Genomic DNA, 115,343 nt, shown 5'->3' on the forward strand with positions numbered 1-115,343 from the left:
CTGGGAAGATCTCGTCGGCACCGCCCTCCTCGGCACCCGCCGCCGCGCGCTCGACCTCGCGAACCAGCCGGCCGCCGTCCGGCCGCTCGCCGAGGGCCGGGACGACCCGGCCGAGCAACTGCTCGCCGCCGCGGCTGTGCTCACCAGCTACCGGCGGGCCGGGCGGGAGCCGCTGCGGGAGGTGCGGCCGCTGCCCGTCGCCGCGGCCGACGAGCGGGCCTTCGTTCCGCCGCTCGCCCGGGAACGGCTGGCCCGGCTGCTCGCCGCCAGTCATCCCGACCTGCTCCTCGAATGGCTCGGCATCGTCGCCGGCACCCGCTACCGCGTCCCGCCCGAAACCCTTCCGCTGCTCGCCGAAGCCGCGCGCACCAAAGCCGCCCTTCGCGGGCCGCTCGTGGCGGTCGCCGGGCCCGTCGGGGCCTGGCTCGGGCAGCGGAACCCGGACTGGTCCTTCCTCGCCGCCCCGGCGGAAACCGTTGGGACACAAGACGTCTGGCAGTACGGCAGCCTCGCCCAGCGCCGCCGCTGGCTGGCCGCCAAGCTGGCCGAAGCGCCCGGGGAAGCCCGCGAAGCCCTCGCCGGTTCCTGGAAGAGCGAACCCGCCGACGTCCGCTCGGACTTCCTCGGCGTGCTCGCCGCGCACGTGCGGCCCGAGGACGAAGCCTTCCTCGAAGCCGCGCTGAGCGATCGGGCGGCCGCCGTCCGGGAGCGGGCCGCCGAGCTGCTCGGGCGGCTGCCCGGCACCCGGTACGGCGAAAGCATGGCCGAACGGCTGCGCCCGCTGGTCCGCCGCCGGAACCGGGTGCTCGAAATCGCGCTGCCACAAGGCGAACGCGGTGAGGGCACCGTCCGGCTGCGCACCCTCGTCGCGGCCGCTCCCCTGGCCTTCTGGACCGAGTTCGGGCCGCCCGCCGAGGTGGTGCGGATGAGCGTCGAGGGGTGCCCGGCCGCCGTGCTGCGCGATTCCTGGGCCACCGCCGCCGTCCGCCAAGGCGACGAGACCTGGGCGAAGGCGCTGATCGGCGCCGACCCCGGCGGGCGCACCACGCCACCGCTGCTGGGCGTGCTGAGCCCGGCGGCCCAGGCCGCCACGGTCGGGCACCTGGTCAGCCGGCTGCCCGTCGAGTCGTTCGCGCGGCTGGTGCACGAGCTGCCCCGGCCGTGGACCAAGGAGCTCGGCACCGCCCTGCTCGACTGGATCGCCCGCCAGGACGACCACCGCCTGGTCTCGCACGCCGCCGTCGTGATCGCGCGGGCGGTCCCGGCGCAGTGCCTGCGCCACCCGCTGGCCACCACCCGCCTGACCATGGACGCCGGGCCGTGGCGCCGGGCGCTCACCGAAACGCTGAACTTCCGCCGCGAAATGTACGAGGAGCTCGCATGACCGCCCCCGCCACCGTCCTCCGGCCGCACGCCGAGCAGGACCACGCCGCCGAGCTGGCCGCGCTGGCCGCCGCCGACGACCGGGCGAAGCCGCCGAACTGGCACCTTTCGCCGTGGGCCGTCGTCGAATACCTGCTCGGCGGCACCCTGCCGGACGGCACCGTGCTCACGCCGAAGTACGTCGGCCCCCGCCGGCTGATCGAGGTGGCGGTCGCCACGCTGGCCACCGACCGCGCGCTGCTGCTGCTCGGCGTGCCGGGCACGGCGAAGACGTGGGTGTCCGAACACCTGTCGGCCGCGATCAGCGGCGACTCGACGCTGCTGGTGCAGGGCACGGCGGGCACGTCCGAGGAGTCCATCCGCTACGGCTGGAACTACGCCCGGCTGATCGCCGAGGGCCCGAGCCCCGCCGCGCTCGTCGAAAGCCCGCTGCTGCACGCGATGCGGGACGGCAAGCTGGCCCGGCTCGAGGAGCTCACGCGCATCCCGGCCGACGTCCAGGACTCGCTGATCACGATCCTGTCCGAGAAGACGCTGCCGATCCCGGAGCTGGGCACCGAGGTGCAGGCCCGGCCGGGCTTCAACCTGATCGCGACGGCCAACAACCGCGACAAGGGCGTCAACGAGCTGTCGAGCGCGCTGCGGCGCCGGTTCAACACCGTCGTGCTGCCGCTGCCGGACAGCGCCGACGCGGAGGTCGAGATCGTCAGCAGGCGGGTCGCGGAGCTGGGCAAGTCGCTGCAGCTGCCCGTCGAAGCCGCCGAACTGGCCGAGATCCGCCGGGTGGTCACGGTGTTCCGCGAGCTGCGCTCGGGCCGCACCGAAGACGGCCGCACGGCGGTGAAGTCGCCGTCCGGCACGCTGTCGACCGCGGAGGCGATCAGCGTGCTCACCGGCGGGCTCGCGCTGGCGGCGCACTTCGGCGACGGCGTGCTGCGCCCGCACGACGTCGCGGCCGGCATCCACGGCGCGGTGGTCAAGGACCCGGTGGCCGACCGCGCGATCTGGATCGAGTACCTGGAGACGGTGGTCCGCGAGCGCGACGGCTGGGCCGACTTCTACCGGGCGGGCCAGGAGATTTCGTGACGGCGACCCACCTGCTCGGCATCCGCCACCACGGCCCGGGATCCGCCCGGGCCGTGGCGGCGCGGCTCGCCGAACTCGAGCCCGACATCGTGCTCATCGAGGGCCCGCCCGAAGCCGACGTCCTGGTCGAGCTGACCGAAGACCCGGCGATGGCGCCGCCGATCGCGCTGCTGGCGTACGCGACCGACGACGTCTCGCGGGCCGCGTTCTGGCCGTTCGCCGTCTTCAGCCCGGAATGGCAAGCGCTTGCCTACGCCCGCGAGGCCGGGATCCCGGTGCGGTTCTGCGACCTCCCGGCCGCGCACACGTTCGCCGCGGGGCCGGACGAGCACGCCGGCCCGCCGGTCGACCCCCTGGCGCTGCTGGCTTCGGCCGGGGGTTACGACGACCCGGAACGCTGGTGGGACGACGTCGTCGAGTCCCGGCGCGACACCGAAAGCCCGTTCGAGGTGATCGCCGAGGCGATGACCGCGGTGCGGGAGGACGAAGAACCGCCGCGGGGCGCAGAAGCGCGACGCGAGGCGTACATGCGCTCGGTGCTGCGCCGCACCCGCAAGGACGGCTTCGAAAACATCGCCGTCGTCTGCGGCGCGTGGCACGTGCCGGCGCTGGCCGACCCGCTGCCGCCGGCGTCGCACGACCAGGCCGTCCTCAAAGGACTGCCGAAGCGGAAGGTCGCGTGCACCTGGGTGCCGTGGACGCACGGCCGCCTGGCCACCGCCAGCGGGTACGGCGCCGGCGTGCGGTCGCCGGGCTGGTACCACCACCTGTTCACCACGGCCGAGGACGTCACCACCCGCTGGCTGACCGGCGTCGCCGGGGTGCTGCGGGAAGAAGACCTGCCGGTCTCGACCGCGCACGTCATCGAAGCCGTCCGGCTGGCCGAGACGCTCGCGACGCTGCGCGGGCGGTCGTCGGCCGGGCTCGCCGAGGTCACCGAAGCCACCCGGTCCGTGCTGTGCGGCGGCGACGAGGTGCAGGTCGAACTGGTCACCCGGCGGCTGGTGGTCGGCGAACGGCTCGGCGAGGTCCCCGACCGGGTGCCGCAGCCGCCCCTGGCCGCGGACCTGACCGCGACGGCGAAACGCCTGCGGCTCAAGAAGGACCCGGTCGTCAAGGAGCTCGACCTCGACCTGCGCACGCCCGGCGGGCTCGACCGCTCGAAGCTGCTGCACCGGCTGCGGATCCTCGGCATCGAGTGGGGCAGCCGGGAGGCGTCGGCCCGGCGGAACAAGGGCACGTTCCGGGAAACCTGGGCGCTGGCCTGGGAACCGTCGTTCGAGGTCGACCTCGTCGCGGCGGCGGTGCACGGCACCACCGTGCCTTCGGCGGCCACGGCCGCGGTCCGCGGCACCGTCGAGGGCACGCCACCCCTGGACGAGGTCACCACGGCGGTCGAGAACTGCCTGCTCGCCGACCTGCCGGAGGCGCTGCCCGAAGCGCTCGCGGCGCTCGACGCCCGGGCGGCGGCCGACGCGGACGTCGCGCGGCTGATGTCCGCGCTGCCCGCGCTGGCGAGGGCGACCCGCTACGGCAACGTGCGCGGCACCGACACCGGCGCGCTGCGCGCGGTCGCCGACCGCATGCTCGACCGGATCTGCGCCGGGCTGCCACCGGCTGCGCACGGCATCGACGACGACGCGGCGGCCCGGCTGGCCGCGCTGGTCGACGGCGTGCACGATGCGACGTCGTTGCTGGGCGACGACGCCAAGGAACGCTGGCTCGCGGCGCTGGCCCGGCTCGCGGAGCGGCCGTCGCTGCCGCCGCTGCTGGCCGGGCGGCTCACCCGGATCCTGCACGACAGCGGCCTTCTCGACACGCTCGACATCGAGCTGCGGCTGGGCCGGGCGCTGACGCCGGGCATCACGCCGTCGGCGGGGGCGGCGTACGTCGAAGGCTTCTTCGACGGCGGCGCGCTGCTGCTGGTGCACGACAAAGGCCTGCTGCGGGTGATCGACGCCTGGCTCGCGGCGATCCCGCCGGAGGTCTTCACCGAGGTGCTTCCGTTGCTGCGCCGGACGTTCGGCGCGTTCAGCGGACCCGAAAAACGGGCGATCGGGCACCGGGCGGCCGGCCTGAGCGGGCCCGCCCGGCTCGCGCCGGTGGCCGACGAACTGGCCGAGGACCGGGCGGAGCGCGTGCTGCCCGTCCTGGCGGCACTGCTGGGGGTGGGTGCGTGAGCGCGGAAATCGACGACCGGCTGCGGCGCTGGCGGCTGGTGCTGGGCGGCGAGGGTGCCGGGCCCGGCTCGGGGCTGGCCGACACCGAGCTGTCCGATGAGGACAGTGGGGTCGACCAGGTGCTGGCCGCCCTCTACGACAAGCCGGACGAGGAGGCCGCGGGCGGGCCGCGCGGGGCGAACCTGGGCGCGTCGGCGCCCCGGGTCGCGCGCTGGCTGGGCGACATCCGCCGCTACTTCCCGAGCACGGTGGTGCAGGTGATGCAGCGCGACGCCGTGGATCGGCTCGGGCTGACCCGGATGCTGCTGGAGAAGGAGCTGCTGTCGGCGGTCGAGCCCGACGTGCACCTGGTCGGGACGCTGCTCTCGCTGAACGGCGTGCTGCCCGAGGAGACGAAGGAGACCGCGCGGGAAGTCGTCCGCAAGGTGGTCCAGGAGCTGGAGGAGCGCCTCGCCGAGCGCACCCGCGCGGCGATCAGGGGCGCGCTGGACAAGGCCTCGCGCACGCACCGGCCCCGCCCGGGCGACGTCGACTGGGCGCGCACGATCCACGCGAACCTCAAGCACTACTCCCCCGAGCTGCGCACGATCGTGCCGGAGCGCCTGATCGGCTTCGGGCGGCGGCAGCAGGCGGTGCAGCGGGACGTGATCCTGGCCGTCGACCAGTCGGGCTCGATGGCGGAGTCGGTGGTGTACTCCGGGCTGTTCGGCGCGGTGCTGGCCTCGATGCGGGCGCTGCGGACGTCGTTCGTCGCGTTCGACACCGAGGTGGCGGACCTGACCGAGCACCTGGCCGATCCGGTCGACGTTCTGTTCGGCACCCAGCTGGGCGGCGGCACCGACATCAACCGGGCGATCGCGTACTGCGAGGGCCTGGTCGAGCGCCCGGAGCGCACGCTGCTGGTGCTGATCAGCGACCTGTACGAGGGCGGCGACGAGGACGAGCTGCTGCACCGCGTCGGCGAGCTGGTGAACGCCGGGGTCCAGGTGGTGACGCTGCTGGCCCTGTCCGACTCGGGCGCCCCGTCATACGACCACGAGAACGCGGCGGCACTGGCCGAGCTGGGCGTCCCGGCGTTCGCGTGCACACCGGACCAGTTCCCGGAGCTGATGGCCGCCGCCATCCGCGGCGACGACCTGCAGGGGTGGGTGGCGCGCGAGACCAGCTGAGTCGTGGAATCAAACCGACCCGGAAGGTGTTGGGGAGGGTGTGGGAGGGGTCCCACGGGAAGGACGGTCACCATGAAGGTCCGCAGCTCGATCCGCTCGCTGGCCCGCCGGCAGGGCTCCCAGGTCATCCGCCGCGGCAACCGCGTGTTCGTGATCAACAAGGACGACCCGCGTTCGAAGGCGCGTCAGGGCTGAACCGAGCTCGCCGGCGTGCGGGACTCGAACCGCATGACGCCGTCGTCGAGCCGGTTGAAGCGCATGTCCGCCAGGTCCAGCAGGTAGTTCTGGCGCATCATCCAGGGCCGCTTTCCGCCCTGCTTCGGCAGGTCGGAGGCGGCCCTCTTGATGTACCCGGACTGCAGGTCCACGATCGGGCGAGTCGAGCCCGCCGAGGAAGCCGAAGCCGCGTCCGGCAGGCAGTACGCGAACCCGTGGCGGTCCAGGTGCGCGAGCAGCCGGCACACGTACTGGGACGTCAGGTCCGCCCGCAGCGTCCACGAGTTGTTCGTGTACCCCACGCACCACGCCAGGTTCGGGACGCCGCCGAACATCATCCCCTTGTACGCCCGCTGGTCGCCGGGAGAAATCGCGCGCCCGTCGACCTCCAGCGAAATCCCGCCGAAAGCCACCAGGCGCAGACCCGTCGCCGTCACGATGATGTCCGCCGGCAAGGAGCGTCCCGACGTCAGCTCCACGCCGGACGCGGTGAAGCGCGCGATCCCGTCCGTCACGATGTCCGCCTTGCCCGACCGCAGCGCCTTGAACAGGTCCGCTTCCGGGACCAGGCACAGGCGCTGGTCCCACGGGTCGTACGACGGCACGAAATGCGGGTCCACCGGGATCGACGCCGGCAGTTGCGCCGCCACCCGCTTGCGCAGCGCCAGCGCCGCCCGGTCCGGGAGCCGGCGCATCAGCTGGAAGAACAGCGTCCCCATGACCACGTTCTTGCCGCGGACCACCCGGTGCGCGAGCTTTTCCGGCAGCAGCGCGCGGATCCGGTCGGCGAGCGCGTCCCGGCCCGGGCGCGCCACGATGTACGACGGCGACCGCTGCAGCATCGTCACCCGCGAAGCGCGGGAAGCCAGCGCCGGGACGAGCGTCACCGCCGTCGCGCCGCTGCCGATCACCACGACCCGCTTGCCCGAGTAGTCCAACGCCGAAGGCCAGTGCTGCGGGTGGACGACCTCGCCCGCGAACTCCGAGCGGCCGGGGAAGTCGACGACGTGCCCGGATTCGTAGGAGTAGTAACCACTGCACAGGTACAGGAACCGGCACGTGAACGTCGCGCCGTGCGCCGTCGAAACCGTCCACAACGCCGCCGAAGACGACCACGACGCCCGCACCACCCGGTGCCCGAACCGGATCCGGCCGGCGATCCCGTGCGCGGCCGCCGTTTCGCGGATGTAGGCCAGGATCGACGGCCCGTCCGCGATCGCCTTCGGGTCCTTCCACGGGCGGAACGGGTAGCCGAGGGTGAACATGTCCGAATCGGACCGGATGCCCGGGTAGCGGAAGAGGTCCCAGGTGCCGCCGATGGTGTCACGCGCCTCGAGCACGGCGTACGTTTTGCCCGGCAGCCGCTCCTGGAGCCGGCACGCCGCACCGATGCCGGACAAGCCGGCCCCCACGATCAGGACGTCGACGTGTTCGGCACCGGTCATGGATTCCAGCCTAATCCCGCAACGGCAGTCGGGCGACTGGGCAGCCAGGTCGTTTATCGGCTGGCGCAGGCTCGGTGTTGTCAGTTTCGGCGGTTCGGGCCGCCTTTGGCGGAATTCTTCGATGTGCGCCGCGTCTTCGTCTTTGCCTTGGTCGTCGGAGAGCTCGTCGTCTGCGGTTCGATGGCATCTGATTTGCCGTGTCGCCAACTGGCCCGAAAACGCCGGAGCTCATCGCCGAGATCGCCGCCCCACTTGACCACGCCGACAACCGCAGCGCCAACAGCTACCAGCACGGCAGACACGATCCCCCAATTCTCGGCTACGGCCTCGAAGAAGGTCTGTGCAGGTTCGTGCACGTCAAGCTGGGATACGTAGGTCAGCGTCCGCTGCGGACTTCCGCCGGCAACCACGTAAGGCCGATTTCCACTTTCCGCTACGGCCGGTTGCAGTTGCAGTCGTAGCTGCCGATTACCCGAGGCGGTGCCGGTGACCGTCCAGGACCAGTTCAGGACCCCGGCGGGGTTGAACAAACTAGGCACCCACTCCGGCGGGTACACGTGCGTTGTGTCGTCCCCGACGAGGCGGGCACTGAGCAGGCACTGGACTCCGATCTGCGCTGACGTCGGGTCCGTGCCCGGGATCACCTTGTCCGGCGGCAACGGTTGATCCCCTACGTCGACCGCCGCGACGTAGACCCCCGCAACCCTTTTCTCGAGTGCGACAGTCGCGGGGTAGTCGACCTGTGCTGACTTCCAGTTGCTCACGCCTTGCTCGCACTCGGCCACGAACTTGCTCAGAGGAGTGGAGCCGGTAGGGACCGGCGCAGTGGGGTTCGTCATGGGCACGGTCGTGTCCGTGTGTGGCGCAGGCGGGGACCCCGGTGCGCCCATAGTGTCTTCAGGTGAACAGCTGGCCGGCGCGACGGCGATGACGAGAACGATTCCAGCGAGCAGCATCAACGCAGCGACGCTGCCGCCCCAGCTCGGTTCCTTCGTCGCCTTGGCTGATCGTGACCGTGGCTTCTCGGTGTCGCTCATCCGGGTCGCTCCGAGGTTTGCCTGTCCAGGGACTCGCAGACGGGCAGGCTCTCGTTACCGCGGGCAGCGGATATCAGCCGAACGGACTTCAGTGCGGGCTGCGGCCCAGCTATCGAGGTGGGGACCCCGCCGGACCGGGTCGGGGCACCGGTCCGGCGGGGAAGACCACTACAACCGCACCACGGCCGTCGCGCCGAACGTGCCCTTGAGCGGCACCGTCACGGCCTTCCCGTGCACGGTCACCGTGACGCTGTCCTGTGTCTGCGTCGGGTCCGACACCGCCAGCTGCCCGCGCCCCACCGCCACCGACGCCGGCCCGGACACGCGGACGCCGTCGACCGCACCGGCCGCGAAGAAGTTCGCCAGCAGCGTGTCCCCCGTCCGGACGGCCTGGACCGTCGCGGTGTTGGCCCGCACGCGCCACGCCCAGGACGCCGCCGGCGTGCCGATCGGCGACGCGCCCGGCAGCACCGCGTACGCGTACGTCGCGTCCGCCGGCTTTACGCCGTGCTCGAGGACCAGCTTCTGGTACCGGCGCGTGTTCGGCGTCGTGGTGCCCTTGGTGTTGGCGCCGGTGTCGATGTCGCGCCACGCGCCGGTCCGGTCCTCGCGCAGGGCCGTCACCGAAGCGCCGTCCAGGACCACGTACCCGCCGACGTCTTCCAGGTGCAGCCAGCGCGGACGGCGCAACGCCGACGCCTTGCCGAGGTCGGCCGGAACCCGCCGGCCGTCCGCCAGCAGCACTCCGCGCCCGCCCTCGCCGAGGTTGCGGTTCTCGATCGTCGTGCGCACCGCGTGCTCGGACGTGCCGGTGATCCCGGCGCCGAGGCACAGGATCCCCGCCGGGGTGAAGAACCACGACTTCTTCGCCACCAGCGAGCCGTCCCAGGACTTGAAGTCGAACGCGTAGGCGCCCGTGCGCGCGTCCCAGCGGACGCCGCCGGTGTGCTGGTTCGGCCCGACCGGCACGCCGCCGAACGCCGGGTCCACCGGGCCGTCGTGCTCCGTCGTGCCCGGCAGCAGCAGCGGATCGACCGTCGGCCAGTAGGCGTCGGTGTAGTGGCCCTTGGCGTTCGGGAGGAACGTGTAGAGCACGCCGTCGCCGACGTGGTAGCCCTTGAGGTTCTGGCCGTTGATGGCTTCGTAGCGGGAAATCCGGGTCGAGCTGACGCCGAGGGACGCCGACCAGTCGTCGGTGACGTGGACCAGGCGGTCCTGCTGGCCAAAGATCCGGTGCGTGGCGGTGACCCGCGCCGGGCGCGCGCCCGAGGCCAGCATGTCCTGCGCGAACTCGATGCCCGGCGTCGCCACCAGGTCCGGGCCGGGCGCGAACCGCTCGGGGTCCGGGATCTTCAGGAACGGGGCGTACGCGCCTTCCTTGATCCACTTCGCGGCCAGTGCGTTGAGGTCGGTCTTCGTCTTCCCGGCCGCCGTCCGCGCCAGCACGAGGGTCGCGACGGTGAGCTGGTGGCCGATGTCGTGGCCGGTCTCCCCCTGCCGCGACAGCATCCGCCCGCGCACCGGCTCCATCAGCGCGCCCGCGTAGACGAACGGCGCGAAGCTGTCCGCGACCAGCGCGTAGACCTTGTCCTTCAGCGGCTGCGGGAGCGCGTACTCGGTGCCCTGCGTGACGTGGATGGCGCCGGCGAGCGCGGTCAGCAGCACGATGCCGTAGTGCCCGGGGTACGGGATGGTGTCGTGCTGGATGAACGAGCCGTCGACGTGGAAGCCGTCGCCGGCCGCGCGGTCCAGCTTCGCCACGACGCTCGCCGCGCCCCCGCCGGCGACGTCGGTGAGCGCGTCGATGCCCGTCTTGATCCAGGCCGGGTCGCCGAGCATCGCGCCGGACACGATCGAGATGAGCGCCTTGTCCGCGCGGTTGGCCCCGGTTTCGATGACGGACGCGTTGTTGGCGCGCCGGTTCGGGTCGCCGACGAACCGCTTCACCGGCGCCAGGTAGCGGGCGAGCTGGTCCGCGGTCAGCTCGCCGGCGACCACCGAAAGCGTGTGCAGCAGGTAGTACGGGATGCCGATCTCGTAGGTGTACCAGTTGCCGATCTCGCCGACGTTTTCGTTGTACTGGCTGGCGTAGATCAGCTCCAGCGCCGCCTTGATCCGGTCGAGCACCGCCGGGTCGCCGGCCAGCGCACCGCCCGGGGTGCCCCAGTCGACGGCGATCGCGCGCAGCCGGGCGTACATCGACGTCGTGTAGTCGCTGCCCGGGCCGAGCGGCAGGTCCGTCCACAGTGGAGCGCCGCCGCCGGCCACGGACAGGCTCGCGTGGTACGCCTTCGCGACGCGGCCCAGGTTCGCCAGCGCTTCGGTGCGTTCCGGCGACGGCCGGTTGATGCCGGTCTGCAGCTGCCGGTATGCGGCGACGATCGGCGCGGTCGCCGCGGGCACACCACCCGCGGCGGCGGCCGCCACCGGAGCGGCGAAGGCGGGACGGGTCAGGAAAACGGTCGAAGCGGCGGCGGCCAGCGCGCCGCCGCGCAGCGCGTTTCTCCGGTTCACGGGCATGACAATGCCTCCCAGGAAGACATCCTCGGCTTACGGGGAAAGGAATTCAGTTGTGCGGCGGCGTGGTGGAGCATCACCCCGCACTTTCACGTGAAAGTGCGGGGCCCAGGTCGGCACTTTCACGTGAAAGTGCGGGTCAGCGGGAGCCGTCGGTGCGGCGGGGCAGCTGCCAGGGGTTGGCCTCCTGCAGGGGTTCGGGGAGCAGCGCGTCCGGGAAGCCCTGCCAGGCGATCGGGCGCAGGAACCGCTCGATCGCCGCCGTGCCGACGGACGTCGTCGTCGGGGCGGTCGTGGCCGGGTAGGGGCCGCCGTGCTGCTGGGCCCAGCTCACCGTGACGCCGGTGGGCCAGTCGTTCCACAGCAGCCGGCCAGCGATGCGGGCCAGCGGGGGCAGCACCGGCCGGAGCCAGTCCGCGTCGGACTCCTCGCCGTGGATCGTGGCGGTGAGCCCCGGTTCGACGACGTCGAGCAGGCTCAGCAGCTCGGCCTGGTCGGCGTAGGTGACGATCAGCGACGCCGGGCCGAAGCACTCTTCGTGCACGGCGGGGCCACCCTCGAGGAACTGCTTGCCGGTCGTGGCCAGCAGCGTCGGCGTGAACGACGGCGACTCCGAAGCCGACGAAGACACGACGTCGACGCCCGGCACCTCGCGCAGCGCGGCGAGTTTCGCCTCGTACCCGGCGGCGATGCGGTCGTTGAGCATCGGCTGGGCCGCGGCACCGTCCAGCGCGGCCTGCAAAGTCGACGTCAGGCCGTGGTCCTCGGGCAGGAACAGCAGCCCGGGCTTGGTGCAGAACTGCCCGGCGCCGAGCGTGAACGACCCGGCGTAGCCCTTCGCGACGGCCTCCCCGCGCGCGGCGATGGCGGCCTCGGTGACGACGACCGGGTTGACGCTGCCGAGCTCGCCGTAGAACGGGATCGGCCGGGGCCGCGCGTTCGCGATGTCGAACAGCGCCCGCCCGCCCGGGATCGACCCGGTGAACGACGCCGCGGAGATGCGCGGGTCCTTCAGCGCCGTGACGCCTTCCTCCTGGCCGAAGATGACGTCGAAGATGCCGTCGGGTGCGCCGGCGCCGGTCAGGGCTTCGCGCACGATCCGGCCGGTCAGCGCGGACAGCTCCGGGTGCCCGGGGTGCGCCTTGAGGACCACCGGGCAGCCCGCGGCGAGCGCGGACGCCGTGTCGCCGCCGGCGACGCTGAACGCGAACGGGAAGTTGCTCGCGGCGAACACCAGCACCGGGCCGATGGCGGTCTTCACCCGGCGGATGTCCGGGCGCGGGCCCATCGGCCAGTCCGGGTCGGCGTGGTCGACGGTCGCGCCGAGGTACTCGCCGTCGGCCAGGGTCTCGCCGAAGAGGCGCAGCTGGAACGTCGTGCGCTTCAGCTCGCCCGCCAGCCGCGGGGTGGCCGGCAGGTGCGTCTCGGTGTGGGCGAGCGGGACGAGCTCGTCCGCGGCGGCGTCGAGCGCGTCGGCGGCCGCGACCAGCCAGCGGGACCGCTCGGCCGGCGTGGCCTCGGCGGCGGGGCGGGCGGCCGCGGCGGCCCCCGCCAGGATCTTCTCGAGCGTGGCGGCGTCGGTGGCCTGGCTCATCGGGGTGCAGCTCCTAGCTCTTGTCGGCGTGCGCTGAAGGGGACTTTCCTGGCATCTGATGCGAGGAAGGTCCCCTTCAGCTCATCAGATGCGACCAACGTCCCCTTCACCTCAGTGCGTTTCGTGGGCGGCGGCGGTGGCCGAGCCCAGGTCGCCCCAGCGACCCGGGCCGGCCAGTCCGAGGTGGTACAGGTGCAGCTCCGCGGCGCCCGCCTTGGCCAGCTCGCCGGCGTACGCGGCGATGTCCGGGACCGGCGCGGCGGCGACCGCGGTGATGTAGCTGCCGATCGCGACCCGCTCGGGCAACGCCTCGCGAGCCGCGGCGACGGCTTCGGCACCCGTGGCGGGCGCCCAGCCGAACAATACGACCGCGTCGACGTCGTCCGCAGCGGACGGCGTCAGGCCCGGCAGCGCGCCGGTGACCCACGGGTCGAGCGCGCCGTGCAGCACGATCCGGACGCCCGCGGGCAGCTGCGCGAGCACCGCGGCCCGCAGCTCGTCGGTCGCCTGCTGCCGGACGCGCAGCAGCATCGAGGTCAACGAGGGCGGCAAGCCATCGGCCGTCACCCCGAGGTCGCCGGTCGCGACCAGCCGCCGGACCTCCTCGACGAGCTGAGCCCGGACGGTGTCCGCGTCGACGTCCCACGACGACGCACAGGCGTCGCAGCAGCAGATCGACAGCAGCCGGGCCACCGCGGGCGCCCAGACTCCGTCGGTCTTCTCGTGCTGGTGCTGGTGCACCGCACCGAGCGGGCCGCAGGCCTCGAGGATCACCGACGACAGCTCCAGCCCGGCGACGGCCTCCGCGGTCAGCTTCGCCGCGTACTCGCGCACCGCGGGCTGCGCCGGGCACAGCGCCCACGGGTAGGGCTCACCGAAGCAGTTGCGCACCACGACGTCCGGGTGCTCGTAGCCGAGCCGGGAGTTGTGGGTCAGCACGATCCACGCGGCGGCCGGGATCCCGGCCTCGTTCAGCAGCCGGACGGCGTCGCCCCCGGAGTCCTCCGACATAACCCAGTCCGGAGTGGACGGACGCAGCACGCCCCACCCGTCCGAAACCGGGCGGTAGAAAGCCGCGTGCCGGGCGACAACCGAAGTCCGCGATGCCGACCACGGCGTCGCCGCGCGGGCGCTGTGGTACGACAGCGCCACGGCCACCTCGTCGACCCCCAGGTCCCGGACGCGCGAAGCGAACCCGGGTTCCAGGACGTCCCAGGGGTAGGCGTATCCCGTCACCTTCACCGGGTCACCACCTCGCCGTGTTGGGCTCGAACCCGGAAACGTACTTCCGCATGTAGGTCACGTCGTCCCGTTTGGTCAGTCCACATCGGACGTAGTTCTCGTGCAACCGGGCCAGCGCGTCCTCGTCCAGCCGCACACCGAGTCCCGGGGTCGTCGGCACCGCCACGGCACCCTCGCGGAACTCCAGCACGCCCGGCTCGATGACGTCCTCGACCTTCCACGGCCAGTGCGTGTCGCACGCGTAGGTCAGGTGCGGCGTCGCCGCGGCGACCTGCACCATCGCGGCCAGGCTGATCCCGAGGTGGCTGTTGGAGTGCATCGACAGGCCGACGCCGAAGCTCTCGCACGTCGTCGACAGCGACTGCGTCGCCCGCAGGCCGCCCCAGAAGTGGTGGTCCGACAGCAGGACGCCGATCGCGCGCGCCCGGAACCCCGGCTCGATGTCGCCGAAGTCGACCACGCACATGTTGGTGGCCAACGGCATCGTCGCTTCGGCGGCCACCTGGGCCATCCCCTCGATCCCCGGCGTCGGGTCCTCGAGGTACTCCAGGACGCCGTCGAGCTCACCAGCCACCCGGATGCCGGTCCGAGGAGTCCACGCGCCGTTCGGGTCGATCCGCAGCGGGTGCCCGGGGAACGCCTCGGCCAGCGCGCGGATCCCGTCGACCTCCTGCGCGGGCTCGTAGACCCCGCCCTTGAGCTTGATCGAGCGGAAGCCGTACTCGTCGATCATCCGCTTCGCCGACCCCACCAGGGTTTCCGGCGTGGTGATCTCGCCCCAGGAGTCCTCGCGGCCGTCGACGTGCTTGCCGTACTTGTAGAACAGGTACGCCGAGAACTCGACGGCGTCACGCGCCTTGCCGCCGAGCAGGTCGGTGATCGGCCGGCCGAGGTACTGCCCCTGCGCGTCCAGGCACGCGACCTCGAACAGTGAGTAGACGCTCGCCACGGTCTTGCGGATGGAGAACCCGCCGATCAGCCCGTGCGCGTCGGTCAAGACCGTGTCCGACAACGCCTGCGCGACCAGCCGCTGCAGGCCGGGCAGGTCGAAGACGTCGTGGCCGCGCAGCCGCGGCAGCACCTTGCGCACCTCGCCGAGGAACGCGGAGTCGCCGTAGGACTCGCCGAGCCCGACGATCCCGTCTTCGCACTTCACCTGCACGACGCTGCGCAGCGCGAACGGCTCGTGCACGCCCATGACGTTGAGCAGCGGCGGGTCCGCGAACGCGACCGGCGTCAGCACCACATCGAGGATCTTCATCAGCCCAGCGCCTTCAGCGTGACGAAGCCGTCCTCCACGACCTTCTCGAGCCGGTGGACCTGCTCCGGCGTCGGCTCGACCAGCGGCGGCCGGACCGGGCCGACCTTGTCGCCGCGCAGCCGGGCGGCGGCCTTCACCAGCGAGACGGCGAAGCCCGGCGTCTCGTCCCGCAGCGCCACCAGCGGCAGGTAGAACCCGGTCAGCAGCGCGTCCATCACGCGGGTTTCGCCCTCGCCGAGCGCGCGGTGGAAGCGGTGCGCGATCTCCGGCGCAAAGCAGTGCACCGCCGAGGAGTACCGGGCGACGCCGATCGAGGCGTACGCCTTGGCCGAGACCTCCGCGGTCGGCAACCCGTTGAAGAACAGGAACTTCCGCGCCCGCTCGGTGTCCAGCGCGCGGATGGTGGTGACGATCCGGGTCATCACCTCGACGTCGCCGTAGCCGTCCTTGAGCCCCACGATCGAGGGAATGTCGAGCAGCGCCGCCGCTGTCTGCGCGGTGTACACGCCGGTGCCGCGGTGGTAGACGATCACCGGCACCGACGAGTCGCCGACGGCGTACCGGACGAAGTCGACCAGGCCCGCCGGCGGCCCGGTGACGAGGTACGGCGGCAGCAGCAGGACGCCGTCCGCACCGCCGGCCTCGGCGAGGGCGACGCCCGCCCGCGCCGAGGCGGCACCCCCGCCCGCACCCACCCAGACCGGGACCCGGCCCGCGGCGACCTCACGGGTCTTCGCGAGCACCGCGGCGTGCTCGGCCGGCGACAGGGAGCTGAATTCCCCCGTGCCGCACGCGACGAACAGGGCGCCGGCGCCCGCCGCGATGTGGCTCTCCACGTTCTCCGCGAGCGCGTCGAGGTTGACCTCGAGGTCCTCGGTGAACGGGGTGAGGGGGAAGGCCAGCAGGCCGTCCAGCGCGATCTCGGTCTGTGCCATCTGTTTTCTGCTCTCCGTTTGTCGGGTGCGGCCGGGGGTGGACCGGCGCCGGTCAAGCGGGCACGGTCGTGCCTTCCTTGGTGCGGTCGACGTCGTCGTCGGCGTTCACGGTGTCGACGATCTCATCGGCGACCGCGCTGCGCTCGGGCGCGAGCAGGCCGAGACCGACGTACAGGGCGAGCGAGACCAGGATCGGCGTGGCGATCAGCACCGTCTGGTTCGCGGTGAAGACGTAGTAGCAGAGCGCGTAGTCGACCAGGCCGCCCGCCCAGGAGACCAGCGCCGCGCGCGGGCCGCACTTGCGGAACCACGGCAGCATGCCCAGCAGCAGCGGGATCGAGATCGGGCCCATCAGCGCGGCGACCCAGTTGACGACGATCTGCAGCACGCCGCCGAGGTTCTGCGCCTGGGTGGCCACCAGCATGGTCAGCGCGACGAAGATCACCGTGGTGACCCGGGCCGCCTTCAGGCCCTGGACGTCCGTCCACTGCCGGGCGCGGCGGAACATCGCCGGGATCATGTCCCGGGTGATCACCGCGGAGATCGCGTTGGCGTCGGAGGAGACCATCGCCATGGTGTGCGAGAAGATCCCGGCCAGCACCAGGCCGATCAGGCCCGGCGGCAGGAACGTCGTCGTCATGATCGCGTAGGACTGGGTGGGGTCCTTGACACCCGGGATCAGCAGCGGCGCGGCGAACATCGGGAACATCAGCACCAGCGGCCACAGAAGGTACAACGCCGACGAAAGCCGCGCGCCGCGCCTGGCTTCCTGGGTGCTCGGCGCGGCCATGTACCGCTGCGCCAGGTTCCACATGCCTCCGTTGTACTCCAGCGTCTTCACCAGCACGTAGACGAGCAGGAAGATGGTGGTGTACTTGGACGTCACGGGGTTCACGTGCCCCTCGGGCAGCTTGTCCCACATCGTCCACAGCGCGGAGACGCCGCCGAGCTTGCCGAGGACGACGGCGATCATCACGATCGCCGCGATGGCCTGGATGACGAACTGGCCGAAGTCGGTGAGCGCGTCGGCCCAGAGCCCGCCGATGGTGCAGTAGACGAGGGTGACCGCGCCGGTGATCAGGATGCCGAGGTTGTAGTCGAGCCCGGCGAAGACGTGCAGCAGCGTCGCGACGGCGAACCACTTGGCCGCGATGTCGAAGATCTTCAGCAGGCTGCCGCTCCACGCGAGCGCCTGCTGCGTCGGGACGTTGTACCGCTTGGCCAGGTACTCCAGCGGCGAGGCGACGCCGAGCTTCGAGCGCAGCCGGTTCCAGCGGGCGGCGAACAGCCAGCTGCCGATGCCCACGCCGATGCCGATGCTGGCGAAGCCCCAGAAGTACACGGTGACGCCGCTGGTGTACGCGACGCCCGCGTACGCGACGAAGAGCACGGCGCTGTAGCCGGACATGTGGTGCGAGATGCCGGCCAGCCACCACGGCATCTTGCCGCCCGCCGTGAAGAAGTCCTTCACGTCGCTGACCCGTTTGTGCGACCACCAGCCGATGACGATCATCAGCGCGAAGTACGCGCAGACCATCGTCCAGTCGAGTGCGTGCACCGCAGGCTCCCTTCCGCGTCCACGTCGATGCGGTCTCGAAGGAGATGTTCACATCCATGAACGGAGTCTGTTATAGTGATTATGTTCATCCATAAGAACGTTGTTCGGGACGCTAATATGGCCGGAGTCACAAGTCAACGGCCGGACGGAGGAGCACAAATGCCGCAGAAGGTGGACAACCCGGTAGCGGTCGACGGCCCTCCCGCCGAATCGTCGGGGGTCAAGTCCGCGCGCCGGGCCGTCGACCTCATCGAGACGTTCGCGGCGAACGACGTCTGGCTGTCGCTGTCCGACCTACACGCGCGCACGGGCTTTCCGCGCTCGTCGCTGCACGGCCTGCTGCGGACGCTGCTGGAGGCCGGCTGGCTGGAGGCGGACGCCAACACCGCGCGCTACCGCCTCGGCGTCCGCGCGCTGATCTGCGGCACGGCGTACCTGGACCGCGACGCCGTCGTCCCGTTCGCGACGGAAGCACTGGAGCGCATCCGGGAGAAGACCGGCTTCACCGCGCACTTCGCCCGCCGCAACGGCACCGAGGTCGTCTACCTGGAGACGCGCGAGTCGCAGCGCTCCACGCACCTCGTCTCCCGCGTCGGGCGCACGCTGCCCACGCACGCGACCGCGCTGGGCAAGGCGCTGCTGGCCGAGCTGACGCACGACGAGATCGAGGCGCTGATGCCGGCGTCGCTGACCGCGCTGACCCCGAACACCATCACCACGCTCGAAGCCCTGCACGCCGAGTGCGCCGCGACCCGCGAGCGCGGGTACGCCGCCGAGGTCGAGGAGGGCACGCTGGGCGTCCGGTGCGTCGCCGCGGTGATCCCCTACCGGATCCCGGGCACCGACGCGATCAGCTGCTCGATGCCGATCTCCCAGGTGACCGACGCCGACGCCCGCCGCGTCGGCGAGCTGCTCGCCGAAACCACCGCCGAGCTCGGGCAGCAGCTGCGCCGGGCCGGCATTCGCTGACCGCCGCCCTTACCGAGAGGAAATCCATGACGGACCAGCGTGTGCTCATCACCGGGTCGGCGGGTGTCGTCGGCACCCTGATGCGCCCCCGCTTGAAGCGCGACGGCCGGGTGCTGCGCCTGCTCGACCTGGCGCCGCAGACGGCGTCGGACGCCTCCGAAGAGGTCGTGACGGCGTCGGTGACCGACCCCGAGGCGATGGCCGCGGCGTGCGAGGGCGTCGACGCGCTGATCCACCTCGGCGGGCACAGCCGCGAGAACTCGTGGGAAGCGACCCTGGACGTCAACATCAACGGGACGCAGACGGTCCTGGAGGCGGCCCGTTCCGCCGGGATCAGCCGCGTCGTCCTGGCGTCGAGCAACCACGCGGTCGGCTTCCGCCGCAACGACGAGGACCTCCCGGCGGACTCGTCCCCGCGCCCGGACACGTACTACGGCGTATCCAAGGCGGCGATCGAGGCGCTGGGGAGCCTGTACCACTCGCGGTTCGGCATGGACGTCATCGTGATCCGGATCGGCTCGTGCTTCGAGACGCCGTTGCCGCTGGGCCCGCGCGGCCTGACGACGTGGCTGTCCCCGGACGACGGCGCCCGGCTGTTCGAAGCCTGCCTCTCGGCACCGTCGCCCGGGTACCGGCTGATCTGGGGCGTCTCGGACAACACGCGCCGGATCTACTCGCTGGCGGAAGCCGAGGCGCTGGGCTACAAGTCCTTGGACGACGCCGAGGTGTACGCGGAGCAGCTGGCCTCTCGCCCCGCCCCCACGGGGGCGGCGGCCGAGTACGTCGGCGGCCCGTTCTGCACGGCACCCCTGGGTGTCTTCAACCCGCTCTGACGGTCTTACGGAAGCCGCGAGGGTACTAGTACCTTCGCGGCTTCCTCGTCTCTCCGGGTGCGGCCAGGGTGGCGCCATGATCTTGAAATCCCGCCGCGCGCGGAAGTGGGCCATCGTCGTGGCGAGCGTGCTGGTCGTCGTGCTCGCCGGCGCGGTCACGCTGTTCGAAGTCTCGAAGTCGCGGACCTTCCAGTTCTTCGGCACGCTCGTGAACCGCGTCGAGACCACCGAGAAGGTCGTCGCCCTCACCTTCGACGACGGGCCGGACCCCGCGGGCGCGCACGCCGTGCTGGAGACGCTCGGAGCCCGCCAGGTCACGGCGACCTTCTTCCTCATCGGCCGGGACATCGCCGCGCACCCCGGGCTCGCGCACGACATCGCCGCGGCGGGCCACGAAATCGGCAACCACAGCTTCAGCCACGAGCGCATGATCGGCGTGACGCCCGCCTGGGTCGCCGACGAGGTCGAGGCCACCGACGCGCTCATCCGCACCACCGGCTATTCCGGCGAAATCCTCTTCCGGCCGCCGAACGGCAAGAAGCTCTTCGCCCTCCCGCACTACCTCGCCGAGCACGACCGCACCACGATCACCTGGGACGTCGAGCCGGACTCCGACGGGGCGCCGGACGCCGCGGCCGTCGAGAACGCCACCGTCGACCAGGTGCGGCCCGGCTCGATCGTGCTGCTGCACGGCATGTACGCCGCGCGCGAGCAGACCCGGCGGGCGATCGGGCCGATCATCGACCGGCTCAAGCAGCGCGGCTACCGGTTCGTGACCGTGTCGCAGCTGCTGGCAGCCCGACGCTGACGACCCACTCGCCGTCCCGCGGCCCGTGCGTCAGCACTCCCCCGGCCGCCGCGGCTTGCTCCGCGAGGCCGGCGAGACCGTACCCGCCGCCCGTGGGGGGACTTCCCTTGAGCGGGTTGCGCGCGGTGATCGTCACGCGCTCGCCCACTTCGACGCCGAACCGCAGCCGGACGCCGGGACCGTTGTGCCGCAACGCGTTCACCGCCGTCTCCGCGACGAACCGCTCGGCCAGCTCCCGCACCGGGTGCGGCAGCGCGGGCAGCACCGGGTCGCGGTCGAGGACCAACCCGGCGGTGCGCAGCCGGGCGAGCACCTCGGCGAGGTCGGGCGCGCGGTCGGCGTCGTCGCGGAGGTCGTCGAGGGTGCGCCGGACCAGCGTGAGCGCGCCGCGCCCGGCGGCCAGGAGGGTGTCGAGGCGTTCGCGGTCGGCGTCGGTGAGGTGCCCGACCGCGCGCAGCGTCTCCGCCTGCACCAGCATGACGGCCGTGGTCTGGGCGAGCGTGTCGTGCAGCCGCCGGGCCGCGCGCTCGGCCCGGTCGGCGAGCGCCCGGCGGCGTTCGGCGCCGAGCAGCCAGGCGACCGCGCAGATCGTGATGGCCAGCAGCGTGCCGTCGAACGGGCCCTTGGCCGGGAACACGGCCGCGCCGGCCACGAGCGCCGCCGCGGCCGCGAGCCACCGCTGCGGCGTGCTGTAGAGCGCGAGCAGCACCGGCACGTACATCGTGTTGCGCGGCTGGTCGAGCAGCAGGTGCCCGGCCGTCGCGAGGGTGACGACCACCAGCACGAGGGCGGGCGCGCGGCGCGACCACAGCAGCGGGACCAGCTGGACCGCGCTGAGCAGCGCCGCGACCCAGCCCTGGTGCGGGGTCCAGGCACCGCTGGCGAAGAACACCGCCGCGGCCGCGGCCGTCGTGACGAAGGACTGACGCATGTGCCCGACAGTAGAGTCGAACGCGTGATCCGGGTTCAGGTCGTCGACGACCACGCGCTGGTGCGCGAGGGCATCGCGCTGATCCTGGGCGCGCAGCCGGACCTCGACGTCGTCGCGCAGTACGGGAGCGGCCCGGAGCTGCTCACTTCCGCCGTCGAGGCCGATGTCGTGCTGCTCGACCTCTACCTGCCCGGCATGGACGGCCTCGAAGTCCTGCGCCGGCTCCCGGCCACGGCACCGCGGGTGCTGATGCTGACCACGGTCGGGCGGCCCCGCGAAATCCGCGAAGCGCTCAACGCGGGCGCGGCCGGGTTCGTCCTCAAGGACTCGTCCGGCGACGAGCTGGCGGCCGCCGTCCGGGCCGCCCACCACGGCGTGGCCGCGCTGAGCCCGGCGGTGGCGTCGGCCTTGACCGCGGGCGGCGCGCTGACGCCGCGGGAGCGGGACGTGCTGGAGCTGCTCGGCGAAGGACTGTCCAACCGGGACATCGCGGCCCGGCTGCGGCTGGCCGAGCGGACGGTGAAGGTGCACGTCGGGAACGTCCTGGCCAAGCTGGGCGTCACGAGCCGCACGCAGGCGGCGCTGCTGGCCAGGGACCGGTGATCGCGGCGTGGTGCGCGGCGCACCTGGGCAGCACCCCGGTCGGGGTGCTGTTCGAGCGCCGGTCGTTGTCGGACGTCACCGGGCTGCGGCTGGCCGACGGCCGCGAGGTCGTGGTCAAGTCCCGTGCCGCCGACGGCCGGGCCGGGGCCTGCGTCGCCGCGCAGGAACACTTGGCGGACCGCGGGTTCCCGTGTCCCCGGCCGCTCACCGCGGTGACCGTCGCCGGCGGGCTGGCCGTGCACGCCGAGGAGTACCGGCCCGGCGGCGAGGTGCTCCGCGGCGACACGCCCGACGTCGCGGTGCGCTACGCGGCGGTGTTCGCGCGGCTGCTGGCCGAGCTGGCGGAGGTCCGCGTCCCGCCGCCGCTGCCGAACCCGCGCTGGACGCGGTGGGACCACGCCGGTCCGGGCTTGTGGCCGTCGATCGGCTTCCTGGACGAGCGGGACCAGAGCGCGGTGCCGGGGTATGTCGTCCGAGCGGCGGAGCGGACCCGCCACCGGCTGCTGGCCGCGGACCTGCCCTGCGTGCTGGGTCACGCCGACTTCGAAGCCCAGAACCTCCGCTGGCGCGACGGCGGGATCCGGGCCGTGCACGACTGGGACAGCCTGGCGTGGCTGCCGGAAGCGGCGCTCGTGGGTGCCGCCTCCGGGGCGTTCGCCAGCGACTCGCCACCGACGCTGGCGCCGGTCGCGAGCTCCGCGGCTTTCCTCGAGGCGTACCAGGACTTCCGCGGGCGGCGGTTCACCGCGGAAGAGCACGAAGTCGCTTGGGCGGCCGGACTCTGGCCCGCCCTGCACAACGCCCGCTGGGAAGCGCTGCACGGCGATCCCCCGGTGTGCGGTGCGGCCGTCCGCGCGCAGGCCGCCGAGCGGCTCCGCCGGGCGAACGCTTGACCTTGTACGCCCCTTGTACGGCCCCGCCATACCGTCGCGCGCCATGTCGAAGAAGCTGCTTTCGCTGGGCGTGTTCGCCGCCCTCGCGGCCACCGCCTTCACCGCCACCGACGCGGCCGCCGCGCCGAAGACCTACTACGTCGATCAGGTTTCCGGTAGTGACGCGGCGGCCGGGACGTCGCAGTCGGCGCCGTGGAAGTCCCTCGCCAAGGTCGCCGCGACCACCCTGGCCCCCGGGGACACCGTGCTGCTGCGCCGCGGCCGGACCTGGAGCGGCGGGCTCGCCGTCCGCGGCTCCGGCAGCGCGACCGCGCCGGTGACCATCGGCGCCTACGGCACCGGCGCGCGCCCGATCGTCCAGGGGAACGAAGAAGCCTGCGTCGACCTGCCGGGGAACTACCTCACGGTGCAGGACCTGCAGATCGGCGTCGCGGCCGACGCCGGGCGCTGCTCCTGGGCGGGTGTCGAGGTCGGCGGGGACCACGACAAGGTGCTCTCGAACTACATCACGGGCGCCGGAGCGGGCGTCTACATCGCGCCGAGCGCCGACGGCACCGAAGTCACGCAGAACGACCTCGTCGACAACAACCACATGACCGTCGTGACGCCGGGCGGCAGCGACGACTCGGGCGCGTTCGCGATCCTGGTGCAGGGCAACGGGTCCGACATCGGCTGGAACCGGATCAGCGGCTCGATCGCGGTGAGCGACGACTTCGGCGGCCTCGACGGCGCCGCGGTCGAGATCTTCTACGGCTCGGGCAACGTCATCCACCACAACATTTCCGAGGACAACGAGTCCTTCACCGAGCTCGGCACCGACGCCGACGACCCCGACGGCGTGTCCCGCGACAACGTCTACGAGTACAACGCCGTGTTCGGCGCCAAGACCCGCGGCGGCATCGTGACGCGCGGGGCCGACGACCGGAACGGCCCGGTGACCGGCACGGTCTTCCGCAACAACTCGGTCCGGCTGAGCAACGCCGACTCCGAGGGTTTCGTCTGCTACGGCGGCTGCACGAACCAGACGCTGGAGCTCACGCAGAACGTCGTCCAGGCCGCCATGAAGGTCGGGTACGCCGACACCGGCTGGACCGCCACCGACCACAACGTCTTCTTCGGCGGCCAGCAGCAGTTCACGCCGGGCGCCACGGACAAGGTCGCCGACCCGAAGTTCACCTCGGCCACGAACCTGGTCCTCACCGCCGGCAGCCCGGCGATCGGCCTCGGCACGACGAAGTACGCGGACGTCGACGTCGACGGCACCGCGATCGGCACGCGGATCGACGCGGGCGCCTACCAGTTCACCCCGTGACGTACCGCGTCAGCATCGCGACCATCTCGTTCTCCAGCTTCCCGGCGTCCACCGGCTCGTGGTCGGCCACGAGCTGGTGGACGACGAGCTCGGTCGTGGTGACGCAGAGCCGGGCCGCCGTCTCCGTGTCGGCCACCCGGACCTCGGGGTGGTTGTCGAACAGCTCTCGGACGTAGCCGACCAGGGACTGCTTCAGCAGCGCGACCTTGTCGAGGAGCTCCTTCGACCGCGGCGCCTGTTCCATGAGCAGGCGCAGCAGCTGCGGGTTGCCGAGGTGGGTCTCGATCGCGCCGCGGACGAAGACGCGGAAGATCTCCTCGATGGAGGCGGGCAGTTCCCCGTGCTGGATCCGTTCCGTGGCGGCGGTGCCTTCGTCGAGGTGGCGGACCAGCAGCTCGGCCAGGATCGCGTCCTTGTTCGGGAAGTACTGGTACAGCGAGCCGATGGAGATGCCGGCGTGCTTGGCGATGCGGTTGGTGGTGCCAGCGGCGTAGCCGAACTCGCCGAAAACGTGAGCAGCCGCGGTCAGGATCCGCTCCCGGGTCAGCTCGGCGCGGACCTGACGCGGCTGTTTACGTGGCTGGATGCGGCGCTCGCCCGAACTCACGGCCCCTCCTCGCGCGCTGCTCGAAAGCGAGTAGCGCAGGATCTGAGTATTTGCTCATAATTGTGCCATGACCAGCACAAACACGCTGAGCCGAGTCGCCATGGCCGAGGTTCGGGCCCGGCTGGGCGAGCCCGAAGCGATGATCGAAGCCAAGATCGGCGACCGCATCGACCGGCACGCCCGCCGCTTCATCGCCCATTCGCCGTTCCTGACGCTGGCCACCGCCGACGCCGCGGGCCGCGCCGACTGCTCGCCCCGTGGCGACTACCCCGGGTTCGTGAAGGTCCTCGGCGAACGCACCCTCGCCCTGCCCGACCGCACCGGCAACAAGATCGCCGACTCCTTCCGCAACATCGCCGAGAACGACGGCGTCGGGCTGCTCTTCTTCGTCCCCGGCACGCGGGAAACCCTGCGGGTCAACGGCAGCGCGTACGTCACCGACGAGCCCGATGTCCTGGCCCGGATGAGCACCGAGGCGAAGGAGCCGATGCTCGCCATCGTCGTCGAGGTCGAGCAGGTGTACTTCCACTGCGGCCGCGCGCTGATCCGCTCGCGGCTGTGGGATCCGGCGAGCCAGGCGCTGGCGGCCGAACTGCCTTCGGCGGGCGAGGTCGCCGCCGAGGCGATGGGCGCCGATCCCGAGCTCCTCGAGCGGATGCTCGAAGAGGGCTACCGGAAGCTGTACTGACCATGCAGAAGACGATCCTGGACCGCGTCGAGCGCCTCGCCGACGACGTCGTTTCCCTCGTCCTGCGCGGCGACGAAGGTCCGCTCGAAGCGTGGGAGCCGGGCGCGCACATCGACCTCGCGCTGCCGAACTGGCTGACCCGGCAGTACTCGCTGTGCGGGGACCCGGCCGACCGCTCGGCGTACCGGATCGCGGTCCGGTACGACCCGCTCAGCCGCGGCGGCTCGGAGTACGTCCACCTGTTCCTGCGGCCGGGCCGGACGCTCGAGGTTTCCGCGCCGCGCAACCACTTCCCGCTCGTGCCGGCGCCGGAGTACCTGTTCCTGGCGGGCGGCATCGGGATCACGCCGATCCGGCCGATGCTGCGCGCCGCCGGGCCCGGGGCGACGCTCGTGTACGCCGGTCGTTCGCCGGGCACGATGCCGTTCGCGGCCGAACTCCGCGCCGAGTACGGCGATCGCGTGCGGCTGTTCGACCACGGCCGCCCGGACCTCGCGGCACTGGCGGCGGAGTTCCCGGCGGCGGAGGTCTACTGCTGCGGCCCGGCGTCCATGGTGGACGCGGCCGAAGCGCTGTTCCCGCGCGTGCACACCGAACGCTTCCGGCCCACGCGGCGGGTGTTCGGGCCGGACACGCCGTTCGAGGTGGTGTGCGCCCGCTCCGGCGGCACGATCCGGGTCCCCGCCGACGAGTCGCTGCTGGACACGCTGAACCACGCCGGGCGGCCGGTGCCCTCGGGGTGCCGCGAAGGGGTGTGCGGCAGTTGCGAGCTTTCCGTGCTGGAGGGGGAACCCGAACACCGCGACGACATCGGCGCCCCCGCGGGCCGGGTGTACGCCTGCGTGTCACGGGCGCGCTCGCCCCGGCTGGTGCTGGACGTCTGATGATCCCCAAGGTGCGCCGCCCGAAGACGCGGCGGATGCTCACCCTCGAAGTCCGCGCGAACACCGCGCCGAGCCCGTCGTTCCGCACCATCACCCTCGGCGGCCCGGACCTCGCGGACCTCGAACCGGCGGGCGACGACCAGGCCGTGCGGCTGTTCTTCCCCCGCGCGGGCCAGGACCGGCTGCGGATGCCGACGCTGGACAACGAGGGCTGGATGGCCGAGGTGCTGATGCTGCCGAAGAGCCGCCGCCCGTGGGTCCGCAACTACACGATCCGGCGAGCCCGGCCCGGCGAGATCGACATCGAGTTCGCCCTCCACGACGGCGACGCCCCGGCGACTTCCTGGGCGCGGCGGGCGCGGCCGGGCGACCCGGCCGGGGTGTTCGACCTCGGCCTCAGCTACCTGCCGCCGCCCGGGGTGCCCTGGCAGCTGCTGGCCGGGGACGAGAGCGCGGTACCGGCGATCCTGGCGATCCTCGAGCACGCACCCGCCGGCCTGGTGGCGGAGGCGTTCCTGGAGGTGCCCTCGGCGGCCGACGTCCGGGAGGTCGAGGCACCGCCCGGCGTGCGCGTGCACTGGCTGCCCCGCGCGCGGCCGGAGGACCGCCCGGGTGAGCTGGCGCTGGCGTCCCTGGTCGCCGCCGACCTCCCGCCGGGCCCCGCGTACGCGTGGATCGCGGGGGAAGCGGCGCTGGCCACCGGCGCACGCCGGCACCTGGTGCGGGAGCGCGGCTGGCCGAAGGGCGACATCGCGTTCCTGGGCTACTGGCGCCACGGGCGGGCCGCCCCGGGCTGAGCCGCAGGCCGTCGGCGGCCGCCACAACCGGACCGCCCGGGCAGGGCTCCGGCAAGCTCGCGCGAGTCACTCGGCCGCGGGCGACCGGCTCGCCGAGCGTGGGCGCGTACCATCGCGGGCAGCCTCGACGGCGAGGAGACGGGCGTGGGCGAACTCGGGCTGGCCGACACCAACGGCATCCTCGCCCTGCCCTGGGTGCGCCCGGACCGGACGAGCGCCGGCCTCGGCTGGGACCGCGTCTACGTCTCCAAGCAGCGCGAACGCCCCTACCGCGCCGAGTTCGGGGCCGCGCGCAGCCACCAGCTGATCCTGCACCTCGACGGCCCGGTGACCGTCCGGCGCGGCGTCGGGACCCCGCGCGAGCAGCGCAAGCGGATGCCGGTGGGCGGGCTCTTCCTGCAGCCGTCGCACGGGGACCTGTCCGTCGAGCTGGGCGGCGAGCTCGACACCGTGCACGTCTACCTCGCCGACGACGCCGTGCAGGAAGCCGCCGGCGGGGACGCGCCGGTCCGGCTCGCCGAGGAGCTCGGCAGCACCGATCCCCTGCTCGAACAGCTCGTGCTGAGCCTCGACGGGGTCGTCCGCGACTGGGAGCCGAGCGCCCGCACGTACGCCGACCAGCTCGGTGCCCTCGTCGCGGCCCAGCTCGTCCGCCGCCACGGCGCCGGGCCGGTGCGCGAGCCCGTCGCCCTCGGTCTCTCGGACCGCCAGTTCGCGACGGTCCGCGACTTCATGGCCGACCGCCTGGCCGAGCCGGTCCCGCTGGCCGAGCTGGCGGCGCTCGCGGGGTTGAGCGTCAGCCAGTTCTCCCGCCGCTTCAAGGCCCGCACGGGCCTGCCGCCGCACCGGTTCCTGCTGCGGCTGCGCGTCGAGCAGGCCGGGTTGCTGCTGCGCACGGGCGACGCCCCGATCGCGGAGATCGCCCTGCGCTGCGGGTTCTCGCACCAGGAACACCTGACGCGGGTGCTGCGCGCCCAGCTCGGCACGACCCCCGCCGCACTTCGCCGGGCGGGCTGACACACGCGCGTTTCGTGCCGCGCGGCAGCACGAACGTGCAGGACCGCGGGCACCGGGACGGCCGATACTCCCCCGCATGACCTCGTTCAGCTACGCCGCGAACCCCGTCCGGGTGGTCTTCGGCTCGCTCGACACCCTCGGCGCCGAAGCCGACCGGCTCGGGCTGGGCCGCGTCCTGCTGATCGGCCGGCCGCGGCACGGCGACCGCGCCGCCGAAGCGCTCGGCCCCCGGCTCGCCGCGCGCTTCGGAGAACCCGCGATGCACACCCCGGTCGACGTCACCGAGCGCGCGCTCAAACTGGCCGCCGAGCACGGCGCCGACGGTGTCGTCGCGATCGGCGGCGGTTCGGCCACCGGGCTGGCCAAGGCGATCGCCCTCCACACCGACCTGCCGCAGCTGATCGTCCCCACGACGTACGCGGGCTCCGAACTGACCTCCGTGCTCGGCCAGACCGCCAACGGCCGCAAGACCACGCAACGGACCCCGAAGGTCCGGCCCGAGACCGTCCTCTACGACGTCGGCCTCACCCTCGGCCTGCCGGTGAGCGTCTCCGCGGCCAGCGGTCTCAACGCGCTCGCCCACGCCGTCGAGGCCCGCTCCGCCCCCGACGCCAACCCGATGACCGACCTGCTCGCTGCGGAGGCGATCAGGCTGCTCACGAGCGCCCTGCCCCGCATCGCGGCGAGTCCGTCCGATGGGGACGCCCGCGCCGACGCCCTCCGCGGCGCCTGGCTCGCCGGCACCTGTCTCGACGCCGTCCAGATGGGCTTGCACCACCGGCTCTGCCACCACCTCGGCGGCAAGTTCGGCCTGCCGCACGCCGAAACCCACGCCGTCCTGCTCCCGTACGTCATGGCGCACCAGGGGCTCGAGGACGCGGACGACTTCTTCGCGCTGACCGCGAGCCTCCCCGTTCCGCACTCGCTGGCCGAGCTGGGGCTCACCGAAGCCGACCTCGACGGCGAACCCGAAGAAGCCTTGCTCCGCCAGGCCCTCCACGGCACCCGCCCGGTCGCGCGGCCGAGCCTCAAGGCGCTCACGAAGCAGGTCGTCGACAGCTTCGCCGGCGCGCCGGACCGCGTGCGCGTCCTGCTCACCGACCTCGTCGAAACCCTGCACGGCTACGCCATCCGCACCGACCTCACCCAGGACGAGTGGGAGTACGCGATCGGCTTCCTGACCCGAGCCGGGCACATCACCACCGACACCCGGCAGGAGTTCATCCTGCTGTCGGACACCCTCGGCGTCTCCAGCGTCGTCGACGTCCTGACCAACTCGCGCACCCCGGACACGACGCCGTCGGCGGTGCTCGGCCCGTTCTACGTCGAAGGACCACCCGAAACCCCGCAGGGCGCGGACATCGCGGCCGGCCTGCCGGGCACTCCACTGTGGACCGGCATCCGGGTCACCGACACCGAAGACCGGCCGGTGCCCGAAGCGGTCGTCGACGTCTGGCAGTCCAATGAGGACGGCTTCTACGACGTCCAGCTGCCCGAAGTGGACGGCCCGGTGCTGCGCGCCCGGTTCCGCACCGACGCGGAAGGACGGCTGCGCTTCCGGACCATCGTGCCCAGCGCGTACCCGATCCCCGCCGACGGCCCGGTGGGGCAGCTGCTCGACGCCGTCGGACGGCATCCGTACCGGGCCCCGCACGTGCACTTCATGATCGCCAAGCCCGGCTACCGCACGCTCATCACGCAGCTGTTCGTCGCCGGCGGCGAGTACCTCGACTCGGACACCGTGTTCGGCGTCAAGGACGGCCTGATCGTCGACTTCACCGACGGGCTCGACTTCACCTTCCGGATCTCGGGGAGCACCGAATGAGCTACGACACCGACGTCATCGTGGTCGGCAGCGGCCCGGCCGGCGGCTCCGCGGCCCTCCTGCTCGCCACCTACGGCGTGCCCACGGTGCTCGCCACCAAGTACGGCTGGACGGCGAACACGCCCCGCGCGCACATCACCAACCAGCGCACCATGGAGGTGCTGCGCGACCTCGGCGTCGAGGACAAGGCCCTCGCCGCCGGCACCCCGCCGGAGCTGATGGGCGACACCGTGCTCTGCACGTCGCTGACCGGACCGGAGATCGGCCGGATCGCCAGCTGGGGCACCGGCGACCGGTCGGCGGCGGAGTACACCGCCGCGAGCCCGTGCCACATGATCGACCTGCCGCAGACCTACCTCGAACCGATCCTGGTGAGCGAGGCCGCCGCGCGCGGCGCGAAACTGCGGCTGGACACCGAATTCCTCGACTTCACGCAGGACGGCAGCGGGGTCACGGCCCGGTTCCGCGACCGCGTCCGCGGTGACGAGTTCACGTTGCGCGCCAAGTACCTGATCGGCGCGGACGGCGCCCGCAGCCGCGTCGCCGAGCAGGCCGGGCTGCCGATCGCCGGGCAGACCGGCAAGGCGGGGAGCATGAACATCACGTTCACCGCCGACCTCGCGCCGTACGTGGCCCACCGGCCGAGCGTCCTGTACTGGGTGATGCGGCCGGGCGCGCACCTCGGCGGGATCGGGATGGGCCTGGTCCGGATGGTCCGGCCGTGGCACGAGTGGCTGCTGACCTGGGGTTACGACATCGAGCAGGCCCCGCCCGAGGTAGCCGTCGAGGAAGCGACGCGGCTGGTGCGCGACCTGGTCGGCGACCCGGGCCTCGAAGTCGAAATCACCTCGACCTCGCTGTGGACGGTCAACCACAACTACGCCACCGAGTACCGCAGCGGCCGGGTGTTCTGCGCCGGGGACGCGGTGCACCGGCACCCGCCGTCCAACGGCCTCGGCTCGAACACGTCCGTCCAGGACTCCTACAACCTGGCCTGGAAGCTCGCGATGGTCCTGCGCGGCGAGGCGGGCGAGGGCCTGCTGGACAGCTACAGCGCCGAACGGGCGCCGGTGGGCAAGCAGATCGTCGACCGGGCGAACCTCAGCCGTGACCAGTTCGGGCCGATCTTCGCCGCGCTGGGCATCACCGGTGACACCGACGCCGACGGCATCACGGCCGGCCTGGAGACCTGCCTGGCGCCCACGGCCGAGGGCGCGCGCAAACGCCGTGAGCTGGAGCGGGCGATCGAGCTGAAGCACTACGAGTTCAACGCGCACGGCGTCGAGCTGGACCAGCGGTACGTCTCCGGCGCGGTGCTGCCCGACGGCGTCGCGGCGGCACCGGAGCGCGACCCCGAGCTGTTCCACCGGCCGAGCACCGAGCCGGGCGCGAAGCTGCCGCACGCGTGGCTGGTGGGGTCGCACGGCCGCCGCGTGTCCACTTTGGACCTCGTGGCCGGCGGCCGGTGGACGGTGCTGACCGGCCTGACCGGGACGCCGTGGCGCGACGCGGCGGCGAAGGTGGGTGCCGAACTGGGCCTCGACCTGCGAGCCGTCCGGATCGGCGACCCCGGGGCCCGCGACGCCTACGGGGACTGGTCCCGGCTGAGCGGGATCGACGAGGACGGCTGTCTGCTGGTCCGCCCGGACGGCTACGTCGCCTGGCGCCACGCGGCATCGGCGCCCGACGCCGCGCAGGCGCTGCTCAGTGCGGTGCGGACGGTCCTCGACCGGCCCTGATCACGGGGTGGTGGTGACCCCGGTGAACGTCACCGGGGTCTTCGGGGGCCCGCTGCCGTCGCCGATGCCCGGCTTCGAGGAGTCGATGCCGCCGCGGGCGACCCGGTCCAGGACGGCGAGGCCGGCGTCGTCGATGCTGCCGAACACCGTGTACTCCGGCGGGATCCGCGTCTCGCCGAAGACCAGGAAGAACTGGGAGCCGCCGGTGTCCGGCTGGTTCGTCTTCGCCATGGCCAGGACGCCGCGGCCGTAGGTCAGCTCGGGGAACACCTCGTCGCGGATCGTGTAGCCGGGACCACCGGTCCCGTCGCCGACGGGGTCGCCGCACTGGAGCATCTGCAGCCCCGATGTCACAGACAACCGGTGGCAGGAAGTGCCGTCGTAGAAGCCCTGCTTCGCCAGGCTCAGGAAGTTGACCACGGTGCACGGCGCCAGCGCGCGGTCCAGCGTCAGCCCGATGGCACCCGCGCTCGTCGCGAGCCGCACGCCGGCTGTCCCGGACGACGGCGCCGGGCCGTCCGGCGGGAGCGCGACCTTCTTCGGCGCCGGCGCGCCGGGGTCGGGGGTGAACGCGCAGGTCACCGGATCGGCCAGCGGTTTCACCCGGCTCGGCATCGCCGCCCGGCCACCCGGGATCGAGACCGGTGAGCTGACCGCGACCGGCGGCGTGGACGAGGCCGTCGTCGACGCCGGTGCCGTCCAGAACCCCCCGTCGGCCTGGGCGTCCGGCTTGCGCAGGAACCCGGGGTAGCCCCAGGCCAGGAACGCCAGCGCCATCACGACGACGACCACGACCGACCCGGTGACCAGCGCGATCGCCGCCGTCGACGTCCGCTTCGGCGGCGTCGGCGGCTGCCACTGACCGGACGGCTGGAACCGCTCCCCCGGCTCGCTCATGAACGCTCCCCTCGTCGAGAGCTCCATTCTGCCGCCGCCGGGCGATCCTCGGGCGAGAACGCCCGATCAGGGCAGGCCCCAGGGCGAACTCGGCCCGCCGGGGGTGACCGGCCGGACGCCGAAGTCCGGCTTGTCCCCTTTCCGGTGGACGAACGCGTCCTCGCCGCGCCCGAGTTCCACTTGGACGTCCCCGGTGGCCAGCCGCCGCCACCGGCGGGCCCGGCCGCGCGCGTCCGTCACGACGAGCTCGCCGTCGATGCCCGGCCGCAGCACGCACGGCGCCCCGGCCTCGCTGTGCACCTTCAGCCACCGCGTCTTCCCCCCGGCCCGGGACGCGCTGAGCAGGAACGCGCCTTCGGTGCGGAAGTCCCGCAGCGCGATGTCGCCCCACGCCGACGGGACCGCGGGGAACAGCCGGAGCACGCCACCCCAGCTCTGCACCAGCATGTCCTGCAGGGACTTCGCCGCCGAGAGCGGCGTTTCGATGACCGGACCGGACTCCTTGTACATGGTGTTCGGCTGGATGTAGCGCCGTTGCAGCTCGCCGAGGTAGAACGCGGCCTGGTCGCCGCGCAGCATCTGCGCCGAGATCGACGCGGCCCCGGTGAACGTGTAGCCCTGCAGCGCGCCTTCGAAGCCGACCCAGTGGTTCAGCGACGTCTCGATGATCTGCCGGTGTTCCGGCTGTTCCCAGGTGACGTCGTGGAGCGGGTAGATCTGCAGCAGGTGCGAGTAGTGCCGGTGCGACTTCGCGAACGGCACCCCGGCGCCGATCATGTAGCCGTTCGCGTCGGCCGGGTAGGCCACGAGGTTCGCGAGGACGTCCCGCCACTTCGGCGCGAGCGGGTCCCCGGGTGCGGTCTGCAGGAGCGTCTTGCAGCCCCAGCGGATCAGCGAGAGGTCGTAGTTGCAGTCCGGGGCGTTGACGCCGTACTCGGGCGAGAACGTCGGCGGCAGGTGCAGCTTCCCGTCCGCGCCCGGGGCGAGGAAGTGCAGGTAGTAGTTGATCGCCTTGCGCAGCAACGGGAACAGCGTGCCGCTGAGCAGCTCGCGGTCCATCGTGTGCCGGTGGGACAGCCACACGTTGTGCAGCGCCCAGGTCAGGTTGCCGACCTCCGGCGTCGGCGTGTCCTGCCCCGGGACGCCGACCGGGAACCCGCTGGTGGCGTTCGAGACGCCGTTGAGCAGGGTCATGTCGGTCGTGCGCGGGATGCCCGCCGAGTCGGCCTGGTACGGCTGCGCGACCTGGCTCGTCAGGTTCGCCCGGTATTTGCCGAGCGCGTGGCTGACGGCGTCCAGCTCCAGGTGGTTCGAGCCGTGGATCAGCCAGTACTCGAGCTGGACGTTGAGGTTCCACCACGTGGCCGGCCACGGCGTGTTCTCCAGCCACGGCCCGGACGTCGCCATCACCGGCGCCTCGCGCCGGGCCGCCGACGCGACCTTGTACAGCTGGATCCAGTAGAAGCTCTGCAGCCGGGTGTCCGGGATGGACACGAAGCTGCGGCGGTAGTAGGCGTGCCACCAGCGCCGGTGGTCCTGGGTCAGCTCGGGGAACGCGGGCGCGCGGCGGACCGTGCCGAGCGCTCGCGCCACCGACGTCTTCTCCGGGTGCGACCACGCGACCGACGTGTACAGCGTGCGCGTGCCGCCGCGCGGCACCTCCCGCCAAGCGGTCACGTGCTCGCCGCCGGCCAGCAGCGGCTGGACGGCCAGCCGGGCGTCGCCGCTGGTCGTCAGGTTCACCGGCGGGTTCGCGGTGTAGCCGGCCGGCGGCGGCTTGTTCCACACCGGATCGGCGCGCGGGCTGACCGCCACCGCCGGGTGGAACACCCACTTGAAGCCGCGTTCTCCCTCACTGGGCCGGACTTCGACCGCGAGCAGCGACTGTCCGGTGTGGACGATCGCGCGCAGGCTCAGGCTGCCCGCCGCGGTGGTGATCGTGCCGGTCAGCTCGGCGTTCCACAGGTCCAGCCGCCAGTCGAGCGCGGTGATCGCGCCGACGGGCTCCAGCGTGAAGTACCCGATCGGCAGGCGGGCCAGGCCGAACAGCGAGCCGAACTCCGGCCGGTGGTCCTGCACCTGGCTGTGCTGGACGGTGAGGCGGATCGCGTTCTGCCCCGGTTCGGCGTAGCTGCCCGAGCCGAGGAACCCGTTGCCCAGGAACGGGCCCTCGTACCAGGTCTTCGGCAGCCGCCGCCAGTGCAGGTCGGCGGTGGCCAGGAACTCCGCCCAGCCGAAGTCGTCGCCGCCCGGTGCCGCCGCCGCGGCCGCGGGGGCCAAGCCGGCGGCGGCCAGCCCGGCGAGCGCGCCGCCGAGCACGGTTCTGCGGGTGATGTCCATTCCGGCCTCCTCGTCGAAGCGGGATGTCAGCCCGGCAGGCCCCACGCGGGTGCCGCACCGAGCGCGGGAACGTCTCGCGGCCCGAAGTCCGGCCGCGTGCCCCGGGGTGTGACGACGGCGGTGCCGCCGCGCCGCAGGCCGATCGAGATCCGGCCCGGGCCGGTGGCGCGCCACGGCAGGTGCCTGCCGTGCTCGTCGCGGACGTCGACGTCCCCGGCGATGCCGTGCTGGAGGACCAGGGGTTCGCCGGCTTCGCTGCGCACGCGGACGAACTCCGTCGTGCCCGCGCGGCGGGAGGCGTCCACGAGGAACGCGCCCTCCGCGCGCAGCCCGGAGATCGAGGCGTCCCGCCAGGTCGCCGACACCGACGGGAAGACCTTGAGCACGCCCCCGGACCCCTGCAGCACCATGTCCACCAGGGACTGCGCGGCCGTGATCGGGCTTTCGATGGCGAAGTTCGAGCCCTCGCGGTACATCGTGTTCGCGGTCAGCTCGGTGTCGGCGACGATGTTGCGGTCGAGGAAGAACTTCAGGTACCGCAACGCTTCCTCGGGTGAGTCCATCACGGACTTCATCGAGGACGCGGCCGCGTAGCTGTAGCCGTGCCAGGCGGACTGGTCGGCGGCCCAGTGGTCGAAGGTGCGGGTCATGAGGTCGCGATCGGCGGGGTTGTCCCAGACCTTCTCCCGCAGCGGGTACAGCCACAGCAGGTGCGAGAAGTGCCGGTGCGACGCGGCCAGCGGCACGCCGTCGCCGATCAGCACGCCGTTCGCCGGATCTTCGTGGTACGGCACGAGTTTCGCGCCGATCTCCTGCCAGATCGGCACGCGCGGTTCGTCCAGGCGCAGGATCCGGGCCGTGTCGACGAGGGTGCGGGCCGCCCACCGGATCAGCGACAGGTCGTAGGTGCAGTCGGGGGCGTCGGCGTACTCCGGCGACCGGGTCAGCGGCAGGTGCAGGGCGCCGTCGGGACCGGTGACCAGGAAGTGGCGGTAGAAGTTCAGCGCCTTCGCCAGCGTCGGGTACAGGACGTCGCGCAGCACACCCCGGTCCAGGTGGTGCCGGTAGGCCAGCCAGACGTTGTGCAGGCCCCACAACAGGTTCCCGGTCTGGTCGGTCTTGGACGTCGTCCCGGGGACGCCGACCGAGCGCGTGCCGCCGGGACGCAGGCGCCAGTCCCCCGGGTGCGAGAGCGCATAGGTGTCTCCGTCGCGGTACGCGGGCGGCACGGACGCCTCGAGGTTCGCGTGGTCGCGCCGGAAGGTCTCGGTGACGGCGTCGAGTTCCGGGTGGTTGCTGCTGTTGACGATCGGGTAGGTGACCTGGACGTTGAGGTTCCACCAGACCGCGGTCCAGCTGTTGCCGACCTCGGGGAACCACGGGCCCCATTCCGAGACAACAGGCCCGTCCGCGCGCGTGGCGGCCGCGATCTTGTACAGCTGGATCCAGTAGAACCGCTGCACCTGCTTGTCCGGCACCGAAACGAAGCTGCGGCGGTGGTAGTCGTTCCACCAGTGGCGGTGGCGCGCGAGGAGGAAGTCCGGGTTCAGGGCAAGCGCCTTCCGGACGCTTTCGAGCGCGGTCGCCGTGTGCGTGGTGCCGGGGAAGCTGTAGGCGACGGTCGCGGCGAGGAGCCGGCGGGCCCCGATCGCGCGTTCCCGCCACGCCGTCGTGTACCCGCCCCCGGCGAGCATCGGCTGCGCGCAGTACCCGGCCGCGAGCTCGGGCGCGGGGTTCGCGACGTACTCGGGCGGCTTGCGGACGGTCCGGGTCGTCGCGGACTCCAGCGGCTGGAACGCCCACGCCGCACCGGCTTCGCCCGCGCTCGGCGTCATCGAGACGAGCAGCACGCCGAGGTCGTTGTGCACGACCGCGGAGAAGGCGACCGAGCCCTGCGTCGTGGTGATGGTGCCGCCCAGCTCGGCGTTGTAGAGGTCGAGCGTCCAGTCGACGGCGGTGATCGCGCCGGCGAAGGTGAGCGTGAGGTAGCCGATCGGCAGCCGGGACAGCCCGATGCCGGCCTCCCACTGGATCCGCTGGTCCTGCACCTGGGTGTGGCTCAGCATCACCTTGAGCACCTGCGGCGCCTTGCCGGCGTAGACCTGCGCGCCGAGGTAGCCGTTGGCCAGGAACGGGCCCTCCTGCCAGTTCTTCGGCAGCCGCTTCCAGATCATGCGCGCGTCCGCGGCGACGTCGCGGTGCGGGTTCGCCGCGGCCAGCGCGGGCGGCGCCGCCCGGGACCACAGGCCGCCGAAGGCAGCGGCCCCGGCCGCGACCGAGGCAGCGCGGAGCACCGTCCGCCGGGACACTGAGTCCATGAAGCATCCTCCGAATTCATACTACGTTTCGGTGAGTTCAAGCGGCGGCGTGCGGCCATACTTGCAGAGGGGTTCCCAAAACGCCAGAGCGGTTCACCCGGAAAGCGGCAGAGACATCCGATGAATACCGGCGGCGGGAACTCTGGACCCGACCCGAGCGTCTAGCCGGTATGGCCTTCCTCCGGTGGCCCGCGCCGGTGCCGCCGGCGGACGCGTTCGCCCGGCTGGGCCTCGTCACGGACGCCATCGCCGAGCTCTACGCGAAGCTGTCCGGACCGGCGGTCAAGGCGTTCGGCACGCTGCCGCCCCTGCCCCCGGAGCGCGACCCCCACATCGGAGCCCAGTGGATCGCCGCGGCGATGACCCGCCACCTCGGCATCGGCGACGCCCGGGTGATCGTCGGCTTCAACGCGCTCGGCGGGCACGTCGGCGAGGTCGAACTGGGGCCGGGCCCGGAGTACTTCGTCACCCTCGGCACGCGCTACCAGGACGACCCGCGCGACATCCCGGCGGTGCTGGCGCACGAGGTGACGCACGTCTTCCTGCACCGCCACGGGCTCCGCCACGCCGACCTGACCCGCCACGAGATCCTCACCGACACGGCGACGCTCTACCTCGGCCTCGGGTGGCCGATGCTGGCCGCGTACCGCGTCGACGTCACGCAGGGCCGGTACACCCGCCGCCGGACGACGTCCCGGGTCGGCTACCTGTCCCCGCCGGAGATGGGCTACGTGCTGGCGAAGCGGGCCCTGGCGTTCGGCGAGGAGGTCCGCTCGTTCACCGGCGCCGCGGCGGAGGCGTACCGGCTCGGCCACGACCGGGCGCTGGCGGACTACGCGCGTCCCCCGCTGTCCGGCGCGAGCCGCGCGGCCCGCGCGCGGTACCGGCGGGACCGCGAGCTGAGCCGATCGACCGCCGACTACCACTTCGCCGGCGGCAAGGTCGCGTTCGCCTGCCCCGCCTGCGGTCACGGCACCCGGCTGCCCGCCGGGCGCTCGGTGCGGGCCCGCTGCGCGGCCTGCCGCTCGGTCTTCGCCTGCGAGACCTAAAGCGGCGGGAGCGCGGTCGAATCCAGCCAGCGGGTGAAGAACACCGTCAGCGAGCGGCCCGCGTACGCCTCCGCCGTCGTCACGAACTGGGCCGTCGTGACCAGGCCGTGCCGGTGCTCGGCCGCCCACGCCTTCAGCAGCGCGAAGAACGCCGGGTCGCCGATCTCCGCGCGGAGGGCGTGCAGGGTCAGGCCGCCGCGCTTGTAGACACGCTCGTCGAACATCCGGGCCACGCCCGGGTCGGCGATGCGGACGTCGGCCGGCTTCGCCTTGAGGCGGGCGTGCCAGTCGCGGGCCAGTGCCTGGGCGGACGGGCCGCCGGACTCCTCCGACCACAGCCACTCGGCGTAGGTCGCGAACCCCTCGTTCAGCCAGATGTGCCGCCAGTCCGCCACGGTCAGGCTGTTGCCGAACCACTGGTGGGACAGCTCGTGCACCACGAGCCGCTCGTACGTGCGGCGACCGTCGACGTGGTTGGCGCCGAAGATCGACATGCCCTGCGCCTCGATCGGGTCGTCGAGGTCGTCGTCGGTGACGACGATGACGTACTCGGCGAAGGGGTACGGGCCGAACAGCCGCTGCAGGAACTCCATCATCCGGCCCTGCCGCCCGAAGTCGCGGTCGAACGCCCGGCGCAGCCGCGGCGGCACGGCGGCCCGCTGCGGCACGGTCTCGAAGACCGTCTCGACCTGCCCGCTCGCGCGCCCGAAGCCGAGGCTCAGCCGGCGCAGGCCCACGCCCGTGTGCGGGAACCAGCCGCGGCCGGTCAGCTCGACGTCGTCGTAGCGGCCGATCTGCACGCTCATCAGGTACGTCGCCGTCGGCTCCGGCCGGTCGAACACCCACTTCGTCGTGCTGGCCGACGTGGTCCGCTCGACGAGGGTGCCGGTGACCGCGACCAGGTACGGCGACGCCGTCGTCACGCTCACCCGGTACGACGCCTTGTCCGACGGGTGGTCGTTGCACGGGAACCAGGACGGCGCCCCGACCGGCTGGCTCGCCACCAGCGCGCCGTCGGTCAGCTCGTCCCAGCCGACGTCACCCCAGCGGCTGCCCACCGGGCGCGGGTTGCCGACGTAGTGGACCTCGACGGTGAACGCGGCACCCGCCGCGATCGACTTCGCCGGCTTGACGTGCAGCTTCGCGCCGCGCTTCAGGTACTTCGCGGGCTTCCCGTCGACCAGCACGCGGTTGATCCGGAACTCGCCGAAGTCGAAGCTGGCGCGGGAAAGCGCCTGCGTCGCCTCGGCGGTGATCACGGCCGAAGCCGACAGCCGGTTCGGCGCGACCTTGTAGTCGAGCGTGAGGTCGTAGTGCCGGACCCGGTAGCCGCCGTTGCCGTGGGCGGGGAGGTAGGGGTCCCCCGAGGTGTCCGCCCCGGGTGCCGGTGCCGGAGCCTTCGAAATCACCCGTGCCGAACCTTTCCTCGTACCGACGTACCAAACCAGGCTCGCACGGACGGGTGAGTCCGGCGAGCCAGGTGGGTACTTCGTGACCTTCTACTTACCCGTCCACGCGGAGATCGGGTTGCCGAGCCAGCGCGTGTCGGCCGGCACCTCGTCGCCGCGGGTCACCAGTGAGCCCGGGCCGACCGTGGTGCGCGCGCCGATGCCCGCGCCCGGCAGCACGATGCCGTGCGGGCCGAGCGTCGCGCCTTCGCCGAGCGCGACCCGCGACATGCTCATGATCCGGTCGTGGAACAGGTGCGTCTGCACGACGCAGCCGCGGTTGATGGTCGCGCCGTCGCCCAGCTCGACGAGGTCGGCCTCGGGCAGCCAGTACGTCTCGAGCCAGACACCGCGGCCGATCTTGACGCCCATCGTGCGCAGCCAGGCGGCCAGCAGCGGGGTGCCGCCGATCGAGCCGATCAGCCACGGCACCGCGAGCGCCTCGACGAAGGTGTCGGCCAGCTCGTTGCGCCAGACGAAGGAGCTCCACAACGGGTGGTCGATCTCGCGGAACTTCCCGACCAGCAGCCACTTCATCACGGTCGCGGTCAGCGCCGCGACGACGCCCGCGGCCAGCAGGGCGGGCCCGGCCAGCAGCAGCGCGATCCCGAAGCCGAACGCGGAAGCGGCCCACAGCAGCCCGAAGGCGACCGAGACGGTCAGCGCGACGCCGCACATGACCGGGATGATCCGGCACAGCTCGACCAGCGCCCGCGCCGCCTTGAGGTGCAGCGCCGGGGTGTAGGTGCGGCTCGTGTCGGCGTCGCCGATCGCGCGGCGGACCGGCAGCGGCGGCATGCCGAGGTACGACGAGCCCTTCTTCGCCTTCAGCGGCGTCGAAGACAAAACGCCGACGAGTCCGCGCTTCGGCACCGAACGGCCGGGCGCGGTCATCCCCGAGTTGCCGAGGAAGGCCTGCTTGCCGATCCGCGCCGGGGCAACGTGCAGCCAGCCGTGGCCGAGCTCGTAGGTGGCGACCATGGTGTCGTCGGCCAGGAACGCGCCGCTGTCGACCTTGGTCATCTTCGGCAGCGCCAGCACGGTCGACGCCTCGACGTTGCGGCCCACCTTCGCGCCGAGCAGCCGCAGCCACACCGGCGTGAACAGGCTGGCGTACAACGGGAACAGGCCTTCGCGGGCCATGCTCATCAGCCGTTCGGTGGCCCAGACCTGCCACGCGACGCGGCCGTGCACCGGGTGGTAGCCCTCGACCATGCCGATGCTCAACGACCGGACGCCGGCGAGCACGAGCAGCATGTACGCGGCGAAGTACGCGATCGTCGCGACCGGGACGAAGACCAGTGCCCGGGTGAACGCGTCGAGCAGCGTCGGCGCGCCGGAAATCGCGTAGCCGAGCACGGCGGCACCGGCGAGCGCGGCGATCCCGGGCAGGAAGCCGAGGACCAGTGAGGTCGCGCCGTAGACGGTGGCCCAGAAGTGCGAGCGCGGCGGGCGGCTCGACGGCCACTTCAGCGCGTCGCGCTCGTCCTTGGCCACGCGCGCGGCCGGCGAACCCGCCCAGCGCTGCCCGGCCGGGACGGCGCCGCGGACGGTCGATCCGGCCGCGATCTCCGCGCCCTTGCCGATCCGGACGCCGGGGAACAGCGTGCTGCGCGCGCCGATGCGGGCTTCCGCGCCGACGCGGACCTTGCCGATGTGCACGACGTCGCCGTCGACCCAGTGCCCGGACAGGTCGACCTCGGGCTCGATCGCCGCGCCGCGCCCCAGCTTCAGGAACCCGGTGACCGGCGGCGGCGAGTGCAGGTCGACGTCCTTGCCGATCCGCGCGCCGAGCGCCTTCGCGTACGTCGTCATCCAGGACGCGCCGGCGACGCTGTCCGCGCCGGAGAACTCGGCGAGCTTCTCGGCCGTCCACAGTCGCAAGTGGACACTCCCGCCGCGCGGGTACGTACCCGGGCGGACCCCGGACAGCAGCACGCGCGCGCCACCGGCGGCGATCGCGATCCGGCCGGCGGGGCTGAACAGCACCACCCAGGCCAGGCCGAGCCACGCCCAGTTCAGCGTCGGCGCCCAGGCGAACCCGAGCAGGGACAGGACGTTCGACAGCGCGGCGGCGAGCGTCGCCCAGCGCAGGCCGACGAGGCCCATCAGCGGGACCGTCAGCAGCGTCTGGACGACCCCGGCGCGCCGCGGCGTCGGCGCGATGTCCCGGCGCTCGGTGGCCTGGCCGCTCAGCGCGTCCAGCACCGCGGCCAGCGCGCCCAGCTTCGGGTGGGCGTAGATGTCGGCGACCGACACCTGCGGGTGCCGGGTGCGGATGCGCGCGACGACCTGGGCGGCGGTCAGGCTGCCGCCGCCGTGGGTGAAGAAGTCGGCCTTCGGGTCGTCGACCGACACGCCGAGGATCTCGGCCCAGCCTTCGGCGAGCCACGTCTCGGTCGGCGACAGCCCGGTGGCGTCCACAGTGGACAGCGGCCACGGGAGCGCGTTCCGGTCGACCTTGCCGGAGGTGCGGGTCGGCAGGTCCTCGACGACGGCGAGCAGCGGCACCAGCGCGGCGGGCAGCTGCTCGCGCAGCCGGGTCGCGGCGTCGTCCTGGTTGAACGGGACGCCCGCGGCGGGCACGACGTACCCGACGAGCACCTGGTTGCCCGCCTTGGTGCGGCGGATCGCGGCGGCCGCGCCCTGCACGCCCGGCAGGGCCTGCAGCGCGGCGTCGACCTCGCCCAGCTCGATGCGGCGGCCGCCGAGCTTGACCTGCTCGTCGAGGCGGCCGAGGAACAGCAGGCCTTCGGCTTCCGCGCGGACCATGTCGCCGGAGCGGTAGGCGCGCTGCCAGCCCAGCGACGGCAGCGGCGCGAACTTCTCGGCGTCCTTGTCCGCGTCGAGGTAGCGGGCCAGCCCGGCACCGCCGATGACCAGCTCGCCGGTCTCGCCCATGGCGACCGGCAGGCCCTCGTCGTTGACGACGGCGAGCTGCCAGCCGGACAGCGGCAGGCCGATCCGCACCGGGCCCTCGCCGGTCAGCTGCGCGGCGCAGGCGACGACGGTGGCCTCGGTCGGGCCGTAGGTGTTCCAGACTTCGCGGCCTTCGACGGCGACGCGCTCGGCCAGCTCCGGCGGGCACGCTTCGCCGCCGAAGATGAGCAGGCGGACGTCTTCGAGCGCGTCGGCGGGCCACAGCGCGGCCAGCGTCGGCACGGTCGAGACGACGGTGATCCGCTGCGCGACCAGCCACGGGCCGAGGTCGACGCCGGTGCGGACCAGCGCGCGCGGCGCCGGCACCAGGCAGGCGCCGTGGCGCCAGGCCAGCCACATCTCTTCGCAGGAGGCGTCGAAGGCGACGCTCAGGCCGGCCAGGACGCGGTCGCCGGGGCCGATCGGCTCGTCGGTGAGGAACAGCTCGGCCTCGGCGTCGACGAACGCGGCGGCGGAGGCGTGCGTGACCGCGACGCCCTTGGGCTTGCCGGTGGAGCCGGAGGTGAAGATGATCCACGCGTCGTCGGCCGGGCCGGGGGCACCGGTGCGCCCGCCCGGCGTGCTGTGGACGTTGATCTTGCCGTCGGTCGCGACCGCCGCGACCTGAGCTTCTTCGAAGACCAGCTCGGCGCGCTCGTCCGGGTCGTCCGCGTCGACCGGCACGTAGGCGGCGCCGACGGACAGGGTGGCGAGGATCGCGATGTACAGCTCGGCGGTACCGGAGGAGATGCGGATGCCGACGCGGTCGCCGAGGCCGACGCCATAGCCGCGCAGCCGGCGGCCGTAGGCGTCGATCTCCTCGAGCAGGCGCCGGTAGGTGAGGGTGGTGCTGCCGTCGTCGATCGCGGCGGCGTTGGGGTGGCGCTCGGCGGTGGCGGCGACGATGTCGAGCAGGGTGCGCTCGCTGGCGCCGAGGCCGGACCAGAACAGCGCCCGGTCGGCGACCGGGGCCGGCGACGGCGCGTGCGTCACCTCGGCGACGCACGCGAGCGGCGCGGTGATTTCCGCCGCCGATTCGGCGGGTTCGATCGTGACGGTCATCGAGCGTCCACCTCGACCGCGACGAAGACGTGCAGGGACGAACCATGGGCGCGCAAGCCCACCACTCACCTCTCGGGAGCCTCAACCGGGCTCGCTCTCCGGTTGAGGCGCCCGCAACGACCTTTCACCATACCCGCGGATTGCGAAAAGGTGTCCACAGGGTCACGAGGGAGTGTCGGACCTCACGCGGGCCCGACACGTGGGGAAATCACCGCGTCCGCGCGGCCTTCCCGCCGATCTTCGGCTTCGCCTTCTTCTCCCGGACGCGGACATTCACCCGAACGGGACTGCCGGTGAAACCGAACTGCTCGCGGAACTTGCGCTCGATGAACCGGCGGTAGCCCGCCTCGAGGAAGCCGGTGGTGAACAGCACCAGCGTCGGCGGCCGGATGCCGGCCTGCGTCGCGAAGAGCACCTTCGGCTGCTTGCCCGAGCGGACCGGCGGCGGGGTGGCCGCGATCAGGTCGGACAGCCAGGCGTTGAGCTGGCCGGTCGGCACCCGCTGGTCCCACGACTTCAGCGCGGTCCGCAGCGCCGGCGCCAGCTTGCGCACCGAGCGGCCGGTCAGCGCGGAGATGTTGACCTTCTCCGCCCACGGCACGCGGACCAGGCCGCGGTCCAGCTCGCGGACCATCGCGTGCCGGCGGTCCTCGTCGACCAGGTCCCACTTGTTGAACGCCAGCACGCAGGCGCGCCCGGCCTCGACGACCATGGTCAGCACCCGCAGGTCCTGCTCCGAAAGCGGCTCGGCCGCGTCGAGCAGCACGATCGCGACCTCGGCCGCGTCGATCGCGGTCTTGGTGCGCAGCGAGGCGTAGTACTCGGCGCCGGCCGCGAAGTTGACGCGCTTGCGCAGGCCCGCGGTGTCGACGAACCGCCAGGTCTCGCCGTCCAGCTCGACCAGCGAGTCGACCGGGTCGACGGTGGTGCCGGCGACCGAGTCGACGACCGAGCGCTCCTCGCCGGAGAGCTTGTTGAGCAGGCTCGACTTGCCGACGTTCGGCTTGCCGACCAGCGCGACGCGCCGCGGACCCGACGTCACGGCGCCGCCTTCGCGCGGCGATTCGGGCAGGGCCTTGAGGATGGCGTCGAGCAGGTCGCCGGAGCTGCGGCCGTGCAGCGCGCTGACCGGGTGCGGCTCGCCGAGGCCGAGCGACCACAGCGAAGCGGTGTCCGCGAGCAGCCGGTCGTCGTCGACCTTGTTCGCGGCCAGCAGCACCGGCTTCTTCGAGCGGCGAAGCACCTTGGAGACGGCTTCGTCGGTGGCGGTGGCGCCGACCGTGGCGTCGATCACCAGCAGCACGGCGTCCGCGGTCTGCATGGCCAGCTCGGCCTGTGCGGCGACGGAGGCCTGCAGGCCGGTCGCGTCCGGCTCCCAGCCGCCCGTGTCGACCAGGGTGAACTTGCGGCCACCCCAGTAGGCGTCGTAGGCGACGCGGTCGCGGGTCACGCCCGGCACGTCCTGCACGACGGCTTCACGACGGCCGAGGATGCGGTTGACCAGCGTCGACTTGCCCACGTTCGGACGGCCGACGACCGCGAGCACCGGCTGCGCGAGCGCGGCCTCCTCGGCCAGCTCGGCCGCCTCGATCTGCGCGTCGAGCGCGGCGAACTCGGTCTCGTCCGACCAGGTGCCGTCGATCTCGCCGACGCTGTCCAACTCTTCCATCACTGACCCAATTTCCCTTATGGCGAGCCGAATCCGTTTTCGGAACGCCAATCGTCCAAAGTCTTCACGAGCGCCGCGAGCTCACCGCGCAGCTCTTCGGTGCCCTGGTCGAGCCCGGTCTTCCCGGGTCCGACCTTCGGCGTGAACGGCTCCCCCACGAGGATGTCCACGCGCGGGCGCCAGCGCCGCTTGCCGTCGGCCGGCTTGCGCGTGCCCCGCGTCGCGACCGGGAGCACGGTCGCGCCGGAGGCCCGGACCAGCCAGGCCGCGCCGCGTTCGGCCGCGCCGACGTCCCCGGCGCCGCGGGTGCCCTCGGGGAAGATCCCGACGACGCCGCCGCCCTTGAGCACGCCGACCGCGGTCATCAGCGGTTTGCGGTCGATCTCGCCGCGCTTGAGCGGGATCTGCCCGATCGCCAGCATGAACTTGCCGACGATGCCGCCGAACATCTCGGCTTTGACCAGGAACGCCGAACGCCGCGGCAGCATTCCGAAGATCAGCTGCGGTTCGACCATCGAGCTGTGGTTCGCGATCACGAGCACCGGCCCGGTGGCGGGCATGCGCTCACGGCCGTGCACGCGGACGCGGAAGGCCGATCGCAGATGGTACCGGGCGAAGACCCGCCCGGCTTCGTGGAGCCATGCGACGGAGCCTTCCGGCAGTCCGTCAGCGCTCATCGAGCTACCTCGGCGTCGCACCCCGCCAGCAGCCCGCGGTGGCTGGCCAGTTCGCTGAGGGCGACGATCACCTGGTCGATCGACAGTTCCGAGGTGTCGACGTGCACGGCGTCGTCGGCCGCGCGCAGCGGCGAGGCGGCACGGGTCGAGTCGAGGTGGTCACGGCGCTCGACGCTGGCCAGCGCGTCGGCGACCGACGACGCCCGCCCGGCGGCGGTGTCCTGGGTGCTCCGGCGGGAGGCGCGGACGTCGGCCGACGCGGTCAGGAAGACCTTGAGCGGCGAGTCCGGCGCGACGACGGTGCCGATGTCCCGGCCCTCGACGACGATCCCGCCGCGGTGCCCGACGACGTCGTCGATGATCTGCCGCTGCCGGCCGACCAGCAGCTCGCGCACGTGCGACACGGCGGAGACGGGCGAGACGGCCTTGGTGACCTCGGGCCCGCGGATGTCGGCGGCGACGTCTTCGCCGGCGAGCCGGATCTCCGGGCGCTCGGGGCTGGTCCCGATGCTGAAGTCCGCCTGGTCGGCGACGGCGGCGACGGCGGCCGCGTCGGCCGGGTCCACGCCGGCGCGCAGCACGGCGAGGGTGACCATCCGGTACATGGCACCGGTGTCGAGGTAGCCCGCCCCGAGCCGGTCGGCGAGCTTGCGGGCGACGGTGGTCTTCCCGGTCCCCGACGGGCCGTCCAAGGCGACCACACCACGTAGGGCTCCCGTCACCGGCACTCTCCTAGCGTTCTCGTCTCGTTCGGGCCGGTGCCCATTCTGCCGGTCGGGCCCCGGAGGAGATCAGTCGCCCCGCGCGCCGAAGCGGGCGACCACCAGCGCCTGCCGTCGCGCCCGGTGCTCCGGGGACAGCCGGTGGCCGCGGTCCAGGGTCACCAGGCCGTGCAGCGTGCTCCAGAACACCTCGGTCAGCGCGCCCGCGTCCGGCTCGTGGGCCACCGGCTCGATCACCGCGAGCAGCCCGGCGAAGCACGCCTTCATCACGTCCGGGGTTTCGTCCTTGGCGAACGGCAGCTCCGAAGCCAGCGTGAACATCGCGTCGTACAACGCGGGCTTGGCCCCGGCGAACGCGACGTACGCGCCCACGACCCCGGCGACGCCGCCGTCCCGCGCGGCCGCGAGCGCCGTGGCCAGCTCGGCGAACCCCTCCAGGGCGGCCGCCGCCATGATCGCGTCCTTGCCGCCGGGGAAGTGGCTGTAGAGCACCGGCTGGCTGTACTCGATCAGGGCCGCGAGCCGCCGGGTGGTGACCGCGTCCCAGCCCTCCGCTTCGGCCAGCTCCCTGGCCGCGGCGACGATCCGCCGCCCGCGCTCGGTCCGGTCGCGCACCCGCCGTTGTCGCTGGGTCATGACGCAGATGCTAGCACCGCTAGACAAACTAGCGCCGCTAAGTTAGCGTTGCTAGCAATCCTAGCGATGCTAGAAAACTGGAGGGAACACCATGCTCATCGCCGGCTACGTCCTCGTCGCGATCGTCTCGCTCGGGATCATCTACGTCGGGCTCAACTACCTCTTCGCGCCGGCGAAGATCGCCGCGGGCTTCGGCTTCACCGAGGTCCCCGAAAACGCCGAGACCTTCCTCAACGTCAAGGGCGGCCGCGACGTCGGAGCCGGTCTCGTCCCGCTGGCCCTGATGATCTACGGCGACCCGCACGCGCTGGGCTGGGTCTTCCTCGCCGCGGCCGTCTGGCCCGTCTTCGACATGCTGATCGTCCTGCGCCACCGCGGGAAGAAGGCCGTCGCCTTCGGCGTCCACGGGCTGACCGCCGTCGTGATGGTCGTCGCGGCGCTGTTGCTCCTGCTCGGCTGAACGTCGCGAATCGGACACGTGGGTTACGGTGGTTGGGTGAACGTCGAAGTAACCCCCCTGCCCGGCATCGGGGTCCGCAAGGACTTCAGCACCCGGACCGGCCGCCGCATCGGTGTCGTGTCCCAGCGGGACGGCCACACCGAACTCATCGTCTCCAAGGCGGACGACGCCGACGCCTGTGCCGCCTCGATCCCGCTGACCGCGGACGAGGCGGGCACGCTGGCCAACCTGCTCGGCGCGCCGCAGCTGGTCGCCCAGCTCACCGAGGAGCACCAGGACCTGCCGGGGATCAGCACGAAGCAGCTGCCGATCAAGCCGTCCGGCCCGTTCGACGGCCGCACGCTCGGCGACACGGCGATGCGCACGCGCACCGGCGTCTCGGTGGTCGCGGTGGCCCGGGCCGGCCAGGTGCACCCGTCGCCGACGCCGGACTTCGCCCTCACCGGGGGCGACCTGCTCGTCGCGGTCGGCACGAGCGAGGGCCTCGAAGCCGCCGCCAAGATCCTCAAGTACGGCTGAGCGGCCGATGGACCACACCGCGCTGTCCCTGATCGAACTGGGGGCGGTCTTCTTCGTGCTGGGCGCGCTCGGGCGCCTGGCCGGGAAGATCGGCCTCTCCCCCATCCCGCTCTACCTGCTCGGCGGCCTCTGCTTCGGCTCCGGCGGGCTGATCCCGCTGACCGACATCGGCGGCTTCACCCACCTGGCCAGCGAAATCGGCGTCGTGCTGCTGCTGTTGCTGCTGGGCCTGGAGTACTCCGCGGCCGAGCTGTTCACCGGCCTGCGCCGCTCCTGGACGGCGGGCCTGCTCGACATCGTCCTCAACGCCGCCCCGGGCGCGGCGGTCGCGCTGCTGCTGGGCTGGGGCCCGGTCGGCGCGATGGTGATGGCGGGCGTCACCTACATCTCGTCGTCCGGCATCGTCGCCAAGGTCCTCGGCGACCTCGGCCGGCTCGGCAACCGCGAGACGCCGGTGGTGCTGTCGATCCTCGTGTTCGAGGACCTGGTGATGGCGCTCTACCTGCCGATACTCACGGCGGTGCTGGGCGGGGTGTCGCTGCTCGGCGGCATGGAGGCCGTCGGGATCTCGCTGCTGGTGATCACCGTGGTCCTGGTGATCGCGCTGAAGTTCGGCCGGTACGTCTCGGCCGCCGTCGACAGCCCCGACCGCGAGGTGTTCCTGCTCAAGGTCCTCGGCGCGGCCCTGCTGGTGGCGGGCGTCGCGTCGGCGATGCAGGTGTCGGCCGCGGTCGGCGCGTTCCTGCTCGGCATCGCGATCTCCGGCTCGACGGCGGAGAACGCGACGCACCTGCTGGAGCCCCTGCGCGACCTGTTCGCCGCGGTGTTCTTCGTGGTCTTCGGCCTCAACACGAACCCGGCGTCCATCCCGCCGGTCCTCGGCTGGGCCGTCGTGCTCGCACTGGTGACAACGCTGACGAAGGTCGGCACCGGCTGGTGGGCGGCCCGCCGGCAGGGCATCGGGAAGATGGGCCGCGCCCGCGCCGGAGCGGCGCTGGTGGCGAGAGGCGAGTTCTCGATCGTGATCGCGGGCCTGGCGGTGACGGCGGGCGCGGTCACCGGCGAACTGGCCGCGCTGGCCACGGCGTACGTCCTCCTGATGGCGATCCTCGGCCCGACGGCCGCCCGGGTCGTCGAGCCGATCGTCCGCGCGGTGCAACGCAAGACGGCCGCGAAGACGGCTCCGGCCGAAGCGAGCTGAAGCCGGCCGAGCAGAAGACCAGGTCACGGCGGCGATCGCGGAACGCGAGTCCTTACGCCGTGACTGCCGGGCCGGTGCCGCCCGGTTCGCGCGGTTGCTCGCGCCGGACTTCTCCGAGTTCGGCACCTCCGGCCGCGAATTCGGCCACGCCGCGGCACTTCTCGTGGGGGACGAGACCGAGGACGACGAGCCGATCGAGGTCCGGAACATGCGCGGCCTGCTCGTCGCCAATGGCGTCGACATGGTGAAGTACCCCGCCGAACGGCGCCGGCCGGCGCCGTTCGGCGGCCGGGCGAATCAGGCTTCGAGCGCCCAGCGCACATACCGCCGCGTCGGCGTGAAACCCGCCTTCACGAAAACCCCGGACGCCCCGGCCGGATCCGCCGAGTCCACGTTCAAGCTCGCGCGGTCGTGACCCAGCCTGCCGGCGGCCCGCAGCGCGTGGGCCAGCAACGCGCCCGCCACACCCCGCCGCCGGTGCTCCCGCAGCGTCCCCACGACCATGAAGTGCGCGTCGCGAACACCGGTCGCCGCCGTGTCGGCCTCCCACGACATCGTCACCAGCACGCCCACCGCGGTCCCGGCGTCCCGCGCCAGGAAGGAGACCTCCGGCAGGAAGGTCTGGTTGACGATCTTGTTCCGCCACTGGTCCGCCGGCATCGGCGCGGCACCCCAGAAGTCCCGGTAAGCCTCGTTCCGCACCGACCGGAAGTCCTCGTCGTTCGACGGCGACCACGCCTCGATCCGCACCCCCGGCACGACGACGTCGGTCACGCCCGAGAGGGGGTGCTCCATCCGCTGGAAGTACCGCGCCGGCGTAAACCCCCGTGACCGCACGAGTTCCGGGACCCCGGCGATGTGCTCGGCCTTGTGCACGTCGACCACCAGCCGCAGCCCCGGGTGGTGCCGGGCGTGCACCACCTTCGCCGCCGCCACGCCCGCTTCGAGCAACGCCGTCCCGATGCCGCGGCGGCGGTACGCGGGATGCACGCCGCCGTCCAGGAAGACCCGGTGGACTTCCCGGACGGACGCCTGGTGGCGGACCTTCATGTAGCCGACCAGCGTCTCGCCGTCGAACGCGGCGAGGCTCGCCCGCTCGAGGTCCGTGTACGGGTCGATCAGCTCCTGGAGCGTGTCCTCCTCGGTGTAGTTCTCCCCGATCCGGTCCACGGCCTCGATCGCGTTGAGCAGGTCGGCCGACGCCCTGGCGTCCCCGCCGGTCAGCGGCCGCCACGTGAGTGCGCGCATGCGCCGACCGTAGCCACGGCGGGGACGGGCTGTCGTGCGGTTTTCCCGGTTACCGCAGGTCCGCCCGGCCCGCCGACGGCACGTGCTCGCCGCCGGCCGGGGACGGGTGTGTCGTTGCCGGCGCCGGGATGCCCGTCAGCGGGATCGACGCCGACGTGCGCGCCAGGTCCAGGGTCACCCGGCCCGGCTGGGCGGGGCCGCGGATGAAGCTGCCGTCCGTGCCGCCGATGATCAGCGCCAGTGCGTGCCCACGCGGCACCACGTGGTCGGTCGAAGCCAGCCGGAACGTCATCGGGTACGCCGTGCCCGGCGTCAGCGGGCGTTCCTGGGACAGGGAAGCGTAGTTCGCGAGGTCCGCCCAGCCCCGGCTGAGGATCGTGTAGTTCACCTTCTTCACGTCCGCCGACGCGATCCGGTAGCAGGCGTCGTCCCCGGCCGCCGACGATCCCCAGCAGTTCTCGGTCGTCCCGGTCTTGATCCCCTCGCCGCTGCCGGCGAAGTTGCGGATCGTCGCCGGGCCGAGGTCCACGAGCAGCGCGGACAGCCGGGCCGACGTCGTGCTCGGCGTCGCGGTCACGGTGAGCGTCGTGGTCCCGGACACCTGGACGTCCGACGTCAGCGCCCCGGTCGAGTAGGTCAGCGCGGCGCTGCCCGGGTTCGTCACCCAGGTGTCCTCGCCCAGGTTCGGGTTGTCGGTGAAGGACGCGGTACCGGACGCCGGCGCCGTGCCCAGCGTGCCGGACGCCCCCGGCCGCAACGTCGTCGCGACGGCGTTCGCGGCCGGGTAGGCGCTCTGGTCCACCCACTGGTCCGGCTGCCGCTCGACGCTCGCCTGCGGCCCGTTCTGGACGCCGTTGTCGACGCCGAGCAGGTAGTGGTCGAACCACCGGTGCAGCAGGTCGACCCAGTCCGCGCGCCGGTAGTCGAACGGGTCGACGTGCCCGGTCTGCGCCAGCCAGATCTTCTTCTCGACGTTCAGCCCGCGCCACCACTGTCCGAAGTGGATGGTTTTGACGTTCAGGTCGTTGACGCCGTGGGAAAGCAGCACGCTGGCGCGCACGTTGCCCGCGTTCTTGACGTAGTCCCGGTCGGCCCACAGCGGCCCGTAGTCGCCGTTCGCCGTCGCGCCCTGGGTGAGGACCTGGTTCTGCGCCGAGCAGTTCTGCCCGGAGTTGCGGGCTTCGACGGTCTGCGCGAGGCCCGCCGGGTTGAACCCGAACGTCGCGCCGTCGGAGCGGTAGTAGTCGTACCAGGAGCTGATCGCCGAGATCGGCACGATGGTCTTGAGCCCGGCGACGCCGGTCGCCGCGACGCCGTTGGCGATCGTCCCGTCGTAGGACTTCCCGATCATCCCGACGTTCCCGGTGCTCCAGGCCGCCGTCACCGCACTGCCGCCGGTCTTCGCGCTGTAGCCGGTGGCGCGGCCGTTGAGCCAGTCGACGACCTTGCGCGCCGAGTCGACGTCCGAAGCGCCGCCGACGTCCGCGCAGCCCGCCGAGCGGTTGGTGCCGGCCAGGTCGACGAGCACGACCGCGTAGCCGCGCGGCACGAAGTAGTTGTCGTAGAACAGCGGGAACTTCACCGGCCTGCCGGCGCTGTCGTAGCTCTTGAGCTCGCTCTCGTTGCCGCGCCCGCAGCACGAGTAGTACGGGCTGGCGTCCATGATCACCGGCACGCGCGAGGTCGCGCCGGACGGGCGCACGACGTCCGCGGCGACGCGGTCGGAGCGACCGTCACCGTCGCCGTCGCGGCCGATGTCGACCCAGACGGTCTCCCGGATCGCCGACGCGTAGTCGTAGACGGGTTCACTCCCCGCGGGAGCCGCGGCCGCCGGGGCCACCGCGCCGGACAGGAGCACCGCGAGGATTCCGCACACCACTCCGAGTCGCATGCCCGTCACGCTAGCGAGCCGGGGAACGCGCGCACCACGGCGGAAAGTCGGGGGTACGTTGGCGGTCGTGACGGAGTCCCTGCCCGCCGTGAGCCGCACCGCCGTCGGCGTCGCCGCGTTGCGCGCCGCCGAGAGCCGCCGCCCGGACCGCCTGTTCGACGACCCGTACGCGGCCGCCTTCTTCGAAGCGGGCCGCTCGGCCCTGCCGGACGCGTCGCCCGGAGGACCGCAAGCCGGCCTCGGCGCGCTGTTCTACCCGCAGGTCGTGATCCGCACCCGGTTCTACGACGACCACCTGCTCGGCAGCGACTGCACGCAGGTCGTGCTGCTCGCGGCCGGGCTGGACACGCGGGCGTTCCGGCTGGCCTGGCCGGTCGGCACCCGGCTGTTCGAGCTGGACCTGCCGGAAGTGCTGGCGTTCAAGGACGGCGTGCTCGACGCGCAGAGCGCCGAACCCTCGTGCGAACGCGTCGTCGTGCCCGCGGACCTGCGCGAAGACTGGGCAGTGGAGCTGCGCGGCGCCGGGTTCGACCCGGCCGCGCCGACCGCGTGGCTGGCCGAAGGCCTGCTGATGTACCTGACGCGCGAGGAGGCCGAGCGGCTGCTGACCACCGTCGGCGAGCTGTCGGCGCCGGGCAGCCGGCTCGCGTTCGAGCACCGGCCGGGCACACCACCGGACAGCTTGATCGCCCGCGCGAAGGCCGCCGCGGGAGGCGAGCACGTCACCTCGTTGTGGCGCGGCGGGCTCGGCGGCCGGGCACCGGCGTGGCTGGCCGCCCACGGCTGGGCGCCGTCGACGGTCACCCGCGCCGAGCTGGCCACCGCCTACGGCCGGCCGTCGGACGACGACGCGACCGCCGGCGGCTTCGTCACCGCCGTGCGGGGTCAGAGCTCGACGTTGCGGTAGAGCGCGCCGACCTCGCCCTTCGTCAGCCGCCGGATCGAGCCGACGCGCTGGTTGCCGAGCTGGACGTCGCCGACCGCGGTCCGGACCAGCTTGAGCACCGGGTGGCCGGTGTCCTTGAGCAGGCGGCGCACGATGTGCTTCTTGCCCTCGTGGATGACCAGCTCCACCAGCGACTTGCCGGAGTGCATGTCCTTCACCCGGAACTGGTCGACCTTGATGATGCCGTCCGGCAGCTCCCAGCCGTTGCGCAGCTCCTTGCCGAGCCCGCGCGGGACCAGGCCGTCGACCTCGGCGAGGTAGGTCTTGAGCACCCGGTAGGACGGGTGCATCAGCCGGTGCCCGAGGTCGCCGTCGTTGGTCAGCAGCAGCAGGCCCTCGGTGTTCTCGTCGAGCCGGCCGACGTGCACGACCCCGGGCGTCTCCTCGTACCGGCCGGCCAGGTAGTCGCCGACGCACGGGCGGCCGCGGTCGTCCGACATGGTCGAATGCACGCCCTTGGGCTTGTTCAGGGCGAGGTAGATCAGGTCGTCGCGCAGGTTCACGCGGGTGCCGTCGACGTGGATGACCGCCTCGTCCGGGTGCACCCGGCGGCCCAGCTCGGTGACGACCTCGCCGTCGACCTCGACGCGCCCGGCGACGATGAGGTCTTCCGCCGCGCGCCGGGAGGCGACCCCGGCCTGCGACAGCACCTTCTGCAGGCGGATGCCGTCGGGGTGCTCACTGGATGTCATCGATGGTGTCCACTTCGGGTAGCAACGGAGCGATGGCGGGCAGGTCGTTCAGTGACGACAGCCCCAGTCGCTCCAGGAACAGCTCGGTCGTCACGTACAGCGTCCCGGTCGTGTCGGGGTCGGTCCCCATCTCTTCGATGAGGCCGCGCGCGAGCAGCGTCCGGATCACGCCGTCCACGTTCACGCCGCGCACCGCGGCGACCCTGGCCCGGGTCACCGGCTGCCGGTACGCGATCACGGCGAGGCTCTCGAGCGCGGCCCGGGTCAGCTTCGACCGCTGGCCGTCCAGCAGGAGCTTCTCCACGAACGGGGCATAGACGTCCCTAGTGTAGAACCGCCACCCCTCACCGACTCGCCGCAGGTCGATCCCGGAGGTCCGGTCGGTGAACTTCTGCGCCATGGTGCGCAGCGCGACGACGATCCGCGCCTTCGGCTGCTCGAGGGTTTCGGCGAGCAGCTCCTCACTGGCGGGCGAGTCGACGACGAGCAGCAGCGACTCAAGGGCGGCCTCGAGAGCTTCGTCGGAGCTGACGTCGGGCAGCAGGCTGATGTCCCCGCTCGCGACCAGGTCGGACTCGGGGTCATCAGGCCCAGGCTCCCCCTCGGCCTCCGCACTTTCACGTGAAAGTGCGGGCTCCGGGGCGGACTCCTCGGCCACGGGCTCCACCGGCTGGCCGTCCTCGTCCACGGGCTCGCCCGACAGGGCCTCGTCCAGGGCCAGCTCCGCCGCGGCCTCCGCACTTTCACGTGAAAGTGCGGACTCCTCGGCCACGGGCTCGCCCGCCGGCGGCACCGGCGCTTCGGCCACTTCGTCGTTCTCGGGGCTCACCCGTACTCCTCTTCGTCTCCGGCGGCGCGGTCCAGCTCGGCCGCCGCGGAGGCTTCTTCCTTCGAGCCGCCCGTCCAGCGGACGTGCAGTTCCGCCAGTGCCTCGCTCTGCTCGAACTGGACCGACGACTCGCGGTAGAGCTCCAGCAGCGCCAGGAAGCGGGCGACGATCTCGACCGTGTGCTCGCAGTCGTCGACCAGCTCGCCGAACGTCGCCTGGCCGCGCTCCGCCAGCATGACCCGCAGGATCCCCGCGTGCTCGCGCACCGAGATGCGGCCCATGTGGATGTGCGCGATCGACACCGTCGGCGGCGGCTTCGGCCGGAACACCGCCACCGCGATCTCCGCGAACTTCTGCGGCGTGACGCCCAGCATCACCTCGGGCAGCAGCCCGACGAACCGGTCCTCCAGCGCCACCGACCGCGGGTACCGCCGCAGCGCGCCCTGTTCCAGCTCGCCGAACAGCGCCGCCACCTGCTTGTACGCGCGGTACTGCAGCACGCGGGCGAAGAGCAGGTCGCGGGCTTCCAGCAACGCCAGGTCGTCTTCGCTCTCGACCTCGGCCGCGGGCAGCAGGCGCGCCGCCTTCAAGTCCAAGAGCGTGGCCGCGATGACCAGGAACTCCGTCGTCTCGTCGAGGTTCCACTCGGTGCCCAGCGCGCGCGTGTACGCGATGAAGTCGTCGGTGACCCGGTGCAGCGCCACCTCGGTGACGTCGAGCTGGTGCTGCGAGATCAGCTGCAGCAGCAGGTCGAACGGCCCTTCGAAGTTGGCCAGCCGCACCTTGAACTTCGACGTGCTCAGTTCTTCGGTGTTGACGCCTTCGGGGATCATCCCGCCGTGCACCGTCTGGTGCTCTTCGGGGACCTGTTCCTCCGGAGCCGGTGCCGGCTCGTCCATCAGCCCTCGGTTTCGCCGCCGTCTGAGCCGACCACCCGCAGCCGCTGCACCAGCACCGACTCCTCGCCGTTCTGGTCGAAGTCGGCCAGCAGCACCGCCACCGCTTCGCGGACCAGCCGGCCGCGGTCGACGACCAGCTCGTGCTTGGCGCGCAGCGTCAGCCGGGCCTGTTCCATGGCCACGAGCTCGTCGCCGGAGACGTACACCGTGATCTTCGCGTCGTGCTTGGTCCGTCCCGACCCGTGCGGGGCCGCGCTGCGGGCCAGCTGTTCGGTCCGGCCGGTGCCCGCGGGCTTGGCCTTCTCGGCGGGCTCCGCGGGCGCGGGCGCCTGGGGCGGGAGGTCGAGGGCGGGGCTGGAGGTGATCCTGAAGAGTTCCGACGCTCCGGGCAGGGAAGCGCGCCTGCTCACCGAGCGATCACCTCGCGGGCCAGCTGGCGGTACGCCGCCGCGCCGGCCGACTTGGGCGCCCAGGTCGTGATCGGCTCACCCGCGACCGTCGTCTCGGGGAACCGCACGGTGCGGTTGATGACCGTGTCGAACACGGTCTCGCCGAATGCCTCCACCACGCGAGCCATGACCTCCTTCGAATGCAGGGTTCTCGGGTCGTACATGGTGGCGAGAATCCCGACTATGTCCAGTTTGGGGTTGAGGCGTTCCTGGACCTTCTCGATGGTGTCGATCAGGAGGGCGACGCCTCGCAGACTGAAGAACTCGCACTCCAGCGGGATGATCACGCCGTCCGCGGCGGTCAGCGCGTTCACCGTGAGCAAGCCGAGCGAGGGCTGGCAGTCCACAAGAACATAGTCGTAGTCGTTCATGACCGGACGAAGGACCCGTAACAACGTGTGCTCGCGCCCTACCTCAGCGACGAGCTGGACCTCCGCCGCGGACAGGTCGATGTTGCTCGGCAGCAGGTCAACGCCGTCGACGCGGGTTTTCATGAGCACGTCGGTCGCGCTGACCGACCGCTCCATGATGGCGTTGTAGACCGTGTGGTCCAGTTCGTGCGGCTGGATGCCGAGGCCGACGGCGAGCGCGCCCTGCGGGTCGAAGTCGACGAGCAGCACCTTGCGGCCGTACTCGGCGAGGGCGGCACCCAGGTTGATGGTCGACGTCGTCTTGCCGACGCCGCCCTTCTGGTTGCACATCGCCATGATCTTGGCCGGGCCGTGCCTGTCCAGCGGCGCCGGGTCGGGGTGCTCGCGGATCGGGCGGCCGGTCGGGCCGATGCCCTCGAGCTTGACCTTCTTGCCGTTGCGCTCCTGCGGTTCGTCGCCTTCGTGGACCGCGGGCGTGGCGATGGTGACCTGGCTGAGGTTCGCCGCCGCCGACCCGGCGGACTCGGCCGGTACGGCCGGCTGGTTCGGTGTCGACATGGCGCGAAAGCTCCTTGTTCGTCAGCGTCCGCCGCAGCCTATGCGCGGAGTCGGAGCCCCGGCAAAGCAACGCGCCGGACCCGAGGGGGCAATGTCACTCGACCGTCGGTCCAGGTTAGGAAGGCCCTTCGCCGTTTATAGGGCCGTCTAGCCCAACGCGCGCGGGTGCGCCGTGGCGTACACCTCGCGCAGGGTGTTGACCGTGACCAGCGTGTACACCTGCGTCGTCGTCACCGAGGCGTGGCCGAGCAGTTCCTGGACGACCCGGACGTCCGCGCCGCCCTCGAGCAGATGCGTGGCGAAGGAGTGGCGGAGCGTGTGCGGCGAAACGACGGCCGCGATCCCCGCGCGGCCGGCCGTGTCCTTGAGGACCTGCCACGCGCTCTGCCGCGAGAGGCGGCTGCCGCGGGCGTTGAGGAACAGCGCCGCGGTGCCCCGGCCGTGCGCGGCGAGCGCCGGCCGCGCGCGGACGGTGTAGGCGTGCAGCGCGGCGAGCGCGGGCCGCCCGATCGGGACCAGCCGCTGCTTGCCGCCCTTGCCGTCGAGCAGCACCGTGCGCTCGGCGGCGTCGACGTCGTCGAGGTCGAGGCCGACCGCCTCGGAGATCCGCGCCCCGGTCGAGTAGAGCAGCTCCAGCAGCGCCCGGTCGCGCAGCGGGCGCTCGCCGTCCGGCGGCGGGGTCTCCAGCAGCCGGAGCACGTCGTCGACCGGCAGGGCCTTGGGCAGCCGCTTCGCGGGCGTCGGCGGGCGGACCTCGCGGGCCGGGTTGTGCTCGGTGAGACCCTCGGCATGGGCGAACTTGTGCAGGCCCCGCACGGCGACCAGGGCCCGCGCGGCCGACGACGCCGCCAGCGGCTTGTGCTCCCCGTCGCCCTCCCGCAGGGCGGCGCCGAACGCCGTGACGTGCGCGGCCGTGACGTCGGCGACCTTCCCGACGCCCGCGCCGTCGAGGTGCGCGGCGTACCGGCGCAGGTCACGGGCGTAGCTGTCCAGGGTGTTGCGCGCGGTCCCGCGTTCGACGACCAGGTGGTCGAGGTACGCGGCGATCACGCCGTCCGTGCTGCCCGGGGCTGCCACGCCGGTCACCTTAGGCCGCCCGGGGCTCGTGACCCGGCAGAAACCCCGTTCTCAGCTTCGCGCGGTTACCTTGGATTCCATGGAGTCGGACGCGCTCCGCATCGGCACCGCCGAGCGGGAGGAAGCGGCGAGGCTGCTCGCCGACCACTTCGGCATGGGCCGCATCACGCCGGACGAGTACGAGACCCGGGTGACGGACGCCTACGCGGCGGCCACGCTGGGCGACCTGCGGCCGCTGTTCCGCGACCTGCCGCCGCCGCACCCCGGCTTCTTCGGCCCGCCGCCGGTGCCGATGGCCCCGATGCCCCCGCCGATGCCGGTGTACGCGCCCCCGCCGCTGCCGGCGTACGCCCCGCAGTACTCCTACCGCTCGAAGACGGTGGCCGGGGTGCTGCAGATCGTCCTGCCGTTCGGCGTCGGCCGGTTCTACACCGGCCAGATCGGGCTGGGCGTGCTGCAGCTGTTCATCTGCATGATCACCTTCGGCTTCGGCGCGATCTGGCCGATCATCGACGGCATCGTGCTGCTGGCCAACGGCGGCCTGGACGCCGAAGGCCGCCCGCTGCGCCCCTAGCCCCGAGCACCCCAATGTGGCGTTGGTTGCGTCCAGCGCACCCAATGTGGCGTTCGGTGCGTCTGACGCACCGAACGCCACATTGGGGCGCTTGGGTCAGGACTCGCGGCGCTTGGCGAACGCCGTCGGGCGGTCCTCCCACGGGGCATCGGCCGGGCGGGACGAGGCCGCGCCGGTGAGCACCGCGTGCGCGGCCAGCACCCCGGACACCGTGGCGCCGTTGACCAGCTCGCCCGCCAGTGCCATCCGCACCGCCTCGGCGAGCGGGAACTTGCGGATCACCAGGTCCGCCTCCTCCTCGCCGAGCACGTCACGGTCCACATCGGACAGTCCGCGGGCCAGGAACACCCGCACGACCTCGTCGGTGAACCCGGGCGACGCCGCGACGTCGACCAGCGTCACCCACTCCGAAGCCGCCAGGCCGACCTCTTCGACCAGCTCGCGCTTGGCCGTGCCGACCGGGTCCTCGCCGAGGTGGTCGATCAGCCCGGCCGGCAGCTCCCACAGCCGGTGCCCGATCGGGTGCCGGTACTGGTGGATGAGCGTGACCTGCCGGTCGTCGTCCAGCGCGACGATCGCCACCGCGCCGAGGTGCTCGATCACCTCGCGGGTCGCGGTGCCGCCGCCCGGCATGACGACCTCGTCGACCCGGAGGCCGACGACCCGTCCGATGTGGACGTCCCGGCTGGCCGCGACGCTGAACTCGTGCTCGCCGGGCGCGGTCACCGGGCCGCCACCGGGGCCTCGGGCAGCTCGACCGGGAGCCGCTCGGCGACCTTGCGGTCCACCACGGCCTTGACGAACGCGCTGAACAGCGGGTGCGGCCGGGTCGGGCGGCTCTTCAGCTCGGGGTGCGCCTGCGTGCCGACGAAGAACGGGTGCTTGTCGGCCGGCAGCTCGACGAACTCGACCAGGCGGTCGTCCGGCGAGGTGCCGGAGAAAACCAGGCCCGCGTCCGAGAGCTGCTTGCGGTAGGCGTTGTTGACCTCGTAGCGGTGCCGGTGCCGCTCGGAGACCTCGGTGGTGCCGTACGCCTTCGCCGCCTGCGAACCCGGCTTGAGCTTCGCCGGGTAGGCGCCGAGCCGCATGGTGCCGCCCATGTCCCGCTCCCCCGCGACGACGTCGCGCTGGTCGGCCATGGTCGAGATCACCGGGTGCTTGGTGTTCTCGTCGAACTCCGACGAGCCCGCGTCCTCGATGCCGGCCAGGTGCCGCGCGGCCTCGATGACCATGCACTGCAGGCCGAGGCACAGCCCGAGCAGCGGCACGCCGCGGGTGCGGGCGTACTCGATCGCGCCGACCTTGCCCTCGATGCCGCGGATGCCGAAGCCGCCCGGGATCAGCACACCGTCCACATCGGACAGCACGGACGCCGCGCCGGACGCGGTCTGCGCGTCGTCGGAGGCGACCCAGACGATCTCGACCTTGGCGCGGTGGGCGAACCCGCCCGCGCGCAGCGCCTCGGTGACCGACAGGTAGGCGTCCGGCAGGTCGATGTACTTGCCGACGACCGCGATCCGCACGACCTCGTTCGGGTTGTGCACGCGGTCGAGCAGGTCGCCCCACACCGTCCAGTCGACGTCGCGGAACGGCAGCCCGAGGCGGCGGACGACGTAGGCGTCGAGCGCCTCGCCGTGCAGCACCTTCGGGATGTCGTAGATCGACCGCGCGTCCGGGCAGGCGATGACGGCCTCGGTGTCGACGTCGCACATCAAGCCGATCTTGCGCTTGAGGTCTTCCGGGATCTCCCGGTCGGCCCGGCAGACCAGCGCGTCGGGCTGGATGCCGATGTTGCGCAGCGCGGCGACCGAGTGCTGAGTCGGCTTCGTCTTCAGCTCGCCCGACGGCGCCAGGTACGGCACCAGCGAGACGTGCAGGAAGAAGCAGTGGTCGCGGCCGACGTCGTGGCGGACCTGGCGGCAGGCCTCCAGGAACGGCAGGGACTCGATGTCGCCGACCGTGCCGCCGACCTCGGTGATGACGACGTCGGGCGCCTGCCCGGCCTCGTCCGGCTCGGCGGCCGCGGTGATCCGGGCCTTGATCTCGTCGGTGATGTGCGGGATGACCTGCACCGTGTCGCCGAGGTATTCCCCGCGGCGCTCCTTGGCGATCACCTCGGAGTAGACCTGGCCGGTCGTGACGTTGGCCTTGCCGTCGAGATCGCGGTCGAGGAACCGCTCGTAGTGCCCGATGTCGAGGTCGGTCTCGGCGCCGTCGTCGGTGACGAACACCTCACCGTGCTGGAACGGGTTCATCGTCCCGGGGTCGACGTTGAGGTAGGGGTCGAGCTTCTGCATCGTGACGCGAAGCCCGCGTGCGGTAAGGAGCTGACCGAGGCTGGAAGCCGTGAGTCCCTTACCCAGAGAGGAGGCGACGCCTCCGGTGACAAAGACGTACTTGGTTGCCCGTGACTGAAGTCCCACGGGCCGCCAGCATATCCCAAGCCCGCGGATCCGCTCGCTGTGACATGCCCGAACCGCTTTTTGTGCCCCTGACCACCCCGTCGGGCTAACTCGAGGCCGTGACCTTCAGCCGGGGACGGCCGGTGAGCGCGCGGCTGCCCGGCAGCCGCCGCAGCACCTCGACGATCACGATCGTCAGCGCGATCGTCGCCAGGTAGATGATCAAGCTCAGCCAGGGCGCGCCGAAGCGTTCGGCCACGTGCGGGATCGCCGGGCCGAGCAGGGCCAGCGCGAGCGGGTGGACGAGGAAGATGCTGAACGACCGGTTCGCCGCCCACGAGACCAGGCGGGCGCCCCGGCCGCCTTCGCGGCGGCGTGCCGACCACCACGTGGTGAGCGCGTAGATCGCCGCGATCACCGTGAGGAACCACGGGATGAGGTACGGCTGGAACGGGTCGCTGGCCACCTGCGGGAACGTTCCACTGTGGACGGTGCGGAGGTAGTACCACTCGGTGCCCACCAGCACGGCGGCGAGCGCGCCGCCGAGCAGCAGCCGGTGCCGGCCGACCCAGGCGTGCACGGTTTCGAAGTGGAAGGCCACCACGGCACCGAAGAGCGTGTAGAACTGGTACGGCACGATCGTGGCGTACAGGTGCGTGATCGTCTCGTAGCTGACCCCGAACGGCTGGTACGTCATGAACAGCGTGACGCCGACCTGCACGGCCCCGCTGCCGGCCAGCAGCCACTTGTGCTTGCCCTCGGTCGCCCGCAGCAGCTTCATCAGCAGCGGGAACAGCAGGTACACCTGCATCGTCACGAGCAGGAAGTACAGGTGGTACCAGGCGCCGCCGGTGACGAGGTCCTTGAGCAGCAAGCGCATCGACGCCTCGAGCGAGCCCGGCTGCTGCGTTCCGGTGACCAGCGAAAACGCCCAGAAGAACATGGTCCACGCCAGGTAGGGCGTGGCGACCAGCGGCAGCCGCCGTCGCCAGAAGTCGCCGGGGGCGATCTCGCGGCCGCGGTTCTGGAACACCAGCACGAACCCGGTCAGCGCGAAGAACGCCTCCCGCGTGAAGTGCAGCGGCGTCTCGACGGCGTTGGCGCCGACGTCCTGCGCGAAGTTCGTCGCGCCCACCACGTGGATGAGGATGACGCACGCGAACGTGATCAACCGGAAGAGGTCGATCTGGTGCAGGTACGGCGCTTTCCCGCCTGGTCTCGCGAGGCGGGCGGGGGCTTCGAGAGTGGCCTGGGCAGTCGTCATCGTGCCGCCGTTCCGGCACCGTCGTCGGCGTGGTTCACGTTGTCAGACTTGCCACCCATTCTGTGAATTTCCCATGAAGCCACTGGGAAGCGCCTGTTGAGCGGGCTTCTGGGACGTGTCGGATATGCCACTTCCACTCAGGAAGCGAGGACCCGCCGATCATGTTAACGCGTGAGTTCTCCGGTACGCAGCGTGAGCTTCGTCATCAAGCTGTGACCTGCGGAAAGAGCGCGCGCAGCGTCACCTCGCGGTTGACGCGTACGTGCTCGACCGCGGAGGCCTTCGCCCGCTCGGCGTCCCCGGAGGCGATCGCCTCGTACAGCCGCCGGTGCTCGTCGAGCAGCTCGGTCCAGTGCTCGTTCTGGCTCGTGAGCCAGCGGAGCCGGCCTTCCAGGGGCTGGAGCATGGTCGTGAGCAGCGCGTTGCCCGCGATGGCGACGATCTCGTCGTGGAAGCGCGAGTTGAACGCGGCGATCCGGGCGGCGTCACCGCGAGCCGTCGCGCGGGCCGCGTCGGCGAGCGCGCGGTCGAGCCGCTTCAGCTCCGCCGCGCCCGCACGGGCCGCCGCCAGCCCGGCCGCGAGCCCTTCGAGGGCCTCCCGGACGTCGAACAGCTCCTCGACGTCGACGCGCGCCAGCTGCCGGACGACGATCCGGCGCGCCGACTGCTCGACGAGGAACCCCTCCGCCTCGAGCGCGCGGATGGCCTCGCGGACCGGGACGCGGGAGACGCCGAGGTCCTCGGCCAGCTCGCGCTCGACCAGCCGGTCACCCGGGCGGAGCCGGCCGGTCAGGATCCGTTCGCGCAGCTCGTCGCGCACGCGCTGACGGGTGGCCGCCAGGGGCTGCCGCTCGCTCGCCGTCGTCACCGGTCCCCCTCCTCACAAGCCTGTAACACGAGTTTACGGACCGGAGGGTTGACGGCGGCGGACCCGAGGGTGATATTTGGGATGCCAAATTTTGGTATCCCAAATCGCCGTCGCCGCACGTCGATCGGAGGCCTGCCTTGACCGCCGCCCCGCTCACCGAGAACCAGCAAGAGACGAGCCCACCGCCGGATCCCCGGCTTTGGAACGAGGACCTGGCCCCCGCGAAGGAACGCCGGTGGAAGGTCTACGACATCTTCGCGCTGTGGATGTCCGACGTGCACAACCTCGGCAACTACACCTTCGCCGCCGGCCTGTTCGTGCTCGGCCTGTCCGCCTGGCAGGTGTTCACCGCCCTGCTGTTCGGCTTCGTGATCATCTACTTCGGCATGAACCTGATGGGCCGGATCGGCCAGCGCACCGGCGTGCCGTTCCCGGTCGTCGCGCGGATCAGCTTCGGCACGTTCGGCGCCAACCTGCCCGCGCTGATCCGCGCGATCATCGCGATCTTCTGGTACGGCATCCAGACCTACCTCGCGAGCGTCGCCATCACGCTGCTCGTGCTCGCCATCGACCCGGGCCTGAAACCGCTGACCGAGCACGGTTTCCTCGGGCTGCACGCGCTCGGCTGGATCTGCTTCGTCGCGCTGTGGGCGGTCCAGGCGCTGATCCTGACCCGCGGGATGGAGTCGGTGCGCAAGTTCCAGGACTGGTGCGGCCCGGCGATCTGGGTCGTGATGATCGCGCTCGCCGTCTGGATCCTCGCCGCCGGGAACTGGCACATTTCCCTGACCAGCAGCCCGAAACAGCTTTCGGTGGGCGAGCAGATCCGGCAGTGGTTCGGCGCCGCCGGGCTGATCCTGGCCACCTACGGCACGCTGATGCTGAACTTCTGCGACTTCTCCCGCAACGCCCCGGACCAGAAGACGGTGAAGCGCGGCAACTTCTGGGGCCTGCCGATCAACTCGACGGCGTTCGCGCTGCTGTCGGTGATCGTCACCGCGGGGAGCATGCAGGTATTCGGCGAGGCCATCACCGACCCGGCCGAGCTGCTGTCCAAGGTGCACAACACGCCGGTGCTGATCGTCGGCGCGCTGACGTTCGCCGTCGCCACGATGGGCGTCAACATCGTCGCCAACTTCGTCTCCCCCGCCTACGACCTGGCCAACATCTGGCCGAAGCGGATCTCGTTCACCGTCGGCGGGCTGATCAGCGCGGTGGCCGCGCTGTGCGTGCTGCCGTGGAAGCTGTACTCCTCACCGGCGGTGGTCAACTACTTCCTCGGCGGGCTCGGCGCGTTCCTCGGGCCGCTGTTCGGGATCATGATCGTCGACTACTACCTGATCCGGCGGGGCGAGGTCGACGTCGCGCAGCTCTTCGTCGACGGCGGGGTCTACCCGCGGGTGAACCCGCGTGCGCTGGTGACGTTCTTCCCGACCGCCGCGCTCGCCGCGGTGATCGCGCTGGTGCCGTTCTTCGCGCCGGCCGCGCCCTACTCGTGGTTCATCGGGACGGCGTCGTCGGCGCTGCTGTACTTCGCGGTCTCGAGGAAGCACCGATGAGGATCGTCGTCACCAACTGCAACACCACCGAGGCGATGACGAAAGAGATCGAAGCCGGGGCCCGCGCGGCCGCGAGTCCCGGCACCGAGATCCTCGCCAGGACGCCGCGCTGGGGCCCGGAGTCGGCCGAGGGGTGGCTCGACAGCTTCCTGTCCGCCGCGGCCGTCCTGGACCTGTTGCGGGGCCTGGACGAGCCGTTCGACGCCGTCGTGCTCGCCGGGTTCGGCGAGCACGGCCGCGAGGGCGCCCGCGAGCTGCTGGACGTCCCGGTCGTCGACATCACCGAGGCCGCCGCGCACCTGGCGTGCCTGCTCGGCCGCCGCTACGGCGTGGTGACCACTTTGGACCGGACGTGCGGGCTGATCGAGGACAGCCTGCACGCCGCCGGCGTCGCGCAGAACTGCGTCGCGGTCACCGGCGCCGGGCTCGGCGTGCTGGAGCTGACCGACGAGCGCCGCACGGAATCGGCGCTGCTGACCGCCGGCCGCCGCGCGCGGGACGCCGGCGCGGAGGTGCTCGTGCTCGGCTGCGCCGGGATGACCGGGCTGGACCGGAAGATCGCGACGATGCTGGACATCCCGGTCATCGACGGCGTCGCCGCCGCGGTCCGGCTCGCGGAATCCCTGGTGGCGCTGGGACTGAAGACGAGCCGCGCGGGTTCGTACGCCCGGCCGCTGGACAAGCGGCGCACCTGGCCGCATTGACACCCGCCGCTCCGCCCGGTCAGAATCCCCACTGCCGTACCGCCGCCCGGTGACGACGTGGGGATTCTGACGTCCCCGTGAAGGGCGGTCGAAGTGCGAAAAGTCCTGGGCGCGCTGGCGCTGGCGGCGAGCGTGCTGGTCCCGGTCAGCGGGACGGCGGCGGCCGCGACGCCACCGCGCACGATCGTCACCGACGGCGCCAAGCTCGCGAAGGTCAAGCAGGCGATCCGCGCCGGCCACGCCACCCAAGCCCAGCGAGACGCGCTGAAAGTGGTGCTGGCCAAGGCGGACACCGCGCTGGCCGCCGGGCCGTGGTCGGTCATGGACAAGCCGTCCGCGCCGCCGAGCGGTGACAAGCACGACTACACGAGCCAAGCGCCGTACTGGTGGGCGAGCCGGCCGAAGACGCCGGAAAACCCGCAGGGCTGCCCGTACGTCAGCCGGGACGGCCAGCGCAACCCGGAAGCCGACGCGATCACCGACCACACCTACCGGATGTGGGCCTGGGACGCGATGTACTACCTTTCGCTGGCCTGGTACTACACCGGTGACGCGAAGTACGCGAAGCGGGCGGCCCTGGACATCCGGACCTGGTTCCTCGACCCGGCCACCCGGATGCACCCGAACATGACGTACTCGCAGATCATCCCGTGCAAGGACACGGTCAGCGGCACCGGGATCATCGACTCGACCCAGTCGTTCAGCCAGCTCATGGACGCGTTCGCGCTGCTCGACGGCGGCGCGCCCGGCTGGACCGCCCAGGACCGCTCGGGGATCAAGGCGTGGCTGGGCCAGTACCTGACCTGGATGCAGACCAGCCCGCAGGCGAAGCTGGAACTGGCCGCCACCAACAACCACGGCACGTTCCTCGACATGCAGAACGCGACGATCTCCGCGTACCTCGGCAAGAAAGACGCGGCTAGGAAGATCGTCCTGGACGCGGAGAACAAGCGGTTCCCGGTGCAGTTCGCCGCCGACGGCAGCCAGCCGCTCGAACTTTCGCGCACGATGTCGTGGCACTACGTCAACTTCAACCTCACCGCGTGGGGCCGCATGGCCGAAGTGGGCAAGAACCTCGGCGTCGACGTCTGGAAGTACCGGGCCCCGAACGGCGTGACCCTGCGGAAGGTCGTCGACCAGCTGATCCCGGGCGCCCTGCACGGCGCGGCCGCCTGGCCGCACCAGCAGATCGGCGTGTTCGACCAGTCGATCGCGGCGGACATCTTCCACGCGGCGGCCGAAGAGGCGCACGACTCCGACGCGGCGGCGGCGCTCAAGCAGCTGACCTTGCCCGCGGGCGGGGACACGTGGCCGGTGCGCGTTTCCTGCTTCCCCTTGGATCCGCCGCTGAAGTGAGCGGTCAGTTGCCGTTGGGGGTGCCGACCCCCGGCGCGGGGGCCTGGGCGTTGCCGGCGATGCCGTAGCGCCCGGCCCCGCCGTCGAGCTGTTCCTTCAGCGCCAGCACCGTGCTGACCCGCCCGGCCGACGAGTCGACGTTGTCCACAGTGGACAGGATCGACGTCGCCGAGGTGTCCGCGCGGACGACGCCGAGCGCGCCGGTGCCGTCGGCCGAACCGGCGTCGCCCGCGAGCACCGCGCCGGCGCCGGAGCGGTCGAGCTGCGTGGCGAAGCGGGCGATCGTCGCCGCGCGGTCGCCCGCGCCGTCGCCGGTCGCCTGTGCGCCGGTCAGCACGATCGCCAGCTGCGCCGGCTTGACGTCCCCGCCCGCCTTGACGAACCCGCCATCGGTGAGGCCGCCGATCGCGGCCGCGAGCTCCTCGCCCGAGGACTGCGGCTTCGCGGTGGTCTTGTCCAGCAGCAGCACCGAACCGAGGAGCGCCCCGGCGAGGGTGCCGGAGTCGCCCGCGGTCGGGAACTTCGAACCGGCCGGCTGCAGCCGCGTGACGACGTCGCGGAGCTGGTCGGCCTTGTCGGGGTCGGCGAACGCCGCGGTCAGCTGGACCTCGCCGGTCACCGAAGCGCCGGACTGGCCGATCAGCTGCTTCAGCGCGTCCCGGTCGGCCGGGCGCGCGTCCTCGGTGGTCACCAGCACCACCGACCGCTTGTCCAGCGCGCCGGCGACGACCTTCGGGCCCATCGAACCGGCGAACGCGTCGGCGTCGGCGAGCCGGGCGTTGAGCGCGTTGCGCTGCGCCTCGAGGTCGGAAACCTGGCTGCCGAGGTCCTTCTTCTCCCCCGCCAGCCCGGACAGCAGCGTGCCGTTCAGCGCGGTCGAGCCGAGCACGACGCCGACGGCCAGCGCGAGGAAGCAGGCGGCGATGGAAACGACGTGGTAGCGCAGCGAAATCACGTGAACAATCCCTTGACCCAGGCGAAGAGCGAATTCCAGGTGTCGCGGAGCCAGTCCAGGTAGACCGAGCCCACGTCGGACACCAGCAGGGCCGCGGCGACCACCACGACCGCGGCGAGCACGAGCAGGACGACCGCGCCGATCGACACCCGGCTGCGGTGCAGCGTCGCCACCGCTTTCCCGTCGACGAGCTTCGTGCCGAGCTTCAGCCGGGTCAGGAACGTCGACGGGTTCGAACCGGACCGGCCGTGGTCGAGGAATTCGCGCAGGGTCGCCTGGAACCCGACGGTGACGACGAGGCTCGCGCCGTGCGCGTCGGCCAGCAGCAGCGCGAGGTCTTCGGCGTTGCCGGACGCCGGGAACGTCACCGCGCCGATGCCGAGGTCCTGGATCCGCTCGACACCGGGGGCGTGCCCGTCCGGCGCGGCGGGCACCACGACCTCGGCGCCGCCGCGCAGGGTGGTGGTGCCGATGCCGGTGGGGTCGCCGACGATGATGTCCGGCGTGTAGCCCTGCACGCGCAGGGTGTCGGCGCCCGCGTCGACGCCGACCAGCACCGGTCGGTGCTCGGCGATGTACTTCTTGAGCTTCTTGAGGTCTTCGGCGTGCCCGTTGCCGCCCGCGACGACCAGCACGTGCCGGTCGCGGATCGGCGCCTTCAGCTCCGGCACGCCGACGCCGTCGAGGATCAGCGTGCGCTCGCGGCGCAGGAACTCGATGGTGTTGGCCGAGAACGCCTCGAGCTGCGTCGACATCCCGGCCTTGGCCTCGATCATCTGGTCGGCGACGCTGTCGGCGCTCTGCTCGATGCCCGAGGCGACCTGCCGCTCGCCGATGTAGACGACGCCGTCGAGCAGGCGCAGCTTCGTGCCGTCCTTGATCGTGCGCAGCAGCTCGCCACCGACCGAGTCGACGAGCGGGATGCCGGCCGCGACGAGGATTTCCGGGCCCATGTTCGGGAACCGGCCGGAGATCGACGGCGACGCGTTGACCACGCCGGCGACCTCCGCCTCCACCAGGGCGTCGGCCGTCGCGCGGTCGAGGTCCAGCTGGTCGAGCACGACGATGTCACCGGGACTGATCCGGCGCAGGAGCTCCCGGGTGCGGCGGTCGACCCGCGCGACCCCGGTGATCCCCGGGAGGGGTTCTTGGTTCCGCGTGAGCAGGCCGGTGAGCTTCATGTGGCCGATGGTGACAAATTTGCTCGTGGGACGAGGTACGCCACGCCGTAGCCGCTGTGACTCGTTGTGGTGAGCCCCGTCGCCATCCCCCGCGCGGGTCAGGCGTCGGACTCCTCCGACAGCGAGCCGAAGTCGAGGTTCAGCCAGGGGCTCGCCGGGTCCTGAAGGAGCTGGTGGTGGACCCGCACGGTCGCCGGGTACCACTCGCCGAAGTCGTCCCCCTCGGCGTGCAGCACCCGGCCCATGACGTACCCGGCGGACAGGTCGGCCCATGACTGGTGGTAGCGGCGCGCGAGCGAGCCGGCCTCGAGCACCATCAGCTCGGCGGTCAGCGCGTCGCAGTAGCCGGCCGCCAGCCCGGCGCGGGCGATGGCGACCGCCCGGCCGACGTCCCAGGACAGCGCCGTCGTCACGAACCCGTCCGCGTCGACCAGGCCGTCGGCGCGGAACCGCTGCTCGTAGCGGGACACCCGGCGGACGGTCTGGCGCAGTTCGTCGGCTTGGTCGGCGGCGTCGTTCTCCGCGCACCACCGGTCCACCAGCCCGGCCCAGGTCAGCGGGTCGAACTCGCCGCCCGGCAGCCCGTACTCGGCGGCGAACCGCAGGCGCAGCATGAGCACCAGGTTGCCGGGCGTCAGCGCGTAGCCGTCGCCGATCAGCCGGGTCATCGTCGCGCGCCAGCCCGGCGGGTCGGGCACGCTCCACCAGTCGCGCAGGCCCCGGACCTCGGCGACGTAGTCGTGGAAGCGCGCGTCCAGGACGTTCCACGGCGTGGCGTCCAGGACCGCCAGGTGCGCGCCGCAGGCGAGCGCGTGCGCGATCGGCCCTTCGAGGTGCCCGTACGGCGCGGTGATCAGCCGCTCGACCTGCTCCTCCAGCGGCGTGACGTCGTCGAGGTGCGCGTCGAGCCACGGCTGCAGCGTCGCTCCCGGCAGCCGCCACTCCCCGCGGGTGCCGCGGTTGAACACGACCCGCTCGTGCCGCCCGACGCCGTCGACCGCCCAGTCCAGCGCGCCGCTCATGGCCACGACGTCCGGGCCGAAGTCGGGTAGCGCACCGCGGGTGAAGACCTGCAGGAACTCGTCGCCGCCGGTCTCGAAGTAGACGTTCGGGAACGTCTCGGCCCGCTCGTCGAGGATGCTGCGGGCGTCCACCCGCCGGATCGGCACGAACAGCTCCTCGCCGGCGAGGAGACCGAGGTAGCGGTCGAGGTCCCCGTCCCGCCGCGAGGCGGCGAGCTGGGCTTCGACGTCGGCGGGCGGCGGCAGGATCACGGGGCGGCTCCCTCCGATCGGCCGGTCAGCACGACGAGCTTGCCCGCCGTCCGGTTGTGCTCCAGGTCGTCGTGCGCCTGCCGGATCTCGTCCATCGAGTACACCTTGGCCGGGCCGAGGCTCGCTTCGCCGTCGGCGATCCGGTCGAGGTGGCGCTGGAGGACGGGGGCGGGCAGGTCGTCCGCCTCACCACCATAAGCGGTCAGCCGCACCCCGGCGGGAAGGTAGCCGATCGGATAAAAATTCTTGACCGTCCACTGGTTCGACAGCATGCCGGTGAAGCAGACGGTCCCGTGCACACGGGTGGCGTTCAGGGTGTCCGGCAGGGTCGGCGTCCCGACGAGTTCGAGCGCGGCGTCGACGCCGTCCGGGACGATCTCCCGGACCTGCCGGGCGATGTCGCCGTCGTCCAGGAGCGGGTGGTCGACGCCGTGGGCGCGCAGGGTTTCGAGGCGGTCCCGCTGCCGCGTGGTGGCGAAGACGGTGGCGCCGAGGTCTTTCGCCAGTGCGGCGGTGGCGAACCCGAGGGCCGCGGTGCCGCCGCGGATCAGCAGGGTCTGCCCTTCGCGCAGGTCCAGCCCGGTGGTGAGGGAGCCGTACGCGGTCTGGAGCGTCTCCGGGACCTGGCCGAGGACCTCCCAGGGCAGCTCGGAGCGGAACGGGATGACCTGGCGCTCGGGGACCACGGTGTATTCGGCGTAGCCGCCGTCGAAGGTGCGGCCCATCCCGCCCATCATCGTGGCGACCTGCTGCCCGGGCTCGAACCCGCCACCGGCGTCGACGATCCCGACGGCCTCGATCCCGGGCACCCGCGGGAACGTGACGCCTTCGGCGAGCCCGAGCCGGGTGTGCAGCTCCGACCGGTTGAGCCCGAACGCCTTCACGGCGATCCGCACCCAGCCGGGTTCCACCTCCGGCAGCGGGAGCTCCTTCAGTTCGAGGTTCTCGACCGGCCCGGGTTCCCGGAGTACCACCGCGCGCATCCTGGGTCCTTTCTTCGCAAGCGAACAGTCCGCACAACAACTGTCCGCGCGAGTAGTATTCCCGGGGTGAGCCTGTCCCGAGACCACGACGCGGCGTGGCGCGGTTTCCTGCGTTCGTCGGCGCTGCTGCTGCGCGTGCTCGACGCCGAACTGCGGGCGGCGCACGGGATGTCGCACCGCACGTACGACGCGCTGGTCCAGCTTTCGGAGGCGCCGGACCGGCGGCTGCGCATGAAAGACCTCGCCGACGCGCTCGTGCACAGCGCGAGCGGGCTGACCCGGGTCGTGGACGGCCTCGAGTCCGCGGGCTACGCGCGGCGCGAACCGGACCCGGCGAACCGCCGGTCCACGCTGGTGGTGCTGACCCCCGCTGGTCTCGCCGCTCTGGAGTCGGCGTGGCCCACGCACGTGCGCGGGGTCCAGCGCCACTTCGCCGGCCACGTCAGCCGGGAGCAGGCGCGCGTGCTCGCGGAGGTGTTCCGCGGCATCACCGCGGACCTGGACTGACCGCTCGCCCGCGGTGTCTTGAATGAGTCATTCAGGTCGCCGGCGGTCTTGAATGACTCATTCAAGACCGCCGACCGGCGCTACTTCTTCTTCGCCGCCCGCTTCCGCTTCGGCGTGAACTCGGCCTTGTCCTTCTCCGCCGTGGCCAGCAGTTCCTCCGCGTGCGCCCGCCCGGTCTCGTTGTCCATCCCGGCGAGCATCCGGGCGAGCTCGCTGACCCGCTCGGCCTGCTTCAGGTTCTTCACGCCGCTGCGCGTCACGCCGCCCTTGTGGCCCTTGTCCACCACCAGGTGCTGGTCGGCGAAGGCCGCCACCTGCGGCAGGTGCGTCACCACCAGGACCTGGTGGGTGCGCGCCAGCCGCGCCAGCCGGCGGCCGATCTCGACCGCCGCGCGGCCGCCGACACCGGCGTCCACCTCGTCGAACACCAGCGTCTGCACCGTGTCGGCGTGGGCCAGGACCACCTCGATCGCCAGCATCACCCGCGACAGCTCACCGCCGGACGCCGCCTTGTGCACCGGCAGCGGCGGGGCTCCGTCGTGGGCACGCAGCAGCAGCTCGACGTCGTCGACGCCGTCCGCGCCCGCGTGCACCGCGCGGCCGTCGATGGTCAGCGCGTGCGTGTCGCCGTGTTCGGCGGGACGCTGCTCGACCGTGACCTCGATCGCCGCCTGGCCCATCGCGAGGCCGGACAGCTCGCGGGTGATCTCCGCGGCCAGCTCGGCCGCCGCCTTCTCCCGCGCCGCCGACACCTCGGCGGCGTGCGCGGACAGCTGCACCCCGAGCTGGTCGCGCCGCAGCGCCAAACCGGACAGCGCCTCCTCCGACGTGTCCATCGACTCCAGCCGGCGCCGGGCGTCGTCGGCCCAGGCGAGCACGCCGTCGACGTCAGCCGCGTACTTGCGGGTCAGCCGCTTGAGGTCGGCCTGGCGGGCCAGGACCTTCTCCAGCAGCGCCGGGTCGGCGTCCAGCGTCTCGACGTAGCTGCCCAGCTCGGCCCCGACGTCGGCGAGCAGCACCGACGCCTCCTCGAGCCGCGGCGCCAGGTCACGCAGCACGGAGTCCTCGGACGTCGAAAGCCGCCGCAGCGCTTCCGAGACCAGGCCGGCCGCACCGGGGGCGTCCGGATCGCCGTCGGGGGAACCGGAAACGGCGACGTGCGCCTCGGTCGCGGTCGCGCGCAGCTCGTCGACCGCCGCGAGCCGCTTGATCTGCTCGGTGAGCTCGACGTCCTCGCCCGGCTCGGGCGCGACGGCGTCGATCTCGGTGAGCCCGTGCTTGAGCAGGTCGGCCTGCTGGGCCATCTCCCGCGAGCGCGTCGACCGTTCGGTCAGCTCGGCGATCACCGCCAGCCACTCCGCCCGGACCTCCTGGTAGGCGCTCAGCGGCTTCGCCACGGCGTCCCCGGCGAACCGGTCGATCACCGCGCGCTGCTCGGCCGGGCGCAGCAGCCGGAGCTGGTCGTTCTGCCCGTGCACCGCGATCAGCTGTTCGGACAGCTCCGCGAGCACGCCGACGGGCACGGACCGCCCGCCGAGGTGGGCGCGCGACCGCCCGTCGACAGCGACCGCCCGCAGCGCGATCACGCTGCCGTCCTCGTCCACGTCGGCACCCGAATCGGTGACGATCCGCTCGGCGCCTTCGACACCGGCGTAGGTGAACCGCCCTTCGACGAACGCCTTGAGCATCCCCGTCCGGACCTTGGACACCTCGGCCCGGCCCCCGGACAGCAGGTGCAGCCCGGTGACGACCATGGTCTTCCCGGCACCCGTCTCACCGGTCACGACGGTGAAGCCCGCGTGCAGTTCCAGCAGGGCGTCCTCGATGACTCCGAGGCCCTGGATGCGCATCTCGGCCAGCACGCCGCCTACCGTAGCGGCCACCACCGACACTCTGCGCGTGCGGGCACCCGGCGAGTCGCCGATATGTTCGAACGAAGCGCCGAACGGTGCCTATTCGCCGGGGTGCGCGTGGCGCTCGCGCCAGCTCTTCACCGGCAGCGAGAACTTCTGGACCAGCCGATCCGTGAACGGCCCGTCCCACAGGCGGACCAGCCGCACCGGGGTCGTGCCGCACGTGACCCGCACCCGCACGCCCGGCGGCAGGTCGATGTGCCGGGTCCCGTCGCAGGTCAGGACGGCCGACGAGCCGTCCGGGTCGATCCCGACGGTGATCACCGAGTCCCGCGAGACGACCAGCGGCCGCGCGAACATCGCGTGCGCGTTGCTCGGCACGACCAGCAGCGCCTGGACGTCCGGCCAGATGATCGGGCCGCCCGCCGAAAACGCGTACGCCGTCGAACCGGTCGGTGTGGCGCAGAGCACACCGTCGCAGCCGAACGCCGACACCGGCCGGCCGTCCACCTCGATCAGCGCGTCGAGGACCCGCTCGCGCGTGCTCTTCTCGACGCTGGCTTCGTTGAGCGCCCAGGTGCGGGCGACCTCTTCGCCGCCGTGGCTGACCGTGACGTCGATGGTCATCCGCTCTTCGACCTGGTAGTCGCCGTCGACGACGCGCTGCACGGTGTCAGCCAGCGCGTCCGAGTCGGCCTCGGCGAGGAAGCCGACGCGCCCGAGGTTGACGCCCAGCACCGGCACCCCGGCGGGCCGGGCCAGCTCGGCCGCGCGCAGCAACGTGCCGTCGCCACCGAGGACGAAGACCAGCTCGACGCCCTCGGCGGGGTTGTCGTCCGGGTCCACGACGGTGCAGGTGGCGCCGACGCCGTGCTCGTCGGGGTTGATCAGCGCGCAGACGTCCTGCTCGATCACCCGGATCCGGATGCCGGCCTTGGCGAAGCGCGCCGAAACCTCGCGCGCGGCCTCGCCCGTCGCCTCGCGATCGGGGTGCACCATGAGGAGCACTTCACGTTCCGTGGTCATGCGGGCCCTTCCTCGACGGCGGTTCGGACGAGCCGCTCGGCCTCAGACCTGTCTACCGCGTCCACAGTGGACTCGGCCACGTGTTCTTTCTTCAGCCACACGAAGTACTCGACGTTCCCGGACGGCCCCGGCAGCGGGCTCGCGGTCACCCCGCGCAGCGCGAGCCCGAGCTTCGCGGCCTCGTCGATGACGGTGAGCACGGATTCGGCACGCAGTTCCGGGTCGCGGACCACACCGCCGCTGCCGAGCCGGTCCTTGCCCACTTCGAACTGCGGCTTGACCATCGGCACCAGGTCGGCGCCTTCGCGCGCGCAGGCGGCGAGCGCGGGCAGCACGAGCTTCAGGGAGATGAACGAGAGGTCTCCGACGACAACGTCGACCTGGCCGCCGAGGTCGTCGGGAGAGAGGTTGCGAACATTGGTGCGGTCCATGACCACGACCCGTTCGTCAGTGCGGATCCGCCAGTCGAGCAGGCCGCGGCCGACGTCGGCGGCGATCACGGTCGCGGCGCCGTTGCGGAGCAGGACGTCGGTGAAGCCCCCGGTGGACGCGCCGGCGTCGAGGCAGCGCTTGCCCTCGACACTCAGGTCGGTGAACGCTTCCAGCGCGCCGAGCAGCTTGTGCGCCCCGCGCGAAGCCCAGCCGGGGTCGTCCTCGTCCTTGACGACGATGGGCGCGTCGGTCTCCACGCCGGTGGCGGGCTTGCTGGCCACCATGCCGCGGACGGTGACCTTGCCGCCGGTGATCAGGGCCGACGCCTGTTCGCGCGACCGGGCGAGGCCGCGCCGAACCAGTTCCGCGTCGAGGCGGGCCCGCTTGGGCACGCCGGTCAGACCTTGTCGATGCTGGACAGGGCGACGGTCAGCTCGGTGTGCACGGCGTCGAAACGCTCCACGTGCTCGGCGAGCGGCAGCGCGTCCAGGTCGTCCAGCCCGGCGACGGCTTCGTCGATGCCGGCGCGCGGGTCGGTCTGCTGCGAGAACGAACCGGGCGGAGGGCCCGGGACGGGGTAGGGATGCACGTTGCGAACGGTAGCAGTCAGTGCAGCCGGGCCTTCGCGTCCTCGCCGAGTTCGGTGACACCGGTCTCCCAGGCCACGTGGCACAGCGCGCGGAGCAGGTCCAGGTCGTCGCCGTCGCCGGTCGCTTCCAGGACGCCGTCCCGGGTGGTCACGGACCAGCCGGGACGCGGCCCGATCTTGAGGTCCTCGGGCCGCTCGGTGAGCGCGGTGAGGTCCTTGGCCAGGTAGGTCCCGCGTTCGGCGGGGACGGCCTCGATCAGCTGCCGCGGCGTCGCGACCCCGGAGAGCACGACCAGCGAGTCGATGCCCGCGGCGACCGCGCCGGCGATGTCGGTGTCGAGCCGGTCGCCGACGACCAGGGGCCGCTCCGCGCCCGCCGAGCGGGCAGCGGTCTCGAACAGCAGCGGCTGCGGCTTCCCGGCGACGAGGGGTTCGACGTCGGTGGCGGTGCGCAGCGCGGCGACCATCGAGCCGTTGCCGGGCAGCAGGCCGCGTTCGCTGGGCAGCGTCGCGTCGACGTTGCAGGCGACCCACAGCGCGCCCGCGCGGATGGCCAGGCAGGCCTCGGCGAGCGCGGCCCAGGTGTTGTCGGGCGAGTGGCCCTGGACGACCGCCTTGACGTCGTCCCCGTTTTCCCGCACCGGCGTCAGCCCCGCCCCGGCGACCTCGGCGGCCAGCGACTCGGTGCCGACGACCAGGACCTCGGCCCCGGGCGCGAGCCGGTCCTTCAGCAGGACGACGCCGGCCTGCGCGCTGGTGTGCACCTCGTCGACACCGGCGGGCATGCCGAGACCGGTGAGGTGCGCGACGACCTCACCGGGCGCCTTGGAGGCGTTGTTCGTGACGAACCGGACGGGTGTGCCGTGCTCGCGGACCGCGCGGACCGTCTCCGGGGCGCCCGGGATCACCCGGGCGCCGTGGTAGACGGTGCCGTCGAGGTCGAACAGGACGGCGTCGTAGGCCGCGAGCAGGGCGTCACTCATCGGTCTCGGCTTTTTCGGCGGCGGCCTGGTCCTCGTCCTTCGGCCCGTTGGCCAGTTCGGCGGCCCGCTCGGCGGCGTCGGTCTCGTCGTCCTCGTCGGCCTCGGCCGAGTTCAGGAACCACCGCACGGCCTCGTCCTCGCGCCCGGCGGCGGCGAGGTTGTCGGCGTAGGCGTAGAAGAGGCGCGCGCTCCACGGGTCACGCTTCTCGGCCTTGAGGTCATCGCCTTGGAGTGAGACGACGGCGGCGTCGAGCTGCCCGAGGTCCCGCCGCGCCCCGGCGGCGACGATCGCGAGCTCGACCTGAACGGCCTTCGGCAGCTTCGCCGTGTCGGCCTCCTTCGCCAGGTCCAGCGCCCGCTCCGGCCGGCCGAGAGCCCGCTCGGCGTCGGCGATGATGGCGATGTGGTCGTCCGTCCGCGTCATCCGCCGGACGGCCCGCAGTTCGGAGAGGGCTTCGGACCAGTTGCCGGCGTGGTAGGCGACGAGCCCGAGCGCTTCCCGGACGATCGGCACGCGCGAGGCCTTCGCCTTGGCGTACTTGGCGTGTTCGAGCGCGGCCTCGGGATCGCTGTCGATCAGCCCCCCGGCGGCGACGAGGTGCTTCCCGACGGTCTCGGCCAGCCCCTTCGGCAACGTCCTCAGCTCGCGGCGAGCGTCTTCGTCGAGGTCGGAGAACTCGACGTCCTCGGGCAGCTCTGGCGCCTCGAGGAGCTCCTTGGCCAGAGCTTCGTCATCGAGCGCGGCGCCGACCTTGGGCCTCGGCCCACGCACGGGACGGTCGTCCCGGTGCTTGAAGTCCCCACCGGACCCCGCACCCCGGCCTTCCCACCGCGGCTTGCGATCCCCGTAGGACGCCTTGCCCTGCGGCCGCCCGGCGCGATCGTCGGAGCGGTTGCCGTGGCTGCCGCTGCGACGGTCATCGCGGTCGCCGGAGTCGCGGCCGCTGTAGCCGCCGCTGCTCGGCCGGCCGGAGTCCCGGTCGCCGTCGCTGCGCCGGTCGTCGCGACCGCTGTAGCTGCCGCTGCGCCGGTCATCGCGACCGCCCGAGTCGCGGTTGGTGTACCCGCCGCTGCGCCGATCGTCGCTGCTGCGGCCGCCGCCCGACCGGCTGCCGGAGTCGCGGTTGTACCCACCACCGCGGCTGCCCGAGTCACGGTCGCCGTAGCCGCCACCGCGGCGATCGTCGCGGTCGCCGGTGTTGCCACCGCCCGACCGGCTGCCGGAGTCGCGGTTGTACCCACCGCCGCGGCTGCCCGAGTCACGACCGCTGTAGCCACCGCCGCGACGGTCGTCACGACCGCCGGAGTCCCGGCTGCCGTAGCTGCCACTGCGGCGGTCGTCGCGGTCGCCCGAGGTCCGCCCGCTGTAGCTGCCGCCGCGACGGTCATCGCGGTCGCCGGTGTTCCGGCTGTTGTAGCCGCCCGGCCGGCTGCCCGAGTCCCGGTTGCCGTACCCACCGCCGCGACGGTCGTCGCTGTTGCGGCCGGCGTAGCCACCGCTCGAGCGGCTGCCGGAGTCGCGATCACCGCTGCGGCCGGTGTAGCCACTGTTCGACCGGCCGGAATCGCGGGAGCCGTAGCCTCCGCCCGATCGGTTGCCGGAGTCGCGATCGCCGCTGCGGCCGCCGTAGCCACCGCTGGATCGGTTGCCGGAGTCCCGGTCACCGCTGTTGCGGGAGCCGTAGCCACCGCTCGACCGGCTGCCGGAGTCGCGATCGCCGCTGCGGCCTGCGTAACCACCGCTCGACCGACTGCCGGAGTCCCGGTCACCACTGTTGCGGCCTGCGTAGCCTCCGCTCGATCGGTTGCCGGAGTCCCGGTCACCGCCGCTGCGGCCCGCGTAACCACCGCTGGACCGGCTGCCGGAGTCGCGATCGCCACTGTTGCGGCCGCCGTAGCCTCCACTCGGCCGGCTGCCGGAGTCGCGGTCGCCGGTGTTGCGGCCGCCGTAGCCACCGCTCGGCCGGGTGCCGGAGTCGCGGGTGCCGCGGCGGTCGTCGCGGCCGCTCTCGCGGCTCTGACCTGTGCCGCTTCCGCGCTGGTCGCGGTCACGGGGACCGTCGCCGCCGCGGAAGGGCTTGCCGCCGCCGCGGACTCCGCGGTCGTCGCGGCGAGGCCGGCCCTGGTGTCCGCCGTCGCGGCCGCCGCGGTCCTGGCGCGCTCCGCGCCGGTCTCCCCGGGGTGCGTCCGACCGGTCCCGGGAGCCTTCGTCCCGGCGTGCCGATCGGCCGGACCCATCATCGCTTGAGTCTCGTCGACCGAACTCGGACACCTGGCCTCCTGCCATGGAAAAATCTTGTTCTGGACATACGCGTACGGCCCGTTAGGGCAGCCAACTGGCTATCCTAACGGGCCGTACGGAAGGTAAGTTCGGCGGTGTCCTACTCTCCCACAACCCTTCGGTTGCAGTACCATCGGCGCTGTCAGGCTTAGCTTCCGGGTTCGGAATGGGACCGGGCGTTTCCCTGACGCTATAACCACCGAAACACTCCGAAACAACACACACGCTTCCGTGTGGTGTTTCAGAACCGTAGAGTGGATGCGCAACATCTTCGTAGACAAGTCCTCGGCCTATTAGTACCAGTCAACTCGACAACACATTACTGTGCTTCCATTTCTGGCCTATCAACCCAATGGTCTCTTGGGGGCCTTAACCCACAAAGGGTGGGATACCTCATCTTGGAACAGGCTTCCCGCTTAGATGCCTTCAGCGGTTATCCCTTCCGAACGTGGCCAACCAGCCATGCCCTTGGCAGAACAACTGGCACACCAGAGGTTCGTCCGTCCCGGTCCTCTCGTACTAGGGACAGCCTTCCTCAAGTATCCTACGCGCGCGGCGGATAGGGACCGAACTGTCTCACGACGTTCTAAACCCAGCTCGCGTGCCGCTTTAATGGGCGAACAGCCCAACCCTTGGGACCTACTCCGGCCCCAGGATGCGACGAGCCGACATCGAGGTGCCAAACCATGCCGTCGATATGGACTCTTGGGCAAGATCAGCCTGTTATCCCCGGGGTACCTTTTATCCGTTGAGCGACACCCCTTCCACCAGGAGGTGCCGGATCACTAGTCCCGACTTTCGTCCCTGCTCGACATGTCTGTCTCACAGTCAAGCTCCCTTGTGCACTTGCACTCAACACCTGATTGCCAACCAGGCTGAGGGAACCTTTGGGCGCCTCCGTTACTCTTTAGGAGGCAACCGCCCCAGTTAAACTACCCATCAGGCACTGTCCCTGAACCAGATCATGGCCCGAGGTTCAGATTCCCAATTCGACCAGAGTGGTATTTCAACAACGACTCCACCACAACTAGCGTTGCAGCTTCACAGTCTCCCACCTATCCTACACAAGCCGAACCGAAAACCAATACCAAACTATAGTAAAGGTCCCGGGGTCTTTCCGTCCTGCCGCGCGTAACGAGCATCTTTACTCGTAGTGCAATTTCGCCGGGCCTGTGGTTGAGACAGCCGGAAAGTCGTTACGCCATTCGTGCAGGTCGGAACTTACCCGACAAGGAATTTCGCTACCTTAGGATGGTTATAGTTACCACCGCCGTTTACTGGCGCTTAAATTCTCAGCTTCGCCCCGAAAGGCTAACCGGTCCTCTTAACGTTCCAGCACCGGGCAGGCGTCAGTCCATATACATCGTCTTGCGACTTCGCATGGACCTGTGTTTTTAGTAAACAGTCGCTTTCCGCTGGTCTCTGCGGCCACCCACCCCTAGCCTGTAAAAAGCTTCAGGATGTTTGGCCCCCCTTCTCCCGAAGTTACGGGGGCATTTTGCCGAGTTCCTTAACCACAGTTCACCCGATCGCCTTGGTATTCTCTACCTGACCACCTGTGTTGGTTTGGGGTACGGGCCGTGCATGCACTCACTAGAGGCTTTTCTCGGCAGCATAGGATCACTCTACTTCGCCTCAAACGGCTACGCATCACGTCTCAGCCTACGTGAGTGGCGGATTTGCCTACCACTCGGCCTACACGCTTACACCAGGACAACCATCGCCTGGCGGAGCTACCTTCCTGCGTCACCCCATCGCTTGACTACTACGAAATCAGGTCCCACGCTCCCACACCACCATCCACCCGAAGGCTTCAAGCGACGGCTTTGGGTGGTTAGTATCAAACGCCTCGTCATGGGCGCACATGCTCGGGTACGGGAATATCAACCCGTTGTCCATCGACTACGCCTGTCGGCCTCGCCTTAGGTCCCGACTTACCCTGGGCGGATTAGCCTGGCCCAGGAACCCTTGGTCATCCGGCGGCAGAGTTTCTCACTCTGCATTCGCTACTCATGCCTGCATTCTCACTCCCACACCCTCCACGACTGGCTTCCGCCGCCGCTTCCCTGGATGCAGGACGCTCCCCTACCCATCCATACCACTAGACAACACCCTCAAGGAGTGAAGCCGATGTAACGCATGAATGACACAGCTTCGGCGGTGTGCTTAAGCCCCGCTACATTGTCGGCGCAGGACCACTTGACCAGTGAGCTATTACGCACTCTTTCAAGGGTGGCTGCTTCTAAGCCAACCTCCTGGTTGTCTGGGCAATCCCACATCCTTTCCCACTGAGCACACACTTAGGGGCCTTAGCTGGTGTTCTGGGCTGTTTCCCTCTCGACGACGAAGCTTATCCCCCGCCGTCTCACTGCCACGCTCTCACTAACCGGTATTCGGAGTTTGGTTGATTTCGGTAACCCGGTAAGGCCCCTAGACCATCCAGTAGCTCTACCCCCGGCAAGAAACACGTGACGCTGCACCTAAATGCATTTCGGGGAGAACCAGCTATCACGGAGTTTGATTGGCCTTTCACCCCTACCCACAGCTCATCCCCTCAGTTTTCAACCTAAGTGGGTTCGGGCCTCCACGACGTCTTACCGTCGCTTCACCCTGGCCATGGGTAGATCACTCCGCTCGGGGTCTAGACCACGCGACTCAATCGCCCTATTCAGACTCGCTTTCGCTACGGCTACCCCACACGGGTTAACCTCGCCACGCAGCACTAACTCGCAGGCTCATTCTTCAAAAGGCACGCCATCACCCATCACAGGCTCTGACGGCTTGTAGGCACACGGTTTCAGGTACTCTTTCACTCCCCTCCCGGGGTACTTTTCATCTTTCCCTCACGGTACTCGTCCGCTATCGGTCTTCAGGAAGTATTTAGGCTTACCGGGTGGTCCCGGCAGATTCACAGCAAATTCCACGAGCTCGCTGCTACTCGGGAACACCACCAAGGTCCTTGAAACTGGTTTTCGCGTACGGGGCTCTCACCCACTCCGGCCCGCCATCCCAAGCGGTTCCACTAACCAGCACAACAACCCGAAGAAATGTCAGTCTCTTCAAGGCGGGTCCCACAACACCGCACATACAACGCCTGACAGCTTGACATACGCACGGTTTAGCCTCTTCCGCTTTCGCTCGCCACTACTCACGGAATCACGGTTGTTTTCTCTTCCTACGGGTACTGAGATGTTTCACTTCCCCGCGTTCCCTCCACACACCCTATATATTCAGGTGCGGGTAACACCACATCACTGGTGCTGGGTTTCCCCATTCGGAAATCCTCGGATCACAGCTCGGTTGACAGCTCCCCGAGGCTTATCGCAGCCTCCTACGTCCTTCATCGGCTCCTGAAGCCAAGACATCCACCATGTGCCCTTAACAACTTGACCACAAAGATGCTCGCATCCACTCTACAGTTCTCAAACACCACACCAGAAACAAACGTCCCTAGGGGGGTTAGCCCCTCGGCGTGTTGCCTCAGGACCCAACAGTGTGCACAGCGAACAACCCACCACCCAGCTCCACGACCGGGGTTCCACGCGAAGCAAGCTCCGCAGTACTAGCCGGCGGTATCACTACCGCGGTGAGCCTTAACCAGTAGTTCCACAATTCCTTGAGCAACCAGAACAACACCACATTCGGGTGTTAAACCCTGGCCACCCCAGCAAGCTGAGCTCACTGGATGTGTTGTGCTCCTTAGAAAGGAGGTGATCCAGCCGCACCTTCCGGTACGGCTACCTTGTTACGACTTCGTCCCAATCGCCAGTCCCACCTTCGACCACTCCCTCCCCGAAGGGTTGGGCCATGGGCTTCGGGTGTTACCGACTTTCATGACGTGACGGGCGGTGTGTACAAGGCCCGGGAACGTATTCACCGCAGCGTTGCTGATCTGCGATTACTAGCGACTCCGACTTCACGCAGTCGAGTTGCAGACTGCGATCCGAACTGAGACCGGCTTTAAGGGATTCGCTCCACCTCGCGGTATCGCAGCCCTCTGTACCAGCCATTGTAGCATGTGTGAAGCCCTGGACATAAGGGGCATGATGACTTGACGTCATCCCCACCTTCCTCCGAGTTGACCCCGGCAGTCTCCCACGAGTCCCCGCCATGACGCGCTGGCAACGTAGGATAAGGGTTGCGCTCGTTGCGGGACTTAACCCAACATCTCACGACACGAGCTGACGACAGCCATGCACCACCTGTACACCAACCACAAGGGAAGCCCCATCTCTGGGGATGTCTGGCGCATGTCAAGCCCAGGTAAGGTTCTTCGCGTTGCATCGAATTAATCCACATGCTCCGCCGCTTGTGCGGGCCCCCGTCAATTCCTTTGAGTTTTAGCCTTGCGGCCGTACTCCCCAGGCGGGGCGCTTAATGCGTTAGCTACGGCACGGACAACGTGGAATGTCGCCCACACCTAGCGCCCAACGTTTACAGCGTGGACTACCAGGGTATCTAATCCTGTTCGCTCCCCACGCTTTCGCTCCTCAGCGTCAGTATCGGCCCAGAGACCCGCCTTCGCCACCGGTGTTCCTCCTGATATCTGCGCATTTCACCGCTACACCAGGAATTCCAGTCTCCCCTACCGAACTCAAGTCTGCCCGTATCGACCGCACGCTCCACGTTAAGCGTGGAGATTTCACGGCCGACGCGACAAACCGCCTACGAGCTCTTTACGCCCAATAAATCCGGACAACGCTCGCACCCTACGTATTACCGCGGCTGCTGGCACGTAGTTAGCCGGTGCTTCTTATCCAGGTACCGTCACTTGCGCTTCGTCCCTGGCGAAAGAGGTTTACAACCCGAAGGCCGTCATCCCTCACGCGGCGTCGCTGCATCAGGCTTGCGCCCATTGTGCAATATTCCCCACTGCTGCCTCCCGTAGGAGTCTGGGCCGTGTCTCAGTCCCAGTGTGGCCGGTCACCCTCTCAGGCCGGCTACCCGTCGTCGCCTTGGTAGGCCATTACCCCACCAACAAGCTGATAGGCCGCGGGTTCATCCTGCACCGCCAGAACTTTCAACCACCCACCATGCGGTAGGAGGTGATATCCGGTATTAGACCTCGTTTCCAAGGCTTATCCCAGAGTGCAGGGCAGATTACCCACGTGTTACTCACCCGTTCGCCACTCATCCCCACCCGAAAGTGGTTCAGCGTTCGACTTGCATGTGTTAAGCACGCCGCCAGCGTTCGTCCTGAGCCAGGATCAAACTCTCCAACAATGAATAGTTTAATCGAGGCAATTTCTTGCTTCTCAAAGGAAACCCCGACGAGGGGGTTTCATATATAAGCTCTACTGGCTTAGTTCACTAGCACACTGTTGAGTTCTCAAGCAACACACCCCGAGTTCGCCGCGTTCCAGCGGCCCGCTCGAAGCGAGTCATTCCTAGCAGTTTTTGGCGGGACACCCACTCAATCGCGATCCGCGAGAGCTTGGTTCGTGTCCCGGCGGCCACCCGGTTTCCCTGGCGACTTGGAGAACTTTACACCCCCTCCAGGGGCCCGGAACAGGGGGGTACCTTAACCGCGTTCCCGCAGGCCAGGCCCCTGTTTCGGGCCGCCGGAGGCCGGTCAGCCGCCGAGCGCGACGCCGGCGACGTTGCGCTTGCCCTTGCGGACGACGAGCCACTTGCCGTGCAGGGCGTCGCCCGGCGCCGGCTTCCACTCCTCGTCCGCGATCTTCACGTTGTTGACGTACGCGCCGCCCTCCTTGAGCGTGCGGCGCGCGGCGCCCTTGCTGTCCACCAGTCCCCCGGCGAGCAGCAGGTCGACGATCGTCGGCTCGCCCGACGGGTCGACCTTGCCGTTCGGCACCTCGGCCATCGCCGCGTCGAGGGTGCGTTCGTCCAGGTCGCCGAGCTCGCCGCGGCCGAACAGGGCCTGGCTGGCGGTGATGACCTGCCGGGTCTGCTCCTCGCCGTGCACGAGGACGGTGAACTCCTCCGCCAGCCGCTTCTGCGCGGCGCGCAGGTGGGGGCGCTGTTCGGTGTCCTCGGCCAGCGCGGCGATCTCCTCCCGGTCGAGGAAGGTGAACATCCGCAGGTAGCGGATGACGTCGGCGTCACCGACGTTCACGAAGTACTGGTACCAGGCGTACGGCGAGGTCATCTCCGGGTCGAGCCAGAGGTTCCCGCCCCCGGTGGACTTGCCGAACTTGCGGCCCTCGGCGTCGGTGACCAGCGGCGCGGTCAGCGCGTGCGCGCTCGCGCCGTCGGTCCGGCGGATCAGGTCGACCCCGCCGACGAGGTTGCCCCACTGGTCGGACCCGCCGACCTGCAGCTTGCAGCCGTACTGGCGGTGCAGCTGCAGGTAGTCCTGCGACTGCAGGAGCAGGTAGCTGAACTCGGTGTACGACATGCCGTCGCCTTCGAGCCGCCGCTTCACCGTCTCCCGGTTGAGCATGACGTTGATCGAGAAGTGCTTTCCGACGTCGCGCAGGAACTCCAGGGCGCTCTGCTGCCCGGTCCAGTTCAGGTTGTTTTCGACGATCGCGCCGGTCGGCGAGTCGTCGAAGTCGACGAACCGCTCGAGCTGGCCGCGGATGCGCCCGGCCCACTCGGCGACGACGTCGAGGGTGTTCAGCGTGCGCTCGCCGGTGTCGCGCGGGTCGCCGATCATCCCGGTCGCGCCGCCGGCCAGCACGATGGGCCGGTGCCCCGCGCGCTGGAAGCGCTTGAGCATGAGCAGCGGGACCAGGTTGCCGGCGTGCAAGCTGGGCGCGGTCGGGTCGAAGCCGCAATAGAGCGTCACGGGACCCTGGTCGAGCTCGCGCCGGAGGGCGTCGATGTCGGTGGACTGCGCGATCAGGCCGCGCCAGGACAGCTCGTCGAGGATGTGTTCGCTCACGCCTGTAGATCCTCCCGCACCTGGTCAACCGACTAACTGGCGGGTCGGACCCGGCGCTTCCCGCCCCGGCGGTAGGTCGACACGGCGGGTGAGCCGTCGACCCAGAACCGCCACGGCGTCTCCATCGCCATCGCGACGCCGACGCGGGGGCCGGTGCGGATCAGCTCGTCCGGCACCCGTTCGCCCGCGTAGAGCCGGACCGGCGAGCCCGGATCGGTCAGGTCGGCGCCGTTCTGCTCGCGGTCGACGCGGAGCACCGACGTCAGGATGGCCGGGCCCTTGGCCAGTTCGCCGGTCCCGCGCGCGGACGGGCGCCGCTTGCGGACGACGTCGAGGCCGGTGACGACCTCGCCCGCCCGCAGCAGCACCGCGCCCGCCACGCCGTCGTGGGAGCCGACGATGTTCGCGCAGAAGTGCATCCCGTAGACGAAGTACACGTACAGGTGCCCCGCGGGACCCCACATCACGGCGTTGCGCGGGGTCCGGCCGCGGTAGCAGTGCGACGCCGGGTCGTCCTCGCCGCGGTAGGCCTCGACCTCGACCAGCCGGACGCCGACGGTGCCGTCCGGACCGTCGGCTTCCAGCACCGAGCCGAGCAGCAGCCGGGCCAGGTCGACGGGATCGAGTGCCAGCTCCTCGCGCGTGAACAGCCGGTCGCTCAACACCGCTCCCCTCGTCCTGGTGACCCGGCCGAGCGTAACCAGCGGGTCAGTTGAGCCACTGACGGGCCGCCGTGACGCGCTCCTCCAGCCGGGCGCGCTGCTCGGCCACGCGTTCCGGCGCCGTCCCGCCCCGGGCGTTGCGCGACTTCACCGAGCCTTCGACGGTGAGGACCGCGCGCACATCGGGCGTGAGCGCGGGGTTGATCTTCTCGAACTCCTCGTCGGTGAGCTCGTCCAAGCCGACGCCGCGGGTCTCGGCGACGCGAACGCTTTCGCCCGCCGCTTCGTGCGCGACGCGGAACGGCACGCCCTGGCGCACCAGCCACTCCGCGATGTCGGTCGCCAGCGTGAACCCGGCCGGCGCGAGCTCGGCCAGCCGGTCGGTGTGGAAGGTCAGCGTGGCGAGCATGCCGGCGATCGCCGGGAACAGGAGCTCGAGCTGCTCGACCGAGTCGAACACCGGCTCCTTGTCCTCCTGCAGGTCGCGGTTGTAGGCCAGCGGCTGCGCCTTCAACGTGGCCAGCAGGCCGGTGAGGTTGCCGATCAGCCGGCCCGCCTTGCCGCGGGTCAGCTCGGCGACGTCGGGGTTCTTCTTCTGCGGCATGATCGAGCTGCCGGTGGCCCAGGCGTCGTCCAGCGTCACGTAGCCGAACTCGGCCGTGTTCCAGATGATCACCTCTTCGGCGATCCGGGACAGGTTCACCGAGAGCATGGCGACGGCGAAGGCGAATTCGGCGACGAAGTCGCGCGAAGCGGTGCCGTCGATCGAGTTCTCGACGCTGGTCGCGAAGCCCAGCTCCTCGGCTACGGCCTCGGGGTCGAGGCCGAGCGACGAGCCGGCGAGAGCACCTGAGCCGTACGGCGATTCGGCCGTGCGGGCGTCCCAGTCCTGCAGCCGCGAGACGTCGCGCAGCAGGGCCTGGCCGTGGGCCATGAGGTGGTGCGCGAGCAGCACCGGCTGGGCGTGCTGCAGGTGCGTGCGGCCGGGCAGGATCGCGTCCGGGTGCCGCTTCGCCTGCGAGACCAGCGCGTCGACGACTTCCAGGGTGCCGGCGACGACCCGGCGGGCGGCGTCGCGCAGCCACATCCGGAACAGCGTGGCCACCTGGTCGTTGCGCGACCGGCCGGCCCGCAGCTTGCCGCCGAGTTCGGTGCCCGCCCGTTCGAGCAGGCCGCGTTCGAGGGCAGTGTGCACGTCCTCGTCCGCGATCGTCGGGGTGAACTCCCCCGACGCGACGTCCTGGGCGAGCGCGTCCAGGGCGGTCAGCATGCCCGTCAGCTCGTCGTCGGTGAGCAGGCCCGCCTTGCGCAGCACGCGGGCGTGCGCGCGGGAGCCGGCGATGTCGTAGGGCGCCAGTCGCCAGTCGAAGTGCGTCGACGCGCTCAGCGCGGCCATGGCCTCCGCCGGACCGCTGGCGAACCGGCCGCCCCACAGCTGGACCGGCTGCTCGTTCCCGCTCACTGTTCTCGTTTCTCCTCGGTGTTCGTGTGTTCAGGCGACCGTGATCCGGCCGTCGTACAGGACCAGGCGGACATTGGCATATCCGCGGCCGGTCCGCCGTTCGAGTGCGGCGCACGCTTCGCCGCGCCCGATTCTCTGCGCTTCGCCACGCGCGCTCAGCATTCGGCGGGCTTCGGCGACGGAGACGGTCTCGCCGTCGATCGCCACCGGGATCCCGCGGTCGAAGGTGATCACGACCTCGTCCGGCGCGAGGAACTCGCCCTCGGCCGGGAAGATGTCGGCGATCGCGATCATGGCGTTCCTTCGTCCGCCGATCGCTGCGCGAGTGCGGCGAAGCGCTCCGCCAGCCCCTTGCCCGTCAACGGTTCCCGGGCGATGACCGCGACGGTGTCGTCCCCCGCGATCGAGCCGACGACCTCCTCAAGGGCCGCCCGGTCGATCGCGCTGGCGAGGAACTGCGCCGCGCCCGGGGGCGTCCGCAGCACCATCAGGTTGCCGGACGAGTCCGCCGAGACCATCAGTTCGGCCAGCAGCCGGGAGAGCCGCGACGTCCCGCCCTGCACCCCGCGGACCGGGCTGCCGTCCTCGGGGATCACGTAGACCGGCGCCCCCGAGTCCGGACCGCGCAGCTTGACCGCGCCCAGCTCGTCGAGATCGCGCGACAGCGTCGCCTGCGTGACCTCGATGCCTTCGGCGGCCAGCAGCTTGGCCAGCTCGGTCTGGCTGCGGATGGTCATGGTCGACACCAGCTCGGTGATCCGCGCCTGCCGCCCCACCCGGCTGCTGGTCATCGCCGGCTCTCTTCGAAGAGCCAGACCAGGAGGGCCTTCTGGGCGTGCAGGCGGTTCTCGGCCTCGTCCCACACCGCGCTGGCCGGGCCGTCGAGCACCTCGTCGGTGATCTCCCAGCCGCGGTGCGCGGGCAGGCAGTGCAGCACGATCGCGTCGTCCGCGGCCTTCTTCAGCAGCTCGGCGTTGACCTGCAGCGCGCGGAACGGGCCGACCCGGTCGAGGCCGTCGTTCTCCTGCCCCATCGACGTCCACGTGTCGGTGACCAGCACGTCCGCGCCGGCGACCGCCTCGTACGGGTCGGTGAAGACGGTGGCCGTGCCGCCGGTCTCTTCGCCACGCTTCTTGGCGTCGAGCATGACCTGCTGGTCGGGCTGGAAGCCGAGCGGCGAGACCACGCGGACGTGCATCCCGGCGGTGACCCCGGCGAGCAGCAGCGAGTGCGCCATGTTGTTGGCGCCGTCGCCGAGGTAGACGAGGGTCAGCCCGGCGAGCTTCCCCTTGCGCTCCCGGATGGTCATCAGGTCGGTGAGCGCCTGGCACGGGTGGAACTCGTCGGTGAGCGCGTTGACCACCGGGATCGACGCCGCCGAGGCCATCGCCTCGATGCGCTTCTGCGCGAAGGTCCGCCACACGATCCCGTCGACGTATCGGGACAGCACCCGCGAAGTGTCTTCGATGGTCTCCTCGCGGCCGAGCTGCATCGAGCGGCCGTCGACGATCACCGGGTGCCCGCCGAGCTGGCTGATGCCGACCTCGAACGAGAACCGGGTGCGGGTCGAGTTCTTCTCGAAGATCGCCGTGATCGACTTGCCGGCGAGCGTCTTGGTGCCGAGCGGGTCGGCCTTGAGCGCGTCGGCGAGGTCGAGGATGGCCTGCTGTTCGGCGGGACTGACGTCGTCGTCGCGGAGGAAGTGGCGGAGCATCAGTCGGAGTCCTTCGTGGTGGAGTCGAACGCGTTCGGGAGTGCGGTGAGAAAGCCTTCGACCTGCTCGCCGTCGAGCACGAGCGGCGGGGCGAGCCGGACGGTCTCCGGCGCGATCGGGTTGACGAGGAAGCCGGCGTCCTGGACGGCCTTCGCTACCGCCGCCGAGACGGGCTGCTTCAGCGCGATGCCGAGCAGCAGACCGGCCCCGCGGACCCCGGCGACCAGCGGGTGGCCCAGCGCCTCGACGCCCGCCGCGATGTCCTTGCCCAGCGCGGAGACGTGGTCGAGGAGGCCGTCCGCGGCGATGGTCTTCAGCACGGCCAGGCCGGCCGCGCAGCACACCGGGTTGCCGCCGAACGTCGTGCCGTGGTGACCCGGCTTGAGCAGCTCGCCCGCCGCGCCGACGCCGATGACCGCGCCCAGCGGCAGCCCGCCGCCGAGGCCCTTGGCCAAGGTGATCACGTCCGGGACGATGCCGGCCTGCTGGTAGCCGAACCAGGTGCCGAGCCGGCCGATGCCGGTCTGCACCTCGTCGAGCACCAGCAGCGTGCCGGTGGCCTTGGTGATCTCGCGGGCGGCCTGCAGGTAGCCGTCCGGTGCCGGGAACACCCCGGCCTCACCCAGCACCGGTTCCAGGAAGACGGCCGCGGTGTCGGTGTCCACCGCCGCCTTGAGCGCCGCGACGTCCCCGTACGGGACGTGCTCCACGCCCGGCACCAGCGGCTTGAACGGGTCGCGCTTGCCGGGCTGGCCGGTGAGCGTCAGCGCGCCCATGGTCCGGCCGTGGAACGCGCCCTCGGCGGCGATGACCTTGGTGCGCCCGGTCAGCCGGCTGATCTTCAGCGCGGCCTCGTTGGCTTCGGCGCCGGAGTTGACGAACAGCACCCGCCCGTTGCCGGCGAGACCGGCGACGTCGAGCAGCGCTTCGGCGAGTTCGACGGTGACCGGGTTGACGTACAGGTTCGAAGTGTGGCCGAGCTGCTTGATCTGCGTCGTGACGGCTTCGACGACGGCGGGGTGGGCGTGGCCCAGGGCGTTGACGGCGATGCCGCCGAGCAGGTCGACGTACTCCTTGCCATCGGCGTCCCACACCTTCGCGCCTTCGCCGCGGACGAGCGTCAGCGCCGGGGTGCCGTAGTTGTCCATCAGGGCGGACTGCCAGTGCCGCTGGCCATCCGCATTGGACTCGAGGTCGGTCACGGGAGCTCCGTTTCGGGGAAGACCATGGTGCCGATGCCGCGCGAGGTGAAGACCTCGAGCAGCACCGAATGGGCGAGGCGGCCGTCGATCACGTGCGCCCGGCGCACGCCGCCGCGGATGGCGCGCACGCACGCCTCCATCTTCGGGATCATGCCGCTGGCCAGCCCGGGCAGCATGGTCTCGAGGCGATCGACGCGGATGCGGTCGATCAGCGACGAGCGGTCGGGCCAGTTCGCGTACAGGCCTTCGACGTCGGTGAGCACGACGAGCTTCTCGGCACCCAGGGCCGCCGCGAGCGCGCCCGCCGCGGTGTCGGCGTTGACGTTGTGCACGACGCCCTCGACGTCCGGGGCGACGGTGGAGACGACCGGGATGCGCCCGGCGTTGACGATGTCGAGCACCGCGTCCGGGTTGACCTCGGCGACCTCGCCGACGAGCCCGATGTCGACCTGCTCACCGTCCACAGTGGCCTGCTTGCGTTCGGCGGTGAACAGGCGCGCGTCCTCACCGGAGATGCCGACCGCGTACGGCCCGTGCGCGTTCATCAGCCCGACGAGCTCGCGGCTGACCTGCCCGGTGAGCACCATCCGGACGATGTCCATCGTTTCCGGTGTGGTGACCCGGAGGCCGCCCTTGAACTCGCCTTCGACGCCGAGGCGGGTGAGCATCGCGGTGATCTGCGGCCCGCCGCCGTGGACGACGACCGGGCGCAGCCCGGCCAGCCGCAGGAACACCATGTCCTCGGCGAAGGCCGCCTTCAGCTGGTCGTCGATCATGGCGTTGCCGCCGTACTTCACCACCACGGTCGCGCCGTGGAAGCGCTGCAGCCAAGGCAGTGCTTCGATGAGGACCCCGGCCTTCTCGGCCGCCGTCGCCAGCCTCTCGTCCGCGGAAATCAGAGCCTCCTGGTTCATGAGGAGTACGCGCTGTTCTCTTCGACGTAACCGTGCGAAAGATCCGTGGTGTAGATGGTGGCTGCTTCGGTGCCGACGCCGAGGTCGACGACGATTTCGATCTCCCGCGCGGTGAGGTCGGCCGCCGTCCGGTCGGCGGCCGGCATGCCCTGGGCGAACAGGGTGACGCCGTTGATCGTGATCGACACCGTCTCCGGGTCGATCCGGGCCGGGACGCGGCCCAGCGCCATCGCGATCCGGCCCCAGTTGGGGTCGGAGCCGAAGAGCGCGGTCTTGACCAGGTTGTCCTCGGCGATCGTGCGGGCGACCGCGATCGCGTCGGGCTCGGATTCCGCGCCCTGGACGGTGATGTTGACGTCCTTCGTGGCGCCTTCGGAATCCGCGCGCAGCTGCAGCACGAGGTCGAGGCCGACCTTGGTGAGCAGCTCGGTGAGCTCCAGTTCGGTGGGCTCGACCCCGCTCGCGCCGGAGGCCAGTACCAGCACGGTGTCGTTGGTGGACGTGCCGCCGTCGACGTCGAGCCGGTCGAAGGTCACGCGGGTCGCCGCACGCAGCGCGCGGTCGAGGGTTTCCTTGTCCACCACGGCGTCGGTGGTCAGCACCGAGAGCATGGTGGCGAGGTTCGGTGCGAGCATGCCCGCGCCCTTGGCGAAGCCGCCGACGCTCCAGCCGCCGTCGTGCTTCGCGAAGGCCTGCTTCGGTTTGGTGTCGGTGGTCATCACGCCGGTGGCGGCGTTCAGGCTCGCCTCGGCGCTCGCGTCGAGTGCCTTGAACGCGGAGTCCACCCCGGACAGGACCGCGGGCATCGGCAGCCGCTCGCCGATCAGGCCGGTGGAGCAGACGGCGACCTCGATGGCGCCCGCCTGCAGGACTTCGGCGACCTTCTCGGCGGTGGCGTGCGTGTCCTGGAAGCCGCCGGGCCCGGTGGCCGCGTTGGCCCCGCCCGAGTTGAGGACGACGGCCTTGAGCCGCTGCTGCTTGAGCACCTCCTGCGACCACAGCACCGGCGCGGCCTTGATGACGTTGCGGGTGAACACGCCGGCCGCGACGTCCAGCGGGCCGTCGTTGACGACCAGCGTGAGGTCGAGCGCGCCGGAAGCCTTGATCCCGGCGGCGACGCCGGCGGCGCGGAAGCCCTGGGGGCCGGTGACGGTCACGGTGCCACTCCTACGGTGGGAAGCCCGGTGGTTTCCGGGAGGCCGAGGGCCAGGTTCATCGACTGGACGGCACCGCCGGCGGTGCCCTTGGTCAGGTTGTCGATCGCGGCGACGACGACCAGGCGCCGGGCGCCGGTGTCGACCGCGACCTGCAGCTGGACGTTGTTCGAGCCGAGCGTCGACGCGGTCGCCGGCCAGGCGCCGGCGGGCAGCAGCTGGACGAACGGCTCCGCGTCGTAGGCCTTCTCGTAGGCCTCGCGGACGGCGGCCTCGTCGACGTCGCCCTTCAGCGGAGCGCTCGCCGTGGTGAGGATGCCGCGGGGCATCGGCGCGAGGACCGGGGTGAAGGACACGGTGACCTTCTCCCCCGCGACGGCCGAGAGGTTCTGCGCGAACTCGGGGGTGTGGCGGTGGGCGCCGCCGACGCCGTACGCGCTCGCCGAGCCCATCACTTCGGAGCCGAGCAGGTTCGGCTTGAGGCTCTTGCCCGCGCCGGAGGTGCCGGTGACCGCGACGACCGTGACGTCCGGCTCGATCAGCCCGGCGGTGAACGCGGGCGCCAGGGCCAGCGAGCCGCCGGTCGGGAAGCAGCCGGGCACGGCGACGCGCTTGGTGCCGACGAGCTTCTCGCGGGCGCCGGGGAGTTCGGGCAGGCCGTAGGGCCACTGCCCGGCGTGGTCGCCGCCGTACCAGCGCTGCCAGTCGGCGGCGTCGGCGAGGCGGTGGTCGGCGCCGAGGTCGACGACCAGGACGTCCGGGCCGAGCTGCGCCGCGATCTCGGCGGAGTGCCCGTGGGGCAGCGCCAGGAAGACGACGTCGTGGCCGGCGAGGGTCTCCGGTGTCGTATCGGCGAGGACGCGGTCGGCGAGGGGGACGAGGTGGGGCTGGTGGCCGCCGAGTCTGGTGCCCGCGCTGCTGGCGGCCGTGAGGGTGCCGATTTCGACCTCGGGATGGGTCAGCAGCAGGCGCAGCAGTTCGCCGCCCGCGTACCCGCTGGCTCCGGCCACCGCGATGTTCACCGTCATACGCATGATTATGCACGCCCTTGCAAGGCTAAACAAACAGGTTTACCGGGAAGTGGTGCCCGCCACCTTGGGATGCTGAGCGCATGACGGACACCCCCGCCCGGCTGCTCGGCCTGCTCTCGCTGCTCCAGACGCCCCGGGAATGGCCGGGCAGCGAACTGGCCGACCGGCTCGGGGTCAGCCCGCGCACCATCCGCCGCGACATCGACCGGCTGCGCGAGCTGGGTTACCCGGTCGAGGCCAGCCGCGGCGTCGCGGGCGGGTACCGGCTGGTCGCCGGCACCGCGATGCCGCCACTGGTGCTCGACGACGACGAAGCCGTCGCGATCGCCGTGGGACTGCGGACCGCGGCGGGGCAGTCCGTTTCCGGGATCGAGGAAGCGTCGGTGCGGGCTCTGGCCAAGCTGGAGCAGGTGCTGCCCGCGCGGTTGCGCCGCCGGGTGGGCACGATCGGCACGGCGACGGTCGCCGTGGCGGCCACCGGGCCCGTCGTCGACCCGGCCCAGCTCACGGTGTTCGCCGGCGCGATCGCCAACCACGAGACGGTCCGCTTCCGCTACCGGGCGAACGACGGGACGGAGACCCGGCGCCGCGCGGAGCCGCTCCGGCTGGTCGCCGCGGGCCGCCGCTGGTACCTGGTCGCCTACGACCTCGACCGGGCGGACTGGCGTGTCTTCCGCGCCGACCGCGTCCGCGACGCCCAGGCGACCGGCGGCCGCGCCACCCCGCGCCGCCCGCCGGCCACGGACCTGGCGGCCTACGTCCTCGACCGGCTCTACGACCTGGCGCCGACGTACCGCGCGGTGGCCGTCCTGGCCGAACCGGCCACGCAGGTCGCGTCCCGGCTCGGCGTGGCGGCCGGCGAGCTGACCGACCTCGGCGACGGCCGGTGCCGGTGGCGAAGCCACACGGACACCTTGGACTGGCTCGCGTTCCGGCTGCTGGGCCTGGGGTGCGCGTTCACGGTGGAGGAACCGGTGGAACTGGTCGAACACCTCAAGGTGCTGGGCGCCCGCGCCAACGCGGCGGCGGGCGCGGCTTTGCCGGACTGACCGGGGCGGCGCTGTCCGGCAAGGAGGGAACGGCGGCCGCGCCCGCTCTCGCGCCGACCGGGCTCGACAGGCGACGACCGGGCGTCCCCCGGTCCGTTCCGGAACCAGGCTCTCGCGCCGGCCGGACCCCGCCCACGGCGGCAACCAGCGGGCCCGCGCCAGCGCGCTCCGGCGCCACAAGCCGCGCTCGCCCCCGCGCCGGGCTGGGTCGGCACGCGGCCGCCCGGCGGGCCCCAGGGCGCTCTGGACCGGAGAGGGCACTCGCTGCGGTGCCGGCCGGCCCGGTTCACGACAACCGCCGGGCCTCCACCTGCATGCTCCGGCACTGTCGGGGCGGGCCGGCTGTTCGTCACTGGATTGCTCACTGGATTTCCTTCCCCGCTCGGGGCGGTGGGCCGGTCCGCCGCGGACCGGCCCACCGCCGGTGCTCAGCTCGGCTCGCCTCCGTCCAGGTCCGTGCGCCTGCTCGGCGGCACGGGGAGGTAGCAGCCCGGGTTCTCCGGGTCGCAGCCGACGCGGGGCAGGCGGGCGCGGATGCCGCCGGGGGTGCGCTCGAACGACGTCGCGATTTCCACGACGCTCTCGCCCGCGATCCAGCGGCTTTCCAGCTCCGCGTCCATCTCCTCGTTCCACGGGCGGCCTTGCTGGGCGGGGCGGCCGGCGGATCTTCGCCGCGTCGGCCGGGGCGCGCCGGTCGCGGAGAGCAACTCCTCCGCGACCAGGTCGGCGACCGTGGCCGCGACCGCGACGTCCAGGTCGAGGCTGCCCTCGGCGATCGGCTCGCCGCCGGGGCCGCCGGCTTCGAGCGTGATCATGACCTTGGGGGTCGGTTCGGCGCGGTCGAGGTCCGTCCTGGTCGCGACCACGATCTGGTAGGTGGTTTCGTGTGCCCGGATCTCGGTCCGGCGCTCTTCGATGATCGACATGCCCCGAAAGCTAGCGCGCACCCCCGACAATTTTCGGCCACGCGCTGCTCACGGCCGACTTCGCTCCGAAATTGTCGGACCCCTCCCCTAACGTTCCAGCCGACCACACCGCGTCACGAGGAGGCGACGATGAGACACCGGCGGACAAGACGGTGCCCCGGTCCGGACGAGCCGGACCGGGGCACCGGGTGGAACTTGCGCTCAGAAGTGCAGCAGCTGGGCCAGCGTGCTCTGCTTCTCCTGGGCGGCCTTCGCGGAGCTGTCCGACTTCTGCGCGGCGGCACCGTCGGGCACCGGCGGCGGGATCGGGCTGCACTGGACGTCCGAGTGGTTGCCGGGCTGGCGCTTCGGCAGGGCGCCGGTGGCCAGGTAGTCGGCGATCTTGTCGTCCACACAGGACACCCCGGACAGCGAACCGGCGTGCGTGGTGCCGCCCGGCGCGCTGATCAGGCTCGACTTCGGGAACCGCTTTCGGACCTCGAGGCTGCCGGCGTACGGCGTGGCGGCGTCGAGCTCTTCGCTGATCAGCAGCGCACCGGCCACCTTGCTGCCGTCGATGTTCACCGGCTTGCCCGCCTTCGCCGGCCAGAACACGCAAGGCGCGTTGAACCAGGCGTTGCCCCAGGTCTCGAACGGGGCCTTGAAGTAGGTGATCCAGTTGTCGGCGCGCCACTTGTTCCAGTTGGTCGGCCACTGCACGTCGGTGCACTGCACGCCCAGGTAGACGGCGAACCCGTTGTCGTCGCCAGGCGGGTTCGAGTCGTCGTAGAGCGCCTTGAGCGTCTGCCAGTCACCCTTGTGCACGTAGCCGTCGAAGGCCTTGGCCATGTCGACCCAGCCGAAGACGTAGTAGCCGGCCTGCAGGAAGACGTCGGTCCACTCGTCGCCGCCGATGACCCCGCCCGCGGGGTTCTTGGCGAGCTTGCGCTGGGTGTCGTACCACAGCTTCTCGACGGCACCACCGGTCTTGCCGAGGTGGTAGACGCTGTCGTAGGACGCCAGCCAGTCGAAGTAGATCTTGATGTTCTTGTCGAAGGCGACGTCCTGGTCGAGGTTGGCCTCGTACCAGACCTTCCGCGGGTCGACGTTGCCGTCGAGCACCATCCGGCGGACGTTCTTCGGGTACAGCGTGCTGTACACCTGGCCGAGGTAGGTGCCGTAGGAGAAGCCGTAGTAGTTGATCTGCTTCTCGCCCAGCGCCTTGCGCAGGCTGTCCATGTCCTGCGCGACGTCGGTCGTCTTGATGTGGTCGAGGATCTCGCCGTTCTTGCGGCACGCGTCGGCGTACCCCTTCGAGCGGGCGAGCCACGTCTTCTCCAGCTGCGGCGTGGTCGGCACGTACGCCGGCCGGTTGTAGCTGAAGTAGTTCCCGTCGCAGCTGATCGACGGCTTGCTGGACCCGACGCCCCGCGGGTCGAAGCCGATCCAGTCGTAGTTGTCACCCGCGTGGTTCGGCACGTACTTGCCGAGCACCGAGAGCCCGAGGCCGGAGCCGCCGGGGCCACCCGGGTTCACCAGCATGATGCCCTGGGACTGCGCGGTCTTGTGCTTGATCCGCGACACCGCGACGGAGACCTTCGCCCCGCCCGGCTTCGCGTAGTCCATCGGCACCTCGAGGAAGCCGCACTCGGCGCCGTTGGCCTTGAGGCTCGCCGACGCGCAGGGCCCCCAGGCGATCGGCGCGGGGGTGAACTGCACCCCGGGATCCGCCGAGGCGGCGGGCGCGGCGGCCATCAGCCCGGCCGCGAGCCCCACGGCGGCGACGGCGGCAACGATTCTTTTCACAGTCGTCCTTTTCGTCCGCATTCGACAGAGTTCGCCGTATTTCGACGAAACTACCGGCAACCCTGGACAATCTCGCCGACCGGCGCGACTTCCGCCATCCGCCTTTCGTCGGGACCTGCGCCCGCCGCCGAGCCCCGGAACTGTCGGTGGCCGGAAGTACGCTGCGGGTCGCCGGAGGGCGCAGGGAGGACCGATGAGCGTGGACGATCGGCTGGTCAAGGCGATCCGCACCGGGCTGGCGGAGCTGGCCGACCCGGTGAAAGCGCCGGCGATGCAGGCGTACATGAAGTCGGCGATGCCGTTCCGCGGGGTGGCGAAACCGCAGCGCAGCGAGCTGCTCAAGCGGGTACTGGCCGACCACATACTGCCCGATCGGGTGACATATTCAGCGACCGTCCTGGAGTTGTGGCGGACCGCCGAATTCCGCGAAGAGCGCTACGCGGCCATAGATCTTTCCGGGTATCGGGCGTACCGGGGGTGGCAGGACGCGGAACTGATCCCGGTGTACGAGGAAATGATCGTCAGCGGGGCCTGGTGGGACCACGTGGACGAGCTCGCGATCCGCCGGGTCGGGCCGATCCTGCGGGCCGAGCGCGCCCGGGTCACGCCGGTGATGCTGAGCTGGGCGGCCGACGCCGACCTGTGGCGCCGGCGGACGGCGATCATCTGCCAGGTCGGCGCGAAGGAGGACACCGACACGGACCTGCTCACCCGCACGATCGAACCGGCGATCGGCGAGCCGGAGTTCTTCCTGCGCAAGGGAATCGGGTGGGCTTTGCGGGAGTACGCGAAGACGGCGCCGGAGTGGGTGCGGTCCTTCGTGGACGACCACCCGGGGTTGTCCGGGCTGTCGCGGAGGGAGGCGCTCAAGCACATCGGCTGACGGGACGGCCGGGAACCGCCGATTCGCCGGGAGCCGGACCGCCACGACACCGCCGAGGTGCGGCACCCAGCGGGCCGAAACGCGAAGAGGGGCCGGTCGCCCGGCCCCTCTCCTCCAGTCTCGTGCGTTCGGCGGCGTTCCGTCAGGCGCGCAAGGCCGCCTCGAAGCGCTCGCCGGCCGCTGCCACTGCCGCGTCGCGGGCCTTGGTGGCCTCGTCGACCGTCAGGGTGCGGTCGGCTGCTCGGAATCGGAGCTTGTACGCCAGGGAGCGCTTGCCCTCGCCGACCTGCTCGCCCGCGTACACGTCGAACAGCGTGATGTCCTCGAGGAGCTCGCCCGCTCCCTCGCGCAGCACCGCCGCGAGGTCGGCCGACGGTACTTCCGACTTCGCCACCAGGGCGACGTCGAGGAGCACCGGCGGGTAGCCCGACACGCTCGGGGCGGGGCGGGAGTCCGGCAGCGGGATCGCGTCCAGGTCCAGCTCCATCGCGACCGTCCGCGGCGGCAGGCCGAGAGCCTCGACCACCTTCGGGTGCAGCTCGCCGGCGTGGCCGACCGGCCAGTCGCCGACGCGGAGCTGGGCGCAGCGGCCCGGGTGCCAGGGCGGGAGGTCGGTCGCCTGGACCGTCAGCTCGACGCCGGCCGCCTCCGCGATCGTGCGGGCGGCCTGGACCGCGTCGGCCCAGCTCGCCGGTTCTCCAGCACCCCACCAGCCCGCGCGGTGGCGGTTGCCGGCGAGGACCACCGCGACGTGCAGGGGCTGCTGCGGGACCGCCGCTTCCAGGAGGGCCAGCTCCTCGTCGGTCGGGCGCCCCTCGACGCCGAGGTCCGGGACCTTCAGCGGGTTCGGCGCGGGCAGCACGACCTGGCCGATGTGGTACAGCGAGACGTCCTTCATCCCGCGGGACACGTTGCGCTGCAGCGTGTCCAGCAGGCCCGGCAGCAGCGTGGTGGCCAGCCGGTTGCGGTCGGCCTCCAGTGGGTTGCGGACCACGACCGCGTTGCGGCGGACGTCGTCCGCCGGCAGGCCGAAGGCGTCCCACACCGTGTCGCTGACGAACGGGAACGGGCGCACCTCGATGTACCCAGACTCGGCGAGGGCCCGGGAAACGCTCCGGACGCGCCGCTGGGCGTCGGTCAGGCCGCGGCCCGCCGGGGCGGCCGGCAACGTCGACGGGATGCTGTCGTAGCCCTCCAGCCGCAGGACCTCTTCGACGAGGTCGGCGGGCTGGCGCAGGTCGCCGCGCCAGCTCGGGGGGATCGCCGTGACCAGGCCGGTGCCGTCGTCGCCCGTGCTCACCGAGACCTTGCAGCCGATCTGGGTGAGGCGGCGGACCGTGACGCCGCGCTGGTAGTTCACGCCCGCGACCTTGTCCGGCAGGTTGATCGGCATGACGACCGGCGGGTTGGGCTCGACCGCGCCCTCGTCGGTGCGGCCCGGACGGATCGAGGCGTCGCCGTACTGGCGCAGCAGGCGGGCGGCCAGCTCGACGGCGGCCGGGCACAGCTGCGGGTCGGTGAACCGCTCGAAGCGCTTCGCGGCCTCCGAGAACAGCTTGTGGCGGCGCGCGGTGCGGCTGATCGCGGCCGGGTTCCAGTGCGCCGCTTCGAGGAGCACGTCGGTGCTCTCCGTCGTGATCTCGGTGCTCGCACCGCCCATCGTGCCCGCCAGCGAGATGACGCCGCTGTCGTCGGCGATGACGATGTCGTCCGGGTCGAGGGTGCGCTCGACGTCGTCCAATGTGGTGAGCTTCTCGCCCGCCTCGGCGCGCCGGACCACCAGGTCGCCCTGGATGGCCTTGGTGGCGAACGCGTGCAGCGGGTGGCCGAGCTCGAGCATCACGTAGTTCGTGACGTCGACGGCCAGCGAAATCGACCGGATGCCGGCCAGCATCAGCCGGCGGCGCATCCACCACGGGGTCGGCGCGGTCGCGTCCAGGCCGGTGACGCGGCGCAGCACGAACCGCGGGCAGCCTTCCGGGTCCTCGACGTGGACCGGCCACGCGTCGCCCTCGGCCGCCGGGACCTCGAGCAGTGCCGGGTCGCCGAAGGGGACGTCCAGCGCGTTCGACAGTTCGCGCGCGAGGCCGCGGATCGACAGCGCGTAGCCGCGGTCCGGGGTCGGGGCCAGCTCGATGACCGTGTCGTTCAGGCCGAGGAGCTCCTGGGCGTCGTCGCCCGGGCTCGCCGTGCCCGACGGCAGCACGAGGATGCCGGTGTGGTCGTCGCCGAGGCCGAGCTCGCGGGCCGAGCAGATCATGCCGTCGCTGATGCGGCCGTAGGTCTTGCGGGAGGCGATTTCGAAGTCGCCGGGCAGGACGGCGCCGGGCAGCGCGACGACGACCAGGTCGCCCTCGGTGAAGTTGCGCGCGCCGCAGATGATGCCGCGGGTCTTGATGCCGTGCGGGCCCTCGTCGAACTCGCCGGCTTCGTCGTCCTCGTCTTCGTCCTCGTCGTCGAGCTCCTCGGCTTCGTCGGCGGGCTCGCCGACGTCGACGCGGCAGAACCGGACCGGCTTCTTGAACTCGGTGAGCTCTTCGATCTCGGCGACCCGGCCGACGACGAGCGGGCCGGTGACCGGCCCGAGCTCGCTCAGGTCGTCGACCTCGACCCCGATCCGCACGAAGGCGTCGGCCAGGTCCTGCGGCGTGACCTCCTCAGCTAGATCGAGGTGTTCGGTCAGCCAGCTGACTGGGACTCGCACTACGCCTCCGTTCCGAAGGGAAGGGTGAAGCGGACGTCGCCTTCCACCATGTCGCGCATGTCCGGGATCCCGTTGCGGAACTGCAGGGTGCGCTCGATGCCCATGCCGAAGGCGAAGCCCGAGTACACGTCGGGGTCGACGCCGCAGGCGCGCAGCACGTTCGGGTTGACCATGCCGCAGCCGCCCCACTCGACCCAGCCGGGGCCGCCCTTCTTCTCCTCGAACCAGACGTCGACCTCGGCGGACGGCTCGGTGAACGGGAAGAAGTGCGGGCGCAGGCGGGTCTTGGAGCTCTCGCCGAACATCGCGCGGGCGAAGGCGTCCAGGGTGCCCTTGAGGTGCGCCATGGTGATGCCCTTGTCCACCGCGAGGCCTTCGACCTGGGTGAACACCGGGGTGTGCGTCGAGTCCAGCTCGTCGGTCCGGTACGTCCGGCCCGGGCAGACGACGTACACCGGCAGGTCGCGGTGCAGCAGCGTGCGGGCCTGCACCGGCGAGGTGTGCGTGCGCAGCACCAGGCCGGAGTCCTCTTCGCCGACGTAGAACGTGTCCTGCAGCTGGCGGGCCGGGTGGTCCTTGCCGAAGTTCAGCGCGTCGAAGTTGAACCACTCGGCTTCGAGCTCCGGGCCCTCGGCGACCTCGTAGCCCATCGCGACGAACGCGTCCGCGACGCGCTCGGAGATGGTGCTGATCGGGTGGCGGGCGCCCCGCGGGACGCGGTCCCACGGCAGGGTGACGTCGACGGCCTCTTCCCGCAGGACCCGCTCGTCGCGCTCCACCTGGAGCTCGGCGCGGCGGGCGTCGAAGGCCGCCTGGACGGCCTGCCGGGCCTCGTTGACGCGCTTGCCCGCCTCGGCCTTCTCCTGCTTGGGCAGGGCGCCGATCTCGCGGCGGGCCAGGCCCACCGGGGCCTGGTCACCGAGGTGCGCCGGCTTGACCTCGGCCAGCGCCTCGAGCCCGGTCGCGGCGGCGAACGCCGCTTCGGCGGCCTTGACCGCCTCCTGCAGCGTCTCGGGGGCCAATACCGCGCCCTGGGCTTCCTTTTCCTTGGCTCCGGACATAACTCCTCGGCGTCCGCTGGGACTGGTCGTTCGGGCGCCGCCGGACACGCGGCGCACGAGAGGTCAAAGGCGGGAAAAGTCTATGGGATCGGGTCCGCGTGCCCCCGGTCGCCCCGGGGCCGCGCGGATGCCCGCTCAACGCGCGTGGAAAACCCCGGCGAAGTCGGCCTCCGCGAACTCGCCGGCCACCACGCCCTCGGCGGCGTAGCGGTACAGCGCGGTCTGGTAGATGCCGGACAAAGTCGAGGTGAAGACGGCCACCAGCACCGACCAGGCCAGCGCGAGGCCGAGGCAGACGAACAGAGTGGCCGCGCCGCCGCCGAGCAGGAAGCCGGCGAGCACGAGCACGGCGTAGCCCGCCAGGCTGAGGATGAAGCCGATCAGGCCGATCCCGATGCCGCCGGCGACGTTCTCGCCCCAGGTCCGGCGGAACAGCTCCACCGACCGCCGGACGCCCGCCTTCACGCCCGCGCCCTCGAGCACGACGACCGGCAGCACGAGGAACGTCGTGAGCCGCCAGGCCAGGCCGATCAGCCCGGCGACGAACTGGCCGAGGAAGCCGAGCCGCTCCTCGATCGCACGCAGTACCAGGCTGACCGTCGCGGAGATCGCGGCCCAGCCGAGCAGCGCCGGCCACCGGCGCGCGGCCGCCGCCAGGCCCGCGCCGACCCCCGGGACGCCGCCGCGGAGCGCGACGTCGGCCTGGGAGATCAGCGCCGCGTTGAAGAAGACCGCGACGAACGCCGAAGCGAGGTAGAACGCGGCGAGCAGCACCCACGACCCGGCCGTGGGGCGGCCGCCGCCGGTGATCTCGACGTGGGAGAGGAAGAACGCCGGGGTCAGGAACGCCCCGGCGACGAACAGCCCGGCGAGGCCGGCCAGCACCGTGAACCAGGCCAGGCCCTTGTGGGCGCGCAGCACCCGCAAGGAAGCGGTGAACAACGCGTACGAACGAGCCAGCTTGCCCATGGATCCCCCGGAAAGGTCTTGGTCCGGAAGAGCCTAGCGGTGGGCCGCCAGCGCACTCGTGTAGACGCAGACCGCCGCCGCGGTGGCGAGGTTGAGGCTTTCCGCCTTGCCGTACAGCGGGATGCGGACCGCGAGGTCCGTCCGGTCGAGGACGTCGGCGGGCAGGCCGTGGGCCTCGTTGCCGAAAACCCACGCGGTCGGGGCGGTGAGATCCACCCGATCGAGTTCGGCGTCGGCGTAGCCGTGGGCGGCGAACGTCCGCAGGCCCGCGGCCGAGCAGGCGGCCAGCGCGGCGGGGACGTCCCGGATCCGCGTGATCGGCAGGTGGAAGAGGCTGCCGGCGGCGGCGCGGACGCACTTGCCGTTGTGCGGGTCGACGGTGTCGCCGGCCAGGACGACCGCGTCGGCGCCCGCGGCGTCGGCCACGCGGATGACCGTGCCCGCGTTGCCGGGGTCGGCGACGTCGACGAGCACCACGACGAGCCGGGCGCCCGCTGCCACGGCCTCGTCGAGCGGCCGGTCGAGCAGCGCGCAGACGGCCACGATGCCCTGGGGCGTCACGGTTTCCGACAGCCCGTCGGCGGCGCGGTCGGTGATCGGCGAGACCCCGACGCCGGCCGCGCGGGCGGCGTCGACCAGGTCCGCGTGCTGCTCCGCCGCGCGGGCGGTGACGAACAGCTCGTGCACCGTGCCGCCGGCCAGCGCGGCCTCGACGGCGTTGGCGCCTTCGGCCAGGAACCGGCCGGTCTTGTCGCGTTCCGCGCGCCGCGTCAGCTTGCGCGCAGCAACGACCCGGGGGGTCCGTTCGGTGAACGGATCCGCCCCGGGCCGGGGAAAGCTGCCGGTCAGGCCGACTTCGCTTCGGTGTTCACGTTGGCCTTGGCGAGCTCGGCCAGCGCGGTGAAGGCGGCGGCGTCGTTGACGGCGAGGTCCGCGAGGATCTTGCGGTCGACCTCGACACCCGCGGCCTTGATGCCCTGGATGAACCGGTTGTAGGTCACGCCGTTGGCGCGGGCCGCCGCGTTGATGCGGGTGATCCACAGCTGGCGGAAGTCACCCTTGCGGGCACGGCGGTCCCGGTAGGCGTAGTTGAGCGAGTGAAGCGTCTGCTCCTTGGCCTTGCGGTACAGCCGCGAACGCTGGCCGCGGTAGCCGCTGGCCAGTTCGAGAGTTGCGCGACGCTTCTTCTGGGCGTTGACCGCCCGCTTGACGCGTGCCACGGGTCCATCCTGTCGATCTCAGGGGGCGAGGGGGACGCCCCGGGTGGTTACAGCAAGTTCTGCGGGATCAGATGCCGAGCAGGCGCTTGACGCGGCCGGCCTCGGTCTTCGCCAGCTCGGTGGTGCCCTCGAGCCGGCGGGTGAGGCGGTTCGACTTCTTCTCCATCAGGTGGCGGCGGCCGGCCTTCTGGCGGCGCAGCTTGCCCGAGCCCGTGACGCGGATCCGCTTGGACGTCCCGCTGTGGGTCTTCATCTTCGGCATTTCAGTCCTCTTTCGTGCGGCGGCTCACCGGAGATCCGGTGAGCCGCTGACTCGTGCTGGTCGGCGCTTACGCCTCGGGGGCCGCCTCGGCCTTGGCCTTCGGCTTCACGTTCTTGTGCGGGGCCAGCACCATGATCATGTTGCGACCGTCCTGCTTGGGCGACGACTCCACGAAGCCCAGCTCGGTCACGTCGTCGGCGAGCTTCTGCAGCAGCCGGAAGCCGAGCTCCGGCCGGGACTGCTCGCGACCACGGAACATGATCGTGACCTTGACCTTGTTGCCCGCCGCCAGGAAGCGCGACACGTGACCCTTCTTGGTCTCGTAGTCGTGCTGGTCGATCTTGGGGCGCAGCTTCTGTTCCTTGATGACGGTCAGCTGCTGGTTGCGCCGCGACTCGCGGGCCTTCTGCGCGCTCTCGTACTTGAACTTGCCGAAGTCCATGAGCTTGCACACCGGCGGGCGGGCCTGCGGCGCGACCTCGACGAGGTCGAGATCGTTCTCCTGCGCCAGGCGCAGCGCATCCTCGATCCGGACGATGCCGACCTGTTCACCGGCGGGCCCGACGAGTCGGACCTCCGGCACCCGGATTCGGTCGTTGATGCGTGTCTCGGAGCTGATGGGGCCTCCTTGGTCCGAGGAATGTTTCCTGTTCTCGTTTCGACCTGGTGCCCACATAGCGAAGGCCCCGTCACCTGTCGGTGCGCGGGGCCCACTCTGTTTCCGATCGTGCCCCGGAGGACACTTCTTCACCCTGGACTTGACGTCCGGGCGAGACCGGACCCGGCCACCTGGACGGTGACGCGGGTGGGAGCGGGGCTCCACTTGCCGCCCCCGATCGCTCGGAGGCTGGTCGCTCGTGGAAGGGTACCAGACGTGTCAGAACAACCCCCCGAACAGCCCCCCTATTCCGCCCGGCAGCTCGAGGAGATCCCGAGCGTGGAGGTGATCAGCCGCGCGGCCGTGATGCTGCTGTCGGCCGGCGCCGAACGGCTCGGTCTCGCCGACGCCGACCCGGAGACCTCCCCGCACCGCGACCTCGACGAGGCCCGCCGGCTGATCACCGCGCTCGCCGGGCTGGTGACCGCGTCCGCCGAGTACCTGGGCCTGCACGCCGGCCCGTTGCGCGACGGCCTGCAGTCGCTCCAGAAGGCGTTCCGCGAGGCTTCGGTCGTGCCCGATCCCCCCGGCCAGGGTCCCGGGGAAAAGTACACCGGCCCCGTCTACTGACATCCCACCCGCCTGGCTCCTTGCCGGACGGGCTTCGCAACATCTAACATGTTAGATGTGAGTCTCTCGAAGGTCACCCGCCCACTGCTGCGAGACGAGGCGTACGACCGCATCCGCCAGGCCATCGTCGACGGCTCGCTGCCACCCGGCGCCCCCCTGCGGGACGGCGACCTCGCCGAGCAGCTCGGGCTCTCGAAGGCACCCGTCCGGGAAGCACTCCGGCGGCTGGCCGACGACGGGCTCGTCGACTCCAAGCCGCAGAGCTACACGCGCGTCTCCGACGTCATGTCCCGCGACGTCGTCGACGCCCGGCAGATCGTGCGCGTGCTGCACGAGTTCGCCGTGCGGGAGGCGGCCGCGAGGTGCCGGCCGGCCGACGTCGCCGCGATGCGCGCGGCCAACGACCGGTTCGCGAAGGCCATCGAAGCCGGAGATATCGCGGCCGCCGTGCGGGCGGACGACGAACTGCACGACATCCCCGTGCGGCTGGCCGGCAACGCCGCCGTCGCCGCGACCCTCGACCGCTACACCCCCCTGCTGCGCCGGCTGGAGCACGCCCGGTTCAGCTCGGCGCTGGCCTGGAACTCGGTGCTGCGCCACACGAAGCTCATCGACGCCCTCGAAGCCCACGACGCCGCCACCGCCGTCTCCGTGATCTCCACCATCTGGACCGACCTCCTGGAGGACCGATGACCCTCGCCGACTTCCCCCGCTACCCGCTGCTGTTCGGCCCGTCGCCGGTGCACCCCCTCGACCGCCTCACCGAACACCTCGGCGGCGCGAAGGTCTGGGCCAAGCGCGAGGACGTGAACTCCGGCCTCGCGTACGGCGGGAACAAGACCCGCAAGCTCGAGTACCTGGTCGCCGACGCGCTGGCCCAGGGTGCGGACACGCTCGTCTCGATCGGCGGCGTCCAGTCCAACCACACCCGGCAGGTCGCGGCGGCCGCGGCGCGGGCCGGGCTCAAGGCCGTGCTGGTGCAGGAAAGCTGGGTCGACTGGCACGACCCGCTCTACGACAAGGTCGGCAACATCCAGCTCTCGCGCATCCTCGGCGCGGACGTCCGGCTCGTCCAGGCCGGCTTCGGCATCGGCTTCAAGCAGGCCTGGGAAGACGCGGTCGCCGAGATCGAGGCCGGCGGCGGGAAGCCGTACGCCATCCCGGCGGGCGCCTCGGACCACCGGCTCGGCGGCCTGGGCTTCGCGAACTGGATCGTCGAACTGGAAGCGCAGGAAGAACAACTGGGCGTCTTCTTCGACACGGTGATCGTCTGCTCGGTCACCGGCAGCACGCAGGGCGGGATGGTCGCGGGCACGGCGCTGAGCGGCAAACCGCGGCGCATCCTCGGCATCGACGGCTCCGCGAAGCCGGCCGAGACGCGGGAGCAGGTCGCCCGGATCGCGCGGAACACCGCGGAGCTGATCGGCGCCGGCGAGGTCCCCGAGGTCGAGCTGGACGACCGGTACCACGCCGGGATCTACGGCATCCCCGACAAGTCCACTGTGGACGCGATCGGGACGTGCGCCCGGCTGGAGGGGATGATCACCGACCCGGTGTACGAGGGCAAGTCCATGGCGGGACTGATCGACCTCGTCGGCCGCGGCGAGATCCCGCGCGGATCCACCGTCCTCTACGCCCACCTCGGCGGGCAGCCCGCGCTCAACGGCTACACGAGCGTCCTGGGCTGAGCGCGCCGGGGCCGGGCGCGAACCCGGCCCCGGCGGGACGTCAGTCCAGCACGCAGAGCACGTCGATCTCGACGAGCAGCTCGCCCGGGAGGCCGACGTACACCGTCGTGCGGGCGGCGTGCGGGCCGTCGCCGATCAGCTCGTTGTAGACCTCGTTGAACGGCGCGAAGTGCGCCGTGTCGGTCAGGTAGACCCGGACCATGATCGCGTCGGCGAGGCTCGAGCCCGCCTCCGCCAGCACGGCCTCGATGTTCTTGAACGTCTGCCGGGTCTGGCCCACGACGTCGTCGCCGACGATCTCGTTGGTGGCCGGGTCGAACGCGACCTGGCCGGCGACCTGCAGCAGGTTCCCCTTGCGGACGGCCTGCGAGAACTTCGCCGGCGGCTTCGGCGCGTTCTCGGTGGAAACTGCCGTCTTGCTCATCAGTGCCCCTTTCCGTTCCCCGTCCATCCACTGTGGACGGAAGCTTCGTGCGTCGCCGCCCGCAGGTCCGGAACCAGGGCGAGCAGGCCTTCGTAGTCGAGCAGCACCTTCGGCACCGACATCGACGCCGCGGCGAGCACCTCGCCGTCGGCGCCGCGGACGGGCGCGGCGACGCAGTGGATGAAGTCCTCGTGCTCGGCGTTGTCGACGGCGTAGCCGAGGTGGGCCACGCGCTCCAGCTCGGCGAGGTAGGCCTCGGGGGTGGTGATCGTGTTCGGGGTCAGCACCGGGTACTCGATCGAGCGCGCGATCTCCTCGCGGCGGGCCGCGGGCATCGCCGCGACCAGCACCTTCCCCACCGCCGTGCAGTGCAGCGGGGCACGCTTGCCGATGCGCGAGTACATCCGCACCGAGTGGCGGCCCTCGTACTTGTCGATGTAGACGACTTCGCCGTCGTCGTAGCTGGCCAGGTGCACCGTGTGGCCGGTGCGCGCGTTGAGCGCGGCCAGGGCGGGCTGGGCGCTGCGGCGGACGTCGATCGAGTCGAGCGCCTGGTTGGCGAGGTCGAACATGGCGCTGCCGAGCCGGTAGTGGCGGACGCCTTCCCGGCGGACGAAGTGGTGCTGCTCGAGGGTCCGCAGCAGCCGCAGCACGGTCGACTTGTGCACGCCGATCTCGTCGGCGAGGTCGTCGAGGGTGCGCGCGTCCTTCGCGATCGAGTTCAGCAGCGTCAAAGCGCGGTCCAGGCTCTGGCTCACGTGAGCACCACGCCCTCTCCGGTCAGCCGCGCCGAACGCCACTCGTCCGGGTCGGCCTGCAGCAGGGTAGCCACGACCGTGCGGGGCAGCGGCACCCCGACGTCGTCGTGGGTGAGCAGGGTCGCGGCGGCCTGCAGGTGCCCCTGGCGCAGCCGGTGCAGCGGGGCGGCGCCACGGAGGGTCGCGGCGAGGAAGCCGGCGGCGAACGCGTCCCCGGCGCCGACCGGCTCGACGACGTCGACCCGCAGCGCAGGCGAGAACAGTGGTTCCCCTTCGACCAGGGTCGCGCCGCGCTCGCCGTGCTTGACGACGAGGGTGCGCGGGCCCGGAAGGAGGGCGCGCAGCTCCGCCGGGTCGCCGGTCCCCCAGACGCGCTGGGCTTCGTCGTCGCCGGTCAGCACGATGTCAGCCTGCCCGGCCAGCTCCGCGAGCAGGCTCGGGTCGCGGCCGGTCCAGAGCGCGGGGCGGAAGTTGACGTCGAACGAGATCAGCCGGTCGCCGCGGGGCAGGTCCAGCAGCGCGCGCACCAGCGCGAGGCAGCTGTCGGACAGCGCCGGCGTGATACCGGACAGGTGGAGCACGCGGACGCCGCCGAGGTCGAGCCGGTCGAGGACCTCGGGGCCCATCGCGGAGGCGGCCGAACCCGTCCGGTAGTAGCGGACCGGGCTGCCTCCCGCGCCGCTTTCCTTGATGTAGAGCCCGGTCGGGCGCCGCGGGTCGACCGAGCACGCGCTGACGTCGACGCCCTTCGCGGAAATCTCGCGGACCATCGCGCGGCCGAACGGGTCGTCACCGACCGAGCTGACCCAGCCGCTCGACACCCCGAGCGCCGGCAGGTTGCAGGCCACGTTCGATTCGGCGCCGCCGATCGTGCGCAGCCACCGCTTCACCTCGTCCGGCGGGCCGGCTTCGGCGGGCACGAACATCGCCATCGACTCGCCGACACACAGCACCTCGGGCCCGCTCGTCACTGTCCGTCTCCCTGCCCTTCACCCCGTTGACCTGTGGCGACCCGGATGCTACACCTATGGCACTCAAAATGCGCAACAGTCGTTGCAACATACGCAACAGAGGTCGCCGCCGATGAACGCACCCGCCGCCTGCTCCATGAACACCGCCGCGCTCGACGCCCTCCGCCAGGAGCGCGTCGACTGGCGCTTCCGCTCCGCCGCCCCCGCCCTGACCGGGCTCACCCTGGAAGAAGCCGCGGACCGCAGGCTCAACCTCTTCACCGACGGGTTCTTCGCGCCCTTCGTCGTGCTCGACGACGAAGCTCTCGAGCACAACCTGCGGACGATGGCCGCGTGGTGCGCCGCACGCGGCGTGGTGCTCGCCCCGCACGGCAAGACGACCATGGCGCCACAGCTGTTCGCACGCCAGATCGAGCACGGCGCGTGGGGCGTGACCTGCGCGAACGCCGGTCACCTCCGGATCTACCGCGCCTTCGGCGTCTCGCGGGTCCTGCTGGCCAACCAGTTCCTCGACCCGGCCGGCCTGCGCTGGCTGGCCGCCGAGCTGGCGGCGGACCCGGCCTTCGAGTTCCTCTGCTGGGTCGACTCGGTCCGCGGCGTCGAGCTGATGACCGAAGCGCTGGCAGGCAGCGAGCGCCCGGTCGACGTCCTCGTCGAGCTGGGCGCGGACGGCGGCCGCACCGGCGTCCGCGACACCGCCACCGCGCTGGCGATCGCCGAGGCGGTCCAGGCCAGCCCGGTGCTGCGGCTGCGCGGCACCGGCGGCTACGAAGGCGCGCTCTCGCACGACACCGACGAAGCCGCGCTCGCCAAGATCAGCTCCTATGTGGACGGTCTGCGCGACCTCGCGATCTCCTTCGCCGACAAGGGACTCCTCGACGGGCAGATCATCGTCACCGCCGGCGGCAGCGCGTACTTCGACCAGGTGGCGAACGAGCTGACCAAGCCGTGGCCGGCCGGCCTGGACGTGCTGCCGGTGCTGCGCAGCGGCGCCTACCTCACCCACGACGACGGCTTCTACCGCGAGATCTCCCCGCTCGGCGACCACCCGCGCATCGACGGCGTCGAGTCGTTCCGGCCGGCGCTGCGGGCCTGGGCGCAGGTGACGTCCAAGCCGTCGGACGAGCTCGCGCTGCTCACGATCGGCAAGCGCGACGCGTCCTTCGACGAAGGCATGCCCGAGCCGCAGCTGCGCCGCACCCCGAACGGCCCCGCCGAGCCGCTCGAGGGGCACGTCGTCGCGAAGATGAACGACCAGCACGCGTTCCTCACGCTGCCGCCGGGGTCGCCGGTCGAGGTCGGCGACTGGATCGGGCTCGGCCTCTCGCACCCGTGCACGGTGTTCGACAAGTGGCCGCTGCTGCCGGTGACGGCGGGCGACGGCGAAACCGTCGTGGACCTCGTCCGGACGTGGTTCTGATGGACGTCGTGATCAAGAACGCGCTGGTCGCCGACGGTACCGGCGACCCGATCACCCGCCACGACGTCGGCCTCACCGGCGGCAAGATCGCGAGCGTCGCCGAGGCGGGCTCGCTGGCCGGGCGCCGGACCATCGACGCCGCCGGGCTCGTGCTCGCGCCCGGGTTCATCGACATGCATTCGCACTCCGACCTGCAGCTGCTGGCCAACCCGGAGCACCCGGCGAAGATCACCCAGGGCGTCACGACCGAGGTGCTCGGCCAGGACGGGCTGTCCTACGCGCCGGTCGACGACGCTGTGCTCGAAGCGCTCCGGCAGCAGCTCGCGGGCTGGAACGACGACCCGGCCGGGTTCGACTGGAACTGGCGCTCGGTCGGCGAGTACCTCGACCGGCTCGACCGCGGCATCGCCGTGAACGCCGCCTACCTCGTGCCGCAGGGCACGGTCCGGATGCTCGCCGTCGGCTTCGACGACCGGCCCGCGACGGACGCCGAGCTGAACCGCATGAAGGAACTCGTCGCGACCGGCCTGGCCGAGGGCGCGATGGGCATGTCGTCGGGGCTCACCTACACGCCCGGGATGTACGCGGAGACGAGCGAGCTGGTCGAGCTGTGCCGGGTGGCCGGCGAAGGCGGCGGGTTCTACAGCCCGCACCACCGCAGTTACGGCAAGGGCGCGCTGGACGCGTTCGCCGAGATGATCGACGTGTCCCGCCGCTCGGGCTGCCCGCTGCACCTGGCGCACGCGACGATGAACTTCTCCGTCAACAAGGGCAAGGCACCCGAGCTGCTGAAGCTCCTCGACGACGCGCTCGACGACGGCTGCGACATCAGCCTCGACACCTACCCGTACCTGCCGGGCGCGACCTACCTCTCGGCGCTGCTGCCGAGCTGGGCCACCGAGGGCGGCCTCGAACCGACCCTCGCCCGGTTGTCCGATGTGGACGAACGCGAGCGGATCCGCGCCGCGATCGAGGAGTCCGGTTCGGACGGTGCGCACGGCGTCCCGATCGACTGGGACGCCATCGAAATCAACGGCGTCCGCAACGAGCGCAACGCGCACCTGGTCGGCCACAGCGTCGCCGCGTCCGCGCGCACGGCCGGCACCGAACCGGCGAAGCTGTACTTCGACACGCTGCTGGACGAGAAGCTCGGGACGTCCTGCCTGATGCACGTCGGGCACGAGGAGAACGTCCAGGCGATCATGCGGCACCGCACGCACACCGGCGGCAGCGACGGCCTGCTCGTCGGCGCCCGGCCGCACCCGCGCGCGTGGGGCACGTTCCCCCGCTACCTGGCCCGGTACGTCCGCGAACTGGGCGTACTCGACCTCGCCGAGTGCGTCGCCCACCTGACCGGGCGGGCCGCGCGGCGGCTGCGGCTGACCGACCGCGGGCTCGTCCGCGCCGGGTACGCCGCCGACCTCGTGCTGTTCGACCCCGAAACGATCACCGACACCGCCACCTTCGACGATCCCCGGCAGGCCGCCGCCGGGATCACCCACGTCTTCGTCAACGGCGTCGCCGCCCTCGACGACGGAACCCCCACCGGCGCCCTCGCCGGACACTCCCTGCGCAACCCCCGGAGAGCCCGATGATCCACTGGCTGCAACACACCACGGGCGGGCTGCTGACGCTCGCCGCCGTCTCGATCGCCGTCCTGCTGGTGCTGATCATCAAGCTGAAGCTGGAGCCGTTCATCGCGCTGATCGTGGTCGGCCTGCTGACCGCGCTGGCCGCGGGCCTGCCCGTCGGGACGATCGTCGGTTCCGCCCAGAAGGCGTCGGACTCCTTGCTGGAGAAGGGGTTCGGCAGCATCCTCGGGCACATCACGGCGATCATCGGGCTGGGCACGATCCTCGGGTCGATCCTGGAACGCTCGGGCGGCGCGAAGGTGCTCACCGGTGCGCTGCTGCGGTCCTTCGGCGAGAAGCGGGCGCCGCTGGCGATGGGCGTCGCCGGGTTCGTCTTCGGCATCCCGGTGTTCTTCGACATCGGCATCTTCGTGCTGGCACCGCTGGTCTACGTCGCCGCGAAGCAGGGCGGCAAGTCCCTGGTGCTGTACGCGATGCCGCTGCTGGCCGGCCTGTCGATCACGCACGCCTTCCTGCCGCCGCACCCCGGCCCGGTGGCCGCGGCCGGCCTGCTGCACGTCGAGCTCGGCTGGATCATCCTGATGGGCCTGGCCTGCGGCATCCCCGCGTTCCTGATCGGCGGCGTGCTCTACTCGACCTGGATCGGCAAGCGGATCGTCGTCGACGTGCCCGAGGACATGGTCTTCGCCGAAGAAGACGGCGAGAAGGAAGAGAACCCGCCGTCGCTGGGCCTGGTCGCCGCGATCATCGCGGTGCCGCTGGTGCTGATCCTGGCCGGCACGTTCGGCAGCATCTGGCTGCCGAAGAACTCCGCCCTCGCCGGGGTCGCCGCGTTCATCGGCACGCCGGCGGTCGCGCTGACCGTCGCCGTGCTGCTCGCGTCCTGGCTGCTGGGGCTGCGCCGCGGGTTCACCGGCAAGGACCTCAACGAGCTGGCCGCGAAGTCGCTGCGGCCGGTCGCGATGATCCTGCTGGTCGTCGGCGCGGGCGCGTTCTTCGGCGCGGTGCTCTCGGCCACCGGGATCGGCAAGGCCGTGGCCGATTCGCTGCACGACGCCGGGCTCCCCGTGCTGCTCGCGGCCTACGTGATCAGCTGCGGCATGCGGATCGCGCAGGGTTCGGCGACGGTCGCCATCGTGACCACGAGCGGGATCGTCGCGCCGACCGTGGCGCAGCTCGGGTATTCGCAGATCCAGCTGGCGCTGCTCGTCATGGCGATCTCCGCCGGGTCGATCATCGCTTCGCACGTCAACGACGGTGGGTTCTGGATCGTTTCGCGGTACTTCAACCTGACGGTGCCGCAGACGCTGAAGTCCTGGACGGCACTGGAAACCGTGCTTTCCCTTTCCGGTTTCGGGGCTTCGGCATTGCTCATGGCCGTGGTCTAGACCATACTGGAGGGAAGCCGCCGCCCGAACCGTTGGGAGACAAAGACGATGACCGGACTTTCCCGTCGTACGTTCCTCGGCGCCGCCGCGGGAGCGAGTGCCGCCACCGTTCTCGGTGCGCAGTTCGCTTCCGCGGCCACCACTTCGAAGGGCTGCATCGTGGGGGGAACCGCGTACATCGGCAGTTACACCAGCGGGGCCACCGGGCACGGCCTCGACGTCTCGAGCCGGACGGGCGCCACGCTCGGGCCCGTCCGGACCGTGCCGGGCATCACCGACGCGTCGTGGTTCGACCGCAGCGCCGACGGCAAGACGCTGTACGTCACCAACGAAGGCGATCCGGCCGGGTACGTCTCGGCGCTGAACGTTTCCGACGCGGCGAAGCCGAAGCTGCTCAACAAGGTTTCGTCGAAGGGCGGCGCGCCGACGCACCTGAGCGTGCACTCGAGCCAGAAGTACGTGCTGGCCGCGAACTACAGCTCGGGCAGCGTCGTCGTGCTGCCGATCCTGGCCGGCGGCAAGCTCGGTGCGGCCACGGACCTCGTGACGCACCAGGCGGACTCCGGACAGGCGCACGCGCACCAGGTCGTCAACGACCCGACCGGCCGCTGGGTGCTGTCGGTCGACCTCGGCGCCGACTCGGTGTACGTCTACTCGCTCGACGTCGCCACCGGGAAGCTTTCCCTGCACCAGCAACTGGAACTGCCCGCCGGCGCCGGACCGCGGCACCTCGCGTTCGACAAGACCGGCGCGTTCGCCTACATCCTGCAGGAGCTGCGGCCGGAGGTGACGGTGGCGAGCTGGGACGCGGCCACCGGCACGCTGAAGGCGC

Annotated in this window: 99 protein-coding genes and 3 rRNA genes (2 of these 102 only partly in view); 36 read left to right on the forward strand and 66 right to left on the reverse strand. The window is 71.4% G+C overall.

The annotated features are described in order from the left end of the window. The 5 genes from AB5J73_RS43750 to AB5J73_RS43770 form a co-directional block, all read left to right on the forward strand. A protein-coding gene (locus AB5J73_RS43750) for a DUF5691 domain-containing protein (RefSeq protein WP_370965319.1) crosses the window boundary here: on the forward strand, positions 1-1,384 show its 3' portion. The gene continues 8 nt to the left of window position 1, outside the view; only the last 1,384 of its 1,392 coding nucleotides appear in the window; its start codon lies off the left edge, out of view; the stop codon is at positions 1,382-1,384. Beyond that, the gene (locus AB5J73_RS43755; RefSeq protein WP_370965321.1) at positions 1,381-2,469 is read left to right on the forward strand and encodes an AAA family ATPase; all 1,089 of its coding nucleotides are present in this window, start codon (positions 1,381-1,383) and stop codon (positions 2,467-2,469) included. Before AB5J73_RS43750 ends, AB5J73_RS43755 begins: the two co-directional genes overlap by 4 nt. Next, complete coding sequence (locus tag AB5J73_RS43760) at positions 2,466-4,649, forward strand: DUF5682 family protein (RefSeq protein WP_370965323.1); 2,184 nt, start codon at positions 2,466-2,468, stop codon at positions 4,647-4,649. Before AB5J73_RS43755 ends, AB5J73_RS43760 begins: the two co-directional genes overlap by 4 nt. Beyond that, complete coding sequence (locus AB5J73_RS43765) at positions 4,646-5,818, forward strand: VWA domain-containing protein (RefSeq protein WP_370965325.1); 1,173 nt, start codon at positions 4,646-4,648, stop codon at positions 5,816-5,818. Before AB5J73_RS43760 ends, AB5J73_RS43765 begins: the two co-directional genes overlap by 4 nt. Positions 5,819-5,890: 72 nt before the next feature. Then, positions 5,891-6,013: a 50S ribosomal protein L36 gene (locus AB5J73_RS43770; protein ID WP_370965327.1), complete on the forward strand. Its 123-nt coding sequence runs from the start codon at positions 5,891-5,893 to the stop codon at positions 6,011-6,013. On the opposite strand, the gene AB5J73_RS43775 is transcribed toward AB5J73_RS43770, so the two are convergent. From AB5J73_RS43775 to AB5J73_RS43810, 8 genes are all read right to left on the reverse strand, one after another. After that, the gene (locus AB5J73_RS43775; protein WP_370965329.1) at positions 6,004-7,479 is read right to left on the reverse strand and encodes a flavin-containing monooxygenase; all 1,476 of its coding nucleotides are present in this window, start codon (positions 7,477-7,479) and stop codon (positions 6,004-6,006) included. The two genes, AB5J73_RS43770 and AB5J73_RS43775, sit on opposite strands and share 10 nt — an antisense overlap. An 80-nt stretch (positions 7,480-7,559) precedes the next feature. Then, a complete protein-coding gene (locus tag AB5J73_RS43780) occupies positions 7,560-8,516 on the reverse strand; it encodes a hypothetical protein (protein WP_370965331.1) in 957 nt (318 codons plus the stop codon). A 168-nt stretch (positions 8,517-8,684) separates the two neighbouring features. Continuing rightward, positions 8,685-11,036 (reverse strand): polysaccharide lyase 8 family protein, encoded by a 2,352-nt coding sequence (locus tag AB5J73_RS43785; RefSeq protein WP_370965333.1) that lies wholly within the window; start codon positions 11,034-11,036, stop codon positions 8,685-8,687. Positions 11,037-11,172: 136 nt separating this feature from the next. Next, complete coding sequence (locus AB5J73_RS43790) at positions 11,173-12,627, reverse strand: aldehyde dehydrogenase (NADP(+)) (protein WP_370965335.1); 1,455 nt, start codon at positions 12,625-12,627, stop codon at positions 11,173-11,175. Between the two features lie 111 nt (positions 12,628-12,738). Then, positions 12,739-13,869: a hypothetical protein gene (locus AB5J73_RS43795; protein ID WP_370965337.1), complete on the reverse strand. Its 1,131-nt coding sequence runs from the start codon at positions 13,867-13,869 to the stop codon at positions 12,739-12,741. A gap of 4 nt (positions 13,870-13,873) precedes the next feature. Further along, positions 13,874-15,130 carry a glucarate dehydratase family protein gene (locus AB5J73_RS43800; RefSeq protein WP_370965339.1) on the reverse strand — a complete coding sequence of 419 codons (1,257 nt, stop codon included), beginning with the start codon at positions 15,128-15,130 and terminating at the stop codon, positions 13,874-13,876. Next, complete coding sequence (locus AB5J73_RS43805) at positions 15,130-16,065, reverse strand: 5-dehydro-4-deoxyglucarate dehydratase (RefSeq protein ID WP_370965341.1); 936 nt, start codon at positions 16,063-16,065, stop codon at positions 15,130-15,132. The genes AB5J73_RS43800 and AB5J73_RS43805 overlap by 1 nt, the downstream gene beginning before the upstream one ends. A 52-nt stretch (positions 16,066-16,117) precedes the next feature. Continuing rightward, complete coding sequence (locus AB5J73_RS43810; protein ID WP_370965343.1) at positions 16,118-17,623, reverse strand: sodium:solute symporter family protein; 1,506 nt, start codon at positions 17,621-17,623, stop codon at positions 16,118-16,120. Between the two features lie 159 nt (positions 17,624-17,782). Between AB5J73_RS43810 and AB5J73_RS43815 the strand changes: the two genes are divergently transcribed. The 3 genes from AB5J73_RS43815 (at position 17,783) to AB5J73_RS43825 (ending at position 20,233) form a co-directional block, all read left to right on the forward strand. Next, positions 17,783-18,592 carry an IclR family transcriptional regulator gene (locus tag AB5J73_RS43815; RefSeq protein WP_370965345.1) on the forward strand — a complete coding sequence of 270 codons (810 nt, stop codon included), beginning with the start codon at positions 17,783-17,785 and terminating at the stop codon, positions 18,590-18,592. 26 nt (positions 18,593-18,618) lie between these two features. After that, on the forward strand, positions 18,619-19,425 hold the full coding sequence (locus AB5J73_RS43820) for an NAD-dependent epimerase/dehydratase family protein (protein WP_370965347.1): 807 nt from the start codon (positions 18,619-18,621) through the stop codon (positions 19,423-19,425). Positions 19,426-19,501: 76 nt separating this feature from the next. Next, entirely contained in the window at positions 19,502-20,233 is a 732-nt protein-coding gene (locus AB5J73_RS43825) for a polysaccharide deacetylase family protein (protein WP_370965349.1), read from the forward strand. Here the strand turns inward: AB5J73_RS43825 and AB5J73_RS43830 are convergent. After that, the gene (locus tag AB5J73_RS43830) at positions 20,175-21,164 is read right to left on the reverse strand and encodes a histidine kinase (protein ID WP_370965351.1); all 990 of its coding nucleotides are present in this window, start codon (positions 21,162-21,164) and stop codon (positions 20,175-20,177) included. The genes AB5J73_RS43825 and AB5J73_RS43830 overlap by 59 nt on opposite strands. A 24-nt stretch (positions 21,165-21,188) precedes the next feature. Here AB5J73_RS43830 and AB5J73_RS43835 point away from each other — a divergent pair, with 24 nt between their 5' ends. From AB5J73_RS43835 to AB5J73_RS43845, 3 genes are read left to right on the forward strand one after another with little or no spacing between them, the layout of a single operon-like run. After that, positions 21,189-21,767 (forward strand): LuxR C-terminal-related transcriptional regulator, encoded by a 579-nt coding sequence (locus AB5J73_RS43835; RefSeq protein WP_370965353.1) that lies wholly within the window; start codon positions 21,189-21,191, stop codon positions 21,765-21,767. After that, on the forward strand, positions 21,764-22,660 hold the full coding sequence (locus AB5J73_RS43840; RefSeq protein ID WP_370965355.1) for a phosphotransferase: 897 nt from the start codon (positions 21,764-21,766) through the stop codon (positions 22,658-22,660). The genes AB5J73_RS43835 and AB5J73_RS43840 overlap by 4 nt, the downstream gene beginning before the upstream one ends. 43 nt (positions 22,661-22,703) lie before the next feature. Beyond that, positions 22,704-23,972: a right-handed parallel beta-helix repeat-containing protein gene (locus AB5J73_RS43845; protein ID WP_370965357.1), complete on the forward strand. Its 1,269-nt coding sequence runs from the start codon at positions 22,704-22,706 to the stop codon at positions 23,970-23,972. Here AB5J73_RS43845 and AB5J73_RS43850 read toward each other — a convergent pair. After that, a complete protein-coding gene (locus AB5J73_RS43850; protein WP_370965359.1) occupies positions 23,962-24,579 on the reverse strand; it encodes a TetR/AcrR family transcriptional regulator in 618 nt (205 codons plus the stop codon). The two genes, AB5J73_RS43845 and AB5J73_RS43850, sit on opposite strands and share 11 nt — an antisense overlap. A gap of 67 nt (positions 24,580-24,646) precedes the next feature. On the opposite strand from AB5J73_RS43850, the gene AB5J73_RS43855 reads away from it, so the two are divergent. The 6 genes from AB5J73_RS43855 (at position 24,647) to AB5J73_RS43880 (ending at position 31,529) form a co-directional block, all read left to right on the forward strand. Next, the gene (locus tag AB5J73_RS43855; protein ID WP_370965361.1) at positions 24,647-25,267 is read left to right on the forward strand and encodes an MSMEG_1061 family FMN-dependent PPOX-type flavoprotein; all 621 of its coding nucleotides are present in this window, start codon (positions 24,647-24,649) and stop codon (positions 25,265-25,267) included. 2 nt (positions 25,268-25,269) lie between these two features. Next, positions 25,270-26,151, forward strand: a complete 882-nt coding sequence (locus tag AB5J73_RS43860; RefSeq protein WP_370965363.1) for a 2Fe-2S iron-sulfur cluster-binding protein — start codon at positions 25,270-25,272, stop codon at positions 26,149-26,151. After that, positions 26,151-26,948: a siderophore-interacting protein gene (locus tag AB5J73_RS43865; RefSeq protein WP_370965365.1), complete on the forward strand. Its 798-nt coding sequence runs from the start codon at positions 26,151-26,153 to the stop codon at positions 26,946-26,948. Before AB5J73_RS43860 ends, AB5J73_RS43865 begins: the two co-directional genes overlap by 1 nt. Positions 26,949-27,092: 144 nt before the next feature. Continuing rightward, the gene (locus tag AB5J73_RS43870) at positions 27,093-27,965 is read left to right on the forward strand and encodes a helix-turn-helix domain-containing protein (protein ID WP_370965367.1); all 873 of its coding nucleotides are present in this window, start codon (positions 27,093-27,095) and stop codon (positions 27,963-27,965) included. A gap of 76 nt (positions 27,966-28,041) precedes the next feature. Next, the gene (locus AB5J73_RS43875; RefSeq protein ID WP_370965369.1) at positions 28,042-29,790 is read left to right on the forward strand and encodes a maleylacetate reductase and hydroxyquinol 1,2-dioxygenase domain-containing protein; all 1,749 of its coding nucleotides are present in this window, start codon (positions 28,042-28,044) and stop codon (positions 29,788-29,790) included. Beyond that, positions 29,787-31,529 carry an FAD-dependent monooxygenase gene (locus tag AB5J73_RS43880; RefSeq protein WP_370965371.1) on the forward strand — a complete coding sequence of 581 codons (1,743 nt, stop codon included), beginning with the start codon at positions 29,787-29,789 and terminating at the stop codon, positions 31,527-31,529. The genes AB5J73_RS43875 and AB5J73_RS43880 overlap by 4 nt, the downstream gene beginning before the upstream one ends. Here AB5J73_RS43880 and AB5J73_RS43885 read toward each other — a convergent pair whose 3' ends face one another. From AB5J73_RS43885 to AB5J73_RS43895, 3 genes are all read right to left on the reverse strand, one after another. Beyond that, complete coding sequence (locus AB5J73_RS43885; RefSeq protein WP_370965373.1) at positions 31,530-32,426, reverse strand: peptidylprolyl isomerase; 897 nt, start codon at positions 32,424-32,426, stop codon at positions 31,530-31,532. It abuts the gene before it with no gap. A gap of 66 nt (positions 32,427-32,492) precedes the next feature. After that, positions 32,493-34,766 carry a Tat pathway signal sequence domain protein gene (locus AB5J73_RS43890; protein WP_370965375.1) on the reverse strand — a complete coding sequence of 758 codons (2,274 nt, stop codon included), beginning with the start codon at positions 34,764-34,766 and terminating at the stop codon, positions 32,493-32,495. Between the two features lie 26 nt (positions 34,767-34,792). Next, positions 34,793-37,084, reverse strand: coding sequence for a glycoside hydrolase family 95-like protein (locus AB5J73_RS43895; RefSeq protein ID WP_370965377.1), 2,292 nt, complete (start codon positions 37,082-37,084; stop codon positions 34,793-34,795). A 170-nt stretch (positions 37,085-37,254) separates the two neighbouring features. Here AB5J73_RS43895 and AB5J73_RS43900 point away from each other — a divergent pair, with 170 nt between their 5' ends. Then, the gene (locus AB5J73_RS43900; RefSeq protein ID WP_370965379.1) at positions 37,255-38,133 is read left to right on the forward strand and encodes a hypothetical protein; all 879 of its coding nucleotides are present in this window, start codon (positions 37,255-37,257) and stop codon (positions 38,131-38,133) included. Here AB5J73_RS43900 and AB5J73_RS43905 read toward each other — a convergent pair. The 6 genes from AB5J73_RS43905 to AB5J73_RS43930 form a co-directional block, all read right to left on the reverse strand. Beyond that, positions 38,130-39,542, reverse strand: a complete 1,413-nt coding sequence (locus AB5J73_RS43905) for a M1 family metallopeptidase (RefSeq protein ID WP_370965381.1) — start codon at positions 39,540-39,542, stop codon at positions 38,130-38,132. The two genes, AB5J73_RS43900 and AB5J73_RS43905, sit on opposite strands and share 4 nt — an antisense overlap. 90 nt (positions 39,543-39,632) lie before the next feature. Beyond that, positions 39,633-43,562: a Pls/PosA family non-ribosomal peptide synthetase gene (locus AB5J73_RS43910; protein WP_370965383.1), complete on the reverse strand. Its 3,930-nt coding sequence runs from the start codon at positions 43,560-43,562 to the stop codon at positions 39,633-39,635. Positions 43,563-43,770: 208 nt separating this feature from the next. Further along, the gene (gene der, locus AB5J73_RS43915; protein WP_370973502.1) at positions 43,771-45,231 is read right to left on the reverse strand and encodes a ribosome biogenesis GTPase Der; all 1,461 of its coding nucleotides are present in this window, start codon (positions 45,229-45,231) and stop codon (positions 43,771-43,773) included. Between the two features lie 17 nt (positions 45,232-45,248). Next, the gene (locus AB5J73_RS43920) at positions 45,249-45,908 is read right to left on the reverse strand and encodes a lysophospholipid acyltransferase family protein (RefSeq protein ID WP_370965385.1); all 660 of its coding nucleotides are present in this window, start codon (positions 45,906-45,908) and stop codon (positions 45,249-45,251) included. Further along, positions 45,905-46,609: a (d)CMP kinase gene (cmk, locus tag AB5J73_RS43925; protein ID WP_370965387.1), complete on the reverse strand. Its 705-nt coding sequence runs from the start codon at positions 46,607-46,609 to the stop codon at positions 45,905-45,907. The genes AB5J73_RS43920 and cmk overlap by 4 nt, the downstream gene beginning before the upstream one ends. 90 nt (positions 46,610-46,699) lie before the next feature. Continuing rightward, complete coding sequence (locus AB5J73_RS43930) at positions 46,700-47,266, reverse strand: TetR/AcrR family transcriptional regulator (protein ID WP_370965389.1); 567 nt, start codon at positions 47,264-47,266, stop codon at positions 46,700-46,702. A 91-nt stretch (positions 47,267-47,357) separates the two neighbouring features. On the opposite strand from AB5J73_RS43930, the gene AB5J73_RS43935 reads away from it, so the two are divergent. From AB5J73_RS43935 to AB5J73_RS43945, 3 genes are read left to right on the forward strand one after another with little or no spacing between them, the layout of a single operon-like run. Beyond that, complete coding sequence (locus AB5J73_RS43935) at positions 47,358-47,726, forward strand: DUF4267 domain-containing protein (RefSeq protein ID WP_370965391.1); 369 nt, start codon at positions 47,358-47,360, stop codon at positions 47,724-47,726. Positions 47,727-47,762: 36 nt separating this feature from the next. Then, positions 47,763-48,245: a cation:proton antiporter regulatory subunit gene (locus tag AB5J73_RS43940; RefSeq protein ID WP_247021590.1), complete on the forward strand. Its 483-nt coding sequence runs from the start codon at positions 47,763-47,765 to the stop codon at positions 48,243-48,245. Positions 48,246-48,252: 7 nt separating this feature from the next. Beyond that, positions 48,253-49,446 carry a cation:proton antiporter gene (locus AB5J73_RS43945; protein ID WP_370965393.1) on the forward strand — a complete coding sequence of 398 codons (1,194 nt, stop codon included), beginning with the start codon at positions 48,253-48,255 and terminating at the stop codon, positions 49,444-49,446. A 297-nt stretch (positions 49,447-49,743) separates the two neighbouring features. Here the strand turns inward: AB5J73_RS43945 and AB5J73_RS43950 are convergent, their stop codons facing one another. Then, complete coding sequence (locus tag AB5J73_RS43950) at positions 49,744-50,694, reverse strand: GNAT family N-acetyltransferase (protein WP_370965395.1); 951 nt, start codon at positions 50,692-50,694, stop codon at positions 49,744-49,746. Between the two features lie 49 nt (positions 50,695-50,743). After that, complete coding sequence (locus tag AB5J73_RS43955) at positions 50,744-52,585, reverse strand: Xaa-Pro dipeptidyl-peptidase (protein WP_370965397.1); 1,842 nt, start codon at positions 52,583-52,585, stop codon at positions 50,744-50,746. A 67-nt stretch (positions 52,586-52,652) separates the two neighbouring features. Between AB5J73_RS43955 and AB5J73_RS43960 the strand changes: the two genes are divergently transcribed. Next, a complete protein-coding gene (locus AB5J73_RS43960; RefSeq protein ID WP_370965399.1) occupies positions 52,653-53,492 on the forward strand; it encodes an SAM-dependent methyltransferase in 840 nt (279 codons plus the stop codon). Here the strand turns inward: AB5J73_RS43960 and AB5J73_RS43965 are convergent. From AB5J73_RS43965 to xerD, 6 genes are all read right to left on the reverse strand, one after another. Continuing rightward, a complete protein-coding gene (locus tag AB5J73_RS43965; protein ID WP_086864727.1) occupies positions 53,471-54,223 on the reverse strand; it encodes a pseudouridine synthase in 753 nt (250 codons plus the stop codon). The two genes, AB5J73_RS43960 and AB5J73_RS43965, sit on opposite strands and share 22 nt — an antisense overlap. Then, the gene (gene scpB, locus AB5J73_RS43970; protein ID WP_370965401.1) at positions 54,210-55,052 is read right to left on the reverse strand and encodes an SMC-Scp complex subunit ScpB; all 843 of its coding nucleotides are present in this window, start codon (positions 55,050-55,052) and stop codon (positions 54,210-54,212) included. Before scpB ends, AB5J73_RS43965 begins: the two co-directional genes overlap by 14 nt. Continuing rightward, positions 55,049-55,951 (reverse strand): ScpA family protein, encoded by a 903-nt coding sequence (locus tag AB5J73_RS43975; RefSeq protein WP_370965403.1) that lies wholly within the window; start codon positions 55,949-55,951, stop codon positions 55,049-55,051. The genes scpB and AB5J73_RS43975 overlap by 4 nt, the downstream gene beginning before the upstream one ends. Next, positions 55,951-56,361 (reverse strand): cobyrinic acid a,c-diamide synthase, encoded by a 411-nt coding sequence (locus AB5J73_RS43980; RefSeq protein WP_370965405.1) that lies wholly within the window; start codon positions 56,359-56,361, stop codon positions 55,951-55,953. Before AB5J73_RS43980 ends, AB5J73_RS43975 begins: the two co-directional genes overlap by 1 nt. After that, positions 56,358-57,329, reverse strand: a complete 972-nt coding sequence (locus AB5J73_RS43985) for a ParA family protein (protein WP_370965407.1) — start codon at positions 57,327-57,329, stop codon at positions 56,358-56,360. Before AB5J73_RS43985 ends, AB5J73_RS43980 begins: the two co-directional genes overlap by 4 nt. 147 nt (positions 57,330-57,476) lie before the next feature. After that, entirely contained in the window at positions 57,477-58,379 is a 903-nt protein-coding gene (gene xerD / locus AB5J73_RS43990) for a site-specific tyrosine recombinase XerD (RefSeq protein WP_370973504.1), read from the reverse strand. A gap of 106 nt (positions 58,380-58,485) precedes the next feature. Between xerD and AB5J73_RS43995 the strand changes: the two genes are divergently transcribed. Beyond that, positions 58,486-58,980 carry a DUF1707 domain-containing protein gene (locus tag AB5J73_RS43995; RefSeq protein ID WP_370965409.1) on the forward strand — a complete coding sequence of 165 codons (495 nt, stop codon included), beginning with the start codon at positions 58,486-58,488 and terminating at the stop codon, positions 58,978-58,980. Between the two features lie 96 nt (positions 58,981-59,076). Here the strand turns inward: AB5J73_RS43995 and AB5J73_RS44000 are convergent, their stop codons facing one another. From AB5J73_RS44000 to AB5J73_RS44015, 4 genes are all read right to left on the reverse strand, one after another. Continuing rightward, on the reverse strand, positions 59,077-59,706 hold the full coding sequence (locus AB5J73_RS44000) for an NUDIX domain-containing protein (protein ID WP_370965411.1): 630 nt from the start codon (positions 59,704-59,706) through the stop codon (positions 59,077-59,079). Further along, positions 59,703-61,403 (reverse strand): CTP synthase, encoded by a 1,701-nt coding sequence (locus AB5J73_RS44005; RefSeq protein WP_370965413.1) that lies wholly within the window; start codon positions 61,401-61,403, stop codon positions 59,703-59,705. The genes AB5J73_RS44000 and AB5J73_RS44005 overlap by 4 nt, the downstream gene beginning before the upstream one ends. Positions 61,404-61,488: 85 nt before the next feature. After that, positions 61,489-62,646, reverse strand: coding sequence for an acyltransferase (locus tag AB5J73_RS44010; RefSeq protein WP_370965415.1), 1,158 nt, complete (start codon positions 62,644-62,646; stop codon positions 61,489-61,491). Positions 62,647-62,851: 205 nt separating this feature from the next. After that, entirely contained in the window at positions 62,852-63,514 is a 663-nt protein-coding gene (locus AB5J73_RS44015) for a GntR family transcriptional regulator (RefSeq protein WP_370965417.1), read from the reverse strand. A 137-nt stretch (positions 63,515-63,651) separates the two neighbouring features. On the opposite strand from AB5J73_RS44015, the gene AB5J73_RS44020 reads away from it, so the two are divergent. The 3 genes from AB5J73_RS44020 to AB5J73_RS44030 all read left to right on the forward strand — a co-directional run bounded on the left by AB5J73_RS44020 (position 63,652) and on the right by AB5J73_RS44030 (position 67,133). Further along, positions 63,652-65,073, forward strand: a complete 1,422-nt coding sequence (locus AB5J73_RS44020; protein ID WP_370965419.1) for an NCS1 family nucleobase:cation symporter-1 — start codon at positions 63,652-63,654, stop codon at positions 65,071-65,073. Then, the gene (locus tag AB5J73_RS44025) at positions 65,070-65,777 is read left to right on the forward strand and encodes an aspartate/glutamate racemase family protein (RefSeq protein ID WP_370965421.1); all 708 of its coding nucleotides are present in this window, start codon (positions 65,070-65,072) and stop codon (positions 65,775-65,777) included. Before AB5J73_RS44020 ends, AB5J73_RS44025 begins: the two co-directional genes overlap by 4 nt. Positions 65,778-65,870: 93 nt before the next feature. Next, positions 65,871-67,133 (forward strand): alginate lyase family protein, encoded by a 1,263-nt coding sequence (locus AB5J73_RS44030; protein WP_370965423.1) that lies wholly within the window; start codon positions 65,871-65,873, stop codon positions 67,131-67,133. A gap of 4 nt (positions 67,134-67,137) precedes the next feature. Here the strand turns inward: AB5J73_RS44030 and AB5J73_RS44035 are convergent, their stop codons facing one another. From AB5J73_RS44035 to AB5J73_RS44050, 4 genes are all read right to left on the reverse strand, one after another. Next, positions 67,138-68,088 carry a copper transporter gene (locus AB5J73_RS44035; protein WP_370965425.1) on the reverse strand — a complete coding sequence of 317 codons (951 nt, stop codon included), beginning with the start codon at positions 68,086-68,088 and terminating at the stop codon, positions 67,138-67,140. Next, complete coding sequence (gene steA, locus AB5J73_RS44040; protein ID WP_370965427.1) at positions 68,085-69,269, reverse strand: putative cytokinetic ring protein SteA; 1,185 nt, start codon at positions 69,267-69,269, stop codon at positions 68,085-68,087. Before steA ends, AB5J73_RS44035 begins: the two co-directional genes overlap by 4 nt. Positions 69,270-69,367: 98 nt before the next feature. Further along, positions 69,368-70,543: a DUF1266 domain-containing protein gene (locus AB5J73_RS44045; protein WP_370965429.1), complete on the reverse strand. Its 1,176-nt coding sequence runs from the start codon at positions 70,541-70,543 to the stop codon at positions 69,368-69,370. After that, entirely contained in the window at positions 70,540-71,526 is a 987-nt protein-coding gene (locus tag AB5J73_RS44050) for a zinc-binding alcohol dehydrogenase family protein (protein ID WP_370965431.1), read from the reverse strand. Before AB5J73_RS44050 ends, AB5J73_RS44045 begins: the two co-directional genes overlap by 4 nt. A 66-nt stretch (positions 71,527-71,592) precedes the next feature. Here AB5J73_RS44050 and AB5J73_RS44055 point away from each other — a divergent pair, with 66 nt between their 5' ends. Further along, entirely contained in the window at positions 71,593-72,033 is a 441-nt protein-coding gene (locus AB5J73_RS44055; RefSeq protein WP_370965433.1) for a MarR family winged helix-turn-helix transcriptional regulator, read from the forward strand. An 80-nt stretch (positions 72,034-72,113) separates the two neighbouring features. Here the strand turns inward: AB5J73_RS44055 and recN are convergent, their stop codons facing one another. The 19 genes from recN to argC form a co-directional block, all read right to left on the reverse strand. After that, positions 72,114-73,895, reverse strand: coding sequence for a DNA repair protein RecN (gene recN, locus AB5J73_RS44060; RefSeq protein WP_370973506.1), 1,782 nt, complete (start codon positions 73,893-73,895; stop codon positions 72,114-72,116). 90 nt (positions 73,896-73,985) lie between these two features. Beyond that, positions 73,986-74,912: an NAD kinase gene (locus AB5J73_RS44065; RefSeq protein ID WP_370965435.1), complete on the reverse strand. Its 927-nt coding sequence runs from the start codon at positions 74,910-74,912 to the stop codon at positions 73,986-73,988. Beyond that, entirely contained in the window at positions 74,909-75,736 is an 828-nt protein-coding gene (locus AB5J73_RS44070) for a TlyA family RNA methyltransferase (protein ID WP_086855723.1), read from the reverse strand. The genes AB5J73_RS44065 and AB5J73_RS44070 overlap by 4 nt, the downstream gene beginning before the upstream one ends. A 5-nt stretch (positions 75,737-75,741) precedes the next feature. Then, positions 75,742-75,933 carry a hypothetical protein gene (locus AB5J73_RS44075; protein WP_364464766.1) on the reverse strand — a complete coding sequence of 64 codons (192 nt, stop codon included), beginning with the start codon at positions 75,931-75,933 and terminating at the stop codon, positions 75,742-75,744. Positions 75,934-75,950: 17 nt separating this feature from the next. Further along, positions 75,951-76,916 (reverse strand): HAD-IIA family hydrolase, encoded by a 966-nt coding sequence (locus AB5J73_RS44080; RefSeq protein ID WP_370965437.1) that lies wholly within the window; start codon positions 76,914-76,916, stop codon positions 75,951-75,953. Then, positions 76,909-79,188, reverse strand: a complete 2,280-nt coding sequence (locus AB5J73_RS44085) for a hypothetical protein (protein ID WP_370965439.1) — start codon at positions 79,186-79,188, stop codon at positions 76,909-76,911. Before AB5J73_RS44085 ends, AB5J73_RS44080 begins: the two co-directional genes overlap by 8 nt. A 96-nt stretch (positions 79,189-79,284) precedes the next feature. Continuing rightward, a 5S ribosomal RNA gene (gene rrf / locus AB5J73_RS44090) occupies positions 79,285-79,401 on the reverse strand. 69 nt (positions 79,402-79,470) lie between these two features. Beyond that, positions 79,471-82,589 (reverse strand): 23S ribosomal RNA (locus AB5J73_RS44095). Between the two features lie 311 nt (positions 82,590-82,900). Then, a 16S ribosomal RNA gene (locus AB5J73_RS44100) occupies positions 82,901-84,420 on the reverse strand. Together the 16S, 23S and 5S rRNA genes form the textbook arrangement of a ribosomal RNA operon. 349 nt (positions 84,421-84,769) lie before the next feature. After that, positions 84,770-86,044 carry a tyrosine--tRNA ligase gene (tyrS, locus tag AB5J73_RS44105; RefSeq protein WP_370965441.1) on the reverse strand — a complete coding sequence of 425 codons (1,275 nt, stop codon included), beginning with the start codon at positions 86,042-86,044 and terminating at the stop codon, positions 84,770-84,772. 32 nt (positions 86,045-86,076) lie between these two features. Further along, positions 86,077-86,706, reverse strand: a complete 630-nt coding sequence (locus tag AB5J73_RS44110; RefSeq protein ID WP_370965443.1) for a DNA-3-methyladenine glycosylase — start codon at positions 86,704-86,706, stop codon at positions 86,077-86,079. A gap of 46 nt (positions 86,707-86,752) precedes the next feature. After that, the gene (gene argH / locus AB5J73_RS44115) at positions 86,753-88,168 is read right to left on the reverse strand and encodes an argininosuccinate lyase (RefSeq protein ID WP_370965445.1); all 1,416 of its coding nucleotides are present in this window, start codon (positions 88,166-88,168) and stop codon (positions 86,753-86,755) included. Between the two features lie 30 nt (positions 88,169-88,198). Continuing rightward, positions 88,199-88,462 carry an argininosuccinate synthase gene (locus AB5J73_RS44120; RefSeq protein ID WP_370965446.1) on the reverse strand — a complete coding sequence of 88 codons (264 nt, stop codon included), beginning with the start codon at positions 88,460-88,462 and terminating at the stop codon, positions 88,199-88,201. Further along, a complete protein-coding gene (locus AB5J73_RS44125; RefSeq protein ID WP_370965448.1) occupies positions 88,459-88,959 on the reverse strand; it encodes an arginine repressor in 501 nt (166 codons plus the stop codon). Before AB5J73_RS44125 ends, AB5J73_RS44120 begins: the two co-directional genes overlap by 4 nt. After that, on the reverse strand, positions 88,956-89,882 hold the full coding sequence (gene argF / locus AB5J73_RS44130) for an ornithine carbamoyltransferase (protein WP_370965450.1): 927 nt from the start codon (positions 89,880-89,882) through the stop codon (positions 88,956-88,958). Before argF ends, AB5J73_RS44125 begins: the two co-directional genes overlap by 4 nt. Then, positions 89,882-91,084 carry an acetylornithine transaminase gene (locus tag AB5J73_RS44135; protein ID WP_370965452.1) on the reverse strand — a complete coding sequence of 401 codons (1,203 nt, stop codon included), beginning with the start codon at positions 91,082-91,084 and terminating at the stop codon, positions 89,882-89,884. Before AB5J73_RS44135 ends, argF begins: the two co-directional genes overlap by 1 nt. Continuing rightward, the gene (gene argB, locus AB5J73_RS44140) at positions 91,081-91,998 is read right to left on the reverse strand and encodes an acetylglutamate kinase (protein ID WP_370965454.1); all 918 of its coding nucleotides are present in this window, start codon (positions 91,996-91,998) and stop codon (positions 91,081-91,083) included. The genes AB5J73_RS44135 and argB overlap by 4 nt, the downstream gene beginning before the upstream one ends. Next, positions 91,995-93,155, reverse strand: a complete 1,161-nt coding sequence (gene argJ / locus AB5J73_RS44145) for a bifunctional glutamate N-acetyltransferase/amino-acid acetyltransferase ArgJ (RefSeq protein WP_370965456.1) — start codon at positions 93,153-93,155, stop codon at positions 91,995-91,997. Before argJ ends, argB begins: the two co-directional genes overlap by 4 nt. Further along, positions 93,152-94,180: an N-acetyl-gamma-glutamyl-phosphate reductase gene (argC, locus tag AB5J73_RS44150; RefSeq protein WP_370965458.1), complete on the reverse strand. Its 1,029-nt coding sequence runs from the start codon at positions 94,178-94,180 to the stop codon at positions 93,152-93,154. Before argC ends, argJ begins: the two co-directional genes overlap by 4 nt. Before the next feature lie 83 nt (positions 94,181-94,263). On the opposite strand from argC, the gene AB5J73_RS44155 reads away from it, so the two are divergent. Beyond that, entirely contained in the window at positions 94,264-95,232 is a 969-nt protein-coding gene (locus AB5J73_RS44155) for a helix-turn-helix transcriptional regulator (RefSeq protein WP_370965460.1), read from the forward strand. 428 nt (positions 95,233-95,660) lie between these two features. On the opposite strand, the gene AB5J73_RS44160 is transcribed toward AB5J73_RS44155, so the two are convergent. Together AB5J73_RS44160 and AB5J73_RS44165 are read right to left on the reverse strand one after the other, a co-directional pair. Continuing rightward, on the reverse strand, positions 95,661-96,158 hold the full coding sequence (locus tag AB5J73_RS44160; protein ID WP_370965462.1) for a helix-turn-helix domain containing protein: 498 nt from the start codon (positions 96,156-96,158) through the stop codon (positions 95,661-95,663). A gap of 201 nt (positions 96,159-96,359) precedes the next feature. Then, a complete protein-coding gene (locus tag AB5J73_RS44165) occupies positions 96,360-97,943 on the reverse strand; it encodes an alpha/beta hydrolase (RefSeq protein ID WP_370965464.1) in 1,584 nt (527 codons plus the stop codon). A gap of 193 nt (positions 97,944-98,136) precedes the next feature. Between AB5J73_RS44165 and AB5J73_RS44170 the strand changes: the two genes are divergently transcribed. Continuing rightward, positions 98,137-98,826 carry a DNA alkylation repair protein gene (locus AB5J73_RS44170; RefSeq protein WP_370965466.1) on the forward strand — a complete coding sequence of 230 codons (690 nt, stop codon included), beginning with the start codon at positions 98,137-98,139 and terminating at the stop codon, positions 98,824-98,826. A gap of 142 nt (positions 98,827-98,968) precedes the next feature. Here AB5J73_RS44170 and pheT read toward each other — a convergent pair whose 3' ends face one another. The 7 genes from pheT to infC all read right to left on the reverse strand — a co-directional run bounded on the left by pheT (position 98,969) and on the right by infC (position 105,718). Beyond that, the gene (gene pheT / locus AB5J73_RS44175) at positions 98,969-101,530 is read right to left on the reverse strand and encodes a phenylalanine--tRNA ligase subunit beta (protein ID WP_370965468.1); all 2,562 of its coding nucleotides are present in this window, start codon (positions 101,528-101,530) and stop codon (positions 98,969-98,971) included. After that, positions 101,530-102,591, reverse strand: a complete 1,062-nt coding sequence (gene pheS / locus AB5J73_RS44180) for a phenylalanine--tRNA ligase subunit alpha (RefSeq protein ID WP_086856942.1) — start codon at positions 102,589-102,591, stop codon at positions 101,530-101,532. Before pheS ends, pheT begins: the two co-directional genes overlap by 1 nt. Before the next feature lie 135 nt (positions 102,592-102,726). After that, on the reverse strand, positions 102,727-103,560 hold the full coding sequence (locus AB5J73_RS44185; protein ID WP_370965471.1) for a DUF6159 family protein: 834 nt from the start codon (positions 103,558-103,560) through the stop codon (positions 102,727-102,729). Positions 103,561-103,593: 33 nt separating this feature from the next. After that, positions 103,594-104,409, reverse strand: a complete 816-nt coding sequence (locus tag AB5J73_RS44190; RefSeq protein ID WP_370973508.1) for a TrmH family RNA methyltransferase — start codon at positions 104,407-104,409, stop codon at positions 103,594-103,596. Next, positions 104,406-104,780, reverse strand: coding sequence for a 50S ribosomal protein L20 (gene rplT / locus AB5J73_RS44195; protein ID WP_086672344.1), 375 nt, complete (start codon positions 104,778-104,780; stop codon positions 104,406-104,408). Before rplT ends, AB5J73_RS44190 begins: the two co-directional genes overlap by 4 nt. A gap of 67 nt (positions 104,781-104,847) precedes the next feature. Further along, the gene (gene rpmI, locus AB5J73_RS44200) at positions 104,848-105,042 is read right to left on the reverse strand and encodes a 50S ribosomal protein L35 (RefSeq protein ID WP_125312384.1); all 195 of its coding nucleotides are present in this window, start codon (positions 105,040-105,042) and stop codon (positions 104,848-104,850) included. Positions 105,043-105,109: 67 nt separating this feature from the next. Then, positions 105,110-105,718: a translation initiation factor IF-3 gene (gene infC / locus AB5J73_RS44205; protein WP_086672340.1), complete on the reverse strand. Its 609-nt coding sequence runs from the start codon at positions 105,716-105,718 to the stop codon at positions 105,110-105,112. A gap of 198 nt (positions 105,719-105,916) precedes the next feature. Between infC and AB5J73_RS44210 the strand changes: the two genes are divergently transcribed. Genes AB5J73_RS44210 through AB5J73_RS44220 form a run of 3 tightly spaced genes read left to right on the forward strand, consistent with a single transcriptional unit; the run spans position 105,917 to position 107,958 of the window. Further along, positions 105,917-106,270 (forward strand): DUF1844 domain-containing protein, encoded by a 354-nt coding sequence (locus tag AB5J73_RS44210; protein ID WP_370965474.1) that lies wholly within the window; start codon positions 105,917-105,919, stop codon positions 106,268-106,270. A 48-nt stretch (positions 106,271-106,318) separates the two neighbouring features. After that, the gene (locus tag AB5J73_RS44215; protein ID WP_370965476.1) at positions 106,319-106,963 is read left to right on the forward strand and encodes a GntR family transcriptional regulator; all 645 of its coding nucleotides are present in this window, start codon (positions 106,319-106,321) and stop codon (positions 106,961-106,963) included. Beyond that, positions 106,960-107,958 carry a 1-aminocyclopropane-1-carboxylate deaminase gene (locus AB5J73_RS44220; protein WP_370965478.1) on the forward strand — a complete coding sequence of 333 codons (999 nt, stop codon included), beginning with the start codon at positions 106,960-106,962 and terminating at the stop codon, positions 107,956-107,958. Before AB5J73_RS44215 ends, AB5J73_RS44220 begins: the two co-directional genes overlap by 4 nt. Positions 107,959-107,998: 40 nt before the next feature. Here AB5J73_RS44220 and AB5J73_RS44225 read toward each other — a convergent pair whose 3' ends face one another. From AB5J73_RS44225 to AB5J73_RS44235, 3 genes are read right to left on the reverse strand one after another with little or no spacing between them, the layout of a single operon-like run. After that, complete coding sequence (locus AB5J73_RS44225; RefSeq protein ID WP_290054049.1) at positions 107,999-108,382, reverse strand: RidA family protein; 384 nt, start codon at positions 108,380-108,382, stop codon at positions 107,999-108,001. Next, positions 108,382-109,140 (reverse strand): IclR family transcriptional regulator, encoded by a 759-nt coding sequence (locus AB5J73_RS44230; RefSeq protein ID WP_370965481.1) that lies wholly within the window; start codon positions 109,138-109,140, stop codon positions 108,382-108,384. The genes AB5J73_RS44225 and AB5J73_RS44230 overlap by 1 nt, the downstream gene beginning before the upstream one ends. Then, the gene (locus tag AB5J73_RS44235; RefSeq protein WP_370973510.1) at positions 109,137-110,072 is read right to left on the reverse strand and encodes a sugar kinase; all 936 of its coding nucleotides are present in this window, start codon (positions 110,070-110,072) and stop codon (positions 109,137-109,139) included. Before AB5J73_RS44235 ends, AB5J73_RS44230 begins: the two co-directional genes overlap by 4 nt. A gap of 151 nt (positions 110,073-110,223) precedes the next feature. Here AB5J73_RS44235 and AB5J73_RS44240 point away from each other — a divergent pair, with 151 nt between their 5' ends. The 4 genes in view from AB5J73_RS44240 to AB5J73_RS44255 are tightly spaced (at most 48 nt apart) and all read left to right on the forward strand, a layout consistent with a single transcriptional unit that may run on beyond the window. Then, on the forward strand, positions 110,224-111,531 hold the full coding sequence (locus tag AB5J73_RS44240) for an amino acid deaminase (protein ID WP_370965483.1): 1,308 nt from the start codon (positions 110,224-110,226) through the stop codon (positions 111,529-111,531). Continuing rightward, positions 111,531-113,126 carry an amidohydrolase family protein gene (locus tag AB5J73_RS44245; protein WP_370965485.1) on the forward strand — a complete coding sequence of 532 codons (1,596 nt, stop codon included), beginning with the start codon at positions 111,531-111,533 and terminating at the stop codon, positions 113,124-113,126. The genes AB5J73_RS44240 and AB5J73_RS44245 overlap by 1 nt, the downstream gene beginning before the upstream one ends. After that, positions 113,123-114,511 carry a GntP family permease gene (locus AB5J73_RS44250; RefSeq protein WP_370965487.1) on the forward strand — a complete coding sequence of 463 codons (1,389 nt, stop codon included), beginning with the start codon at positions 113,123-113,125 and terminating at the stop codon, positions 114,509-114,511. Before AB5J73_RS44245 ends, AB5J73_RS44250 begins: the two co-directional genes overlap by 4 nt. Positions 114,512-114,559: 48 nt before the next feature. Then, positions 114,560-115,343, forward strand: partial view of a lactonase family protein gene (locus AB5J73_RS44255; RefSeq protein ID WP_370965489.1) — the 5' portion only. 344 nt of this gene lie beyond the right edge of the window; only the first 784 of its 1,128 coding nucleotides appear in the window; its start codon is at positions 114,560-114,562; the stop codon falls past the right edge of the window.

It is taken from the genome of Amycolatopsis sp. cg9 (assembly GCF_041346945.1).
Taxonomy (GTDB): Bacteria; Actinomycetota; Actinomycetes; order Mycobacteriales; family Pseudonocardiaceae; genus Amycolatopsis.

Coding starts and splice junctions, on each gene's coding strand:
- AB5J73_RS43755 (WP_370965321.1), top strand. CDS start 1,381: ATGACCGCCCCCGCCACCGTCCTCCGGCCGCACGCCGAGCAGGACCAC.
- AB5J73_RS43770 (WP_370965327.1), top strand. CDS start 5,891: ATGAAGGTCCGCAGCTCGATCCGCTCGCTGGCCCGCCGGCAGGGCTCC.
- AB5J73_RS43775 (WP_370965329.1), bottom strand. CDS start 7,479: ATGACCGGTGCCGAACACGTCGACGTCCTGATCGTGGGGGCCGGCTTG.
- AB5J73_RS43780 (WP_370965331.1), bottom strand. CDS start 8,516: ATGAGCGACACCGAGAAGCCACGGTCACGATCAGCCAAGGCGACGAAG.
- AB5J73_RS43785 (WP_370965333.1), bottom strand. CDS start 11,036: ATGCCCGTGAACCGGAGAAACGCGCTGCGCGGCGGCGCGCTGGCCGCC.
- AB5J73_RS43790 (WP_370965335.1), bottom strand. CDS start 12,627: ATGAGCCAGGCCACCGACGCCGCCACGCTCGAGAAGATCCTGGCGGGG.
- AB5J73_RS43800 (WP_370965339.1), bottom strand. CDS start 15,130: ATGAAGATCCTCGATGTGGTGCTGACGCCGGTCGCGTTCGCGGACCCG.
- AB5J73_RS43805 (WP_370965341.1), bottom strand. CDS start 16,065: ATGGCACAGACCGAGATCGCGCTGGACGGCCTGCTGGCCTTCCCCCTC.
- AB5J73_RS43815 (WP_370965345.1), top strand. CDS start 17,783: ATGCCGCAGAAGGTGGACAACCCGGTAGCGGTCGACGGCCCTCCCGCC.
- AB5J73_RS43820 (WP_370965347.1), top strand. CDS start 18,619: ATGACGGACCAGCGTGTGCTCATCACCGGGTCGGCGGGTGTCGTCGGC.
- AB5J73_RS43825 (WP_370965349.1), top strand. CDS start 19,502: ATGATCTTGAAATCCCGCCGCGCGCGGAAGTGGGCCATCGTCGTGGCG.
- AB5J73_RS43830 (WP_370965351.1), bottom strand. CDS start 21,164: ATGCGTCAGTCCTTCGTCACGACGGCCGCGGCCGCGGCGGTGTTCTTC.
- AB5J73_RS43845 (WP_370965357.1), top strand. CDS start 22,704: ATGTCGAAGAAGCTGCTTTCGCTGGGCGTGTTCGCCGCCCTCGCGGCC.
- AB5J73_RS43855 (WP_370965361.1), top strand. CDS start 24,647: ATGACCAGCACAAACACGCTGAGCCGAGTCGCCATGGCCGAGGTTCGG.
- AB5J73_RS43860 (WP_370965363.1), top strand. CDS start 25,270: ATGCAGAAGACGATCCTGGACCGCGTCGAGCGCCTCGCCGACGACGTC.
- AB5J73_RS43865 (WP_370965365.1), top strand. CDS start 26,151: ATGATCCCCAAGGTGCGCCGCCCGAAGACGCGGCGGATGCTCACCCTC.
- AB5J73_RS43875 (WP_370965369.1), top strand. CDS start 28,042: ATGACCTCGTTCAGCTACGCCGCGAACCCCGTCCGGGTGGTCTTCGGC.
- AB5J73_RS43880 (WP_370965371.1), top strand. CDS start 29,787: ATGAGCTACGACACCGACGTCATCGTGGTCGGCAGCGGCCCGGCCGGC.
- AB5J73_RS43885 (WP_370965373.1), bottom strand. CDS start 32,426: ATGAGCGAGCCGGGGGAGCGGTTCCAGCCGTCCGGTCAGTGGCAGCCG.
- AB5J73_RS43890 (WP_370965375.1), bottom strand. CDS start 34,766: ATGGACATCACCCGCAGAACCGTGCTCGGCGGCGCGCTCGCCGGGCTG.
- AB5J73_RS43895 (WP_370965377.1), bottom strand. CDS start 37,084: ATGGACTCAGTGTCCCGGCGGACGGTGCTCCGCGCTGCCTCGGTCGCG.
- AB5J73_RS43900 (WP_370965379.1), top strand. CDS start 37,255: ATGGCCTTCCTCCGGTGGCCCGCGCCGGTGCCGCCGGCGGACGCGTTC.
- AB5J73_RS43910 (WP_370965383.1), bottom strand. CDS start 43,562: ATGACCGTCACGATCGAACCCGCCGAATCGGCGGCGGAAATCACCGCG.
- der (WP_370973502.1), bottom strand. CDS start 45,231: ATGGAAGAGTTGGACAGCGTCGGCGAGATCGACGGCACCTGGTCGGAC.
- AB5J73_RS43920 (WP_370965385.1), bottom strand. CDS start 45,908: ATGAGCGCTGACGGACTGCCGGAAGGCTCCGTCGCATGGCTCCACGAA.
- AB5J73_RS43930 (WP_370965389.1), bottom strand. CDS start 47,266: ATGACCCAGCGACAACGGCGGGTGCGCGACCGGACCGAGCGCGGGCGG.
- AB5J73_RS43935 (WP_370965391.1), top strand. CDS start 47,358: ATGCTCATCGCCGGCTACGTCCTCGTCGCGATCGTCTCGCTCGGGATC.
- AB5J73_RS43945 (WP_370965393.1), top strand. CDS start 48,253: ATGGACCACACCGCGCTGTCCCTGATCGAACTGGGGGCGGTCTTCTTC.
- AB5J73_RS43950 (WP_370965395.1), bottom strand. CDS start 50,694: ATGCGCGCACTCACGTGGCGGCCGCTGACCGGCGGGGACGCCAGGGCG.
- AB5J73_RS43955 (WP_370965397.1), bottom strand. CDS start 52,585: ATGCGACTCGGAGTGGTGTGCGGAATCCTCGCGGTGCTCCTGTCCGGC.
- AB5J73_RS43965 (WP_086864727.1), bottom strand. CDS start 54,223: ATGACATCCAGTGAGCACCCCGACGGCATCCGCCTGCAGAAGGTGCTG.
- AB5J73_RS43975 (WP_370965403.1), bottom strand. CDS start 55,951: ATGGACGAGCCGGCACCGGCTCCGGAGGAACAGGTCCCCGAAGAGCAC.
- AB5J73_RS43985 (WP_370965407.1), bottom strand. CDS start 57,329: ATGTCGACACCGAACCAGCCGGCCGTACCGGCCGAGTCCGCCGGGTCG.
- AB5J73_RS43995 (WP_370965409.1), top strand. CDS start 58,486: ATGGAGTCGGACGCGCTCCGCATCGGCACCGCCGAGCGGGAGGAAGCG.
- AB5J73_RS44010 (WP_370965415.1), bottom strand. CDS start 62,646: ATGACGACTGCCCAGGCCACTCTCGAAGCCCCCGCCCGCCTCGCGAGA.
- AB5J73_RS44025 (WP_370965421.1), top strand. CDS start 65,070: ATGAGGATCGTCGTCACCAACTGCAACACCACCGAGGCGATGACGAAA.
- steA (WP_370965427.1), bottom strand. CDS start 69,269: ATGAAGCTCACCGGCCTGCTCACGCGGAACCAAGAACCCCTCCCGGGG.
- AB5J73_RS44050 (WP_370965431.1), bottom strand. CDS start 71,526: ATGCGCGCGGTGGTACTCCGGGAACCCGGGCCGGTCGAGAACCTCGAA.
- AB5J73_RS44065 (WP_370965435.1), bottom strand. CDS start 74,912: ATGACCACGGAACGTGAAGTGCTCCTCATGGTGCACCCCGATCGCGAG.
- AB5J73_RS44080 (WP_370965437.1), bottom strand. CDS start 76,916: ATGAGTGACGCCCTGCTCGCGGCCTACGACGCCGTCCTGTTCGACCTC.
- AB5J73_RS44120 (WP_370965446.1), bottom strand. CDS start 88,462: ATGATCGCGATCGCCGACATCTTCCCGGCCGAGGGCGAGTTCCTCGCG.
- AB5J73_RS44125 (WP_370965448.1), bottom strand. CDS start 88,959: ATGACCAGCAGCCGGGTGGGGCGGCAGGCGCGGATCACCGAGCTGGTG.
- argF (WP_370965450.1), bottom strand. CDS start 89,882: ATGCTCCGCCACTTCCTCCGCGACGACGACGTCAGTCCCGCCGAACAG.
- argB (WP_370965454.1), bottom strand. CDS start 91,998: ATGAACCAGGAGGCTCTGATTTCCGCGGACGAGAGGCTGGCGACGGCG.
- argC (WP_370965458.1), bottom strand. CDS start 94,180: ATGACGGTGAACATCGCGGTGGCCGGAGCCAGCGGGTACGCGGGCGGC.
- AB5J73_RS44155 (WP_370965460.1), top strand. CDS start 94,264: ATGACGGACACCCCCGCCCGGCTGCTCGGCCTGCTCTCGCTGCTCCAG.
- AB5J73_RS44160 (WP_370965462.1), bottom strand. CDS start 96,158: ATGTCGATCATCGAAGAGCGCCGGACCGAGATCCGGGCACACGAAACC.
- AB5J73_RS44170 (WP_370965466.1), top strand. CDS start 98,137: ATGAGCGTGGACGATCGGCTGGTCAAGGCGATCCGCACCGGGCTGGCG.
- pheS (WP_086856942.1), bottom strand. CDS start 102,591: ATGTCCGGAGCCAAGGAAAAGGAAGCCCAGGGCGCGGTATTGGCCCCC.
- AB5J73_RS44185 (WP_370965471.1), bottom strand. CDS start 103,560: ATGGGCAAGCTGGCTCGTTCGTACGCGTTGTTCACCGCTTCCTTGCGG.
- rpmI (WP_125312384.1), bottom strand. CDS start 105,042: ATGCCGAAGATGAAGACCCACAGCGGGACGTCCAAGCGGATCCGCGTC.
- infC (WP_086672340.1), bottom strand. CDS start 105,718: ATGTGGGCACCAGGTCGAAACGAGAACAGGAAACATTCCTCGGACCAA.
- AB5J73_RS44215 (WP_370965476.1), top strand. CDS start 106,319: ATGTTAGATGTGAGTCTCTCGAAGGTCACCCGCCCACTGCTGCGAGAC.
- AB5J73_RS44220 (WP_370965478.1), top strand. CDS start 106,960: ATGACCCTCGCCGACTTCCCCCGCTACCCGCTGCTGTTCGGCCCGTCG.
- AB5J73_RS44225 (WP_290054049.1), bottom strand. CDS start 108,382: ATGAGCAAGACGGCAGTTTCCACCGAGAACGCGCCGAAGCCGCCGGCG.
- AB5J73_RS44235 (WP_370973510.1), bottom strand. CDS start 110,072: ATGGCGATGTTCGTGCCCGCCGAAGCCGGCCCGCCGGACGAGGTGAAG.
- AB5J73_RS44240 (WP_370965483.1), top strand. CDS start 110,224: ATGAACGCACCCGCCGCCTGCTCCATGAACACCGCCGCGCTCGACGCC.
- AB5J73_RS44245 (WP_370965485.1), top strand. CDS start 111,531: ATGGACGTCGTGATCAAGAACGCGCTGGTCGCCGACGGTACCGGCGAC.
- AB5J73_RS44250 (WP_370965487.1), top strand. CDS start 113,123: ATGATCCACTGGCTGCAACACACCACGGGCGGGCTGCTGACGCTCGCC.